The sequence below is a fragment of the Streptomyces scopuliridis RB72 genome, assembly GCF_000718095.1.
GTDB classification, from domain to species: Bacteria; Actinomycetota; Actinomycetes; order Streptomycetales; family Streptomycetaceae; genus Streptomyces; species Streptomyces scopuliridis.
Genome location: NZ_JOEI01000007.1, coordinates 57672 through 173014 on the forward strand (window position 1 = coordinate 57672; position 115343 = coordinate 173014).

Here is a 115343-nt window from a genome sequence, read left to right on the forward strand (position 1 = left end):
CGCTGCCCATGCGTGTCATCAGTGAACTGCTCGGTGTGGACGAGGAGTTCCGGGACCGGCTGCATGTGCTGTCGAACCAGGTGGTGGCGACCGACATCGCGCCCGAGGACGCGGTGGCCGCGAACCGGGAGATGGTGGCGGTGCTGACCGCCGTGGCGGCTTCCCGTAAGGACCGTCCCGGCGAGGACCTCACCAGTGCCCTGATCGCCGCGCGCGAGGAGGGCGGCGACCGGCTCGGCGAGGCCGAACTCATCGGCACGATGATCGTGATGATCATCGCCGGTCATGAGACCACGCTCAATCTGATCACCAACGCGGTGCGCGCGCTCTGCGCCCACCGGGACCAGTTGGAGCTGATCCGGGCCGGTGGCGCCGACTGGGCGGACGCGGTCGAGGAGACGCTGCGCTGGGACAGTCCGGTCAGTTTCTTCCCGTTCCGTTATCCGACCCGGGATCTGACGGTGGACGGCACGCTGATCCCGGCGGGCACTCCGGTGCTGGCGGGCTTCTCCGCCGCAGGCCGTGATCCCGCCGCCCACGGCCCGGACGCGGACCGCTTCGACATCACGCGACGTACGCGCTCCACCACACGCCATCTCTCTCTGGGCCACGGTGCGCACTACTGTCTGGGCGCACCGCTGGCGAGGATGGAGACGACGATCGCGCTGCGGCGGTTGTTCGGGCGCTTCCCGGACCTGAGGGTCGCGGTCCCGGAAGAGGAACTTCCGCGCCACCGGAGCTTCGTGGGCAACAGTGTGCGGGAACTGCCGGTTGTGCTGGGTGGTTGAGGCCCGCCGCAGCTGATCCGCGGGAGGTTCTACAGGCGCAGCCCGACGGCCAGGGCGATGGTGAGCCCCAGCGTGCAGACCGCGACAACGAACCACGCCTGATGCTTCGCTTCCGGAGTCATGTCCGGTGCCGCCCTTCACGTTCGTGCAGGTAGTCCATGAACGTGCGGCACATACGGGCCAGGGCCCGCATGTGGACCCAGTTCGCCATGGCGCCGGCGCCGGGTCCGCTGCCGGTCAGGTCGTACCAGTCCTTCAGCGCGCCCTTCGCCCGGACCGTGTGCTCCGTCTCGGGGATCCGCTCGACGAACCCGACGAGCAACGCCCCATGGTCGATCAGCCGGTTGGTGAGATCGGCGATCTCCACCGGCGGCGGCATCAGGCGATGCGGGGCGAGCGCGCGGTCGATGTTCAGGGCTATGACATCGAAGGCGATATCGTCATATGCCAATGCCTTCCTGTGTGCGTTTTCCTCTGTGCCTCCGGCTCTGCGGTCTGTCACTGTGGTCACCTTGGCCCCCCGCTCTCTTCGTGTGTTCGGCGTCTACTTGAAGAGAAAACCGCGTTATTACCCTCCCCGGGTACCGTGGAGGGCAGGTCCGAGAATGAAAGCCATGAACGCTTGGGGGAGTTAAAGGCATGGCGAGTAACTCACGTCACTCACGCACACCCAATGCCGGGTTGGCCTCTCTGCTTGAGCAGGCGAAATGGTCCCGTGCGCAGTTCGCACAGATCATCAATCGCATCGGCGCGGAAGCCGGGCTCCAGCTCCACTACGACCAGTCCGCAGTCTCCCACTGGGTCGCGGGCACCACCCCGAAGGAGCAGGTCAGACCACTGATCGTGGAGGCGTTCGCGCGCAAGCTGCGCCGCCCGGTCACCCATGCGGAAGCCGGCCTGCCGGCCGCGGCCTCCGCGCACGCCCCGGCGGGCTCCGGCGTACCCGGCTCCACCGTCACTTCCGGCGTCAACACGTTCGAAGAACTGGTCGACATGGGAAGGGCCGATATGGACCCGTCGCGTCGCAGTTTGATCGCCGCAGGACTGTTCTCGGCCGCGATTGTGGTACCGCTGTTCCCGGATCTGGCACAGGCAGCCACCCCGACGACCGCGCCACCGGGCAAGCGGACGGCCCGGATCGGCGCGCCGCAAGTACAGGCCGTACGTACGATGACCGATCGAATAGCGGACATTCTCGATGAACTCGGCGGAGGGCACGCGCGCCCGATGGCCGCCGCGTTTCTGGTGAACACGGTCATGCCCTGGCTCAAGGCCGAGGCTCCGGAGGGTGTACGGAGCGACATGCTGTCGGCGGCGTCCGATCTGGTCTATCTGACCGGGTGGATGGCGATGTACGAGCGGGCGCACGGGCTCGGACAGCGGTACTACCTCAGGGCCCTGGAGCTGGCGGGCGCCGCCGAGGACCACACGACGTACTGCCGCACGTTGCGCGGCATGTCCCTCCAGGCGTCCAATCTCGGCTACGGCAAACGCGCGCTGGAGCTCGCCGACTCGGCCGCCGAGGCGTCCCCGAAGGCCGGGCCGCGGCTGCGGGCCTTCCTCTCCGGGCAGCAGGCCCACTCCGCGGCGATGGTGGGCGACAAGCGGCAGGCGTTCAGCCGGCTCCGGGAGACCGAGACGGCGCTGACCAAGGCGGACAACCGGCGTGAGTCGGTGGGCGGTTACGACGCGACGGCGTATCTGTTCCACACATCCCATGTGCTGTACGAGTTCAAGGATCTGCCGGGCTCGATATCCGCGCTCCAGCAGTCGCTGAAGGCGCAGCAGAAGAACGAACGGCAGGGCAGGGTCCACTTCCTCGCGGTGCTGGCGCAGCGTCAGCTGGAGCTGGGGCATCTGGACGCCGCGTGCGGGAGCTGGTGGCAGTTCCTGGAGGACTACGAGCATGTGTCGTCGGCACGGGGTGACGAGCACTTCGAGACGATGCAGCGCAGGCTGAAGCCGTACGCGAAGACGCAGGCGGTGCGGCGGCTGCGGGCGAAGATCGATGAGGTGGCCGTGTTGAAGGGGTGAGGGCGCGCCCGGGGCGCCGGGACGCCGGGCGGCGAGGTCCTGTCCGGTCGATCTTCGCGGATCGGGCCGCGGCGTCTGGCGAGCGTGCGTGCCAGGCGTCGCGGACCCGCGAAGATCGGCCGGACAGGGCCCAGGGGGTCAGTGGACCCGCTCGCCGGCCCGCCAGACCGCCGTGACCAGGGGCACCCCCGGGCGGTACGCCAAGTGCACATGGCTCGGGGCATCGAGGAGGGCGAGGTCGGCGCGGGCGCCCGGGGTGAGGCGGCCGATGTCCTGGCGGCGCAGGGCGGCGGCGCCGCCGGCCGTGGCCGACCAGACCGCCTCGTCCGGGGTCATGCCCATGTCGCGTACGGCGAGCGCGATACAGAACGGCATGGACGAGGTGAAGGACGAGCCCGGGTTGCAGTCGGTGGAGAGCGCGACGGTCGCACCCGCGTCGAGGAGGCGGCGCGCGTCCGGCCAGGCGGCGCGGGTGGAGAACTCCGCGCCGGGGAGCAGCGTGGCCACGGTCGCGCCGTGGGCGAGGGCGTCCACGTCCGCGTCGGTCAGATGCGTGCAGTGGTCGGCGGACGCGGCGTCGAGTTCGACGGCGAGCTGGACGCCGGGGCCGTACGAGAGCTGGTTGGCGTGGACGCGCGGGTGCAGGCCCTTCGCGGCTCCGGCGGTGAGGATCGCGCGGGCCTGGTCGCCGTCGAAGGCGCCCTTCTCGCAGAAGACATCGACCCAACGGGCGTACGGGGCACAGGCGTCGAGCATCTCGCCGGTGACGAGGGCGACATACGCGGCGGGGTCGTCGGCGTGGTCAGGCGGCACGATGTGCGCGCCGAGGTAGGTGACCTCGTCGGTGTGTTCCCGGGCGATACGCAGGGCGCGGGCCTCGTCGTCGACGGTCAGGCCGTAACCGGACTTGGTCTCCTGGGTGGTGGTGCCCTGGCGGAGCGCCTCGGCCAGATAGCGCGCGACATTGGCGCTCAGCTCGGCGTCGGTGGCGGCGCGGGTGGCGGCGACGGTGGTGCGGATGCCGCCGGCGGAGTAGGCGCGGCCGGACATCCGGGCGTTGAACTCCTGGGTGCGGTCGCCCGCGAAGACCAGATGGGAGTGGGAGTCCACGAAGCCCGGGATCACGGCCCGGCCACCGGCGTCGACGGCATTGTCAGTGGCGGGTGCTTTGCTTGATTCACCGACCCAGACCACGCGGTCGCCGTCGATGACGACGGCCGCGTCCTGGATCAGACCGATGGGGGTTCCGTCACCGAGGGAGGGGTCGTTGGTGACCAGACTGGCGATGTTGGTGAGGGCGGTGGTGCCCGGCGTGGTGGTGGTCGTCATCGTGACGCTGTGCTCCTTCGGCGGTGTCCGCGGCGTCAGCCGCGCAGGGCTGCGATCGACTCGGCGAGGGCCTTGGGCACGTCCGGGACGAGGGTGTGGACACCGTCCCGTACGATCTGGCGGCCTCCGACGACGGTGTGGCGTACATCCGCCGCGGAGGCGGCGAATACGGCCGTCTCCGCTCCGAGCCGGGTGAGCGTGCCCGCTGTTCTGACCGAGTCCAGGGCGATGGTGGCGAGATCGGCGGGCGCGCCGCGCTCGATCCTGCCCGCCTCGGGCCGGCCGAGGGCCGCGTGGCCGTCCGAGGTCGCGGCGTGCAGGAGGGCGGCGGCCGTCCAGTGACCGCGGCGGCGGGTGCGCAGCCGTTCGTCGAGTTCCATCGCGCGGGCCTCTTCGAGGATGTCGATGACGGCGTGGCTGTCGCTGCCGAGCGACAGCGGCGAGCCGGCGCGCTGGAGCCGGGCGGCGGGGCCGATGCCGTCGGCCAGGTCGCGTTCCGTCGTGGGGCACATACAGGTGCCGGTGCGGGCGGCGCCCAGCAGGGCGATGTCCTCGTCGGTGAGATGGGTGTTGTGCACGCCGGTGGTACGGGCGCCGAGTACGCCGTGGTCGGCGAGCAGCCGCGTGGGGGTACGGCCGTGCACGTCGAGGCAGGCGTCGTTCTCCGCGGTCTGCTCGGAGAGATGCACATGCAGCGGGGCCCCGTGGGCCTCGGCCCAGTCGGCGACGGTGGCGAGCTGTTCGGCGGGTACGGCGCGTACGGAGTGGATCGCCGCGCCGATCCGGGCGTGGGCGCTGTCCTGGTGGGCCGAGGCGAGGTCGGAGGCGCGCTCGGCCCAGGCGGTGGCGGTCCCGTCGGAGAAGCGGAGTTGGTGGCGGTCGAGAGGCGCGCCGCCGCGCCGCTTGGTGAGGCCGGAGGAGAGATAGGCGGTGTCCAGGAGCGTGATGCGGATGCCGGCCTCGGCCGCCGCCGCGATCAGCGCCTCCCCCATCGCGTTGGGCTGGTCGTACGGAGTGCCGTCCGGGGTGTGGTGGAGGTAGTGGAACTCCCCGACGGCGGTGATGCCGGCGAGCGCCATCTCGGCGTACACGGCGCGGGCGAGCGCGTAATACGAGTCCGGGGTGAGCTTGGCGGCGATTGTGTACATGATCTCGCGCCAGGTCCAGAAGGTGCCGGAGCCGACCTGGACGGTGCCGCGCAGGGCGCGGTGGAAGGCGTGGGAGTGGGCGTTGGCCAGCCCGGGGAGGGTCAGTCCGCGCAGGGCCGTGGAGCCGGGCGGCGGGGTCATGACGCCGGTTCGGACGTCGGTGATCCAGCCGTCCGTGACGCCGACGGCGACGCCCGGCTCGACGTGGGTGCCGAGCCAGGCGTGCTCCAGCCAGTAGACGAGGCCGGCGGGCGCGTCCGGTGCCGCTGTGGGGTGCGTCATGCGCACGCGAGTCCTTCCAGTACGTCGGCGAGTGCCAGGACCCCGGCCACGCAGTCGTCCTCGGCCGCGTACTCGGCCGGGGAGTGCGAGACCCCGGTGGGGTTCCGTACGAACAGCATGGCGGTGGGGATGGAGCCGGACAAAATACCCGCGTCGTGCCCGGCGCCGGTGCCGAGGACGGGTACGGGAGCGGCGCCGCCGGGGCGCTGTCCCAGGATCTTGCCCAGCTCGTCCCGCAGGGCGTGCTCGAACTCGACCACGGGGGTGAAGGACTCCCGTACGACGGACAGCTCGATACCGGCCCGGTCCGCGCACGCGCGGGCGGCGGCCTCGATACCGGCGACCACGGTGTCCAGGGCGGACTGGTCGGCGGCGCGGGAATCCAGCCAGCCACGGACGAGGGAGGGGATGGCGTTGACGCCGTTGGGTTCGACGGAGATCTTGCCGAACGTGGCGAGGGCACCGGCGAGTTCGGCCTCGCGGCGGGCCGCGAGCACGGTCTCCGCGTAGGTCAGCATCGGATCGCGGCGGTCGGTGAGCCGGGTGGTGCCGGCGTGGTTGGCCTCTCCCCGGAAGTCGAAGCGCCAGCGGCCGTGCGGCCAGATCGCCGACGCGATCCCGACGGGATCGCCGGAGAGGTCCAAGGCGCGGCCCTGCTCGACATGCAGCTCGATGAACGCGCCGATCCGGGCGAGGCGTTCGGGGTCGGGGCCGAGGGTGGACGGGTCGCAGCCAGCGGCCTCCATCGCCCGGGGCAGCGTGATGCCGTCGCCGTCGCGCAGCTCATGGGCCTGCTCGGCGGTGAGCTGTCCGGCGGTGAGCCGGGAGCCGACGCAGGCGAGCCCGAAGCGGGCGCCTTCCTCGTCCCCGAAGTTGGTGAGGGCCAGGGGCCTGCTGAACCGCGCGCCCCTGCGGCGGAGTTCATCGAGTGCGGCGAAGGAGGAGACGACACCGAGCGGCCCGTCGAAGGCGCCGCCGTCGGGCACGGAGTCCAGATGCGACCCCGTCACGACGGCGTCCCCGGCGAGCGGATCGCCGAGCCAGGCCCACTGGTTGCCGTTGCGGTCGAGTTCGTAGGCCAGCCCCCGGGCCTCGGCCTGCGCGCGGAACCAGGCGCGGCAGTCGGCGTCGGCGGCGGTCCAGGCGTACCGCCGGTAGCCGCCGCTGCCGGAGTCACGCCCGAGCGGTGCGAGCTCGCGCCACATCTCCTGGAAGGAGGGCTGTCGGCGGCCGTCCCCCGGGGCACCCTCGGCGTGCCCCGGCTCGGCTGGGAGTGACGCGGTCACTCTCCCTCCCGCATCGGGACGCGGACGTCACGCTCGTCGGCGACCTCTTCCGCGAGGTCGTAGCCCGCGTCGACATGGCGGATGACACCCATGCCCGGGTCGTTGGTCAGGACGCGGCGGATCTTCTCGCCCGCGAGCTTCGTGCCGTCGGCCACCGAGACCTGGCCGGCGTGGATGGAGCGGCCCATGCCGACACCGCCGCCGTGGTGGATGGAGACCCAGGAGGCGCCGGAGGCGACATTGACCATGGCGTTGAGGAGCGGCCAGTCGGCGATGGCGTCGGAGCCGTCGAGCATGGCCTCGGTCTCGCGGTACGGGGAGGCGACCGAGCCGCAGTCCAGATGGTCGCGCCCGATGACCAGCGGGGCGGCGAGCTCGCCGGAGGCGACCATGTCGTTGAAGCGCTCGCCCGCCTTGTCGCGCTCGCCGTAGCCGAGCCAGCAGATCCGGGCCGGGAGTCCCTGGAAGTGGACGCGCTCGCCCGCCATCTTGATCCAGCGGTGCAGGGATTCGTTCTCGGGGAAGAGGTCGAGGATCGCCTTGTCCGTCTTGTGGATGTCGGACGCCTCGCCGGAGAGCGCGGCCCAGCGGAACGGGCCCTTGCCCTCGCAGAACAGCGGCCGGATATAGGCGGGCACGAAGCCGGGGAAGGCGAAGGCCCTGTCGTATCCGGCCAGTTGGGCTTCGCCGCGGATGGAGTTGCCGTAGTCGAAGACCTCGGCGCCCGCGTCCATGAAGCCGACCATCGCCTCGACGTGCCGGGCCATGGACTCCCGGGCGCGCTGGGTGAAGTCGGCGGGCTTCTCGGCGGCGTACGAGGCCATCTCGTCGAAGTCGACGCCGAGCGGCAGATAGGCCAGCGGGTCGTGGGCGGAGGTCTGGTCCGTGACGATATCGATGGGGGCGCCCTCGGCGAGCATCCGGGGCAGCAGCTCCGCCGCGTTGCCGAGCAGGCCGATGGAGAGCGGACGGCGCGCGTCGCGCGCCTCGGTCGCCAGCTGGAGCGCGTGCTCCAGGCTGTCGGCCCGTACATCGAGATAGCGGTGCTCGATCCGGCGCTCGATGGCGCGCGGGTCGCAGTCGATACAGATCGCGACGCCGTCGTTCATGGTGACGGCCAGCGGCTGGGCGCCGCCCATGCCGCCCAGACCGGCGGTGAGGGTGATCGTCCCGGCGAGCGTTCCGCCGACCCCTCCTTTACCCATTGAATGCAGCTTCGCGGCGACGGCGGCGAATGTCTCGTACGTGCCCTGGAGGATGCCCTGCGTGCCGATGTAGATCCAGGATCCGGCCGTCATCTGCCCGTACATGGTGAGCCCGAGGGCCTCCAGGCGCCGGAACTCCTCCCAGTTCGCCCAGTCGCCGACCAGATTGGAGTTGGCGAGCAGCACGCGCGGCGCCCACTCATGGGTCTGCATCACGCCGACCGGACGGCCGGACTGGACGAGCATCGTCTCGTCCTGCTTGAGGGTGCGGAGCGTACGGACCATCGCGTCGAAGGAGCGCCAGTCGCGGGCGGCCTTGCCGGTGCCGCCGTAGACGACCAGCTTGTCCGGGTGTTCGGCGACCTCGGGGTCCAGGTTGTTCTGGAGCATGCGGAGGGCGGCTTCCTGCTGCCATCCCAGGGCGCTCAGTTCCGTACCGCGCGGAGCCCGTACGGGCCGGGGTCCTGACATGGCGATGCCTCCTCCGTGGTGAATCCGCCGGGCGAATCCGCCGGCTGATCTGTTGGCCAATCTATTCACATCCTGTCTGGATGAATACTTGTAGTCAACAGCTGCGTGACCGGTCCGCGGATGATTGGCTGGCACGCATGGCTTCGGATCAGCACAACGGTCGCGCTACCCCGCACGGCACGGACGGCTCCGCGGACGGCGGTACGGGCGCGGACCCCGGGGCGGCGGCCCGCCGGGACCTCGCCGTACGGGCCGCCGTGGCGCAGGGTCTGATCAGCGAGGCCGAGCCCGTCGTCGCGCTGCTCGATGTGGCCGGAATCCGTGCCTCCGCCGCCGCGCTCCGTACCGCCTTCGACGAGGTCACCGCCCCCGGCACCGCCGTCCTGCACGCCTTCGCGGTGAAGGCCGCGCCCCTGGTGGCCGTGGTGCGGCTGCTCGGCGAACAGGGCATCGGCGCCGAGGTCGCCAGCCCGGGCGAGCTGGCCCTCGCCCGCGCGGCGGGCGTACGGCCCGAGCACACCGTCCTCGACTCCCCCGCCAAGACCACCGCCGAGCTGCGCGAAGCCCTCGCGCTCGGCATCGCGGTCAACGCGGACAACCCCCAGGAGCTGGCACGGATCGACGCCCTGATCAGCTCCGGCCCCGGCTCCAGCCCCAGCCCGGGACCGGTCGCCTCCCCCCTCGGGCTGCGGATCAACGCGCAGGTCGGCGGCGGATCCATCGGCGCCCTGTCCACCGCGACCGCCACCTCCAAGTTCGGGGTCGCGCTGCGCGACGAGGGCGCCCGCGCCTGGGTCGTCCAGGCGTATCTGGACCGCCCCTGGCTGACCCGGCTGCACACCCACTCCGGCTCGCAGGGCGTCCCGCTGGAGCGCATGGCCGAGGGCGTACGCACGGTCTACGAACTGGCCGAGGAGATCAACGCGGCGGCCGGCCGCCGGCAGATCGACACCCTCGACATCGGCGGCGGCCTCCCGGTCAACTTCGGCTCGGACGAGGAGACACCGACGTACGCGGACTACGCCCGGCTACTGAGGGAGACCGTCCCCGGACTGCTGGACGGCCGCTACGGACTGGTCACCGAATTCGGCCGTTCTCTGCTCGCCAAGCACGGCACGGTCCTCGCGCGTGTCGAATACGCCAAGTCCGCCGGTGGCCGCCCGATCGCGGTGACCCACGCGGGCGCGCAGGTCGCCACCCGTACCGTCTACGACCCCGCCTCCTGGCCGCTGCGCATCGCCGCGTACGACGCCGGGGGACGGCCCAGGACGGGCCCCGCCGTGGCCCAGGACATCGCGGGCCCGGCCTGCTTCGCGGGCGATCTGCTCGCCGAGAACCGGCCCCTGCCGCTGCTGGCGCAGGGCGATCTGGTGGCCGCGCTCGACACCGGCGCGTACTACTTCTCCAACCACTACGCGTACAACAGCCTGGCCAGGCCCGGTGTCTTCGGCTTCGTGGCGACTCACGGCGCGGCCGGCGACGCGGTGCGCTTCGCGACCGTACGGGCCGCGCAGACGGTCGCGGAGATCGTCACCGAGTCCGGCGGCGGCTACGCCGACGCGCTCCTCCTGGACGACTGAGACGACGGAAGACGAACGGAAGACGACGGAGAACCCGCGCACGACGCGGCCGGCGCCGGGACGGCCGGAAGTGGCCGGTCCCCGGCGGGTCCGGCGCGCATGTTCCGATGGAAAATGACAGAACCTCCTCCCCCCACACGAACGTTGCGTAATCTCACGGTCACTGCCGCACAACAGTGCGCCCGCACGCCCGGCTGGGAGGGGAGTCCGCGTGCCCGGAATCGACGCGTGCCTACACGAGGCCATGAACCTGCCGGGAGCGCGCGGAGCGGCGATCGTGGACTGGACGAGCGGTCTCGCGCTCGGCACGGCGGGCGAATCGCCCAACGGCGACCATGAGGCGACCGCCGCCGAGACTGCCGAACTGGCCAGAGCCGCCGCGGAGTACACGGCGTTCGCTCCGGCCGCCGCGGCCGGCCACAAGGGCCCGCCCGTCGAGGACCTCATCGTCACCACCCGTACCGGCTACCACCTCCTGAGCTTCGTCGAGACGACCTTCGACAGCAGCGTCTTCCTCCATCTCTGGCTCGACCGCGACACCGGAAACCTCGCCCTGGCCCGGTTACGGCTGGGACAGCTCGCGGAACGGCTGGTGCTGGGATGACCACGGCGCCCGCGCACTCCACGGTCTCCCCGATGCTCGTCCGGCTGGCCGGCGAGCGCGCCACCGGAGCACTCCTGCGCGACCACGGCACGCTCTATCTCGCCGACGGCCGCGTCGTGCACGCGGAGAGCCCCGCCGCCCCCGGGATCGATGTCCTGCTCACCGCCGGCGGCCGGCTGCCGCGCGCGGGCTGGGAGGAGGCGGTCGACCGGGCGGGCGCCCGCCGCGAAGTCGGCCGGTTCCTGGTCGACAGCGGCCGGCTCGGCGGCGGCGAGCTGGAGATCTGCCATCTGGGCGCGCTGTTCGACGCCGCCTACTTCGCGCTCGCCCCCGGCAGCGGGCCCACCCGCTTCCGCTACGGCGTCGCGCACTGGATCGGTCCCGTACGGCCCGTCTCCGCGTCCGCCGTCGAGCGCGAGACGCGACGCAGGCGCGAACTCCTCGACCAGGTCTGGCCGTACGCGGCCGTGGACACCGCGCCCGTGCGGGCGCGCGAACCGGCGCCGGGCCAGGCGGTCACCCGCCGCCAGCGCGCGCTGCTGGAGCTGGCGGACGGCGTACGGACGCCGCTGGCCATCGCCTGGGCGCTGGGCAGGCCCGCGTTCCACACCCTGCTGGACATCCGCCGGCTGGCCGCGGCCGGGCTGGTCGAGACGCCCGCGGAACCGGTGGCGGCCACGCCCGCGGCGGTCCCCTCCTGGGTCGCGACGGTCTCGGCCGATCCGGACATCGCCCTGTTACGCCGGCTCCGCGACGCCCTGGAGGCAAGCCTGTGACTCCCCGTTCCAACCACCGGGCCCGGACAGGACCTGCCGTGTCCGACGTCGTGCCGGACCGCGCCACGCCGTCATGAGGCGCGCGCTGCGGGCACGCGCCGAGAGGAGACAGCTGATGACGGCGGAAGCCGAGGTACTGGGCGAGCTGAGGCGCCTGCGGGCCCGCCTCCCGCAGCTCACCGGCGCGCTCGCGGCCAGTACGGACGGTCTGGTGCTGGCCCAGGACACGGCCGACGTGGAGGCGGAAGGGGTGGCCGCGCTCACCGCCGCCGCGCTGGGCGTCGCGCTGCGCCTCACGGACACCACCGGCCAGGGCGGATTCCGGGAGCTGCTGATCCGGGGCGAGCTGGGGTACGTCGCGACGTACGCGGCGGGCGCCTCGGCGGTGCTGACGCTCCTGGCGGAGCCCCGGATCAATGTGGGCCGGCTCCATCTGGAGGCCCGGCGGTCCAGCACCCGGATCGGCGAACTGGTCGACGGGGCCCTGGAACGGCTGGAGAACGCCTGACCCATGACAGCCCCCCACGCACGCGGAACACGCACCACCCGGGCCCCGGGAACCCCTCGGACCGCCCGCACCGGACGGAAAGGAAGTGCGACATTCATGGCCAACACCGAAGCCGCCCTCAAGCAGGCCACCACCGTCATCGACGGCGCCCTGGGAGCCGCCCTCGTCGACTACTCCAGCGGCATGGCCCTCGGCACGGTCGGCGGCGGCAAGGACCTCGATCTGACGGTGGCCGCGGCCGGCAACACCGATGTGGTCCGGGCCAAGGTCCGCACCATGGAACTGCTCGGCCTGAAGGACGAGATCGAGGACATCCTGATCACGCTCGGCGGCCAGTACCACCTGATACGGCTGCTCAAGGGGCGTGGCAACAACGGCCTGTTCCTCTATCTGGCGCTGGACAAGTCACGGGCGAATCTGGCGATGGCCCGTCACCAGCTGATGAGGATCGAAGCCGACCTGGAGGTCTGAGCGACCCGCGCCCTCGGCTGTTCGGTCGGCTGCTCAGCGACGGCGCCGTGCCCCGCCGGGCACGGCGTCCCCGGCCGCGGTCCCCGTGGTCCGGTAGCCCTTGACCTTCCTGCCCACGGGGTGCCCGGTGCCGGCCCAGTCGGTACGTACCCACAGCAGCGCGTCGTCCCGCCGCTCCCGGCGCCCCAGCCAGGCCGCCTTGAGCCACAGCCCGACGCCCACGCCCGCCAGGGCCGGGCCTCCGGCGCCGGGCAGCGCGAACGAACTCCCCACCGCGACAAAAAAAGCGGCCAGCAGCCACCAGCGGTTCGCCCGGCGCCAGTTCCGCAGCGTCACGGCGCGGTCCTGGAGGAAGTCGGACTTCCCCGCCCGCGCGGCACGGTCCGCCCACCCGGTGTACTTGCGCCGGCGTACGAGCGCGACCACCGCGGCGCACACCACGAACAGCGCCGCTCCGGCGTAGCCGCCGATCCTGCGCCCGGTCAGTCCGGGGAGCAGGACACCGATCCCGGTGGCGAGGACCCCCAGCCACCACAACGGGACCGCACCGGCCCGTACGATCACGGCCACCCGTGCCAGAGACTGTCCTCCGCGCCCCACGATCCGCCTCCTCAAGCCTGTGTTGTGGCGCGCAGACTAATAAGGCTCTCTGAACTTTTCCTGAGAATCAGCGATCTCAGGGCAGCCGGTCTCAGGGCAGCCGGTCTCAGGGCAGCAGCCGCCGCTCGCCCGCGACCGCCACCGCCCCGGCCCGGGTGTCCACGCCCAGCTTCGCGTAGATCCGTCCCAGATGGGTCTTGACCGTGGCCTCGCTGATGAACAGGGCCCGGGCGATCTCCCGGTTGCCCAGGCCGAGCGCCAGCTGCCGGAGGATGTCGCGCTCGCGTTCGGAGAGGGCGGGGCGCGGGCTGCGCATCTGGGCCAGCACCCGGTCGGCGACCGGGGCCGACAGCGCGGTACGGCCGGACGCCGCGTCGCGGATCGCCGCGAACAGCTCCTCGGGCCGTTCGGCCTTGAGCAGATAGCCGGTGGCGCCCGCCTCGATGGCACGGGTGATGTCGGCGTCGGTGTCGAACATGGTGAGCACCAGCACGCGCGGGCCCGCTGAGCCGGACCCCTCCGCGCCGCCCGACGACAGCCGCCGGGTGGCCGTCACGCCGTCCATGCCGCCGCCGAGCTGAAGGTCCATCAGTACGACATCGGGGCGTACGCGGGCGGCCAGGGCGAGGGCCTCCTCGCCGCTGCCCGCCTCGCCGACCACCTCCATGCCGTCGGTGCTGGACAGCAGCGCGCGCAGCCCGGCACGGACCACGGCGTGGTCGTCGCAGAGCAGCAGCCGGATCGGCGGGGAGGGCTCCAGTGGGCTCACGGTGCGGTCTCCTTCAGCGGGTCGGGGGCTACGGGGACGAGGGGCACGGCGACCGACACCACCGTGCCCTCGCCCCGCGTGGATTCCACGGTGAGCGCGCCACCCGCCTGCCGCGCCCGGATACGCATCGCCGGCAGCCCGTGCCCGCGCCCCTCACCGGGGGCGGGCGCGCCGTCCGGGTCGAAGCCCCGTCCGTTGTCGGCGATGTCGAGCGAGATCTGATCGTCCAGCCAGGTCAGCGTGAGCGCGGCCCGCGTCGCGGCGGCATGCTCGCGCACATTGGCCAGCGCGCCCTGGGCGATACGCACCAGCGCCGCCTCGATCCGCTCCGGCAGCGGGCCCGGCGCGCCGTCGAGCCGGAAGGCCACCGTCAGCCCGGGACCGCTCTCGCGCTCGGCGAGCGTGCTCAACGCCTGGGGCAGAGTGCGCTCGGCGAGATCGGCCGGGGCCAGGTCATGGACGAATCGGCGGGCCTCGGCGAGGCCGCGCGAAGTGATCTCGGCCGCGTCCCGGACGTGCCCGCGAGCCCCGTCCGGGTCCGTCCGCCAGACGCGCTCGGCGGCCTGGAGCAGCATCCGCTGGCTGGACAGGCTCTGCGCGAGGGTGTCGTGGATCTCCGTGGACAGCCGCTGCCGCTCCGCCAGGATGCCCGCCCGCCGCTCGGTGGCGGCCAGATCGCGGCGGGTACGGACCAGGTCGTCGATCAGGGCGCGCTGCCGGGCCGCCTGGCGTTGCAGATGGACCAGGACGGCGGTGGCGACCGCCGCGATGGCCGGTGGGGCGATGACCATGTTGGGGTTGAGCGCGCCCGGTGAGACCCGTATCTGGGAGGCGACGACCAGCGCGGTGAGCCCGGCCACCACCGGCACCGCGATCCGCGCGGGCAGCGTGTGCAGTCCGGCGAACAGCAGCGGCATGGCGCACCAGGTGGCGCTCGGCGCGAGGGCGAGCAGCACGATCCAGACGGCCGACACCGCGCCCAGCCAGGCCAGGTGCCGTGCGGTGGGCCGGGCGCCGGGGCGCGGCGCGGGCGCCAGCAGCTGTCCGAGGACGTAGAGCAGCCAGAAGACGGCGAACAGCGCGACGACCCACGGGGTGCGCGCGTCGCCCTGATCCCGGGTCAGGAAGCGGACGAGCGAGGAGCCGAGCAGCAGGAAGAACGCGGCGTGCATGACCGCCGTCAGCCACCGCCCGTCCGGATCGGCCCGCTCGCCCTTCCCCGGGGCGGGGCTCCCGTCCACCGCCGTCACGGGCCGCACGGCCGGCATGACTCTGTACGGTGCCGCACCGCCGGCCTCCTCATCGCTCGGGAGCCTTAGCGTGCCCGACGCGACGCCGCAACCTCCAATCGGCTGATACCCGCGTCCCCCGAAGCGTCCCCGTATGGGAGCCAGTCAGCCGCGTCCGGCACGCGCCCGCGCACCGAGGCTGGTATCGAGACCCGCGAGGCGCGGCGGCCCGGTCGCCGCGTCCGCACCGTACGAGGAGGGAATCCCCGTGACCACCAAGACCGGCACCACCAAGACCGGCACCACCAGGAACGTCACCGTCAACCGCGCCGCCCTCGGGCACCGCATCTCCTACGCGCTGCGCCACCCCGACCGCGTGCCGCGCCATCTGGTCCGCGCCGCCCGCGACGCGTGGCTCCGGCACCGCTGGCCGGACCACATCGCGTACTACCGCGCCGTGATGCGGTCCGACACCCGTGCCGACCCGGACGCGGCGGTCGGCAGCCGGAGCCATGAGCGGTGGCTGGCGCTGGGGGCGATGCAGTTCGACTATCTGCTCGGCCACGGTCTGCGCCCCGAGCACCGGATGCTGGAGATCGGGTGCGGCAATCTGCGGGCAGGCTGGCGGTTCATCAGGCATCTGGAGCCGGGGCACTACTACGGCATCGACATCTCCCCCGACATCCTCGCCGCCGCGCAGGACACGATGGTGCGCGAGGGGCTGCAGAACCGGCTGCCCACGCTGACCCCGGTCCGCGATCTGACCCTGCGCTTCCTGCCCGACGCGCACTTCGACGTGGTGCACGCGCACAGCGTCTTCTCGCACTCCCCGCTCACGGTCATCGAGGAGTGCTTCGCCAATGTCGGCCGGGTGATGGCCCCGGGCGGCTGGTTCGACTTCACCTTCGACCGCACCGAGGGCAAGGAGCACCAGGTGCTGCGGGAGGACTTCTACTACCGCACCGAGACGTTGATCGCCCTGGCCGAGAAGCACGGTCTGGCGGCCCGCTTCATGGCCGACTGGGAGGAGCTGCCGCACGGCCAGTCCAAGATCCGCGTCACCCACGGCCCGTCCCCCTGGCCGAAGGGCCGCTGACAGGACATCACTCGACGAACAGCCCCCGCGCCGCCGCCCGCGCGTCGAAGTCCTCCAGGCGCGCCTGCGCGTCCGGCAGCCCGTCGCACATCGCCTCCAGCAGCACCCGCCCCAGCAGCATCGGCGCGCACGCCGTGTCGAAGGCGAGCCCCGTGCCGACCGCCGCCGGGATCAGCAGGTCGCTGTGTTTGGCGACCGGCGCGAACGCCGAGTCGGCGACCGTCACCACCGTCAGCCCGGTCGACCGCGCGTACGCCAGCGCGTCCACGACCTCCTTCGGATGGCGCGGCAGTGCGAAGCAGAGCAGCGCGCTCGCGCCCGCGGCGCCGGCCGCGTCGATCCGGTCGGCGAGCATCGTGCCGCCCTCGTCCAGCAGCCGTACGTCCGGATGGACCTTGGCCGCGAAGTAGGCGAAGCCGCGCGCCTGTGAGGAGGCGGCGCGCAGGCCGAGGACCGGCAGCGGACGGGAGGCGGCGAGCAGCCGGCCCGCCTGTTCTACCGGGCCGGGGTCGGCGAGCAGTTCGGCCAGCTGGCGCAGGTTCTCGATCTCGCCGCGTACGGCCTGCTGGTACTCGTTGTACGTGGACTCGCCCTCCTCCGGGCCGGCCGGCGCGACATCGCGCAGATGTCTGCGCAGCGCCGGATAGCCGTCGAAGCCGAGCGCGACCGCGAAGCGGGTGACGGACGGCTGGCTGACTCCCGCCAGCTCCGCCAGCTCGACGCTCGACAGGAACGGCGCGTCCGCGGGCCGCCGCACCATGCTGTGCGCGATGCGCCGCTGAGTGGGGGTCAGCCGGTGGCCCTCGAAGAGCTGCTGGAGTCGGGCGGCAGGGCTGTCGCTCATGCGATCCCCCTTGTCGGTTCGGTCGGGTCGGCCAGGGTCCGGCCGGTCGTGGCCGGGTCGTTCACCGGATCTGTCACCGGACGCCTCACCAGATCCGTGACCAGGTCCGTGAACCGGTCGAGCAGCGCGGCGGCGGCTGTCACATCATCGGTCAACGGCCGGTCGGCGGCCTCGTCCTGGAGTACGGTCTCGGCCAGTTCGAAGGCCCTGCCGACCGGAAGCCCCGGATCCGGCCGCAGTCCGCGCTGGCGCAGGGCCCGTACGGCGGCGACCAGTTCGCAGCCGACGACCAGCCGGTACGCGCCCCCCAGGCGCAGCGTCTGGCGGGCGGCGAGCGAGGCGAAGCTCGCCTGCTCCTCCACGCCACGGGACAGTACCGCGTGCCCGAGCGAGGCCGGCGCGGAGAACGCCCGCAGATCGCCGAGGGCCGCCCCGGCCGCGTACTCCAGGATCATCACCCCGGAACTCGCGGGCTCGGCGTCGGCGAGGAAGGGCCGCAGCCGGGTGAAGGCGGGCTCGTTGAGCGCGGAGAGCCGGGAGGTGGAGAGCCGCGCCGTCTGCACCAGCGAGAGCCTGAAGTGGTCGAGCGCCAGCGCGATCTGGGCCAGATAGAAGCCGCCGTGGTGGTAAGCGGCGGGGATCGGGTCCGCCTCCGTGCCGGGGCGGACCAGCGGGTTCTCGGCGGCGGCGTTGATCTCGACGGCGAGGACGTTCTCCAGCGCGTCGGCGGCGTCGCGCGCCGGGCCGTGGATCTGCGGGACACAGCGGAAGCCGTACGGGTCCTGGATCCGGCCGAGGGGCGGTCCCGGCCGCTCGGGGGCGCCGAGAATCGCCCGCATGTCGGCGGCGACGGCGTACGAGCCGGGGTGCGGGCGCGCGGCGTGCACGGGCTCCGCGTACGCCTCGTACGAGCCGTCGACGGCCAGCAGGGAGAGCGCGGCGACCAGTTCGGTGGCGGCGGACAGCCGGCGCAGTTCGTGGAGGGCGAGCGCGGACTGCCCGAGGGTGAGGGCGTTGCTGCTGATCAGGGCGAGGGCGTCGTTGTTGTCGAGGGGCTGCGCCACTGGTGCCCGGCCGCCCTGCCAGGGGTGTTCACCGGCGAGGGCCAGCCCCATCTGGGCGAGGGCCGCGATGTCGCCCGTACCGACGGAGCCGAACTCGTTCACCACGGGGTACGCGCCGGACTCCAGCGCCTCGCAGAGGGCTGTGACGACGGTCGGCCGCAGTCCGGCGCCGCCCGCGAGGAGCTGGTTGGCCCGTACGGCGAGCATGGCGCGGACCTCGCGGGCGGGCAGCGGGTCGCCGATGGCGCCGGCGTGGCTGCGCAGCAGGCGCAGTCCGTGGTCGGCCGCGGCCTCGGTGGGCACGGCCTCGGTACGGTTGGCGCCGACGCCGGTGGAGCGCCCGTACACCCGGCCGGAGGCGGCCAGCTCGCGGGCGACGTTCCAGCTCTGCTCGACACGCTTCATCGCGTCGGTTCCGGGTACCGGACGAGCGGCGCCGTCCGCCAGCCGTACGACATCGGTCACCGGGAGGCCCTGTCCGTCCAGTACGACGATGGCCGTGCTCGGGGTGGTGCGCGAAGCCGACGAGTCCATCATGTGGGACGACATCATGCGCGAACGCCTCCTTATCGGACGCTATGTCTTGCCCTGCGGCCATCCGTAACCAGTGATTTACCCGGGGGCATTGACAATCTATTCAGACAACGAGAACTCTGCATGACTATATGCAGCCGGGCAAGGGACGCGGGGCAAGGGACGACTGATGATCAAATTCGACGCGGTGAACAAACGCTTCCCCAACGGCACCACGGCGGTTCACGACCTCACGCTGGAGATGCCGGAGGGCGGGATCACCGTCCTGGTCGGCTCCTCGGGCTGCGGCAAGACCACCACCCTCCGCATGATCAACCGGATGGTCGACCCGACGTCCGGGACCATCCGGCTCGGGGGCAAGGACGTGCTCGAACAGGACGCCGCCGAGCTGCGGCGCGGTATCGGCTATGTGATCCAGCAGTCGGGCCTCTTTCCTCACCGTACGGTCCTCGACAACATCGCGACCGTCCCGCTGCTGCTCGGCTGGGGCCGCAAGAAGGCCCGTGCGCGGGCGGCGGAGCTGCTGGAGACGGTCGGGCTGACCGCCGAGGCGGGCAAGCGCTACCCGCACCAGCTCTCCGGCGGCCAGCAGCAGCGCGTCGGGGTGGCCAGGGCGCTGGCGGCCGATCCGCCGGTGCTGCTGATGGACGAGCCGTTCGGCGCGGTCGACCCGGTCGTACGGACCCAGCTCCAGGACGAGCTGATCCGGCTCCAGCGCGAGCTGAACAAGACCATCGCGTTCGTCACGCACGACATCGACGAGGCGGTACGGCTCGGTGACCGGATCGCCGTCTTCCGTACGGGCGGCCATCTGGTGCAGTGCGCCGCCCCCGCCGAGCTGCTGGCCCGCCCGGCGGACGACTTCGTCGCGGACTTCCTCGGCGCGGAGCGCGAGCTGAAGCTGCTCTCGCTGACGACGCTCGCCGAGGTCCCGCTCCAGCGGGCCACGACCGTACGGGAGGACGCGCCGGCGCCCCCGGCGGGCTCGGGACCGCTGCTGGTCGTCTCCGCGAGGAACGAGCCGCTGGGCTGGCTCGACCCGTCCGGCACGGACGCCGCCCCGCTCACGCCCGTACGGCCGCTGCGCGACACCGACACCCTGCTCGCCGCGCTGAACGAGTCGATCGCCTCGCCGGCCGGTCTGATAGCCCGGGTCGACGCCGACGGCGTGCTCACCGGGGTCACCTCGCGCGAGGCGATCCACGAGCACGCGGGCCGCAGGCACCAGGAGGCGGCACGCGCGGCCGTCAGCCTGACCGAGGCCACGGCCCTGTCGAAGACCCCGGGCGGGACCGTATGACCATCGAGTGGGCGTGGATATCCGACCACGCGGGCGATCTCACCACCCTCACCCTCTCCCATCTCCAGGCCGCCCTGACCGCCGTGCTCCTCGGGCTGCTGATCTCGCTGCCGCTGGCCGTGCTCGCCCATCGCGTCCGGCCGCTGCGCGGCTTCCTCCTCGGGCTCTCCAACGTCCTGTTCACGATCCCGTCCATCGCGGTCTTCGTCCTGCTGCTGCCCGTCTCCGGGCTGACCAGGACCACCACCGTCATCGGCCTGACGATCTACACCCTGGTCGTCCTGCTGCGGAACACCGTCGAGGGACTGGACTCCGTCCCGGCCAAGGCACGCGAGGCCGCCATCGCCATGGGCACGCGCCCGCTGCGTACGCTCCTCACCGTCGAGCTGCCCCTCGCGCTCCCCGTGATCATGGCGGGCGTACGGATCGCCACCGTCATGTCGATCTCGCTGGTCAGCGTCGCGACCTATATCGGCGACGGCGGCCTCGGCCAGCTCTTCACCGACGGCTTCCAGCGCAACTTCCCCACTCCGGTGGTCGTCGGCGTCGTGCTGACCCTGCTGCTCGCGCTGGTCGCCGACGCGCTGCTGGTGGCCGTGCAGTACGTGCTCACCCCCTGGACGAGGCAGCGGCACCCGAAGAGTGGGAAGGCCTGACCTGACATGTACGAACTCTTCAAGGACCTCGGCTCCTGGCTGGTGTCGAGCGAGCAGTGGACGGGCCCGGACGGCATCGGGCACCGCCTCGCCGAGCACCTCCAGTACTCGCTGATCGCGACCGTCATCGCCGCGGTGATCGCGCTGCCCCTCGGGCTGCTCATCGGGCACACCGGCCGGGGCGCGTTCCTCGCCATCAACCTCGCCTCGTTCGGCCGCGCCCTGCCGACGGTCGGGCTCGTCGTGCTGGTCTTCCTGGCCAGCGGGCTGTCCATGACCCCGGTGTACGTGGCGCTGGTGGCCCTCGCCATCCCGTCCATCGTGACCAATACGTACGCGGGGATGACCGCGGTCGACCCGGAGGTGAAGGACGCGGCCAGGGGCCAGGGCATGCGCGGCCGTCAGGTGCTGCTCCAGGTCGAGATCCCGCTCGCGCTGCCGCTGATCATGACCGGGCTGCGGCTCGCCCTGATCCAGGTGGTGGCGACGGCGACCATCGCCGCGTACGTCAGCTTCGGCGGGCTCGGCCGGTACGTCTTCGACGGCCTGGCCCAGCGCGACCTGGTCCAGGTGCTGGGCGGAGCCGTGCTCGTCGCGGTGGTCGCCGTGGTCCTCGATCTGGCGCTGTCAGGGCTTCAGCGCGTCCTCTTCCGCCACCGCACCGCCGCCTAGGGAGACCACTCCAGTGACCTCGAACTCACCCATGAACTCACCGATGAACCGGCGCAGGATCCTCGGCGGGCTGTTCGCCGCGGCCTCCGTCCCCGCGCTCGCCGCGTGCAGCAGCGGGATCACCTCCCTCGACGGCCAGGGCAGCGGCGGCGGAAGCGGAAACGGCTCCAGCGCGGACGGCATCACCATCGGCACCGCCAACTTCACCGAGAACCAGATCCTCGGCTACCTCTACGCGGCCGTGCTCGGCGCCGCCGGGGTGAAGACGAAGGTACGCCCCAACCTCGGCACCCGCGAGATCCTCATCCCGGCGCTCAAGGGCGGCGACATCGATCTGCTCCCCGAGTACCAGGGGGCGCTGCTGCACTACCTCGACCCGAAGGCGACCGCCACCGAGGAGGGCGAGATGCAGAACGCCCTCGCCGTCGTCCTCCCCGCGGGCCTCCAGATCCTCCCGTACGGCAAGGCCGAGGACTCCGACGCGTTCGCCGTCACCCGCGAGACGGCCGACAGGTTCGGCCTCAGTACGCTGGCCGACCTGAAGAAGCAGAACGGGAAGCTGGTCATCGGCGCGGCGCCCGAGGTGAAGAAGCGGGTCGTGGGCGTCGTCGGGCTCAAGGACGTGTACGGCGTGGAGTTCAAGGAGTTCAAGTCGCTGGACTCCTCGGGACCGCTGGTCAAGGGCGCGCTGAAGAAGGGCGATGTGGATGTCGCCAATCTCTTCACCACGGACACGGACATCGCCGCCGAGGGCTGGGTGGTCCTCACCGACCCCAAGAACCTCATCCCCGGCCAGCACATCGTCCCGCTGATCGCCGACCGCAAGGCCGACTCCACCGTGCGCAAGGCGCTGGCCCGGCTGGGCAACGCCCTGACGACCGAGGCCCTGACAGAGCTCAACCGCCAGGTGGACAAGGACAAGAAGGACCCGGAGGATGTCGCGAACGCCTGGGCGGAGGACCACGGCCTGAGGAAGTCCGCAGGGTAAAACGGGGGCTAGCCCCAATGCGCGGAGGACGTCCCGCTTCGTACCGTGGCCGTTATGGAAGCCCGCGACCCTGAGCTCAAGAAGGAGCTCGACGCCACCCTTCAGGCCCGTAACGAGCTGGGGGCGGACTACGAGCCCGCACTGATCGAATCGTTCCTCGAAAAGGTGGAGCAGCGCATGGACGGGATGACCGACCGTCATGTCCGGCGGCGGCTCGCCGAGCAGCAGATGGTGGCCGCCCGTGGCGGCGGCCCGCGTCCGGCCGGCGCCGGGGCGGGGTTCGGCGAGCGCTTCGGGTTCGGCGTCGTCTCGCTGGTCCTCGCCATTCCGCTGACCGCGATAGCCGTGGTGAACGCCGGATTCAAGGGGCTGGTCGTCTGCTGGCTGGGCATCGTCGCGGTGAACGCGGTGCATGCCGCGCGCGGCTGGCCCTGGCCCGGCCGGAAGCGGCGTGAGGCCTCCGACTGGGAGGAATGACGGGGGGCGGCCCCCGCCGGGCGGAGTACCACGCGAAAGCGGAGTACCACGCGAAAGAAGTAGTCGCGGGGACCGCCGCACCCCCGTTACCGGGGGGCGGGACGACGGCGGTCCCCGCGAGGGACACGTCCCGGGTCAGGGCCGGTTCCGTGTCCAGGCGTCCATGGAGGTCCGGGAGCCGCTCCGGAGGTCCTTGACGCCGACAACGACCAATGTGCCGGACGCGTGTTAAGCCGGTGCTGCGCTGACGTGTCGCGCTCGTACCACTTTCGCGAACCCGCGCCGTCGCGGCTCCCGGCGGCCGGTCCCCGGCGCTACTTCACGTCCTTCGAGAGATACGCCAGCAGATCCTGCCTGCTCACGACGCCTGTCGGCTTGCCCTCCACCAGCACGATCGCGGCGTCGGAGCCGTTCGAACCGCTCAGGGCGGCCATCAGATCGGCCACCGGCTCGCCGGAGCCCACCTGCGGCAGCGGGGAGGACATGTGCTTCTCCAGCGGGTCACCGAGCGAGGCGCGCCGGGTGAACAGCGCGTCCAGCAGCTCCCGCTCCACGACCGAACCGATGACCTCCGCGGCCATCACGTCCGGGTGCCCGGCGCCCGGCTTCACGATCGGCATCTGTGAGACGCCGTACTCCCGCAGGACCTCGATGGCCTCGCCGACCGTCTCCTCCGGGTGCATATGGACGAGCTTGGGGATGGCGCCCTCCTTGTGCCGCAGGACGTCAGCGACGCTCGCCGCGTCGCCGCCCTGCTCCAGGAAGCCGTAGTCGTTCATCCACTCGTCGTTGAAGATCTTGCTGAGATAGCCCCGGCCGCTGTCCGGCAGCAGAACGACCACGACATCGTCCGGGCCGAGCCCCTCGGCGACCTTCAGCGCGGCCACGACCGCCATGCCGCAGGAGCCGCCGACGAGCAGGCCCTCCTCCTTGGCGAGGCGCCGGGTCATCTGGAAGGAGTCCTTGTCGGACACGGCGATGATCTCGTCCGTGACCGTACGGTCGTACGCCGTCGGCCAGAAGTCCTCACCGACGCCCTCGACCAGATAGGGCCGCCCGGAACCGCCCGAGTAGACCGATCCCTCCGGGTCCGCGCCCACGATCCGTACGCGCCCGCCGCTGGCCTCCTTGAGGAAGCGGCCGGTTCCGCTGATGGTGCCGCCCGTGCCGACGCCCGCGACGAAGTGGGTGATCTTCCCGTCCGTCTGCTTCCACAGCTCGGGACCGGTCGTCTCGTAGTGCGAGCGCGGGTTGTTCGGGTTGCTGTACTGGTCCGGCTTCCAGGCCCCCGGCGTCTCACGGACCAGCCGGTCGGAGACGTTGTAGTACGAGTCGGGGTGATCGGGATCGACGGCCGTCGGGCAGACGACGACCTCGGCGCCGTAGGCCCGGAGCACATTGATCTTGTCCGTGGAGACCTTGTCGGGGCAGACGAAGACGCACTTGTAGCCCTTGCGCTGGGCCACGATGGCGAGGCCGACGCCGGTGTTGCCGCTCGTCGGTTCGACGATCGTGCCGCCGGGCTTGAGCTCCCCGCTCTCCTCGGCGGCCTCGATCATGCGCAGGGCGATCCGGTCCTTCACCGAACCGCCGGGGTTGAAGTATTCGACCTTGGCCAGGACTGTCGCCTGAATGCCTTCGGTCACGCTGGTCAGCTTCAGCAGCGGGGTATTGCCAACCAGACTGATCATCGAGTCGTGGAATTGCACCGTTGTCTCCGGGGTCTCCGTGATGGTGCGGCCAGCGTATGCGCACACGAGCGAGATTGGGCGACAGTCCTTACGGGGCAGTTAGCTGGTGTACGCACACGTACTCGTGCGTACGGCGGCTTGGAGGAGGTGGCTCGGACTGTGTCGAGGGCGAGGGTGGCGCGGCGGATCGCCGCGGGTGCGGCCTACGGCGGCGGCAGTATCGGTCTGCTGGGAGCGGCGGGCGTCGGAGTGCTGCTGGCGGAGGTCCAGCTGGCGAAGCGGTCGGTGGGCGGCGGGATCGCCCCCGTACCGCCCAGCGGCGACGGATGGTACGGACTGGCCTACGGGCACACGGAGCCGCTGCGCATGGGCATGCTCGGCGACTCCACCGCGGCGGGACAGGGCGTACGGCGGGCGGGACAGACCCCGGGGGCGCTGCTCGCCTCCGGGCTCGCCGCGGTCGCCGAGCGCCCCGTGGATCTGTGGAATGTGGCGCTGCCCGGGGCCAGGTCGGACGATCTGGACCGGCAGGTGACCCTGCTGCTGTCGGACACGGCCCGGGTCCCGGACGTCTGCGTGATCATGATCGGCGCGAATGACGTCACGCACCGGCTGCCCGCGACCGAGTCGGTGCGGTGTCTCGCGGCGGCGGTACGGCGGCTGCGTACGGCCGGGGCGGAGGTGGTCGTCGGCACCTGCCCGGATCTCGGCACGATCGAGCCGGTGTACCAGCCGTTGCGCTGGGTGGCGCGCCGGGTGAGCCGGCAGCTGGCCGCCGCCCAGACGATCGTGGCGGTCGAGCAGGGGGCCCGTACGGTCTCGCTGGGCGATCTGCTGGGCCCGGAGTTCGCGGCGAACCCGCGGGAGCTGTTCGGTCCGGACAACTACCACCCGTCGGCCGAGGGGTACGCGACGGCCGCGATGGCGGTCCTGCCCACGCTGTGCGCGGTGCTCAATCTGTGGCCGGAGACGGACCACCTCGACGCGACCCGCGACGAGGACATGCTGCCGGTGGCGAAGGCCGCCTCGGCGGCGGCGGCCCAGGCGGGCACCGAGGTCACCGGCGCCCGTGCCCCGTGGGCCCTGCTGAAGCACCGTCGCCGCCGCCGTCTGCCGACAGCGGCCGAAGCGACCCCGGCGGGGGCCGTACCGCCGGGAGCGGTCCCTCAGGACGTACCCCCGGACGTACCCCCGGACGTGCCTCCAGGCGCCGAGGAGACCCGGCAGGTGGGCCGGGAGGCATAAGACCGGGGGCCGGTCTCCTGCCGCCCTTGAGCAAGCGCAGTGAGCAAGAATGGTGAGCAAGCGCTTGGAAAGAGAGGTCCGCATCACATGTCCCGCCCGGTGCCCCCGGCGCTACGTGCGGGTAACTTCCCAGACAGACCTGCCCTCCCGCCCGTCAGCCCTCACCCGTCAACGCTCAGTCCTCAACCCTCAGTCCTCATGGAGCCGTGATGCCCGAAGCCGTGATCGTCTCTGCCGCCCGTTCCCCCATCGGCCGGGCCTTCAAGGGCTCGCTCAAGGAACTGCGGCCCGACGACCTGACCGCCGTGATCATCGAGGCCGCGCTCGCCAAGGTCCCCGAGCTCGACCCGCGCGACATCGACGACCTGATGCTCGGCTGCGGCCTGCCCGGCGGCGAGCAGGGCCACAACCTCGGCCGGATCGTCGCCGTACAGCTGGGCATGGACCACCTCCCCGGCTGCACCATCACCCGCTACTGCTCCTCGTCCCTCCAGACCTCCCGGATGGCGCTGCACGCCATCAAGGCGGGCGAGGGCGACGTCTTCATCTCGGCCGGGGTCGAGATGGTCTCGCGCTCGGTGAACGGCTCCTCGGACGGCATGCCGGGCACGCACAACCCGCTCTTCGCGGACGCCGAGGCCCGCACCGCCGAGGTCGCGCAGAGCACGGGCGCCGGCTGGCACGACCCGCGCCAGGACGGCCTGGTCCCGGACGCCTATATCGCGATGGGCCAGACCGCCGAGAATCTGGCCCGCCTCAAGGGCGTCACCCGCCAGGACATGGACGAGTTCGGCGTACGGTCCCAGAACCTCGCCGAGGAAGCCATCAAGAACGGCTTCTGGGAGCGCGAGATCACGCCCGTGACGACCCCGGACGGCACGGTCGTGGCGAAGGACGACGGGCCGCGCGCGGGCGTCACGATGGAGGGCGTCCAGGGCCTCAAGCCCGTCTTCCGCCCCGATGGCCTGGTGACGGCCGGCAACTGCTGCCCGCTCAACGACGGCGCGGCGGCGCTCGTGATCATGTCCGACACGAAGGCGCGCGAGCTGGGTCTGACCCCGCTGGCGCGGATCGTCTCCACCGGCGTCACCGGCCTGTCGCCGGAGATCATGGGATACGGCCCGGTCGAGGCGTCCCGCCAGGCGCTCTCCCGCGCCGGGCTGACCATCGACGACATCGATCTGGTCGAGATCAACGAGGCGTTCGCCGCCCAGGTCATCCCGTCCTACCGGGACCTGGGCGTCCCGCTGGAGAAGCTGAACGTCAACGGCGGCGCCATCGCCGTCGGCCACCCCTTCGGCATGACCGGCGCGCGGATCACCGGCACGCTGATCAACAGCCTCCAGTTCCACGACAAGCAGTTCGGACTGGAGACGATGTGCGTAGGCGGCGGCCAGGGCATGGCCATGGTCATCGAGCGCCTGAGCTGAAGCGGACCGGGCCGATTTATAGCGGAGAGTAGTCGCGCGAGTCGGATAAGCGCACCTCAACCCCGTCGATCCCCAGTTGTGACTGAATCTCCCCCAGGATGTGACCTACCTCCGGGGGAGATTCCTTTGCCCAGGTCAGGGCCGCATTCGGGGTAAACATAAGGCCCAAAGACCTGTCCAATTCGTGACGTAATGCACTGACGGGCGGCTCTCGCCTTCGACAAGCTGAGGTAGGAAGTCGGGGGTATCGATCGGAATCGGGAGTAGTCAGTGAGCGCCATGTCTCTTGCCCTGCTGCTGACCACAGCCACCGCCACGGCCGTGGGCGCCGCCGCCCTGCACGCCGCCCACGGGCTGCGCCGGCAGGTCAGCGCGCTGCGCGGTGAACTGGCCGCGTCGGCCCCGGGCGACTTCACCGCGGCCGTACCGCAGGCCAGAAGCGCCACCCACGCCGACGACATACGGACCGCCGTCGCCGAGGCCCTCGCCGAGGAGCGCGAGCGCGAGCTGGCCGAGGCGCGCGCCTTCTGGGCCGCCCAGGAGGCCCGTGACGCCGCCGACACCCCGTCGCTGCTGGGCGGGCTGCCCGGCTTCGGCACCGAGGAGAGCCCGTACTACGTGCCCCGCCAGGTGGACTTCGCCGGGCTGGAGGCGCTGGACCTCGACGCCGCCGACGCACTCGACGACTTCGCCGACTACCCGGAGCTGACCGAGGTCAGTGAGGTGAGCGGGGTGGGTGAGGCCGGTGAGTTCACCGAGGACTCCGCCGAGCTGGCCGCCGCCCGTCGCCGGCACCCCTCGCACCCGGACTTCGTACCGGTGCACACCCCCGTCGTCACCGACCATGAGCGCACGGTGTCGCGGCTCGACGAACTCGCGGAGACCGGTACGGCGCTCGCGGACGTCCGTCCCGGCCCGCTGGGCACCCTCGACGTCTATGTCTTCGCCGACGGCACGACGCTCTGCATGACCCCGGGCCACCGCGAGACCGCCGAGCGGCTCGCCGGGGCGCTGCGGGAGGGCGAGGCCCCGTTCCTGCTGGGCGGCTCCGGAGTCTCCGGCGCGTACGCCCTGACCTTCTCGTGCGGCGGTGAGCACGTCTACATCCTCGCGGACCGCGTCATCGCGTCCCTCTAGGTCCTGTCCGCGGGCAGGGCGCGCCTCAGAGCGCGGCTCGCGCCGCCGCCCGCTCCACCCACCTCACGGCCTCGTCCAGCTCCGCCACGGACGGGGCCGTTCGCAATGCCTCCGCCAGATCCCCGGCCGCGACCGTGAGTTGGTCCGCGACCACGAAGACGCCCGAGTCCGGCATGATCCGGGGCTCCTCGCCGGGGGCGTCGAGCCGCTGGGCCCGTACGGAGAGTTCCCTGGCCAGCGCCAGTGCCTCGGCGGCGGCGCCGCGCTGGAGGCGGCTCTGCGGGGCTGCGCGCAGCCGGTCGGCGAATCGGTCCACTGCGGCCGTGAGCGGGGTTGTATCGAGCACCCCGCGACCTTACGCCCCCGGACAGCGCCCGTCCCGGACTGTTGCCAACAGACGAACGCTCAGGCACGGTGGCGTGAAGGACCAGTACGCGCAAAGCGTCCGGAGGCGCCGATGTCCCTTGTCTTCTCCGAAGAGACCCATCGCAACATGCTCTCCCGTATCCCTCATTGCACCGGCAGAGAGATCTCCGACTGGCTTCGCGCGGTCGAGGAAGGTCCGGCCCTCCTCCGCTTCGAGGAGAAGGTCAGCTGGCTGAGGAGCGAGCACAACCTCGCGTACGGACACGCGAAGGCGATCATCCACGAATACGACCTGCGGCGGGCGGCCCGCCGCCTGCTCTGACCCGGCCTGACGGTCCGGCACAGCGGAAGGGGTCCGCGGGCACAGTGCCCGCGGACCCCTTCGTGGCTGCTCGGCCGACAGCGCCGGCCGTGCTGCGTCAGTCGTTGCCTTGGAGGATCGACAGCAGCCGCAGCATCTCCAGGTAGATCCACACCAGCGTCAGCGTGAGACCGAAGGCCGCGAGCCACGACTCCTCGCGCGGAGCGCCGTACGCGACGCCGTCCTCGACCTGCTTGAAGTCGAGCGCGAGGAAGCAGGCGCCGAGGATGATCCCGACGATGCCGAAGATGATGCCCAGGCCGCCGCTGCGGAAGCCGAGGCCGTCACCGCCGCCGAAGACGCTGAAGAGCAGGTTGGCAACCATCAGGAGCACGAAGCCCATGGCGGCGGCCATCACGAAACCGTAGAAGCGCCGGGTGACCCGGATCCAGCGCATCTTGTAGGCGAACAGCACACCGGCGAAGACCGCCATCGTGCCCATGACCGCCTGGACGACCACACCGGGCGAGAGGTACGTGCTCACCGCGGAGCTGATCACACCGAGGAAGACACCCTCGAAGGCGGCGTACGCCAGGATCAGCGCGGGCGTCGGCTTGCGCTTGAAGGACTGGATCAGCGAGAGGACCATCGCCACCAGCGCGGCACCGATCGCGATGCCGTACGACTTGCCGAGGTTGGCGGGGTCCACCGGGAGCAGGACCCACGACAGGACGGCGGTGAGCACGACCGTGCCCAGCGTCATGCCGGTACGGCTCACGACGTCGTCGATCGTCATGACGTCGGGGCGCGCGGGCGCCTGCGGGCCGCCGGGCTGGGTACCCTGCTGCGGGGCATAGGGGTTGGTGGCGTACGGGTTCGTCGCGTACGGGCTGGTTCCTACAGCGGGGCCCCCGGCCTGCGGCGCCGCGTTGAAGCCCGCGTGGCCGTTGTCGCGGCTGAAGCCCCGTCGCGAGAAGACCGGGTTACTGCTCCTCATCTCACTCCTCCATGGCCGCCCTGCGCGGCCTTGCGACAAGAGTAATGGGAGCGCAAAGCGTACGCCCTAGTGCTCGGGGAGGATCTTTCCAGGATCGTGACGTCCGGAGGGTGCGTCTCGTCACATCGAAGTGCTCTCATCACACCGGAGCGCTCCCAGACCGGCGCTCCACCGGCGCCGGCCGTCCGGCCTTCGCCGGTGATGTGCCCGGAGCCGGACTTGAACCGGCACGCCCCCGAGGGGCAGCGAGGTTTAAGCTCGCCGTGTCTGCATTCCACCATCCGGGCAAGGCGCGCGACGCCGCGTTGGCACAGGAGCCTATCGGGGCACACCACTCGAACAGCCGAGCGGCTACCCGATGTTGTCTTATTTTATTGACGTCTGAGGGTGCGTCAGGGCACGTAACGAGCCATCCGCACATGCCGGGCGCGGGTGGTCATCTCCGACCGAGGCGTACAGGAATGACGAAAAGTCGCCGCCCGGTCACGCATTCAGCATCGTCGCCGCCTGCGTGCGGCCCGGAGACGACTCACGGCGGACCTGTCTCAGGGGTCGTGTCATACCCGAGGAGGAGGGCGCGGCCCGGCGGTCAGACCCAAGACGGCCCCGGGAACGGTTACCGCGGCGGACGACTCGCGCTCCTCCCGCCATGAGGATGGAGAAGTCCCCACAGCGCACCGACAGGAGAGTCCTCCCGTGACCACCACCTCGCTCGCCCACCGCGCAACCGCCGTGGCCGCCCGCGCCTCCGATCTGTCGAAGGTCTACGGACTGGGCGAGACCCAGGTGGTCGCCCTCGACCGCGTCTCCGTGGACTTCCGGCAGGGAGAGTTCACCGCGATCATGGGCCCGTCCGGCTCCGGCAAGTCCACGCTGATGCACTGCGTGGCCGGCCTCGACAGCTTCAGCAGCGGCTCCGTACAGCTCGGTGAGACCGAGTTGTCGACCCTCAAGGACAAGCAGCTCACGCAGTTGCGCCGGGACAAGATCGGCTTCATCTTCCAGGCGTTCAACCTGCTGCCGACCCTGACCGCCCTGGAGAACATCACGCTCCCGATGGACATCGCGGGCCGCAAGCCCGACAAGCAGTGGCTGGACCAGGTGATCTCGATGATCGGGCTCGCCGACCGGCTCGGCCACCGGCCCACCCAGCTCTCCGGCGGTCAGCAGCAGCGCGTGGCCGTCGCCCGCGCGCTGGCCTCCCAGCCCGAGATCATCTTCGGTGACGAGCCGACCGGAAACCTGGACTCGCGCTCCGGCGCCGAGGTGCTGGGCTTCCTGCGCAACTCCGTACGTGAACTGGGCCAGACCGTCGTGATGGTGACGCACGATCCGGCCGCCGCCTCCTACGCGGACCGCGTCATCTTCCTCGCCGACGGCCGGATCGTCGACGAGATGCTGCACCCGAGCGCCGACGGGGTGCTCGACCGGATGAAGGCCTTCGACGCCAAGGGCCGTACGAGCTGACGCTCCGCCGGCTCCGTTCCGCCCGTACGCGGCCCCCGGCCCGTCACCCGTACGACCCGTAGAACCCGTACGTGACCGTTAACCCGTACGTGGTGCTTCTCCCGTGCGTGCTCCTTGACCCGTACGCGGCCCACGCGCGCTGACGCACCGGAAGTCGGCCCCGCTTTCCGCCCCCTCGGTCCGGTCCGTCGTGTCGGCCCGTCCGTTCGGCCTGCCCTCTCCGCCCACCCTCACCAGGACTTCCACCATGTTCCGTACCGCCTTGCGCACCGTGCTCGCGCACAAGGCCAGGCTGCTGATGACCGTCCTCGCCGTCATGCTCGGCGTCGCCTTCGTCTCCGGCACCCTGGTCTTCACCGACACCCTCGGCAACGCCTTCCAGAACCAGTCGGCCAAGAGCTACAAGGACGTCGCCGTCGGCGTCACCTCGTACGACCACCGCGACTCCGGCGAGGCCGGCGCGGAGAAGTCGACCCCCGGGGTCAGCCAGGAGACCGTCGGCAAGATCGAGGGCCTGGACGGGGTCACCTCCGTCACCGGCCGGGTCAGCGGCTTCGCCGGGGTCGCCGACCCCGACGGCAAGCTGATCGGCAACGGCTGGGCCAACACCGGCTCCAACTTCGCGCCGGGCAAGGACGGCAAGGACGCCTCCTACGCCTTCACCGAGGGCTCGGGGCCCACCAAGGACGGTGAGATCGCGCTCGACAAGGCGACGGCCACCAAGGGGAAGTACACGGTCGGCGAGCCGGTACGGGTCGCCACCAACGGGCCGGTGAAGGAGTACACCCTCACCGGTGTCTTCACCACCGACGACGGTGAGGTCAACGCGGGCGGCAGTCTGGTCCTCTTCGACACCGCCGTCGCGCAGAAGCTCTATCTGGAGCCCGGCTTCTACAACGATCTCACGATCACCGCCGCGGCCGGTGCCTCCGACAGCCGGATCCTGGACCAGGTCAAGCCGCTGCTGCCGGAGAACGCCGAGGCGCAGACCGGCAAGCAGCTCGCCTCCGACCAGGCGGCCCAGATCAAGACGAGCCTCGAAAGCCTCAACCAGATGCTGCTGGCCTTCGCCGCCATCGCGCTCTTCGTCGGTGTCTTCCTGATCTCCAACACGTTCACCATGCTGGTCGCCCAGCGCACCAAGGAACTGGCGCTGCTGCGCGCGGTAGGCGCCACCCGCCGCCAGGTCAAGCGCTCGGTGCTGGCCGAGGCCGCGGTGGTCGGCGCGATCGCCTCCGCGATCGGCTTCGTCCTCGGTATCGGGCTCGCCGTCGCGCTCCGTTCCGTGATGGGCATGACGGGCGCGAGGGTGCCCGCGGGCGCGCTGGTGATCTCGCCGACCGCGGTCGGCGCGGCCTTCGGTGTCGGCGTGCTGATCACGCTGTTCGCCGCCTGGCTGCCCGCCCGCCGGGCCGCGAAGATCCCGCCGGTGGCCGCGATGAACAGCGTGCACGGCGTGGCCACCACCAAGTCGCTCGTCGTACGCAACTCCATCGGCGGCGCGCTGGCCCTGCTCGGCTCCGCCGGGATCGTCGCGGGCGCCGCGGCCGGTTCCGACGGCCGGATGCTCATCGGCGCCGGCGCGTTCCTGGCGATGGTCGGCATCATCGTGCTGATCCCGCTGCTGTCGCGTCCGGTCATCGCGCTGGTACGGCCGCTGCTGCACCGGGTGTTCGGGGTGTCCGGCAAGCTGGCCGGGCTGAACGCGGTCCGCAATCCGCGGCGTACCGGCGCCACCGCCTCCGCGCTGGCCATCGGGCTCACGCTGGTCACCGGACTGACGGTGCTCGGCGTCACCATCGGCCAGGCCGTGGACAAGATGACCACGGACAACATCAAGGCCGACTACATGGTGACGATGGCGGCCGCGGGCGATCTGGACCAGACCGCGCTGACCGCACTGGAGAAGGCGCCCGGCGTGAGCGCGGTCTCTCCGCAGCAGTCCGCCACGCTGGAGATCAAGGGCGAATTCCGCTACGCCTCCGCGGTCACCCCCGGGGACATCGAGAAGGTCATCAACATCGCCTCGGTCTCCGGCTCGATGGACACGCTCGCCCAGGGCGGGATCGCGGTGGCCGAGGACACCGCGAAGTCCAACGGCTGGAAGGTCGGTGACACGCTGCCGGTCACCTTCAGCGACAAGAAGAAGGGCGAGCTGAAGGTCGGCGCCACCTACAAGAAGACCGAGTTCCTCTCGCCGGTGCTGATGTCGACCGAGCTGGCCGCCGCGCATGAGCCCAAGCCGTACATCCCCGAGGTGTGGGTGAAGATGGACGGCGGCGCGAGCGCCGCGAACGAACAGGCGCTGGTGGACTCGCTGGGCAAGAACCCCGCGATCACCGTGATGGACCAGCAGGACATCAGGAACGAGTTCGGCGGCATGATCAACACCCTGCTGAACATCATGTACGGCCTGCTGGCGATGGCCCTGATCATCGCGATCCTGGGGGTCGTCAACACGCTGGCGATGTCCGTCTTCGAGCGTCAGCAGGAGATCGGCATGCTGCGGGCCATCGGTCTGGACCGGCGCAAGGTCAAGCGGATGATCCGGCTGGAGGCCGTCGTCATCTCGCTCTTCGGCGCGGTGATCGGCGTGGGGCTCGGGTCCTTCCTGGCCTGGGCGATCGGCCAGACCATCAAGGGCGAGATCCCTGGTTACGCGCTGGTCATCCCGTGGGACCGGATCGGGCTCTTCCTGGTGCTGGCCGGTCTGGTGGGGGTGCTGGCCGCGCTGTGGCCGGCGCGCAGCGCCGCGAAGCTGAACATGCTGACGGCCATCAAGACCGAGTAGCGCGGCACCGGTCGGCGAGCGGGAGAGGGCGGCACCCCAGGGCGGGGTGCCGCCCTCTCCCGCGTCCTCACGTGCCGGCGCAGTACCGCATCAGCTGGTCGTGGTTGGCCTTGTACTGGTCGTGGACCGCGGCGTTGTCGATCTTCAGCAGGGTCTCGTCATTGGAACGCAGCGCCTGCCACGAGTAGTTGTGGCTGCCGGTCCAGACGATCTTCTTGTTGGCGACACCCTCGTACGTACCCTTCACCAGCACGTACTTGGAGTGCAGCCCGATCTTCGGCGCCCCGCTCGTGGGCGGGTCCTCCCAGCACTCCACGCGCTGCGTGAGCTTGCCGGAGACGATGGAGGTGACGGTCTTGCCCAGCGACGGTACGCCGGCGCCGCCGCCGTTCGGATTGCCGTCGCCCGCGAGATACACCAGGCAGCCCGCGTTCTTCATGGCCACGAGCTTGCTGGCGATCTGGTCGCGATAGAAGAGGTTCGCCGCCATCCGCACCTCGGAGTGCTGTGTGGACGAGCAGGCGACCTTGTCGAGGAGGAGCTTGACCGTGTCGGTGGCCGGGTCCTTCCGGTAGTCCGCGCCGGAGGTCTCCCGGCGCGGGAAGAAGTACGTCTTGTACGCGGGGTCGGTCGCGCTGGACGGCGTCCGGTAGTACGTCGCGAGACCGGAGCCGGAGGCGCCGTACTTCAGCTGGTCGGAGAAGTACGCCGCGTAGTTGTCGTAGAGACCGGGGTCGGCGATCGTCACGGCGTTGTTGAACAGATCGGTGCGCTGGGTGCCGGTCATATTGGCCGAGGTCTGGACGACGACGTTCTCCACGCCTCCCGTGCGGGAGAAGAGGAAGAACTTGTTGTGGTTGATGGCGCGGCTGCCGATCGTGCGGTTGCCGACGCACGAGCGGTTCGACGGGCAGGACATCACCCAGGACGGCCGGGCGCGGTCGGTGCCGAGGGCCGCCGCGAGGTTCTCGTACTCACCGCCGGCGGTCACCGTCTCGTGCGATTTGCGGTCCAGGATCGCCCGGACGGCGACGCCTCGGTCCTTGGCGGCGATCAGGGCCTTGCGGACGTTGTCGTCGGTGAAGGTGTACAGGGACAGGGTGATCGAGCTGCCCGCGGCGGAGCCGTCGACCAGCGAGACGACATGGTCCCTGATCCTGTTCCGCTGGGCGGTGGTGCCGGCGGGGTCGTTGAAGATCGCGCCGGTGGTGACCGGGGCGCCGGGGGCCCCGGCCGGTAACCGGGACGGCGACGGGGATTCGGCCCTGGACGGGGATTCCGCCTCGGACGGGGCCCGGAACTCGGACCCGTCGTCCCCGTCGGCCCACGCGGCGCCGGGGACGGCCACGACGGACATCAGGGCGACGGCCAGGCCCAACAGCCGGATTCTGCGGTGGCGGTGGCGGTGCACACCGGCCTCCTGTTCGGTTTCGGCTCAGGGAGCGCGTATCGGGAGCGTGTATCCGGAGCACGGAAAACGGAGCCGCCGGGCAGGCGTCTGCCCAGCGGCTCCGTCATCCGGGCCCGGACGGCAGAACGTACCAACTCGCCGTCACCGCCCGGTCCCACTCAGCTCTTTGTCACCCGTACGACATCCCGTACCGCATCCCGCGTCAGCCGCCCCACACGCGCGCTCGCGCCGGCATCCCGGAGGCACCGCTCTCCGGGGTCTTCACGGCCAGGATCTGGTTGACGCCGATCTTGTTCCGCTCGAAGGAGAGCGCGGACGCCGCCATGTAGAGGCGCCAGACGCGGGCGCGTCCGGCGGAGGTGCCGCGTACGGCCTCGGCCCAGTGGTCCTCCAGGTTGGCCACCCAGCGGCGCAGGGTCAGGGCGTAGTGCTCCCGGATCGACTCGACGTCGCGGGTCTCGAAGCCCGCCTCCTCCAGCGTGGCGACCGTCCTGCCGAGCGGCGCCAGCTCGCCGTCCGGGAAGACGTACGCGTCGATGAACTCGTCGATCCTGTACTTGGTCTCGTCCTTCTCCGGGCGGCGGGCGATCTGGTGGTTGAGCAGCCGGCCGCCCGGCTTGAGCAGGGCGTACAGATCGTCGGCGTACTCGCGGTACTTGACCGAGCCCACGTGCTCGGCCATCCCGATGGACGAGATCGCGTCATACGGTCCGTCCCTGACGTCCCGGTAGTCCTGGACCCGCAGCTCGATCCGGTCGGTGAGGCCCTCCTCCGCGACCCGCTTGCGCGCGTAGGCGGCCTGCTCCCGGGAGAGGGTGACGCCGGTGACGCGGGCGCCGTACTCACGGGCGGCGTGGATGGCCATCGAGCCCCAGCCGCAGCCGACATCGAGCAGCCGGTCGCCCTCCTTGAGGCCGAGCTTGCGGCAGATCAGATCGAGCTTGTCGCGCTGTGCGTCCTCAAGGGTGAACCCGTCCCCGTCGCCCCAGTAGGCGCACGAGTAGACCATTGAGGGGCCGAGCACCAGTTCGTAGAAGTCATTGCCCACGTCGTAGTGGTGGCTGATCGCCGCCCGGTCGCGGCGCTTGGTGTGCAGCGCGCCGTGCCGCCGCCGGATCTCCTCGGCGGGCGGGGCGGGCGGCGGCCAGGGTCCCGCGATCTGGAGAAGCCCGCGCGCGGCGGCCCGCATACGGGGGTCGAGTACGGGATGCACCTCGTCCTTGGCGTCGGCGCCGCGCTCCCAGATGAGCCCGGCGAGGAGGCCGAGGGCCTCGTAGAGATCGCCCTCCACATCGATCTCACCGGCCACCCAGGCGCGTGCGAGCCCCAGTTCGCCGGGTTTCCACAGGAGGCGTCGCAGGGCGCGACGGTTACGGATGATCAGGGCCGGGGCGTCGGGAGGACCCGATTCGCTGCCGTCCCAGGCACGGATACGGACCGGGAGCGGGGCCCCCAGCAACTCTTCGGCAAGAGTGGTCAGCCGCAGCGCGGCGTCGGCCATGGCGTACACCTCCGTGATGAGAAATACCGGAAATGCTCAACACCACGTAAACACCGGTCGGGTGCGGATGCAGTCCCGACGACGCGCAATGGGACGGCAAAATACCTGCATCTACCACGCACTTTAGGGTGGATGTGCGCGCTTTTCTCCCGGAGCCGGGACGCCGCCCGGCCCCGGAGGGCGAAGCGGCGGGCACGCGAAAGGGCCGCCCGCACCACGGATGGCGGGCGGCCCTTTCGGGTTCAGCGCGGCGGCGTCAGGACGCCTTCGCCTTCTCCGGAGCGGACGACGCGGCGGCAGCCGCCGGGGCCGGCTTGGCGGCCTCGTAGAACTCCTCGCGCGGCGTCTCCATGGCGCCGAGCGAGACGACCTCGCGCTTGAGGAACATCGCGAGCGTCCAGTCGGCGAACACCCGGATCTTGCGGTTCCAGGTCGGCATCGCCACGCCGTGGTAGCCACGGTGCATGTACCAGGCCAGCCGGCCCTTGAGCTTGATCTTCATCTTGCCCATGACGATCATCGCGACGCCCTTGTGCAGGCCGAGACCGGCGACCGCACCCTTGTTGGCGTGGCTGTACTCCTTCTGCGGGAAGCCCCGCATACCGGAGATCACGTTGTCGCCGAGGACCTTCGCCTGCCGGAGCGCGTGCTGCGCGTTCGGCGGGCACCAGGCGTTCGGGTTGCCGGCCTTGCGGCCGACGACGTCCGGGACCTGGGCGTTGTCGCCGGCGGCCCAGATGTAGTCGGTGCCCTGCACCTGGAGCTTCTCGCTGGTGTCCACATGGCCGCGGGGGCCGAGCGGCAGACCGTAGCGGGCGAGCGCCGGGTTCGGCTTGACGCCGGCCGTCCACACGATGGTGTTGGAGTCGACCTCAAGGCCGTTGTTGAGCACGACGTGGCCGTCCACGCAGGAGTCCATGCCGGTCTTCAGATAGACCTCGACACCACGGCCCTCCAAGTGCTCCTTGCCCCAGGCGCCCAGCTTCGGGCCGACCTCGGGAAGGATCTTGTCGGCGACGTCGACGAGGAGGAAGCGCATGTCCTCGCGCTTCACGTTCGTGTAGTACTTCGACGCGTCGCGCGCCAGGTCCTCGACCTCACCGATGGTCTCCGCGCCGGCGAAGCCGCCGCCCACGAAGACGAAGGTCAGCGCCTTGCGGCGGACCTCCTCGTCGGTGGTGGAGTCGGCCTTGTCGAGCTGCTCCAGTACGTGATTGCGCAGCCCGATGGCCTCCTCGATGCCCTTCATACCGATGCCCTGCTCGGCGAGGCCGGGGATCGGGAAGGTACGGGAGACGGCGCCGAGGGCGACGACGAGGTAGTCGAAGGGCAGCTCATAGGCCTCGCCGACGAGCGGCGCGACCGTGGCGACCTTGCGGTCCTGGTCAATGGTCGTGACCCGGCCGGTGAGCACCTCAGCCTTGGGCAGCACGCGTCGCAGCGGGACGACGACATGCCGAGGCGAAATGCTGCCGGCGGCGGCTTCGGGGAGGAAGGGCTGGTACGTCATGTACGAGCGAGGGTCGACGACCGTGACGGTCGCCTCCCCGTAGCGCATCTTCTTCAGAATGCGACGAGCTGCGTACAGGCCTACGTACCCACCGCCTACAACGAGGATCCTGGGACGCTCCGTGGTGCTCATGCCATCGAGTATCCACCCCTCTCAGGGGGGTGGCTCGTGAGCCCCTTCACAAGCTATGGGCCCCCTAGTGCTACACTGCGCGGCCCGCGTGATCGAGGTCATGGTCCACCGGGGGAACCAGACGGCGGGTTTAGTCGTTGCCCACCCCTCGTGAGCTGGCCCTCAGCACCTGACGGGGGGCGAACCAACCCGCCCCATTCATACGCGCGTAACGTGCCCGGAACCGCCCGGTATAAGGGCGCAGGGCCCCCTTGGGCCTAACAGATCGCCCTCCGGATCAACCCCACCACTCCACAGGGCCGATTTCCTTGTGAAGAAGTTCACGAACTTTCTCGCGAGGCCGTCGCGAGAGCCCGTCGGCGGGGCTCCGGGGGCCCTCGCCGCCGGGCAACCCGCGCGGGGCGGGCCGGAGCGTTCCGGGGCGCGCCGATGCCCTGCTGGTCCCTGCCTAGGGGAAATCGGTGCGGGCCTGGTTGACCAGGCGATGCATGGGCGGACCACCGGCCGCCCAGTTGTCGTCGTCGAAGTTCAGCGTGCCTTCGGCGCTGGCCACCGATACCACGCGGGAGAAGTTCTCGTTGGGCCAGAACGCGTAGAACGCACTGCCGGAGGCACCGTGGTCGAGACTCCCCGACTCGGTGTCCATGTAGAGGCCATCGCCTTCCTGACCGACGATTCCCGGGTTGTCGGCGTCCTCGAACGACACTTGGTCCTGGAAGAACGGCACTTCGTCATTCCCGAGGTCGTGCGGGTACGACACGTTCATCCAGTACGGCTTGTCGTCCCAGTCGTTGCTGTATCCCATCGTGCCCATGTAGCCCAGCTGGTCGCCAAGCCGCTGGTCGAGCACGAAGACGATGTAGTCCAACGAAACGCTCAGCTCGTCGTCCGGGTTGTCCACCTGCCTGAACCAGTAGGTGTGGATGGCGTTCCCGATGCCGAAGGGTGCCAGTCCGCGGTTGAACGACGGGGTGAACGAGACCGGGCTGAGGTTGGGGCCCGGCCAGTGCCAGTTCATGACATGGCTGGCCGTCAGCACATGGCGCGGACCGATGAGCGTGCCCGTGCCGACCTTCATCTGACTTGAGCCCGGGGCCACCGGAGCCGCGACCTGGCCGACCGTACAGAAGGGGTAGGCGAGACTGTCGAACTCGACCCGCCGGTCGGGCTGGAACACGTTCAACGGCGCGACCGGCCTGCCCTTGATCGGGCGGAGCCGCGTCGGCCGGTGCCGGCCGGGCTCCCGGACTTCCGGCAGCCGGACCATGTCGAGGTACGGGGGCCGGTGGCCGTCGGCAGCGTGGTCGGCGGCGTCACGGTCCACGACGTGCAGCCGGTTGGCCACCGGTGCGAACGGCTGTCGGCTCCCGTTGGGCACCCGGACCTCCACCTGATGGACCTCGCCCGGTCCCGAGTGCTCGTCCAGCGTGGTGATGGACACCTCGACCTCCGGCTTGTCGGTCTCGGTGCGGACGTAGAACGAGCTCTGGCACGGACTGACCAGATCGGGCGGCTTGTCACGGCTCGCGGGCGCGGTTGGTTGCGCACGGAGTTCTTCGATGCTCATGGGCGATGCCGGCTTGGACATGGCGCGCTCCTTCCCTTGGCCCCCCTTCCCCCGGCCCCCCTTCCTTCCGGATCTCTCTTCCCTTCCGGATCTCTCTTCCCTTCCAGTCTGGGCACGGCTGACGGCGCCCGCGACCCGGGTTCTATGCGTGGGATGTGCAAGCACGAGTGATGCGGTGATGCGGAGACCCCTCGGCCGTGACCGATTCGTTCAAGACCGCGTCGGCAGCGGCTTCATACGATCATCGACGGGCGGTGGATCGCCGAGTCGTCGCCCATGGGGCGGGTCGTGGTCGCCTTCGTGCAGGAGAACGAGCTTGGTGTACTCGATTACGACGTCACCTTGCCCTCGGGTGAGATCGTCTATAACCCGGTGCGAGTGATCGCCGACGGCGCCGGGTGCGAGGTGGTGTTCACCCTTCGCCGGCGGGCGGGGATGAGCGACGAGGACTTCCAACGCGACGCGGACGCGGTACTCGCCGACCTCACCACGCTCAAGCGGGTGCCCCCTCAGTAAGTGGAGCGGCGAGAGGCGGACTGTCCCGTCTCATGACACCTGACCCGAGCGCCCGCTGGCGCGAAAGCCGCGCTGCTAGATTCGTCCGCCATGCGATCACGTGAGTACGACCTCGACTTCCGAGACAGGGCCACGCGAATACGTGCGTGGGGCATCGGTTTGCTGGCCGTGGCGACGCTCCAGTGGACATGGTGTGCCCTGTTGCTGCTCACGCCATACACGGTCGATGAGGAGCCCGACGACCGTTACCCCGCGGAGTGCGAGTCACGCTTGTTGACCGAACGTGGTACGGCCAACGACGGCCTGCAAAGGGGTGATTGGTGTCAGAACGAACGCGACTGGCCTGAAGCCCTGGCTGTGCTCGGGCTGTCTGTGCCGGTATCGGTCGTTGGTGTGGCGCTCTTCACGAGCGGCAGTGTGAGTATCCGGATGAGCGCCCACGCCGAGGCGATGCGCGAACTCGACAAGTCCGCCGACGCACGGAACGCGTAGCCTGCACGCGTTGGCCGACTGCCGGTTCGGGTGCATCGGCCAACCTCACGCTTTCGCGAGGTGAGCTGTCCGAGGTTTGATCACCAACGCGAGAAGTGCTCCTGACCTGCAACGATAGGGCTTGTCGAGAGTCCTGTTGGCTGCGAGGAAAGAAGCACTTCTCGGGTGACCAAGGGGATCGGGTCCTACCCGCGTGTCCGTGTTGAGGGCGGCGGTCGTGGAGTGGTCTCCCAGGCCGGGGCCGCGCTGTTGGTGGAGACGGTCCGTAAGACCGGCCTGGACACGGCGATATCGGCGGCAGCTGAGAACCTGAGCTGTCGCGCGGGGGCCGGACGTGAATGCGTCCGGCCCCCGCTTTGGCGTGCCGGGGGCGCCCCACCACAGGCCGCGAGCCGATGTCGTCGCCGTGATTGGGCCCACGCGTAGGCCCACGGGCCCTGTCTTCAGGGCCGGGCAGGCCCCTAACGTGCCGGAACGTATGTGAGGGAACACGAGGGAACACGTAAGGCACGAGCGGTCGAGAAGCAGTGCGGCGAACGGACTTGAGCGCTGCTGGCCTGACGCGCATGTGCCGTGTGTGCTGATCAATTCAGGTGCAGACGAGCAACGTTGGGTGGGGCACTTGTCCGGACTCGGTCTCCACGCGCATACCGGTGTTGCCGCGTACACCGGCAACCAGGCGCCGTACAAGGGTGATCGGCGCGCGTTGCCGACGTCACTCAAGGCCGCGCGGGTGCTGTTGCACGTGCTGTTCGCGCTCACCTGCCTGGGCGGATTCGGGGTGATCGCCGGGGCCGTCGCCGGCGGGGTGATGTCCCCGGGGCTCGTCGGTATCGCGCTGTACGCGGCCGTGCCGGGGGTGCTGTCCTGGCTGCTCGCGTGGCGCATCCCCCAGCGTGGCCGACGGGTCTGGGGCGGTCTGGCCGCCCTGCAGATATGGCTGGTCGTCAGCAGTCTGTTCAATCTCGCTGCCGGTTCGTATCTGGGCCTCAGCCAGCTGTTGCTGCCGGTGATGATCCTGACGTTCCTCTCCCGGCCCGAGAGCCGTAAGTGGTTCGGGGTGCCGGTGCGGACGGAAAGCCCCCGCGAGATGCTCTCCCGGTTCTCCCTCTCCCGTATGCGCGCCCGACGACGCGCGCGGGGGCAGGCGACCGTGGAGTACGTGGGGCTGATCGTGCTCGTCGCGCTGATCATCGCGGCCTTGGTCACCGGTGGCGTGTCGAACCGTGTCGGGGACGGTCTCAGGACGGTGGTCTGCAACATCGTCGACTCCTCGTGCGGCCCGGCCAGCGGCGGCGGCGGTACGGGCGGGGGCGGCAACGGCGGCGCGAGCGGTGGGGCCAACGGCGGTACGGGTGGTGACAGCGGCGGGGGCGACAACGGCGGTACGGGCGGCGACGACGACGGCGACAACGGCGGGGGCGACAACGGCGGGGGCGACAACGGCGCTTCCGGTTCGGGTGGTGCGAACGGCGGCGCCAATGGCGGCGGTGGTACCAACGGCGGCAGTGGCACCGACGGGGGCAGTGGTACCAACGGCGGCAGTGACGAGGGCGCGGCCTCCGGTGGCAACAACTCGGGCGGCGGCAGCTCCGGTGACAACGACTCTGGCGGGGCTGCTTCGGGCGGCTCGAACTCGGGCGGCTCGAACTCCAGCGGCAGTAGCGGCGGCGGGAGCAACGGAGGTAACGACGGAGGTAACGACAACGGCGGAGGCGCCGTCGTGGGCGGGGCCTCCGGAGGTTCCGGCTCAGGGGGCAGCAGCAGCGGCGGTGCGTCCGGAAGCGTGTCGGGCGGCTCCAGCTCCGGTGGGAACAACGGCGGAAGCAACTCCGGAGGCAGCAACGGTGGAAACGACGATGACGACAACGGAGGCGCTGCCGCTGTAGGTGGCTCCAGTTCCAGCGGTTCCAGCGGCGGCAGCAGCGGCGGCTCCGACGGTGGCTCGTCCGGTGGTTCGAGTTCTGGCGGTTCGAGTTCGGGAGGCTCCAGCGGCGGGTCCAATTCGGGAGGCTCCAGCTCCGGCGGCAGCAGCGGCGGCTCCTCGGGCGGCTCGTCCGGTGGTTCGAGTTCTGGCGGTTCGAGTTCGGGCGGCTCCAGTGGCGGCAGCAGCGGCGGGTCCAGTTCGGGAGACTCTAGCTCCGGCGGCAGCAGCGGCGGCTCCTCGGGCGGCTCGTCCGGTGGTTCGAGTTCTGGCGGTTCAAGTTCGGGCGGCTCCAGTGGCGGCAGCAGCGGCGGCTCCAGCTCGGGAGGCTCCAGCTCCGGCGGCAGCAGCGGCGGTTCGTCCGGTGGTTCGTCCGGTGGTTCGTCCGGTGGTTCGTCCGGTGGTTCCGTCTCGGGTGGCTCGGTGGGCGGTGCCGTTGGAGGTGCCGTAGGCGGCGCGATAGGTGGCGCGACAGGCGGTTCGTCGGGCGGCTCCAGCACCGGCGGCAGCAGTGGCAGTGGCGGGTCCTCCGGTGGGGCTTCCGGCGGGTCCAGCGCCAGCGGCAACACCGACGGGGATCCCGACCCGGACGACCAGGATGACCCCGACGACCCGGACGACCCGGACGACGACTGCAATCAGTCCGGCAAGATCGGGAGCCACTCCATCGGCCTCCCCTCATCGGTGCCGTACTCCAACGGCCGGGTCATCCTGGCCGCCGGCCCCGGTGGAGGCGCCGGTTCCACCACGCAGCAGGTGCAGGTCGCGATGGCCGCGCTTGCGACCGCCACACTCTCCGCCAGTAGCACCGCGGTCCCCGGCTACGACACGTACCAGGAGGCCGAAGAGGCCGCCAGGAACGCCCTGGACGCGAGCATCGGCGGCAGCAACTCCGAACTCACCCCCGGCATGGGCAGCAGTTGCGACAAGGACAAGGAGTCCAAGGAGCAACTCGACAAGGCTACAAAGGACAAGGAAACCAAGGACAAGGAGGCCAAGGACCAGCTCGACAAGGCCGCCAAGGAAAAGGAAGCCGAGAAGGAAGCCGAGAAGGAAGCCAAGGAGAAGCTCGACAAGGCTTCCAAGGACAAGGAGAAGGGGCCGAAGCCGAACCCGCACCCCGAGGTCGCGACCGACCCGGACGCGGATACGTCGGGTATCCCGGATGAGGTGGTGTGGCGCGACTCGGACGAGACGCTCTACCGCTTCGACGACCGCCCCCCGGAGGACATCTTCCTGAACGGGTTCGAGCCCAGGAATCCGAACAACTCGAACCTGTACGACTACGTCATGTCGAACACGGGCTCGACGTTCGTCGGGACGACGACCAATACCGAACCGGATCTGCTCTACGAGGGCGCCCAGTACCGCTACGACATCGTCGCGCCGGGCGGTATCGACGTGAACGCAACCTTCGGGGACGACAGTCGCTGGGCCAGCGAGAACGAGATCGCCTTCCCCGGTGGCATCGACTCGGGGTACATCAGGGGCGTCTGGAAGCTCCAGCCGGACGGTACGTGGGGCGAGTACCAGGCGAACGAAGAGTGGTACATAGAACCGAACGAACGAGACTGACGACGGGAGCAGCGGCGGCAGCGGGCAGCGGGAGCCAGGCGCAGCCCTCGGCTCCCGCTCCCGGACGGCTCTCCGCCACGTCGCCCGCTACCGAACGGGATAGGCAATAGTCCCGGCGGACGCGGTGCGGCGAGCAGGCGATCAGACTGATCGAGAGGAACCTGCCGCCGGTGACCCACCAGCCCCCGTCGACATCGTCCTCTTCGCCCAGCCGACGGGTGATCGCGTCGGGATCGGCGGCGGGCACGTACGTACCCGAGAGAATGCCGGCGTACCGCCGGACCTCCACCGCGTACCGGCCCGCCGCCAACACCGGTCAGAACATCACCCTGTCGCCCGAACGCCTGCGGCTGCGACTGTTCTCCGCCGCCGCCCAGACCGTCACCACCGGCCGTCGCCGCTACTTCCGCCTCCCGGCGAACTGGCCCTGGACCGACGTGATCACCAGCGCGATCCATCGACTCCAAACTCTGCCGAACCCCGGCTGACCAGGCACACCACCATCCCGACGAGCCGCACCACCACCCCCGAGCCGTGGAACCTGGCGCCCACCCCTCACGGGGGTCAGACGCTGAGACGGGGCCGGGCCGCCCCGCTCCACTCCCGCGCCCCCACCCTCACAGCCGGCCCAGCATGGCCGCCACGGTGATTACCCAGAGGCTGGCGCCGACCGTTACCGCGATGGCGGCGATGCGCGTCATTCGCGGTCCCTCGTACCCGGCGGCGGATAGCCGAAGATCCGCTCGTACAGGGCCGCTTCGTCCGGCTCCCGGTAGGCGAACAGCGCTTCCCAGCGCTTGTACTCCCGGTGGGCACGCCGTCGGCGTGGGCTCACGAGCCGTACGGGGACGGAGAGCGCGCCCGTGAACCAGCGCCACGCGCGCTTCACACTCCACCCCTGCTGCTCCACTTGTTGCGTTCCGCCACCCGCGCCCTGAGCTCTTCCGGCGACCCACCGGGAGGCCCATCGCCGCGCGGCGTCTCGCCCGCACCTTCCCCGCCGGCCGGGTCCTTCCACACAAGGAGCGCGCCGTTCGCGCCGAACGTGGCGATCAGCAGGGACAGCAGCCGTCGTGCGTCGCTAGTCGTCATCGGACAACCGCCGCATCAGTCCGGCCTCAACTTCGCGCATGAGCGCGGGGGTTGCTGTCGCGTATCCGTCACGCGGTACCCACTCCGGCGCGAGCCGCCAGAAGTCCTCGGTCGCGTCTTCGGTCGGATCCACCAGACCTCACCCTTCTTACGATTAGTTACGAACCGTGTTCAGAGTGCGACGTACCGCGCTACGTTGGGAAGCGGTTCACCGTCCGACCTGCGCATTGGTCTCACTGGCGCGCCTCCACACGCCTGACCTGCACGGATACGACGAGTGACGTCGAGTCTCAGGTCAGTGGTCAAGGAGGTTTCGCATGACGGAGCGACGCGATGTTGACGAAACGGTGAGGAGCCCCAGGGAGGCATTCGGCGAGGCGTTGCGCAACGCCCGTGAACTTCGAGCGGCTGGCAGGCTGTCGCAGTCGGCCCTCGCGAAGAAGGCACGTACGTCGAAATCCACCATCAGCCGCATCGAGCGCGGAGTCCCGCCGATCGCAACCAACTTGCCCGCCGTGTTCGATCAGATCTTTGAGACTGACGGGCAGTTCAAGCGGCTGTACGAGGAGGTTGTATCCCGCTCCTTCCCAGCCCTGTACCGGCGTCGCATGAGCCTGGAACGGGAGGCCATCGCGATCTGGGAGTGGTCCCCCACGATCATCCCCGGTCTCTTTCAGACCGCCGAGTACGCCCGCGCACTGTTTCGGGCCAACAACCCACGGGCCACCGAGGATGAGATCGCAGGATTGATGCGTGCACGACTCGCTCGGCAGGAGCTTCTACGGGGCGACGCTCCACCGAACGTTCGTGTAGTGCTGTGCGCGTCCGTGATCTCGCGTCGCATTGTGAGCCGCGACGCGATGCGCGAGCAACTGGCGGTGCTCCTGGGCCAAGCAGAACGCCAGACCACACGCCTTCAGGTACTGCCACTCGACGCGGAACCGCATCTGCTCATCGATGGGCCCATCACATTCCTGACAGCGCCAAATCATGTGACAGTAGTCTGTGTTGACGCGTTCCGAACAGCGGACATCAACGAAGATCCTGAACATGTCCGGACGGCCGTACGCGCCTACGATGACTTGACCAGCGAGGCGCTTTCAGCACGGCAGAGCGCGGCCTTCATTAGAAATCAGATGGAGACACTGTGAACCCCAACTCCGTCCCCACCGCGTGGGTCAAGTCCACCTACAGCAACGGTGACGGCGGCAACTGCGTCGAGTGGTCCCCCACCTACGCCCACGCCCACAACCTCGTCCCCATCCGTGACAGCAAGGCCCCCCACCTCCCCCACCTCACCGTCACCCCCCACGCCTGGACCGACTTCGTGGCCTTCGCCACGACTCACGGCGCCACCATCCGGTAAGCGCGACCGATCCCGACCGATCCCGGATGCGGGTGTACACAGTCACGCGTACACTGGAAATATGAGCGAGAACCCTGTGACCGTCCGCGAAGCCCGCGCGCACCTCGCGGACCACATCAACCGTGCCGAGCAAGGCACCCCGACAGTGATCACCCGCAACGGAGCACCGGTGGCTGCCCTCGTACCGATCGCGGACTTCGACGCGCTGGAAGAAGCAGCCGATGAGCTGCTCGCGCGTGAGGCCGAAGAGGTCCTGGCCGATGGCGGCCCGACCGTAACGATGGCCGAGTTGCTGGCGGATCTTTTCACCGACCGCAGCGAGCGCACCGAGGGCGCGGCGTGAAATACGCGTTCCGCTTCACCACCGCCGCACAGCGCCAGCTGCGGGCCATCGACCGGCCTGCGGCTATGCGAATCCTGACCGCATTGACCGCGCTCGGCGACGACCCCTATCGCGAGGACGCCGACATCAAGAGGCTCACCGGCCCGTCGGGTCTCTGTCGGCTCCGGGTCGGTAGCTACCGCATCGCCTACCAGATCGACGATGGCGAACTCCTCATCCTCGTCATCAAGATCGGCGACCGCCGCGACGTCTACCGCAACCTCTGACAGGTGCCGCGACCGTTGTCCGACACCGACGCCTACTCCGCCGACGCCGGCCAGTAGCGGATCTCCAGCATCGTGCAGCCCGTCTCCGTCCGGTACGGACCGTGCGGCATTCCCGGCGGTCGGGACGCGTAGTAACCCGCCGTGAACGTGGCGCCCAGCGTCAGATCGTGCAGTTCGCCGTCGAGGAGGTAGACCTCTTCGTAGTACTCGTGCCGGATGACCCCCGCCTCGGAGGTGTCCAGGCCCGGAGCCCACCGGGCGAGACGAGTCAGCTCCCCCGCATCGCCGGGAGCCGAGCTGAGCACCCGTTCCGTGACACCTGGCTGCCCGTCGACGCCCTCCCACGGCAGGTCCGCCGCGTTGAGGAACTCATGCATGTCCTTCATCCGGCGGCCTCCGCCCACGCGATCCCGTCGAGCATGTCCTCTGTATCGGCACTGGTCTCGTGCTCGCTGGGACTGCCTGATCCCGCCTTGCTTGTTGTGCTCTTGTTGCCGGCGTCCCACATGGTCTTCGTCCTCCCACACCGGTTCGACGCGCCCTCGGGCGCACGAGGGACAGCTCGTCACCCGCTGAACCACCTGGGCCCTGTGCCCCGCTCCGGCGTGTGCCGGGGCGGGGCCATGGTACGTGCGGAGCGCGTCAACGCAGCGCGTCGATTGCCCGCACGATCAGCGCACGGGCGCCTGCCCCGTACACCGCCATACTCCGCAGCGTCTCAAACGCCCTTGTTTACAGAGCGAGGGTGATCGCCGCCATAATCCATGAACCACGCTCCGCGGTCGTCCTGATCACCGGCGTGCCCCCGGTGCGTACCGGTCCTGGTGACGGCCGGTGTGATCATTGCCGCGTTTGGCGGCGGTGTCCCGCCTCATGTCAGCGATCCCTGGGGACAGTTATCAACCGCGACTGATAACTGTCTGGGCCTGTCTGCTGTGTTCTGAGTAGCGTCCTGTGTTCGTACGCGTGTCGCATTTCTCTCAACGGAAGGACACACGCTTCAGTGTCATCACACAGACAACAAGGCTCACGGAGCCGGGCGCGCATCGCGGGCGGGGCGGCGCTGCTCCTGGTCGCCGAGGCCGCACTCATAGCCGGGGCCTCGCTGCCGGCCGGCGCGGCGCCCGCGCCGGAACCCGGTACCGCGAAGGCGGTCCAGCCGTCGAAGGCCGACATCCTCGCGTCGGACATCGCCTGGGCGGCCGAGCACGCGAAGGGCTCGATCGCCTGGGCCCTCACCGAGGCGAAGAAGACCGGCAAGAAGACCGTCGTCACCGACGAGACCACCGAGACGACGTACACCGTCGCCAACCCGGACGGCACCCTCACCAGCGAACTGACCGCCGGCCCCGAACGGGTCTGGAAGAACGGCGCGTGGAGGAAGGCCGACGCCACCCTCACCGAAGCCGCCGACGGCAGCGTCACCGCGAAGGCGCACCCGGGCGGCCTGCGCCTGGGCGGTAAGAGCGGCACCCCGGCGAAGTCGCTGCGCGCCGCGCAGAACGACACCGCACGTGACCTCGTCACCCTGGGCACGGGCGACGAGCAGGTGACGTTGAAGTGGAAGGGTGGTCTGCCCAAGCCCGTTCTGGACGGCACCACCGCGACGTACAAGAACGCCGTGCCCGGTGCCGACGTGATCGTCGAGGCCACCCGTACTGGCTTCGAGCAGTTCGTGGAGATCAACGAGCGGCCCACCGGCGCCTACTCCTACACCCTCCCCGTCGAGGCCAAGGGCCTGAAGGCGAAGGCGAACAGGGACGGCTCGGTCACCTTCACCGACGCCAGGACCGGCGCCGAGCGCGCCACCATGCCCGCCCCGGTGATGTGGGACGCCGCCGTCGACACACGCTCCGGCGAGCACACGAACCGCGCCCGCGTCGGCATGGAGGTCGTCGACAAGGGAGCCGGCAAGGTCGACCTGGTCGTCACCCCGTCGGAGGCGTTCCTCTCCGACCCGGACACAAAGTTCCCGGTCACCGTCGACCCGTCCACCTCCGCACTGGCGAACACCTTCGACACCTACGTGCAGCAGGGCGAGACCGTCGACTGGTCGAGCGACGTCGAACTCGACCTCGGCAACCCCGGCACCAAGAACCCCGACGGCACCCCGCGCAGCGCACGCTCCTTCATCACCTGGAACACCACCCCGATCCAGGACGCGCTGATCGTCGACACCAACCTGTCGCTGTGGAACTTCCACTCCGGCAACACCGACTGCACCGCTCAGAAGTGGACCGTCTGGGACACCAGCGCGGCATCCACCTCGTCCCGGTGGACGAACCAGCCCACCTGGAACCAGGAGTACCACTCCTCCACCGAAACCAAGGGCTCCCCGGACTGCGCCGCCCAGCCCGACGGCTGGATCAACGCCGACGTCGACGCCCTCGTCCAGTCCTGGGCGTCCGCGAAGGCCACCCGCGGCCATATGGGCCTGCGCGCCACCACCGACGACATCAGGGCGTGGAAGCGCGTCAACTCCGCGAACAACACGGCCAATCAGCCCAAGCTGTCCGTCACCTACAACTACCGTCCCTCGGACGGCACGGACCGGCAGGCCGGCGCGCCGTTCAAGTCGTACGCGGGCGTGTGGGCGGTCAACACCACGACCCCGACCCTCCGTGACACCTTCACCGACGCCGATGGCGACACCGTCAACGGCACCTTCCAGGTCTACGACGCCGCCACCGACACCCCCATCACCACCCCGGCGGGCGAGGGCCTGATCGTGTCGGGCTTCGTCGCCGCGGGCAAGCCGGCCTCCGTCACCGTCCCGGCCGGACAGCTCAAGGACGGCAAGACCTACAAGTTCCGCACCAACGCCTACGACGGCACTCACTACAACCTCAACTGGTCCCCCTGGACCCAGTTCGTCGTCGACACCACCGCACCCGGCGAGCCGCAGAGCGTCAGCTCACAGACCTACCCGGAGGACTGGGGCGGTGGCTCGGGCGTCGCGGGCACCTTCGACGTCACCACCGGCGCCCCGGACGCCAACGAGGTCCAGTACCGCCTCGACCCGTACGAGGACGACGCCGCCGACCACGGCTGGCAGTCGACGCGCACCACCACCGGAACGGCGAGGGCCGCGGCTCCGGATGCCACGTACACCCTGACCCCGGCGGCGGACGGCAACCACATCGCGCAGACCCGCACAGTCGACCGGGCGGGCAACGTCGGCCCGATCAAGGACTACGGGTTCACCTCCGGAACCCGGGACTACAACCGCGCGCAGAAGATCGACATCGCGATCCCGAACCTGGATCCCAACGCCGCACCGCCGGTCCTGACCGACACACCGCAGGCGCCGCCGAAGCCCGACGGCTCAGATTCCGGCTGGAAGGGCTGGGAGCCCCGTACCTTCTCCAAGGGCGGCACGGAGATCACCGTCACGCCCAAGATGGAACGGTCCCTGGAGGGCACCCGTAAGGCGGCCCAGGCCCTGCGCACCAGGGCGCCGTCCTACCCCGACCCGATCATCAAGGGCGCATGGTGCCAGCCGTCGCTGTACGGCGAGGCGCAGAAGTCGCTGATCACCCGTAACGAGGCGTGCCTGTTCTACGACGTGGGCTACCGGGTGACCTACATCTACCAGGGGCTCCCGGTCGCTACCTACCGCGCCTCCTTCGAGTTCGCCTTCCAGGTCACCACCGACCCGAAGACGTCGGAGATCAAGACCTGGATCCAGATCAACCCGACCTACAGCAACTTCCCGCCGGACGACCGGGCCGTGCTGCTCGGTGACGGCGGGGAGGACGCCTTCATCGACTCCATGTGCTTCAGCGACGGTTGCGAAGGCGGAGCGGGAGCGAAGAACTTCGACTTCTACAACGACCTGAGCTGGCAGGGCGGCGGTGAGTACGACCCGACGGACAGCCACATGGCCACCGGCACCGCCGACCACAAGTGGAACGGCAGCGTCAACAACGCCGGGGGTACGCGCGACGTCGATCTGTCGAAGGAACTCCCGGTCTGGTTCGTGGGCCACTTCGTCACCGAGTCGGGCCCGCCGGACGGCAAGGGCGACAAGGAACTGGACACCGGACCATGGCGTTCCCCCGGCATCGATGTGCGGTGCGACAAGGTCACGGCGAACGGTGCGGATGCCGGTTGCGTACTGCCGCAGTACCTGCCCGAGTACAAGTTCAACACCGCCAAGTACCCGTCGGCGGCCGCGCATGCCTGGCTGATCCAGAACAAGTCGACGGTCAAGGGAAGCGGCAAGGACCGCTCCGACCCGCTGCAGTACCTCGCGAGGAAGGAGCGCAACGAGTGGTCGTACGAGCGGAAGGACAACCGTGACAAGGTGATGTGCCCCAAGTCGCGCTCCAAGCGGACCGACGGCTGGGTGCCGGACAAGCCGTTCCTCAAACACCCGTGGACGGCTCTGCACCCGGAGATCACCGAAGGGGCCGCCGAGGCGGTGTCCTGCGACGAGTTCCCGTTCTCCTCCACCTACCAGTCACCGGGAGTTCCGGCGGCGAACGACGGACAGAACCCGGCCGGTCCGAACGGCGGCGGCGAGTGCATCCAGACCGTCGCGGCCAAGACGGACGACGGCAGCGAACACCTTCTGGACGACACTCGGTACGACGCGCCGACGTTCAAAGAGAACTGCGGCCGGTCGTCCATGTCCCTGAAGGTCAACTCCGGTTCGATGAATCTGGACAACTTCTACGAAGGGTTCCTGAAGAAGTTCCGGATGATCGACAAGGACGGGTACACCCTCGACCCGGGCAATGCCTGGTTCAAGGGCTGCGACACCACCAAGGCTGACCTCGTCTGCACGATGGCCAAGCCCTGAGTACCAGGCCGGTCGGCACCGGACCCCGGCCCGGTGCCGGCCGGCCGCGTTCAGTGAAGTGGCACCCAGTCGTCGGCGGCCCGCGTGAGCCACGAACTCTCCGGGTCGTCCCAGATCAGGCAGCCGTAGACGATGCCCGGCACCTCCGACGAGCCCATCAGATCAGCGGGCCCCGCGGTCAGGGTGCGGTGAACGGCCGTCAGGTAGGCGGCGATGGACGGGTAGCGCGGAGCGTCGATCCCCTCGGGGAGTTCCCAGGAGCCGACGCCGTCGGGGCCCGCGTAGTGGCCGGACTCGGGCCCGGCTTCGTCCCGGGTGAGCCAGGGAACGACCGCCGCGCCCCACCCGTGGTCGCCGCCGAGAAACACCGCGGACATCGCCTGCCCCGGAGTGAGGACGACTCCGCCCGGGAGGAAGGCCCCCGAGGCGACCTCCTCCTGCTCGTCGCCTTCGATCTCCTGGTGCTCCACCCCACCGCAGAGCCGCCACAGCGCCGTCAACTCGGCAGGCAGTCCGTACCCGAGGCGTTGCCTCAACTGACCGTCCGCCGCGGCGATGTCCTCCTCCGGCACCGGCGGCAGCAGGGAGGCGTACGACGTGGGCGCGTGCTCCGCCAACCAACGGGTGAGAGCGTCCCACGCCTCGGCGAGGGCTTCGTCCTCAGGGCTTCGAATCGGCATTCGCCCACCGTAGCAACGGATGAGAACGTGCTGCCCAACACACCCGCCCCGCACCCTCGTTCGGGCGCGGGGCGGGCGTGCCCGGTGGCATCCGCGTCAGGACCGGCCCGCCACCAGCAGGTCCGCCTTGTCGGCCTCCTCCGCCGCCGCCCGCTCGCGCGGACCCCAGGTCTCCCGCGTCGTCGGCACACCCAGCAGTCCCACCAGACCGATGACCACGTAGAACCCGGCCGGGCCCGCCCAGTCGAACGTCTCCGCCAGCAGCACCGCCAGGAACGGCGCGAACCCGGCCACGGACGCCGCGATCTGGTAGCCCAACGAGGCACCTGACGTACGGGTGTTGGTCTTGAACAGCTCCGCGAACCACGCCACCTGCGTACCGGTCAGCGCCGCGCGGATGACACCGATCGCGACCAGGCAGATCAGCTACGGCAGCTGTAGATAGGTCTGCCGGCGCTCGTCGCTGCTGGTCAGCGGCTTGAAGAGGTGGTTGCGGGCACGAGGAACGCCGTGAGCTGACCGGCGTCCCCGACGAACTGTGCCTCGCCACCAAGCCGCAGCTGGCCGAAGACCTGCTCCCCGATGCCGAGGTCACGGCGTACTCGTGCCAGTTCGCCGACACGCTGACGGCCGAGCCCCTGCGTTCTCGCGTGCTGAACGCCACAAGGTAGTGCCGACTGCCGGACACAGCTCGGCTCCGGTACCTGCGGAGGTACCAGGACTCACTGTGTGTCAGGGCATCACCGCAGGTCAGTCGTGCTTTCCGCCTGCGTGAATCTCCTCTGCCACTTCGAAGGCGATGCCGTCCAGGATGTCGTGTTCGCTGACCACGACCTCCTGGGCGCCGGTCCGTTCCATGATCGCGAGGAGTACCAGGGCGCCCGCGCCGATGACGTCCACCCGGCCCGGGTGCATGACGGGGATCGCGGCGCGCTCCGCGTGGGTGGCGTGGAGCAGGCGGGTGGCGATCTCCTGGACCTGGTCGTACGGGATCAGGGAGTGGTGGATCGCGGCGGAGTCGTACTCGGACAGGCCGAGCGCGATCGCGGCCACCGTGGTCACGGAACCGGCCAGTCCGACCAGGGTGCGGGCCTCGCGCAGCGGGACCGTCTCTTCCGCCAGGTCGAGGGCCGCCTCGATGTCGGCGCGGATCGCGGCGATCTCCGTATCGGTGGGCGGGTCGCTGATGACGCCGTCCCGTACGAGGTGACGCTCGGTCAGCCGTACGCAGCCGATGTCCACGGAGCGCGCCGCGCGCACGTGGTCGTCGCCGACGACGAACTCGGTCGAGCCGCCGCCGATGTCCACGACCAGGTAGCTGTCCCCGTCGACCGGGCCCAGTTCCTTCGTCGCGCCGGTGAAGGAGTACGCCGCCTCCTGGTCGCCGGTGATCACCTCGGGCTCCACGCCCAGGATGTCCAGCACCCCGCTGACGAACTCGTCGCGGTTCTCCGCGTCGCGCGAGGCGGAGGTGGCGACGAAGCGGACGCGCTCGGCGCCGTGTTCCTTGATGGCGGCGGCGTACTCCCGGCAGGCGGCGAAGGTACGTTCCAGCGCCTCGGGGGCGAGCCGGCCCGTCCTGTCCACGCCCTGGCCGAGGCGGACGATCTTCATCCGGCGGTCGAGGTCGACCAGTTCACCCGTGTCAGGGTGCGCGTCGGCGACAAGTAGGCGGATCGAGTTCGTACCGCAGTCGATGGCCGCGACCCTGGTCATTCCTTGTCCCCCTCATCACCGGACGGATCGGATACGCACGGCGTCACACACGGGCCCTTGGCCCACCACTCCGGCAGCATCGCGATCGCCTCGTCGCCCAGCGGGTTCACCCCGGGCCCGGCCGCCAGCGAGTGGCCGACCAGGACGTGCAGGCATTTCACCCGGTCCGGCATGCCGCCGGCGCTCGGGAAGCCCTCCAGGACCTCGATGGCGTCGCGGCGCGCGAGGTAGTCCTCGTGGGCCGCGCGGTACGCGGCGGCCAGCTCGGGGTCGGCCGCGAGGCGCTCGGTCATCTCCTTCATGACGCCGTTCGCCTCCAGCGTGCCGATGGCCGAGGCCGCGCGCGGGCAGGTGAGGTAGTACGTCGTCGGGAAGGGGGTGCCGTCGGGGAGCCGCGGGGCGGTCTCGACCACGTCCGGCTGGCCGCAGGGGCAGCGGTGCGCGATGGCGCGCAGGCCGCGCGGCGGGCGGCCGAGCTGTTCTTTGAATGCCGCGACGTCCGCGTCGGTGGGTTCCGTGCGTTCGGTCTGCGGAGGGGGCGTGTCCATGCCTGCCTATGTATGTGCGGTTCTCGGGTGTTCTGTACTTCTCGGGTGTTCTGTGCTTCTCGGGTGTTCTGTGGTTCTCGGGCTGAGTCTCTTGTGTCCGACCGTATATCCGGGCTATCTGTCCGGGCGGTCCGCGTTGTCCACGCCGTCCAGCACGTTCGAGTACCAGGGGCGGCCCGCCGCCCCCCGCTCCTCGCGGCGCTGCTCGCTCACATCCGGGTCGATCACGGTGTAGCCGATCTCCCCCGGCATCACGTAGTGCAGATGCTCCCGGGCCAGCCGCTGGATATACGCGTCGTCCTGGAGCCGCGCCTTCTCGTCGCGCAGCTCCTCGACCCGCTGCTTCGCCTCCCTGGCCAGCCGCTCCTGGTCGGCGATCTCGTTCCGCTGCGACACGTACTGCCGCATCGGATACGCGAGCGCCACCACCAGTGTGCACACGACCAGGGCGAGGAAGGCGGCCCGGCCGGTGAGCCGGGAGCGGCGGTCCTGCCTGCGGTTCTGCGAGCGGTAGACCCGGGCGGCCGTCTGCTCGCCGATCAGCCGCAGCCTGGTCGCGGTGGAGAACCGGTCCCGGTTCCCGGCCATGGCTCGCCTCCCCTGTTACGTCCCCTGTTGTACGTACGTCCCCGGACACGGTACGGGACCGCGACCGGGGACGTACGGACGACGGGCGGAGCCGCCCCTCGCCCTCGTATCCACAGAGTCAGGAGGAACGCATCCTCTTAATTGTTCGCGGAGCGAAAGCGCGGGAACGCGCTGCGGCCCGCGTACACCGCCGCGTCGTCGAGGATCTCCTCGATACGCAGCAGCTGGTTGTACTTGGCGACGCGCTCGGAGCGGGCCGGGGCGCCGGTCTTGATCTGGCCGCAGTTGGTGGCGACGGCGAGGTCGGCGATGGTGACGTCCTCGGTCTCACCGGAGCGGTGGGACATCATGCACTTGAAGCCGTTGCGCTGGGCCAGCTCGACGGCGTCCAGGGTCTCGGTCAGCGAACCGATCTGGTTGACCTTGACGAGCAGGGCGTTGGCCGAGCCCTCCTCGATACCGCGGGCCAGGCGCTCCGGGTTGGTGACGAACAGGTCGTCGCCGACGATCTGGACCTTGGAGCCGAGCTTGTCCGTGAGGACCTTCCAGCCGGCCCAGTCGTCCTCGAAGAGCGGGTCCTCGATGGAGACGAGCGGGTACGCGGCGACGAGCTCCTCGTAGTACTCGGTCATCTCAGCGGCCGAGCGGGACTTGCCCTCGAACTCGTACGAGCCGTCCTTGTAGAACTCGGACGCGGCGACGTCGAGCGCGAGCGCGATGTCGCGGCCGGGGACGTAACCGGCCTCCTTGATCGCTTCGAGGATGAGGTCGAGCGCGGCGCGGTTGGACTCCAGGTTCGGCGCGAAGCCGCCCTCGTCGCCGAGGCCGGTGGAGAGGCCCTTCTGCTTCAGGACCTTCTTGAGGGTGTGGTAGACCTCGGCGCCCCAGCGCAGCGCCTCGGAGAAGGACTCCGCGCCGATCGGGGCGATCATGAATTCCTGGATGTCCACGTTGGAGTCGGCGTGCGAGCCGCCGTTCAGGATGTTCATCATCGGAACGGGCAGCAGGTGCGCGTTCGGGCCGCCGAGGTAGCGGAAGAGCGGGAGGTCCGAGGCCTCGGAGGCGGCGTGCGCGACGGCGAGGGAGACGCCGAGGATGGCGTTGGCGCCGAGCGACGACTTGTCCGGGGTGGCGTCCAGGTCGAACATCGCCTGGTCGATCAGGCGCTGCTCGGTGGCGTCGTACCCGACCAGCTCCGGGCCGATCTGCTCGATGACGGCGAGGACGGCCTTCTCGACACCCTTGCCCTGGTAGCGGTTCTGGTCACCGTCGCGGAGCTCAAGGGCCTCGAACGCACCGGTGGAGGCACCGGAGGGGACAGCAGCACGACCCGTGCTGCCGTCGTCGAGGCCGACCTCGACCTCGACCGTGGGGTTGCCTCGGGAGTCGAGGATTTCCCGGGCTACGACGACGTCGATGGACGGCACGAGCATCTCCTTCTGGGATGTGACGCTTGGAGTGCAGGGTCTCATTGGCCTTGCGCCAAGAGACTAACCGGCTCGGGGTCGTCGGTCGGCCGGTGCCCGCCACCTAAGACGAAATGAGGCCCGATTCCCCCACCGGCGGAGCCACCTGCCTGTGGGCGGGCCACAGCCGAAACCCCGGCCCGGCGCGTACGGGGGATTACGCGCCCGGCCGGGGTGGTCTCGGGTGGGTCAGCTCAGGTGGAGCTGCTGGCCCGGGTAGATCACGTCGGCGTCGCTGACGATGTCCTTGTTCAGGTCGAACAGCTTCTTCCAGCCGCCCTTGACGTCCTCGGCCTCGGCGATCTTGGAGAGGGTGTCGCCGGACTTGACCTTGTACTCGCCGTCACCCTTCTTGATCGTGGTGGGACGGCTCTCGCCGCGCGAGACCGGCTGGGCCGCGCCGCGCGTGGTCTCCCGCTGCTTCGGCTGCGCCTGCTGCGTGGGGGCCTGCTTCCGGGTCTGCTGCTTGGGCTGCGCCTGCTTCTGGGTGTTCTGGGTGGCGGAGCCGCCGTCGTACGCGGCGCTGGACAGGCCCACGCCACAGTTCGGCCACGCGCCCTTGCCCTGGCCGGCGAGGACCTTCTCGGCGACGGCGATCTGCTGGGACTTGCTGGCCTGGTCGGCGCGGGCGGCGTACGCGGTACCGCCGTAGGCGGCCCAGGTGGACGGCGTGAACTGGAGGCCGCCGTAGAAGCCGTTGCCGGTGTTGATGGACCAGTTGCCCCCGGACTCGCACTGCGCGACCTTGTCCCACTCGGAGGCGGTCGCGGCGGAGGCCGAGGTCGCGCCGATCAGCGGGGCGGCGACGGCGGCACCGGTGACCCCGGCGAGCGTGGCGTAGCGGACGGCCTTCGACGGACGGCGGTGCTTGGCCTTGCTGGAACGCAGCAGCATGGAACATCTCCTCACCGACGCCTACGAGGTCAGCTGTCGGGTTCGGGCCAAGTGAGTTGCCCGGCCATGTGCTCTGTCGCACCTGGCTTCACCCCGAGCCGGTCCTCAGCCGTCTCTCGACGACCGGGGCCCGGCGGCGGAACCTTTGGGTCCCCCGCTCCTGCCTACGGCGCATGACGCGTCGGTTACTCCCCCCGACCGACGGCAGGATTCGGCGTGACGGTCGACGGGGCCCGCGGTGCGAGCGGTTCAGACCGTAATCACAGGTCTGCCCGTTGTTCAAAGGAGCACATCAAGGAAAAATCGCCCTTACCTCCCCCTGGGGCGACCCCATTTACGCAGGTGGGAGAGGAAACGGCCCAACCGGCGGAGCAAAAGACCCCAGTTGCGGCAAAGAGACCCTTGTCTCACTTTCGCAGAAGCGGACATAGGACCGCTAACTGCCCCTACTTCACGCCGAGATCAAGGGTCTGGCCAGGAAGGATCAGGTCGGGATCGGCGCCGACGGTGTCCTTGTTCGCCTCGTAGAGCGCGGTCCACCCGCCGGGCACCTCGCGTTCGTCGGCGATGAGCCAGAGGCAGTCGCCCACGCGGACGGTGTACTCACCATCCACCGCGCCCGAGCCTTCCGCCCTGTCCGTCACGCCGTCCGCGTTACGTGTCGATCCGTCACCTCGCGAGGCATGACGGCCAGATTCACGCTCTTCGCCCGAATTGCCCGGTACGGAGTCATTCGGGGCGGCGTCGCCGCGGTGCTTGCCCTTGGCGGCGTCGGCGGCGGAGCCCGCGGACTCGGCGGGAGCGGGCTCCTTCGTACCGTCGGGGGCCGTGGCGTCCGGCGCGGACGTGTCCGAGGAAGCGTCCGACGGGGCGGCGCTCCCGGTCTTCCCGGTCTTCCCGGACGCCTCGGAGGGCTTGGCGGCCCCGGACGACCCGGGTGCCGTCTCCGGCGTCGCCCCGGGCGTCGTGCCGGGGTCCACGCTCGGCGCGGCGCTGCCCACCGTCAGCCCGGAGACCGCGGCGCAGCTTGCCCACGCCTGCGGACCCTGCGCGTCGAGGATCTTCTCGGCTATCGCGATCTGCTGCGAGCGGCTCGCGAGGTCGGCGCTGGCCGCGTACTCCGCGCCGCCGAAGTCGTCCCAGGTCTCCTGGGAGATCTGGAGTCCGCCGTAGTAGCCGTTGCCGAGGTTCGCGCTCCACATGCCGCCGCTCTCGCACTCGGCGACGCGGTCCCACGTGGAGGCGTCCGCCGCACTGGCACCGGCGGCACCGAGCAGCGGAATGGCGATCGCGGAGCCGGTCACCCCTGCCGCGACGATCAGAGCGGGGGCCTGGCGAGGTCGACGGTGTCGGCCGTTCCCGGAGCGCATGCGATTGCCTTCCGTGTGACTGATGTTTCGACTGCTGCGTGTGGCGGCTGAGTTTTCGAGAACGTAGCGGTACTCGAACTGCTGTCACAAGTCGATGCAGCAGAGATCACGTGAAAGTCACAGTCTTGACGGATCGTCAGCAAACCTTCAGCCGGACAATGGCGTGAACTGCACCGGAAGCGTACGCAATCCACGCATGATGAGCCCTCCGCGCCAGCGCAAATCGGCAGGATCTCCCGCAAGCCGCACATCGGGCAGCCGGGTCAGCAGGGTGGCGAGCGCGGTCTGTCCCTCCACCCGGGCGAGCGGCGCGCCGAGGCAGTAGTGGATGCCGTGGCCGTAGCCGAGGTGCTGATTGTCACGCCGGGAGAGATCGAGCGTGTCCGGATCCGTGAAGCGCTCGGGGTCACGGTCGGCGGCGGCGAGGACGACCAGGACCGCGTCGCCCGTGGCGATCCGCTGTCCGCCGAGCGTCAGCGGCTCGGTCGCGTACCGCCAGGTGGCCAGCTCCACGGGACCGTCGTACCGCAGCAGTTCCTCGACCCCCGTCGCGAGCAGGCCGGTCTCGCCCGCTTCGAGCGAGCGCTGGAGCAGCGCGCGCTGCCCGGGGTGGCGCAGCAGGGCGAACATGCCGTTGCCGATGAGGTTCACGGTTGTCTCAAAACCGGCGAACAGGATGATGAAGGCCATCGCCGCGGCCTCGTTCTCGGTGAGATGCTCGCCGTGGTCGCCGGCCCGGATGAGTCCGGAGATCAGATCGTCGCCGGGGTCGGCCCGCTTGCGGTGGATGAGATCGGCGAGATAGCTCCGTATCTTCTTGACGGCGCGCCCGACCCCGCCCCGTGGCCCGCCCGAATGTCCCGGCTTTGAATGTCGCAGCATCATCCCCGCCCAGTCGCGGAAGTCGTCCTGGTCCTCGCGCGGCACCCCGAGCAGATCGCAGATCGCGTAGATGGGGAGCGGGAACGCGAAGTCATGGATCAGGTCCGCCTCGCCCTTCGCGGCGAAGTCGTCGATGAGCCGGTCGGTCAATTCCTGTACGCGCGGCGCGAATTCGGCCACGCGGCGGGGCGTGAACGCCTTGGAGACCAGCCGGCGCAGCCGGGTGTGATCGGGCGGATCGATATTGAGCAGATGTGTCATCAGCTCCGCCTTGCGCTCGCCGGGGATGCCCGTCTTCCCCTTGGCGTGCGCGGGCCCGGCGTGATGCGTGGGGTTCTTGGAGAGCCGCGCGTCGGCGAGGGCCTGCCTGGCGTCCACGTACCGCGTCACGAGCCATGCCTCGACGCCACTGGGCAGCGCGGTCCTGTGCACGGGCGCGTGCTCGCGCAGCCAGGCGTAGGCGGGGTACGGATCGGTGGCGAACTCCCAGGTGAACAGCTCGGGAGCGGGCGTGACCGGGGGTACGGAGGCGGGCTGGTGGCGCATGCCCCGACATTAACGGGCGTCACCGGCGGCGTACGGGCCGCCGACGGCGTACCGCGTACAGCCGGCTGCCGTACCCCGCCCCCGCCTCCCTGTACGGCGTGGCCCTCTATACGGCGTGGCCCTCGGCCGTGCGGATCGCGTCCCTATATACGCGCGCCGCCGCGCGCAGTGCCGCCTCCGGGTCGACGCCCGCCTCCTCCGCCCGTACCGCCAGGGCCAGCAGCTCGTAGCCGACGCCCTCGCCCTTCGGGAGGGGGACGTCGAGACGGGCCGTGCGGGTGCGGCCCGCGAGTTTCGCGGCGAGGGCGAGGCCGGGCTGTCCGAGGGGGACTCCGTCGGTGACCGAGTCGCGCTGCTTCTCGACCGCTTTCATCCGGAGCCAGTGCGTCTTGACGTCGTCGGGGGTCTCGGCGGTCTCGTCGCCGAAGACATGGGGGTGGCGGTGGATGAGCTTCTCCACGATCGTGCCGGCGACGTCGTCGATGGAGAACGGCCCGCCGTCCTCCTCGCCCTCCGCCGCGGCACGCTCCTCCGCGATACGGGCGTGGAAGACGACCTGGAGCAGTACGTCCCCCAGCTCCTCGCGCAGTTCGTCGGCGTCGCCGTCCTCGATCGCCTCGACGAGTTCGTACGCCTCCTCGATGGCGTACTTGGCGAGCCCCTGATGCGTCTGGGTCGAGGACCACGGGCACTCGACGCGGATGCGGTCCATGACCTGGACGAGGTCGAGCAGCCGGGCGCCGGGCAGGTCGTACGAGCCGGGGAGCAGCTCCAGGTCGGGCATCTTCACCCGGCCGGAGCCGGCCAGCCGCGCCAGGCCGTCGGTCAGCCGCGCGTCGGTCCCGTCGCCCTCGCTGGAGGGGACGACCACGACCGTACGGCCGCCGGCGCAGGCGTCGACCAGCTCCTGCGCGGTGGGCGCCGCGTGCTCGACGGTGATGCCCGCCTCGCGCAGATAGGGCAGCTGCGGATGGCCGGCGTCGGCGCACAGCACCGCGTCGGCGGCGTGCAGCAGCTGCCAGGCGGGCCAGGACAGCAGCCCGGGGGCGACCCGGTGGCTGGCGGTCAGCAGGACGATACGGCCGGGGGCGGCGGAAGCTTCGTCTGTCACCTCTCGAACCTACCTCCGGCGCCCGGCCGCCCCGCCCGCGGGCCGTGACCGTCCCACGCCCCTCCCGAACCTTCGGGTCAGCTGCCCGCCGGATCAGGTGCCGGCCGGATCAGGTGCCGGCCGGCTGCTGCTCCGGCGTCTCGCTGGTGAGCTGGGTGATCCACGGCGTCTTGGCCTCGCCCAGCCTGACCTGCTTGTTGTCCCAGCTGCCGTAGCGCGGATTGACGTCGATACCGAGCTGCTCGGATGTCTTCGTCAGCTCGGCGAGGACCGTCTGCTGGCCCTGCGGCGTCGTGGTGTTCGCGCCGAGCGCCACGGCCAGCTTGGTCAGCAGCACCTCGCGGCGGATCGCCGCCTCGATCTGGTCCGCGGAGAGCGCGCCCTGCTGGAGCAGCATCGCTGCGAACTGCTTCTCCCCGCCGGACTGGGCGGCGGCCTGCTGCCGGGTGGTCTGGATCTCCTTGCGGCTGATCGTGACCCCGGCGTTGTCGGCGGCCTTCTCCAGCACCCGGTCGAAGATCATGCTGTTCAGCTTGGCCTGGCTGAGCTGCCCGGTGTTCTTGATCAGCTGCTCGGACTCCGGCGCGCTCCGCTGCGCGTCCCTTACGTCCCGTACCTGGGCCTGGAGCACGGACACCTCGATCCGCTGGCCGCCGACGACGGCCGCCGCTCCGGGGTGGGCTTCGTTGCCGCAGGCGGTGAGGAGTGGGGCCGCGGCGAGAAGCGCGACGGAGACGGAGAGCGCGGTGCGACGACGGCGGTGCAAAGGGGGCCTCCCGGCGTGATTGTGCGGCGATGCACAAGGCCTTGCAGTGATCGATGGTAGGCAGTGGACGTGGTCTGGGCCACTGGTTCGACCAACGATTCACCAGGAGATCGGGGCACGGATGCCGATCGGGACACGGATGCCGGGCGTGCGGGTGGCCCGCCGCCCGGCATGCGGCTCATTCACGCGGCAGACGCTTCCCCGCCCTCGCTGCCGTCGCCGACCGGAACGCCTCGAACCGGTCCGTATCGGGGTCCACGAACTCCAGAATGTCCAGCGCGGTCTCCGTGTCCCCCGAGACGGCCTCGCGGTAGAGCAGCCAGATGCCCTCGCGCGCCGCCGCGCAGCACTCCTCCTCCAGCTCCGGCTCGCCCGCCTCGCTCTCGCTGAGATGGGACTCGCCGGTCACGAGCTGCCAGAGCATGGTCAGAAGGTGACCTCTGACGAAGGGCGGCAGGTCCTCGGCGAGCGCCGCCAGGATCACGGGCACGGCGTGCGGGGCCACCTGGAACAGCATGGACTGCTCTTCCAGGTGCCCCGCGAGCCCGTACCCGACCGTCTCCTCGACGCTCCTGGCCTCAAGGAGCCGGGTGAACGTCTCCGGGAGATGCGCTCCCGACTCCCGGCATCCGCAGCGAAGACCGGCCCAGTCGTGGCGGGCCAGCTCGATGAACGACGCTCTCATCGCGCCCCGCCGATCATCCAGGGTCCCTTGGGGTCGTAGAGCACCCCGGAGACGAAGTTGTCAGGTGAGTAGTTCCCTTGGCAGACGGTACAGATCTCCTTCTCCTGGAGCACCTTCCCCAGCCCGTCACCGACGTCCTCGCGCCGGATCGCCCGGGTGAAGATCACGTCGTCGGCCCCCCAGCCGGTCGCGTCGAGAATGTTGGGTTCCGCGCAGCTTCCGTTGCCCGAGCAGCCTACTGCGATGTCGCCGGTGTCCCGGTGCACGGCGGCTGTGTACGTCCGTGACTTCGCCTTGCCCGTGGCGACGCGCGCGGCCTCGTAGCGCAGCGCCGTCGCGTCGGCGATCCGCCCGTCCATGTCCCAGTTCCCCTGGGCCCGGTGGACGCTCACCGTGGGCTGGAACTTGCCCTGGAGACCTCTGGTGCCCTTACCGGCGGCGCAGTTGTGGACCAGGGCGGCCGAGGGGCCCGCGGCCACATAGAAGGTGTGCGCCCTGTCGACGCTCAGGTTGTGGACCGTCGCCTGCTGCGTCCACGCCTGGACCGACTCGACCTGGACCCAGCTGCCGTTGCCCGTCCTGAGCCACTGGCCCGGCTTCAGTTCGCCGGCCTTCTGCCACTTCTTGAGGTCCGGGACCCAGAAGGAGTGGCCTTCCGTGGCCGTGATCGTGTCGGTGGCGTCGCCCTTGGCGCCGTCCGTGTCGACCGTGAGCTTGACGAGCCTCTTCAGGCCCTTGCCCTCGATCGTCTCGGTGACCTCCCGCGGGGAGGTCTTTCCGGTCGTCGGGTCCGTGGCCGTTACCTTGTCGCCCGCCTCGACATCCTCGATCGGTTTCCGGGTGCCGTCGGCCATCACCACTTCGGTACCGGACACAAAGCTGTTCCCGGTCAGATCGGCGGCGAGCTGTACGCACGACACGGCCGTTTCCACGGTCTCGGCCGCATCGCCGATCCTGTCGGCCGCCTTGGCGATGTCGTCCGCGTACTTCATCGCCTTCATGCCCATCCGGCCGGCCTTCGCCGCCCGGACCGCGCCCGCGCCCACTCCTCCCAGGGCCAGGCCGCCCACCGTGGCGACGGCCCAGGCGCAGGCCTCCATGTCGCCCTTGGTGACGCAGTTCTTGATGTCGTTGAAGCCGGTGACCTCCCCGACGACATTGCCGACCGCCTTCACCCCGTCCCAGACCGCCGGGGCGACATCGATCGCGTAGTCGACCGCCGCCGAGACGGACTCGACCACGATGCCGATCTGTTCCACCGCCGCGTCGCGGATGGCGTTCGTGACCTTGGCGACGTCCGCGATGACATCGCGGGTCGCCGAGACGATGATCGCCGGGAGGTTGGGGTTGGCCGTGACGATCGCGTGGGCCACCGCCATCAGAGGTTTGGCCGCCGCGACGATGTCCGGGATCGGGTTGTGCTTGGCCACGTACGCGGCGACCGACTTGGCCTTGCGGGTGACGGCCTCGCGGGCCGCGCGGTACTGGCGTTGGGCCTCCGCCGCTTTCTGTCTGGCCCATTCACCTGTCGAGGAGGCCGCCGCGCTGACCTTGCTGCCGACCCATCTCGCCGCGCTGGCGGCGTAGCTGACGGCTGTCTTCAGGCCGGACTTCTCGTACACCCAGCTCGCGGCGCGGCCCAGCGCCTTCGTGGCGATCTTCAGTGCGGAGAGCGGATGGCGCACGGTGTAGACCACCCCGCTCCACACCTTCTTCGCCGTCTTGACCGCGAACTTCACCGGCTTGCTGTTCTTGACCTTGTTCCAGGCCTTCTTGCACCAGCCGCAGCTGGGCCAGTTGCCGTCCGGGTCCGTGTAGTTCACCGGCGAACCGGCGCCGTACGTATAGCGGTTGGCGAGGATCGAGGCGCCCGAGGCGTAGGTGTACGCGTCGCGCGAGTCGAAGGTGCCCGTGCCCGGGTCGTACCAGCGCGCGCCCATGTTGACCTGGTCGGTCTCCGGGTCGGTCCAGTCGCCCTGGAAGCCCGCGCTGCCCGCCTCGTCGGACGCGCCCGCCGTGCCGATCGTCGCGCCGAAGGGGTCGTACGCCGTCGAGGAATCCAGGGACGTCTTCGCACCGTCCGTCGCCGACATGCCGCCGACCACATCGCCGTGCCTGTCGCTGACGGACAGTTGCGCCGGGCCGCCCTCGGCGACCGAGAGCAGTTCGTCCGCGGCCCCGCGCCCGTAGGTCGCCGAGTTGTCCTTGACCGGGTCGGGGGCGAATCCGGCGTACGTGAAGTCCGTGCCGTTGCGGGCGGCCACCCGGTTCAGCGCGTCGTAGGTGTACGCCGTCCCGGACTCGCCCGCCTTCGTCATCCGGTCGAAGGCGTCGAAGGTGAACTCCTCCGTCAGCCCCGAGCTGGTACGGGAGGCGAGGGTGCCGCGCGGGCTGTAGTCGTACGTGTAGTCCCCGTCGGTCAGCAGCCGGTTGCGCTCGTCGAACGTGGCGCTCTTGGCACCGTTCTTGACGCGGTTGCCGCTGTCGTCCCAGCCGTACTCGGTCGTCGCGCCGTCCGCCGTCCAGGACGTGAGCCGGCCCGCCTGGTCGTAGCCGTAGGTGTTCTCGCCGGCCTTGGCCGTGCCGGTGGTCGTCTTGCCGGTCAGCTGGTCGTTCGTGTCGTAGTCGTAGTCGGTGGACGCGAGGGCCGCGCCGCCGCTGCTCTTGACCGTGTCGGTGTCCAGCCGGCCCAGATCGTCGTACGTGTACGCGCGCGACTGCCCGGCGCCGTAGTCGACCCGCTCGACCGCGCCCGCGCCGTCGTAGCCGTAGCTCTGCTGGACGCCCGTCAACGGGTCCTTGGAACTGGCCAGTTGCTGGCGCGCGTAGGTGAAGGTCGCGGTCCCGGCCGCGTCGGTGCGGCCGGTCAGCAGGCCGTCGCTGTTGTAGGTGTACGAGGCGTCGCCCGACGGGCCCTCGGCCTTCAGCAGCAGGCCCCGGTCGTTGTACTCGTATCCGTTGTCGCCCTTGGGGGACGACGCCTTGGTGAGCCGGCCGGCCGCGTCGTAGCCGTAGCGCTTCTCCGCCGTGGCGGCCTCGGCGCCCGCGCCGCTCTCCCGGATCAGGTTGCCGGCCTTGTCGTACTCCCGCTCGCGCGTGACCCCGCCCGGCGCGGTCACCTTCACGGCCCGGCCGCTCGCGTCGTACGCCGTCGTCCATGTGCGGTCGGCGGGCGAGGGGTCGCGCGCGGTCGACGGCTCGATGACGGACTCGGGCAGACCGAGCGTATTGACGGTGTAGACGGTGTTGTTGCCGCGTCCGTCGGTGTAGCGGGTGCGGTTGCCGAGCGCGTCGTAACCGAAGGACGTGGTGATCGACTTGGTGTCCGAGACCGGTTCGGTCTGGCTGGTCAGCCGGTCCAGCGCGTCGTACGCGTAGGTCGTGCTGCGGCCCTGCGCGTCGGTCGCGCTGATGAGGTTGCCCGCCAGGTCGTAGCCGTAACCGACCTTGCGCAGCTCGCTGTTGGTGGCGTCCAGGTCGGCGTCCCTGACCAGCTGGCCGAGCCCGTCGTACAGCTTCGACGAGGTCCGTCCCTTGCCGTCCGTACGGCGCACCTCGCGCCCGGCGATGTCGTACCCGAACTGGGTGACCACGCCCGCCGCGTCCGTCAGCCGGGTCAGCTGGCCGAGCGCGTCATAGACGAACTGGGTGGCGCCGCCGCCCGGTGCGGTCTGCTTCACCACATTGCCCGCGTCGTCGTAGTCGTTGCGGGTGGTGAACGAGCCGGGCTGCGGGCTGCGTTCGATCCGGGTGGTGGTGACCGGCCGGTCCATGTCGTCGTACGTCGTCTCGGCGCGCGCCCCGTTCGGGTCGGTGACCGAGAGCACCTCTCCGGTGCGGGTGTACGTGTACGACCAGCGGGCGCGGTCGTCGCCGGAGCCCGAACCGGTCGGCTCGTCCCGGACCATCAGCCGGTTCTGCCGGTCGTACTCGTAGCGCGTCACCCGGCCCAGCGGGTCGGTCGACTCCTTCACATTGCCCAGCGCGTCATAGGCGTTCGTGACGGTCGGGGTGACGGGGGTGGTGGAGCCGGGCGCCGTGTAGCCGGGCGCGGTGGTGGTGACGAGCCGGCCGAGCCGGTCGTAGGTGGAGCGGTTGATCCGGCCGAGCGCGTCCACCGACTCGGTCGCCGCGCCGAAGGTGTCATAGCCGGTGTAGGTGAGGGGGCGGGTGGTGACGGGCGCGCCGCCGCCGGACTCCGTCCGTACCTCCGGCGCCTTCGTGGACAGCGGCCGGCCCAGCTCGTCGTAGGTGTACTCGGTGGTCCGGCCGCCCGGGTCGGTCCGGGAGATCGTCAGTCCGCGCTGGTCGTAGCCGTACTTCGTGGTGCGCGACTCGGTGCCGTTCTCGACGGTCTCCTGGATCGCGTTGCCCGCGTCGTCGTACTGGTAGCTGACGGTCTCCGGGTTGACGCTCACCGGCCACGGCACATTGGACGCGAGCCCCCCGGAGGCGGAGGTCTTCACATTGCCCGCGAGGTCGTAGGTCAGGGTGGTGCGGCGGGCCGCCCCGCTCGGGTCGCTGACCGTCGACTTCGTACGGCCCACCGCGTCATAGGTGTACTGCGTGACGAGCTTGCCGTTGGCCGCCGTCTCGGTGAGCACATTGCCGGCGCCGTCGTAGGTGTTGGCCTCGACGACGAGGTCGCGCTTGGTGCCGTCGGGGTTGTGGAAGTCCTTGAGGGTGACGGACTTGACGAGGTCGTCGCCGAAGTACTCGTAGGCGACGGTGCGGCCCATCGAGTCGGTGTTCCTGGCGACCCGGCCGCCCATGTCGTACGCGAACGACTCCAGGACGGTGTAGTCGTCGTCCCCGCCGTCGTCCTCCCAGTCGCGCAGCCGCGTCTCGGCCATCATGTTGCGCGCGGTGTAGAGGTAGTCGAAGTGGTTGCCGTTGGCGTCGACCATCGAGGTCTTGTTGCCGAAGACGTCGTAGGTGTAGGTGGTCTCGCTGCCCTCGGCGTCGGTGACCGTCTCGGGGCGGCCCCGGTCGTCGAGAGCGAAGGTCATCACGCGCGTCGCGTCGCCGCCGAGCAGATCGCTGACCTCGGTGCGCACCACATTGCCGTCGGCGTCATAGCTGGTGGCGGTCTTCTGCTGGTGCTTGCCGAGGGTGACGGCGTTGGACGCGGCCGGGTCGGTGACGGTGGCGACCCGGGAGAGCTTGTCGTAGGTGAAGGTCGTGGTGACCCCGGCCGGCTGGGCGTCCGAGACGGTCGTCTCGGTGAGCTTGCGGCCCAGCGCGTCGTACGTGTACTTGGTGATCTGGCCGGACGGTTCGGTCAGCTGGGCCAGGTCACCGCTCTTGAAGTACCGGTAGCGGGTGACCTTCCCGAGCGGGTCGGTGGTGGTCAGCGGCAGTCCGGTGGCCGTGTTGCCGCCGTCGACCGCCGGTTCCGCGCCGGTGGTGTACGTATGGCGCACGACCCCGCCGTCGGGCGCCGTCTGGCTGAGCAGCGCTCCCTTGTCGTTGTACTGGTACTGCGTGCGGTAGCGGTTGTCGGTGACACCGGTGGAGCGGCCGTCGCGGGTCTCGGAGGGCTGGTCGGCCCGCAGGTCGAAGTCGCCGGTCGCCACCGGATAGGTGGTGTACGCGGTCTGGCAGTCGTCCTTGGCCCGGCAGGTCGTACGGCGGACCACATTGCCGCGGTCGTCGTAGCCCAGCGCGACGGTGTCACCGTTCTCGCTGGTGATCGCGGTCTGGAAGCCCTTGTCGTCGTAGCCGAACGTACGGATGGCCACGCCGTCCGCGGGGTGCCGGATGAAGTCGGGCTCGCTGCCGCCGTCCCCCGGCGGATTGGTGCAGAAGGCCGGGTCGCCCGGGTCGGGCTTGGTGCAGATCTCGCCCGGTGGCTCCGGCGGCCCCGAGGACGACGGGGTGGCGGGCTCGCGGGCGCCCAGCGCCATCGGCTCGCCGTAGCGCAGCATCCGCGAGGTCAGCCCGTCGTACTCGTAGAAGTAGGGGGCGTCCATCGGGTCATGGACCTCGACGGTGCGCCGCAGGTCCTTGTCGTTGCCGAAGACCGCGGGCGTGCCGATCTTCCACGTACCGCCGTTGCGGTCGGTGTACTCCTCGACGCGGTCGCGGGAGGTGTCGTACTGCACCTCGGTGGCGGTACGGCCCGACGGCAGCGTCGTGGACGTGAGCAGATCGGCGGCCCGGCCGCCCTCGCGGTAGTGGTTGGCGACGGCCGCCGCGCCCAGCGGACGGTGGTAGACCGCGACATCGTCGATGGTGCCCGCGAAGGACTTGGCGGCAGTGGTGCCCCAGCCGGGCCAGGACGCCGGGGTGACCGGACGGGCGGCGCCGATCTGGTTGTACGTCAGATCGTTCTGGGTGAGCTGGGCGCCGGTGAGGGTGCCGGAGAGCTTGCCGTCCAGATACAGGTTCTGGGTGGAGCCGGAGACGGAGAGCACGGCGTGGTGCCACTTGCCGTCGTTGACGTTCTTGGTGATGTCGGTGATCGGCGCGGCGGTGCCGGTCCAGAACTGGCCGCGCAGCTTGCCGTCCGTACCGACGTAGAGCAGCGGCGCCCCGCTGGTCGGGGCCGTGCCCCAGGCCTTGTTCTGGTAGCCGACGAGCGGACCGCCGAGCCCCGACGCGATGGTCTTGAACCACACCTCGACCGCCGCGTCACGGCTCTTCTTCAGCGTGCCCGAGGGCAGGTCGACGCGGGAGGTGGTGCCGTTGAAGGTGCCGGCCGTACCGGGGTCGCCGGTGATCCCGCCGTCCGCGCCCAGCGTCACATCCGTGTAGGTGCCGCGGTCCTTGCCGAGGTTGACCTCGACGGCGCTGTTCGCGGCGGCGCCCTCCGCCTCGCCGAGCCGCCAGTAGGACTCGGGGCGGGAGTCGAGGACGGTGGAGCGGTAGTGGCTGCCCGCGCCGTAGCCATACCGCGTACAGCCGGCCGCCGGGTCGCACACCGTGTCCAGCCGGTCGCCGGTGTAGGTGTAACTCCAGCTCAGCGCCGCCCCGTCGACGGCGTTGGTGGCCACCTTGGTGACATGCGCGCCGGTCCAGGTGAAGGTGAGGGAGCGGCCGGTGCGGGCGTTGACCGCCGTCGAGATCTTCCCGCCGGAGTAGGTGTAGGTGACGGCCGCGGAGAACGGGTCGGTGACCTTCACCAGCAGACCGGATGAGCTGAAGTCGTAGACCGTGCCCGACTTGTCCTGGAGCTTGTACGTACCGGCCGCGGCGTCCGCCGTCAGCTTGGCGAACCGGCCCGGCGGCGGGGCGAACGTACCGTCCGCGTTCTTGCCGAAGCGGACGTCCTGGCCGTCCGGGTAGCGGATGACGACATTGCCCGTGCCGTCGTCGTCCGGGGTCAGCCGCATGTCGTACCGCGTCGACCAGCCCGCGCCGAAGGCGGCGTCACGCCGCGGGTCCAGGCTGTTGTACGTCCGTACGAGCGTGAGGTCCGGGCCGACCCCGGCCACGGACGCGTCGATGGCGGCCGTGGTGAAGTTGCCGACGTTCGGGTCGAACTCCTTGCCCTGGGCCTCAGCGAGCCGCGAGGTGATCTCGGGCTGCGGGACGGCCGCGACCAGCGCGACCTGCGCGGTCGGCACCTCGTTCGACGCGTCCTTGACGAAGCCGCGCCACAGATAGGTCGTGCCCCACTTCAGCCGCCCCGCGGGCACCGGATAGGCGGAGCCCGGCTGATAGGCGGAGGTGGTGCAGGCGGTCGGCTTGCCGTCCTTGTCCGACTCGCAGATCTCGAACTTGTACTGGAGCGCGGAGCCGGGCGGCGCGTCGACGTCGACACCGGCCGCCCACAGCTGCGGGGTGAGGGTCTGCGCCTGGTAACCGTTGGGCGGGAACTGCTCCTTGACCACCGGCGCGATGTCGAAGACCTGGAGGACGAGCCGGCCCGGCGGCACCTGCTCGTCGGTGAAGACCTTGCCGCCCGTGCGGACCATCGTGAAGTCGAGCATGTAGGTGCCCGGCGGCAGCGCCTTGATGGTCGCGTCGAAGGTGATGCGCCCGCCGTGGGCCACCTGTCCCGTGACATCGGCCGCGCGCTGCTGCGTGACGAGCTTGCCCTTGGAGTCGTACGCCCGGTAGGCGAGGTAGTAGCCGCCCGCGGTCCAGGTCTCCGCGCCCTTGTTGGTGACGGTGACCTTGACCTTGCCCGCCTGGTTCTGGAGGACCGGCGGGTCGGGCACCGGCTTGGGGAAGGAGTACGTCGCGTTGTACGGGGAGTGCGTGACGAACAGCTTCGGCGGGTTGGCGGTGGTGTCGCCGGTGAACTTCTTGAACCCGAGCGGGTCGGTGGCCGAAGCGCGCAGCGAGAGCCCGTAGTTGGGCTGGCTGCCGTCCACCCAGCGCTGCACCAGATCACGGCCGCCCTTGCCGAGGTCGAACAGCTCACCGGCGGCCGGGCAGCCGGACTTCGACGAGCCGACGGCGATATGCCCGTACGCGAAGGACTTGGAGGCCAGCGAGCCGCCGACCGACGGACCGGGGTACGAGCCGCCGGTCGCGGTCGTCCAGGACTGGGTGACCGGATGGACGGAGACGGAGCGGGGCTTGCAGGAGGCCGCGTCGTAGTTCACGACCTGGAGCTGCGCGCCGAAGATCTTGTGGTTCTTGAGCTCCGTGTCGAGGCCGGGGAAGCCGAGATAGGAGGCGGTGGAGCCGGCCGTGCCCTTGCCGACATGCAGTTCGTTCGTCCCCGCGACCGCTCCGTTCTCCGTGACATACATGGAGCGGGAGGCGGCGGTGGTGTCGACGGACGGGTCGACCCGGACGGGGAAGGCGCGGGCCGGATCGGTGAGCCAGTCGCGGTCGGCGCTGACCCGGAGGGCCTGGCCGCCGTCGCGCGCGATCAGTTCGTAGCGGACGGCGTGGGAGACGGCGCCGTTGGCGTCCTCCATGAACCCGGCCGGGATGACGGCTTTCGTGCGGCCCCGGTCGTCGGTGAGGACGACGGAGCCCTCGCCGCCGGTCCCCGCCGTGCCGTTCTGTGCGGTGCCCGGCTTCGCGGTGAGGCCGGTGAGGGTGAGCGGGAAGTCGAAGCTGGTGGGGGCGTCGGTGGAGCGCAGGACGAGCGTCTCCTTGACCCCGCCGGCCCGCGAGTCCAGCCACAGATCGGTCTCGGGCAGGACCTCGCGGTAGCTGACACGGCTGTCCGCCGCGCCGTCCTCCGTGGTGGCCTCCGCGCTTCCCCTGGCGTTGGCCGCACCGTCCAGCCCGTACGCGAAGGACTCACCGGAGGGGAAGGTGACGGCCGCGAGCCGGTCCGCGTCCGCCCGGCCGGCGAGCCGTACGCCCACGGAGCCCGCCGCGCCCGCCCAGCCGCCGTCCGTCGCGACCAGCGCGGGGTCGACCGGCCGCCAGCCGCCCGCGCTGTCGCGGTAGTGGAGCGGGGTGGTGGAGAGTTCGGTCGTCTCGGTGCCGTCGGCGTTCGCGTACGTACGGCTGTGCGCGGCGCGTTCGGAGACGATCTCCTTGCTGGTCGCGCGGTCGAAGCCGGTGACGGCGGGCGCGGGCGGCGTGGCGACGGAGGCGGTGTTGCGCCCCTCGTCCGGCTTCCGCACCGACGGCGCGCGCAGCGGGTACTTGGCCCGCAGCGACTGCCCGGTGGTCCGGTTGGTGCCGTCGGCGACCAGATGGTCCCGGCCCTCGGCGCTGCCCCAGCGCTGCCCCGGCCCCTTGGCGCCGGGCAGCGGCTCGGGGAACAGCGGGAACCCCACCCCGGCCACCGCCAGGGTGCCGACGGCGACGAAGCCGATCGCGGCGAGCGCGATCAACTTGACCCAGCCGGTACGGCACAGACGGGCCATCAGGAACTTCCGCACATGCCTGCGGTACACCGGCACGGTCCCCCCACCGATCCGAGACGAAACGATCAACCAGATGATGAGGACGATGTGATGGACATGTCGAGACCCGCACGCAGGGTTCACCTACTGGCCTTATTCGAGGGGGCGTTATTCACCCGGCCGCTACCGCACCGTTCACCCAGAGACGCTTAGCGTCCAGCGCATGACTCTCAATTCGCCCCGAAGAACCGGGCGTTGGACGGCACTCGCCACGGCGGTGGCGGCCGCCCTGCCCCTGCTCGTAGCCCTTCCCGGCGCCGCGCACGCGGCCGTGCCGCTCACCTGCAACACCAGCGGCCCGACGTACGCGATCGACTCGGCCGGCAAGCTGCTGCGCCAGGACATGCCGTCGCCGGGCGTCGGCAACGCCCTGCCCGCGCCCACCACCATCGACACGGGGTGGTCCGGCTACGGCAGGATGCTGGCCGGTCCCGCGGGCGCCTTCTACGGGATCAAGTCGGACGGCATCTACTACAGCCACCGCATCAGCGCGACGTCCACCTGGGACGTGCACCACAAGAAGATCAGCACCGGTTTCAGCGAGTTCCGCACGGGCACCCGGACCGACGACATCACCATGGACCGCGGCGGGAACCTCTGGACGTTCTCCCCCGACAGCGGCGGGCTGCGCTGGTGGCGCTACGACGCCGCCGCCGATGATTTCGTGAACGACGGCGGCAAGATCGTCGACATGGGGTGGGACCGCTACGACGCGATCTACGCCGGTGACAAGGGCGTGGTGTACGGCCGCGCCGTCGCCGACGGCAAGCTCTACCGGTCCCGCTACGACTACACCAGCCAGCGCTGGCTGGAGCGCCATGTCCTGGTGTCCGCCGCGGACTGGAGCGACACCAAGTACATGAGCTCGTACGGCGGGGACACGCTGTTCCGGGTCAAGGGCAACGGCGAGGTCCGCTACTACCGCTACGACGAGACGCTGGGTAACTTCCCCGTCTACAACAAGCTGGTGGAGAGCAGCGGCTGGGCGGCGTACACCTCGGTGTCCACGACCCCCGACTCCTGCCGGCTCGACTCCAACCACACGCCGCCGTCACCGGCCGTGGGGCTGGAGTCGTACAGCCGCGGCTCCGCGATGCGCTCCTCCTCGGGCGCGCTGGAGTACGCGTACACCGACAACATCGGCCGCCTGGTGTACGGCAGGCAGACCGACCCGTCGGACTTCAACGGCGTCAAGTGGACGACCATCTCCGGCAACGAGGCATTCAGCGGGCAGCCGGCCCTCGCCGAGCACGCCGACGGCCGGGTCGTGGTGAGCGCGCACAACACCTCGGGAAGCGTCTGGCAGCGCAACCAGGCCGCCGTGTCGTCCGAGGACTGGGGCAACTGGATCAACCTCGGCGGGGCGATGGCGCAGCACGCCGTCACCGGAAAGACCCCGACCGGGCTGCTCGTCCAGTTCGCGTCGGACGCGAGCGGCAAGCCGTGGTACCGCATCCAGCAGCGCGCCAATGTGGACTTCATGGGCTGGATGCCGCTCGGGGGCAGCGGCTTCGACGGGCCGTTCACCGCGGTCACCGTCCGCGACGGGATCCAGCTCTTCGGGCGGAACGCCTCCGGCGTGCTGAGCACGGCGCTGTTCAAGGAGGCCGGCACGCTGTCCGCGTGGACCGCGCTCGGCGCGCAGGGCGTGACCGGCACCCCGGCGGTCGTCGTCTACCCGGGCTACCGTCTGCGCGTCTTCGCCACGGACGGCAACGGTACGGTCGTGACGACCGTCCAGTCCGCCGAAGGCGGCGCCTACGGGGAGTGGTCCGCGATCGACGGGGTCACCGCGAAGGGCTCGCCCACCGCCGTGATCAGCCCGGTCAACGGGATCACCGAAGTGCTGGTGCTCGGTACGGACGGCACGATCCACAACACCGGTGAGGCGCAGCAGGGCACGGGCGTCTGGCGGCCCTGGCAGCAGCCGACCGCCGAGCAGGCGGCCACCGAGCCGACCGCGTTCGAGTACACCGACGCGTCGGGGCCGACCTGGGCCTATATGTTCCGTTCGGCGGACAACCAGACCCGGGTGTACCACTTGGACCTGGGCTTCGCCCGCATGGCGCGGAGCGCTCAGGGCGCGGCCGGCTCCCCGGCCGACGCGCCGGTCTTCACCGGCCGGACGCTGCCGGCCCCGCCGGCGAAGTGACGGCGGGGGCGCCGGCCGCGGTCACGTGGCCGGCGCCCTCCCGGGGGCTCTCCGCCGAGGGGGCGCCCTTCCGCGGGCCGGGGTCCGGGCGGAGCATGATCGCTCGGGAGACCACGAAGGTGATGGGGATGGCCCCGGCCGCCGCGATCAGCGGCGCGTACCGGCTGCCGAAGTGCAGGACGTCCACCAGCACATAGACGCCGACGGTGGTGATGACGAAGTTCGCCGCGTTGGTGAGCGGGAACAGCAGGAACTTCCGCCAGGTGGGGCGCGTCCGGTAGGTGAACCAGCTGTTCAGGAAGAACGAGCCGATCATGCTCAGCACGGACGCGGCGACATGCGCGGCGACATACGGCAGCCGGGTCAGCAGCAGTAGGTAGAAGGCGTAGTACGTACCTGTGTTCGCCGCTCCCACCAGCGCGAATCTGACCATCTGGATCCGGACCGTCATGTGCGTGCGCGCTCCCCCTGGTTACGGCTCCGGCGGAGGCCGCTTCACCCCAGGAGAACAGAAACCGGCGAGAATGTCGCGGAAGGACATTCCGTACGACCAAGAAGCAACCGTTCGATGAACGGGGCGAATTGACGCCTGTTTTCCCGCTTTGTGCTGGCATATTCGAGCTTCATGCCGACCTTGAAGCCCTTACGCGGCCTGACCACCGCGTCCGCCCAGCCGGCCGTGCCCGCCCCGCCGGCCACCTCCGCCCTGCCCGCCGCGTCCGGCCTGCCCGCCGTCGCCGCCGCGCTGATCACGCTGGTCTCCGTCTGCGCCGGTGACGCCGTGGCCCGCGTCTTCCCCTTCGGGCCGCGGAACCGCAGCGTCAGCGACCTCGGGAATCAGTTCGTACCGTTCCACGCCCAGCTGTGGGACCTGCTGCACGGGCGGGCCGAGGGCGGCATCCTGCTCAACTGGCGGTCGGGGTACGGCACCGCGTTCCTGCCCGATCTCGGTACGTATCTGACCAGCCCGTTCGCCGTGCTGGTCGGGCTCTTCCCCCGGGACCGGATCGATCTCGCGGTCTATGTGATCACCCTGCTCAAGATGGCCGCCGCCGGGGCCGCCATGACCGTGCTGCTGCTCCAACTGGCCCGGGGCGCGCGCCATTCGCCCCGGTGGGCGGCGGCCGTGCTCGGCGCCGGGTACGCGCTCTGCGGCTGGTCCGTCGCCGAGGCGGCGTACAACCCCATGTGGCTGGACGGCCTCATCGCCTTCCCGCTCCTCTGTCTGGTCGGCGAGTGGGCCCGGACGGCGCGGCGGCCGGTGCTCGGTCCGCTGGTCGTCGCCCTCGCCTGGACCGCCAACTTCTACACCGCCTACATGGCCACCCTCGGGGCCGCGCTGGTGCTCTGCCTTCGCCTGCTGCTGGACGAGGAGCGGACCGTACGCGAGCGCCTCCGGGGCCTGGCGCGGGCCACCGGCACGGTGCTGCTCGGCACCGGGCTGGCCGCTCCCGTCCTCGTCCCCGTCTTCCTCGGCACCCGGCACGCGTCCCCCGGCTGGACGAAGGAGTTCGTGCCCGTCCCCTGGACGCAGCTGTTCGCGCGCATGCTCCCGGCCACGTATACCTTCTTCACCCCCGCGCTGTTCCTGGGCGCGTGCGTGCTGCTGCCCGCCGCCGCCCTGCTCGCGCACCGCTCGGTGCCATGGCGCGTGCGGGCCGGCTGGGCGGCGCTGGTGGTGGCGGTGGCGCTGTCGTTGCAGTGGGGGCCGACGAGTCTGGCGTGGCACGCCTTCGCGATCCCCAACGGCAGCACGTACCGCCAGACGTTCATACTCTCCGGGATCCTCGTCCTCGCCGCCTGGACCGGTCTCAGCCACGGCTGGCCGGGCCGTCGCGCCCTGCTCGCCGGTACGGGCGTGCTCGTGGCGCTCGCGCTCGCCGCGTCGGCCGACAGGATGCCCGACGGGATGCCCGACGCGCGGGCGCTGGCGCTCTTCGGCGGCGGGGTGGCCACGGCGGCGGCCGGTCTGGCGCTGGCGCGCAAACGCGGATACGCCGTACTCGCCGCGCTGCTGCTGGTGGGCAGCCTGACCGGGCAGGCCGCGGCCACCACCGCCTACGCGGACCGCAAGCGGCTGCACGTGCTGGACGACTACCCGGCCTGGGGCGCGGACCAGAGCGCCAGGGCGGCGGCGATCGCGCGGGCGGACGGATGGCCGCGCTACCGCACGGATCCCGGGCGTGAGCGGATCACCGGCAACGACCCGCTGCTGCTCGGCGGCGAGGGCGGTGAGTACTACAGCAGCCATACGCCCGCCGTGCTGACCAGCACGATGGCCGCGCTCGGCGGCGGCTGGACATCCGGCGGCCGGGTGGTGGAGAGCCTCGACAACCCGGTCACCGACGCGATCTTCGCGGTGGGCGCGCGCCTGCGTACCGAGCCGGGGCACGCGCCGGTGCTCGTGCGGGCGCCGGCGCCGCCGCTGGTGACCGTACGGCCGGAGGCGCGGGCCGCTGCGGAGCTCCGGTACGGGCGTTCGCCCTTCCGCAACCAGGAACTCCTGCTCGGCGCCCGGGTCTACAGCCGCGTCCTCACCTCCCCCCGGGCCGCCGCCGTGTGCCCGGCCGGCACCGAGGTCTTCCTCTTCGCGCCCGGCTACTACGGCACGGCCCGGCTGGGCGACAGCCCGCCCGTCGCGCTGACCGGCCGACTTCCCAAGCGCCGGGCGGCGATGGTCTCGCTCGGCACGGCGGAGCGCGCGGGTATCCCGGTGACCTTCGACGGCGCGCGCCCGCGCGAGTGGAGCGTGGGCTGTCTGGACCGCAAGCGGCTGTCGGCGGCGGTGGACCGGCTGACGGACACGGGCGCCGTCTCGGTGACGGTGACAGACAGCGGCGTACGGGCCGAGGTCCCGGCCGGCAGCAGGGGGCTCGCGGTGCTCGCGGCGCCCCGTATCGCGGGCTGGAGCTGTGACGGCAAGCCCGCCGCCTCCTACCTCGGGCTGGTCGCGGCGCCGCTGAACGGATCGGATGGATCGGGCGGGTCGGACGGATCGGACGGATCGCAAACCACCGTGGACTGCTCGTTCCGGCCGCCGGGGCTGCGCTCGGGACTGACGGTGGGGGCAGCGGCCGTGTTCGTGCTGGTCACCGTCGCTTTCCTGACCATCGCGCGTCGTCGCGCCATGCGCGCGTCGCCCCCGCGACATCAACCCTTCACCCATTGAGCACTGAGGTGTGGCCCGCCGGGGCCGCGCCGGAGCGTAGTTTCCGCGCATGTCTTCTCTTTTGAGCAACCGGCTGGCGAAGAGGATCCTGCGACCTGCCGCCGGACTGGTAGACCGGCGCATCAAGCACTCGCCCCTGCGTAAAGATCTCGACACCCTGAAGCGCGAGGTCGCGGACCTGCGCGCTCAGCAGTACGCGTTCGGCCTGCTGTTCGACCGGACGGGGCGGAGCGGCCACCGGGTGCCCACGCCCGCTCAGATCGACACCCTCGTACGACAGATAGCCGAGGTGACCGGGGAGGACGGCGGGTACGCCCGGCGTAACGTCACCGTCGCGTACCGCAATGTGATCGCCCTGGAGGCGCTGGCCGTGGGCCGGCTGGCCGGCTCCACCTCGAACGTGTGCGGCAAGCTCGCCACCGTCCCGCTGCTCTCCCCGCCCAACGGCGACGTCCTGGAGATCGGCACGCTGTACGGCCTGTTCTCGGCCACGATGATGCGCATGCTGCACCGGGCCGGCACGGAAGCGCGGCTCACGATCGTCGACCCGCTGGTGGGCAGCCAGCTCCAGCCCGGCGCGAAGCAGTCCGCCGAGCCGACGGGCACGCCGGTGCGCATGGACGTCGTACGCGCCAACCTCGCGCTGGGCGGCCGGTCCGGCGAGGAGGCCCGCATACAGCAGGGCTTCTCCGGGGACCCGGAGGTGCGGGCCGCGGTCTCCGACCGTGAGTACGGCGTGATCGTGGTGGACGGTGACCACTCCGCGGAAGGCGTGCTGGCCGACCTGGAGTGGGTCGAGGAGATCGTGGCACCCGGCGGGATCGTCGTCCTCGACGACTACGGCGACGGCCACTGGCCGGGCGTCCAGGAGGCCACGGACAAGCACCTGGCGAACGGCACGTCGCGGCTGGAGATGCTGGGCCGCGTCTCGACGTCGGCGTTCCTGCGGGCGCGGCCGGCGTAGACGAGTAAGTCCGAAGTCCCGTCTGCCCGGCCCCGGGTGGGTCGCTGACCGCCACCCCGCAGTCGCCGCCGTCGCCGCCGCGCGCGCTACGGCGGCGCCGGGGCGCGTGACGGATCCACCCGGGCCGGCGGCCGGCGGTCCTCGAAGGACCGTCAACCCGCTACCCGGAGGTCCGTTTCATCGGCTGACGGCAGGCGGCACCCCGGCCCCGGCGCCGTCAGCCGCCGCCGTCAGCCGCCGCACTGCTCAAGCATCGCCCGCTTGTCCGCCGTGGTCACCGGCATCTCGTACTTGAGCGCGACCTGACCGAAGCGGACCGCGTACGAGCACCGGATCGCCTTGTCCGGCGGGAGCCAGGACGCCGGACCCGAGTCGCGCTTGGCCGAGTTGGCGCGGCCCTCCACCGGCAGCAGGTTCAGCACGTCGTTCGCCAGTTGTCGGCGCTTCTTCTCGGACCAGCGGGCGGAGCCGAGCTGCCAGCTGTAGGACAGCGGCACGACATGGTCTATCTGCACCTCGCTCGCGCGCTGCTTGCTCCACTCGATGGTCTTGCCGGTGTAGGGGTCGTGCAGCGTCATCGAGGCGACCACGCAGTCGGAACCTGAGCGGAAGCGCAGCTCCTGGCCGTCGCGCTGGAGAAGATCGTTCCGGGTGTCGCACCCGTTCCGCGCCAGCGGTACCCCGTCCGCCGTGTCCATCCAGGCGTAGCCGAATTCATCCCGGTCATAACCGGTCTTGGGCCCCCGCCCGGCGGTGCGTACCTGCGCGATGAGCTGCCGCGCGCTCTTCCGGTCAGCCTCGGAACTGATCGCCGCGAGCCCCGGCTTGGTCCCGTCAGGATTCCCGAGCGGCCCGGCCCCGTACCCGCCACCACCGCTCCCACTGCCCCCACTCGACGCCGAAGCCGACGCCTCGGGATCCGCGCCCAACTCCCCCGTACACCCCGTCAGCACCACCACGGACACCACAGGAAGGACAAGGGCCCTTCCCCCACGACACGTTCGCGCTATTCGTTCACCAAGACTGCTCACCGCCGCACTCTACCGAGCACGCGGCACGCCGAAACGCGCCCCACCGCACGCCCCGCTACGACCCCAGGATCGTCGCCAGGAACTCGCCCGTCCACGCCAGCAGTTCGCGTCCCACCACCGGCTTGCCGCCGATCTTCCCGCTCGTCGGGCGCGGTACCAGGATCTGGTGCGCCGGGGCCTTGATGACCGTACGGGGATAGAGCCGCTTCAGGCGCAGCTCCTGCGACTCCCGCAGCTCCACCGGCGCGAACCGGATGTTCGCGCCCTGGAGCACGATCTCGCCGACCCCGCACGCCCGCGCCAGCATCCGCAGCCCCGCCACCAGCAGCAGGTTCTCCACCGGCTCCGGAAGCTTGCCGTAGCGGTCGGTGAGCTCCTCGCGGACCGCCGCGATGTCCTCCTCCGTATTGGCGGAGGCGATCGAACGGTACGCCTGCAGCCGCAGCCGCTCGCCCGGCGCGTACTCGTGCGGGACATGCGCGTCGACCGGCAGCTCGATCTTGACCTCCAGCGGCGGCGCCTCCTCCACCCCGCCCTCGATGGACGCGCGGTAGTCGGCGACCGCCTCGCCCACCATCCGTACGTACAGATCGAAGCCGACGCCCGCGATATGCCCCGACTGCTCGCCGCCGAGCAGATTGCCCGCGCCGCGGATCTCCAGGTCCTTCATCGCGACATACATGCCCGCGCCCATCTCCGTGTGCTGGGCGATGGTCGCCAGGCGCTCGTGGGCGGTCTCGGTCAGCGGCTTCTCCGGCGGGTAGAGGAAGTACGCGTAGCCGCGGTCCCGGCCACGCCCCACCCGGCCCCGCAGCTGGTGCAGTTGCGAGAGGCCGAAGTTGTCGCCGCGCTCCACGATCAGGGTGTTGGCGTTGGAGATGTCGATCCCGGACTCGACGATCGTCGTGGAGACCAGCACGTCGAATCTCTTCTCCCAGAAGTCGACGACGACCTGCTCCAGCGCGCTCTCGCCCATCTGGCCGTGCGCCGTCGCGATCCGCGCCTCGGGGACGATCTCGCGCAGCCGCGCCGCCGCCCGGTCGATCGACTCCACGCGGTTGTGGATATAGAAGACCTGGCCCTCGCGCAGCAGTTCACGCCGGACGGCCGCGCCGATCTGCTTCTGCTCGTACGGGCCGACGAACGTCAGCACCGGATGGCGCTCCTCCGGCGGCGTGGTGATCGTCGACATCTCGCGGATGCCGGTGACGGCCATTTCGAGCGTACGGGGAATGGGCGTCGCGGACATCGTGAGGACATCGACATTGGCGCGCAGCTTCTTCAGCTGCTCCTTGTGCTCCACACCGAACCGCTGCTCCTCGTCGACGATGACCAGCCCCAGGTCCTTGAACCTGGTCTCGGACGAGAACAGCCGGTGCGTACCGATGACGATGTCGACCGCGCCCTCCCGCAGGCCCTGGAGCGTCGCCTTCGCCTCCGCGTCCGACTGGAAACGGGACAGCGCCTTCACGGCGACCGGGAACTGCGCGTACCGCTCGGAGAACGTGCCGAAGTGCTGCTGCACCAGCAGCGTCGTCGGCACGAGGACCGCGACCTGCTTGCCGTCCTGGACCGCCTTGAAGGCCGCCCGTACGGCGATCTCCGTCTTGCCGTAGCCGACGTCGCCGCAGATCAGCCGGTCCATCGGGACCGTCTTCTCCATGTCCTCCTTGACCTCGGCGATGGTGGAGAGCTGGTCGGGCGTCTCCACGTACGGGAAGGCGTCCTCCAGCTCCCGCTGCCAGGGCGTGTCGGGGCCGAAGGCATGGCCGGGGGCCGCCATCCGCGCCGAGTAGAGCTTGATCAGGTCGGCGGCGATCTCCTTGACCGCCTTCTTGGCGCGCGCCTTGGTCTTCGTCCAGTCCGCGCCGCCGAGGCGGTGCAGCGTCGGGGCCTCGCCGCCCACGTACTTGGTGACCTGTTCCAGCTGGTCGGTGGGGATGTAGAGGCGGTCGCCCGGCTGGCCGCGCTTGGCCGGGGCGTACTCGACGAGCAGATACTCCCGCGTCGCGCCCTGCACCGTACGCTGCACCATCTCGACATAGCGGCCGACGCCGTGCTGTTCGTGGACGATGTAGTCGCCCGTCTCCAGCGTGAGCGGGTCGATCGTCTTGCGGCGCTTGGCCGGCATCCGGGCGCCGTCCTTGCCCGCCGCCTTCTGGCCGGAGAGATCGGTCTCGGTGAGCACGGCGAGCTTGAGGTCCGGATCGACGAAGCCGTAGTCGATCGAGCCGCAGGCGACATGGACGAGGGACGGGGTGATCTCCGCCAGACCGCGGGCGGTACGGGCCCCGGGGGTGTCGAGCCGGGCCGCGATGCCCTCGCCGCCGAGGACCTCGACCGTACGGGCCGCCGTGCCGTGCCCCTCCGTGACGAAGACCGTACGCCAGCCGTCCGCCAGCCAGCCCTTGGTGTCGGCGAGCGCGCGTGCGGTGTCGCCGCGGTACGACTCCGGGGCGCGCATCCCCAGCGTGATGGCCTCGCCCGACGCGTCCTCCAGCTCCTCGTCCACGGCGAACGGGGAGACCGACCACCACATCATGCCCAGCTCACGGGCGTGCTCCCGGACGTCCGCGATGCCCCGCAGCGAGGCCGCGCCGACATCGATCGGGGCCTCTCCGCCGTCGGCGCTGGCCGCCCAGGACGCCTGGAGGAACTCCTGGCTCGTCGCCACCAGGTCCGCCGCCCGGGTCCGTACCCGCTCCGGGTCGCAGACCAGCGCCATCGAACCGGCCGGCAGGACGTCCAGCAGCAGCTCCATGTCGTCGACGAGGACCGGCGCCAGGGACTCCATGCCCTCGACCGCGATCCCCTCCGCGATCTTGCCCAGCAGCTCGCCCAGCTCCGGATGCTGCTCGGCGAGCGCGGCGGCCCGCTCCCGGACCTGCGGGGTGAGCAGCAGCTCCCGGCAGGGCGGCGCCCACAGCCCGTGTTCGGCCACCTCCAGGGAGCGCTGGTCGGCCACCTTGAAGTAACGGATCTCCTCGACGTCGTCGCCCCAGAACTCCACCCGCAGGGGGTGCTCCTCGGTGGGCGGGAAGACATCCAGGATGCCGCCGCGCACGGCGAACTCGCCGCGCTTCTCGACCAGCTCGACCCGGGCGTACGCGGCGGCGGCCAGCGCCTCCGTGATCTCGTTCAGATCGGCGCTCTGGCCGCCGCGCAGCGCGACCGGCTCCAGCTCGCCGAGCCCCTTGACCTGCGGCTGGAGCACGGAGCGTACGGGCGAGACCACCACGCTGACCGGGCCGGCCGTGGGGTCGTCCTTCGCCGGGTGCGCGAGCCGGCGCAGCACGGCGAGCCTGCGGCCCACGGTGTCGGAGCGGGGCGAGAGCCGCTCGTGCGGCAGGGTCTCCCACGACGGGTACTCGACGACGGTGTCCGGGTCCAGCAGCGAGCGCAGGGCCGCCGCCAGATCCTCGGCCTCCCGCCCGGTGGCGGTCACGGCCAGCACCGGCCGCCCGGCCTCCCGCGCCAGCGCGGCCACCGCGAAGGGCCGCGCCGCGGGCGGTCCGACGAGGTCGATGTGCGGGCGGTGACCATCGGTGGCGGCCTTCACCGCTTCGGCGAGCGCCGGGTCACGTACGACGGCGTCCAGCAGACCGTGCAGGCTCATGAAGGGGGGTTCCATCCAGGTCCGAGATCGATCGGGCGGGCTGAGAGTGCGGGCAACGCAAGGGACCCGACACGTCTCACGGGCCGGGGGTTCTCCAGCGTACGACGCCGGTGTGACACCCGGGACCGGAAGCCGGCCGGAGCGGGGGCCGGTGACGGGAACCAGGAATGATCGAACCCGATCGTTCATTGAAGGAAGCACGGGACGCGGGCCGTGACCGGCGCGACGTCCGACGCCGGATTTCCGACGATGGGATGGATCAGCATGCCTCTTGAGGGTGAGTACGAGCCCAGCTCGCTGCCGATGGCACGCGAGCAGGTCGAGGTGTACGAGAACTCGGGCGGTACGGAGGGGACGACGCTGCACGGCATGCCCGTCATCGTCCTCACCACCCGGGGCGCGAAGAGCGGCAAGATCCGCAAGAGCCCGCTGATGCGAGTGGAACACGACGGCGTCTACGCGGCGGTCGCCTCACTGGGCGGCGCCCCCAAGAACCCGGTCTGGTACCACAACGTCACGGCCGACCCCCGGGTGGAACTCCAGGACGGCCCGGTACGCCAGGACATGATCGCCCGCGAGGTCACCGGCGAGGAGAAGACCGTGTGGTGGAACCGCGCGGTCGAGGCGTTCCCGCCGTACGCCGAGTACCAGACGAAGACGGACCGCGAGATCCCCGTCTTCATCCTGGAGCCGTCACCCAACCCCCACTGATCAGCTGCCCCCTGTGCCCCGGGCCGTCCTGGGGCACAGGGGGTGTCCCACGGATGAGTGTTTCGAGGGGAAACGGTATCGCCGCACGCGCGTCGGCGACATCATTTCAGTCTCATGCGTGGAGTCTCATGCGCGCGAGGGGGAGGGAGACCCGGAGGAGCTGCTTCCGCTGATCACCCAGCGGCTCAACCCTGGTGGGGTCCTGGTCTTCTCCCACCCTCCGGCCATCCCCGGCACATCTGGCGCTCAGGGCATGTACAAGGGCGGCTTCGCGGGCAAGGCGATGTACACCTACCGCTACAGCCACACGCCCGCCGCATGGAAAGCGCGATTGCTCGGTGCCGGATTTGCCGAAGTGGACGCACAGGTGCTCGACGCACCGGCACCCGGCCACATCGGAACGCTGATCGTCCGCGCCACCGTCACGTAGGCCGTGGCGGCCTACGGCCGGGTGCCCCTCTCCCTTGGGGCCTCGGTCGCGTTCCGGACCGCCGACGGCCCGACGGATGGTGAGGCCGGTACCGCCGGCCGCACGTCGGTGGGGACGGCCCGGCCGGCCGGGGTGGACGGGGTGGCGGGGGTGGACGGGGTGGCGGGGGTGGCGGTCCGAGTTCTCTCGGTGGGGCGAGTGCTGGCGGGAGCCTTTGACGCCGACGGAGTCGGCACAGGCGAGGGGCTGGTCGCGGGTGGTGGCGGGGCCAGAGGGATCGTCGGTGGCAGCGGCGTCATGTCCGTCGACAAGCGCAGCGGCAGCGCGACGAGGGCGGCGACGGCGCATGCCGCGCCGACCCCGACCGCGGTACGGCGCAGTCGGCGGCGCGTCGCGGCGCGGCGGATCGCTTCGTAACGGCCGGGGGGCGGGCCGAGGTTGTCGGACGGCGGGCGCAGGATGACGGCCAGGGGGTCGTCGGGCTCGAAGTCCGGGCCCTCGTCAGAGTGTGTGATCAAGGCTTCTCCTCAGGTGGGCGCGGAGCAGTTGTCTGGCCGCGTGGAGGTCGGCCTTGATGGTTCCTTCCTTGCGCCCGGTCAGCACGGACACCTCCCGGATCGGCATGTCAGCGTAGTAGTGCAGCAGGATCGGGACGCGCAGTCGTTCCGGCAGCGACTGCACGAGCAGGCGCACCGACGGGTCGGGCTGTTCGGTGTGGGGGCGAACGGCGGCTTCGGAGGTGGCGCGGCGCACGGCCTTGCGCTCGCGCTCAAGCTTGCGCCAGTGGTCCCGGACGAGGTTGGCCGCGGTGACATAGAGGAAGCCCTGGGGCTCCGCGACGGATGTCCAGCGGGCCCAGAGCCGGGTGAACGCCTCCGAGGCGATCTCGTGGGCCGTCTCGTTGTCGTCGACCAGCCGGCGGCACCAGCCGGCGAGGCGCGGGTAGAGGGCGGCGAACAGCTCGGACGCTGCCTTCTCACGGGACCGTTTCAACGCTCTCCATGGTCGTGATGGCACTCGTGGGGACTCGTGCGGACTCGTGGGGAAGGACCCCGGGCCGCCGGCGTACGTTCCGTTGGCCCGGGATCCGAGGCGGCTGGCCCGGGATCCGAGGCGGCCGCGGGTCAGCGGCTCGCAGACTCCAGCGCGGCGAAGACGATCACGTTGTCGCGGTAGTCGTCACCGGTACGGGGGCCGCCACATGTGATGAGCCGCAGCTCCGGACGGTCCACGTCCCCGTAGACCTCGTCCGCCGGGAAGTCGGCCTTGGCGACCGTCCGTATCGCGTTGACGGCGAACGTGGCCGTCTTGCCGTTCTCCAGGCGCGCCGTGATCGTGTCGCCCCGCCGCAACTCCGCGAGACGACGGAAGACCCCGTCCCCGTAGTCACCGACCGTGACATGGCCGAGGATCACCGACGGGCCGGTCTGACCCGGCGTCGGTGAGTGCCGGTACCAGCCCGCCCTGTCGTCCGCCGTGATCGGGGGCACCTGCACGCTGCCGTCCGAGGCCAACCCCAGCCGCATGACAGGGGTGTTGACTCCGATGGCTGGGATCCGCAACCCGACCGGGACCGAACGTCCCAGGGCATGCGCCTCCTTTGCGGAGGACCGCGAAGGCGGTGGTGCCGCGCCCTCGTGTTTGCTCGCGGGCGGTGCGATCGTGGGCGGGTCGGTCTGGTGGCCGCCGCAGCCGACGAGCAGCGAGGCCAGCGCCGCGGCCGCCGCGGTGGCGAAGGCACGCCTGGAGAGCGAGGTCATGCCCCGGTCGCCTGCCGACGGCGTACGAGGAAGTACCCCGCGCCGCCCACCGCGAACGCCGCGGCGGCGCCCCCGCCGATCAGCCCGGCGTTGGTTCCGGAACCTGTCGGCGCCACACCGGTGTCGGGCGCTCCCTCCGGTACGACGCGGACCTGGCCCGACTCCCTGGTCGGTGCTTCGGTCGGGACCGCGCTCGCCTCGGCGGCCGGAGCCGCGCCCTCGGACGGTGTTTCGGCCGGGACCGGCCTCGTCCTGGACGGTGCTTCGGTCGGGACCGGGGACGGGGCCCGGGTCGCCTCGGCCGGTGCTTTGGTCGGGGCCGGGGTCGTGTCGTCGGCGAACGCGGACGCCCCGCTCGCCAACACGGCGGTGCACGCGAGTGCCAGGGCACTGAGGACAGTTCGGCGCATGTGTCGCTCTCTCTCATCGGTCCGCCGGCCCGGTGATGCGACGGGCGGACTGCGTTACGGGTCGAGCGGAGAGACGAGGCAGCGACAGGACGGGTTGTAAAGAGATGGCAAAGTCGTCAGGAGCGGCGCGGACACGCGAACCGGCCCCGATGGGTGTTGGAGGACACCCACCGAGGCCGGGGAAAACCAACCCTATCGTCCTACTCCGTGGCGATCGCGTTCAGGACGTTCATCCTGCCCGCACGGAACGCCGGGACCAGCGCGGCGAAGAGTCCGACGAAAGCCGAGGCCACGAAGACCGTCAGGATCGTCGGCCACGGGATCTCCAGGACGCCGAGACCCTCCAGGGCCAGCAGCTTCTGGGCCGAGGTGCCCCAGCCCATGCCGAGCCCGAGTCCGAGCAGGGCGCCGAAGAGGGCGATGACCACCGACTCCAGCCGGATCATGCGGCGCAGCTGGCGGCGGGAGAGGCCGATCGCCCGGAGCAGACCGATCTCGCGGGTCCGCTCCACCACCGACAGCGCCAGGGTGTTCACCACTCCCAGCACCGCGACGATGATCGCGAGCGCCAGCAGGCCGTAGACGATATTGAGGAGTTGGCCTATCTGGTCCTTCAAGTCCTGCTTGAAGTCGGTCTGGTTCTGCACCGTGTACTGCGGGTAGGCCGCCAGCGAGCCCTTGAGGGCGGCGTACGCCTCCTTCTCCTTGCCGTCCTCGGCCGCCACGAACATGATCATGTTCTTGGGCATCTTGTCGGCCGGCACATACCGCTGGGCGGTCGTGATGTTGGTGTACATCGCGCCCTTGTCGACATTCGTGTCGTCCGAGGTGATCGCCGCGACCGTCAGCTCGGCGCTCCTCCCGCCCGGGAAGACGACCGACATCCGGTCACCGACCTTCACGCCGTGCTTCTTGGCGTAGGCGTCGCCCACCGACATCGCGTCCTTGCCGTACGCGGCGGACAGTTCACCCGCGACGGTCTCGCGGCGCAGGTCCTGGGCGTAGGTCGGGTCGGCGGCGACGATGCCGTCGGACTCCGTCGTTCCGTCCGGGGCGGTCAGCTTGACGTCGACCCACTTGTACTCGGTGACATGCGCGATGTCCGGTGCCTTCTCCAGCGCCGCCTGGGCCTGCGGCATGATCGGCTGGCCGTTGTCGGACTGGACGATGAAGTCCGCGCCGACCGACTTGTCGAGCTCGTCGGTCGCCGAGGCGACCATCGAGGACCCGACCACCGACAGACAGGCCACCAGCGCGAGCCCGATCATCAGCGCGGCGCCCGTCGCTCCCGTACGCCGCGGATTGCGCAGCGCGTTGCGCTCGGCCATCCGGCCGACCGGGCCGAACATCCGCAGCACGACCGCGCTGAGCGCCCGGACCAGACCGCCGGCGAGCAGCGGACCGATCACGACGAAGCCGATCAGCGTGCAGACCACGCCCGCCCCGAGGAAGACCGAACCCTCACTGGCCTCGTCGGCCCGCGCCGCCATGAGGAGCGCGGCAGCGCCGGCGCCGGTGAGCACCAGACCGATGGCCGCCCTGATCCATCCGGACCGGCCGTCGGCGGGGGTGCCCGCGTCGCGCAGGGCCGCCATCGGGGAGATCTTCCCGGCCCGACGGGCGGGAACGTACGCGGAGACGACGGTGACGACGACACCGAGCACCAGCCCGATCACCGGAGTCGTCCACTTCACCGTCAGATCCTGGGTGGACAGCTCCATGCCCATGGAGGACATGAGCTCCATCAGACCGACGGCCAGCCCCACCCCGGCGGCGACACCGGCGACCGAACCGAAGACCCCGAGCAGCACCGCCTCCAGCAGCACCGAGCGGTTGACCTGCTGACGGCTGGAGCCGAGGGCCCGCATCAGCCCGATCTCGCGGGTCCGCTGCGCGACCAGCATCGAGAACGTGTTGACGATCAGGAAGACGCCGACGAGGAAGGCGATCCCGGCGAAGCCGAGCATCGCGTACTTCATCACGTCGAGAAAGGAGCCGACATCCGCGCGGTTCGCGTCCGCGGCCTCCTTCTGCGTCTGGAGCTTGTACGGACCGCCGCCGAGGGCGGCCGCCACATCCTGCTTCAGCGTGCTGTTACTGACGCCCTCGGCCGCGGTGACATTGACATGGGTGAACCGGCCGGTGTCCCCGAGCAGTTCGCGCTGGGAGGTCGCCGTGTCGAAGAAGATGACCGCCGCACCGGGGTTGGTGACGGTGAACGTGGCGATACCGGAGATCTTCGCCCGGAAGTCACCCGTGACCGCGATGGTGCGCAGCTCGTCGCCTATCGCGAGATCGTGCTTCTCGGCGGTGTCGGCGTCGACCATCACCTCCGTGGGCCCGCGCGGCGCGTGACCCGAGGTGATCTCCATCGAACGGAGGTCGTTACGCGTCCAGTTGCCGGCGATCGTCGGCGCACCGCTGCTCGCGCCGACGTTCTTGTTGTCGGCGTTCACGACGGTCACGCTCATGCTGCTGACCGCGCCCTCGGCGGACTTCACCCCGTCCGCCGTCCGCACCGTCTCGACGACCGAGGCGGGCAGCGACTCGGGCTTGCCGGTCTGGGACGTCTCGTCCGCGCCCTTGGCCGCCTTGGGGCTGACCGTGACATCCGAGGACGTCGCGGCGAAGAGCTTGTCGAACGTCGTGTTCATCGTGTCCGTGAACACCAGGGTGCCGCTGACGAACGCCACCGACAACAGGACGGCGACGGCGGAGAGCGCCATCCGCCCCTTGTGCGCGAAGAAGTTGCGCATCGAGGTCCTGAACACGGTCATGACGTACGCCCCCGGGCGTCGAAGTCCTTCATACGGTCGAGCACGGCGTCGGCCGTCGGACGGAACATCTCGTCCACGATCCGGCCGTCCGCGAGATACAGCACCCGGTCCGCGTACGACGCGGCGACCGGGTCGTGCGTCACCATCACGATCGTCTGGCCCAGCTCGTCGACCGACCGGCGCAGGAAGCCCAGTACCTCTGCGCCCGCGCGCGAGTCCAGGTTTCCGGTCGGCTCGTCACCGAAGATGATCTCCGGGCGGGCGGCGAGCGCCCTGGCCACCGCGACCCGCTGCTGCTGACCACCCGACAGCTGGGTCGGCCGGTGCGAGAGCCTGTCGGCCAGACCCACCGTCTCCACGACCCGCCGCAGCCAAGGGCCGTCCGGCTTACGGCCCGCGATGTCCATGGGCAGCGTGATGTTCTCCAGCGCGTTGAGCGTCGGCAGCAGGTTGAACGCCTGGAAGATGAAGCCGATCCGGTCCCGCCGCAGCTGGGTGAGCCGCTTGTCCTTCAGCTTCGTGATCTCGGTCTCGTCCAGATAGATCTCGCCCGAGGTCACCGTGTCCAGCCCCGCGAGACAGTGCATCAGCGTCGACTTGCCCGAGCCGGACGGGCCCATGATCGCGGTGAACTGCCCGCGGTCGATGTCCACATCGACATGATCGAGCGCCACGACCCGGGTCTCCCCCGCGCCGTACGCCTTGACGACCTGCCGCGCTCGCGCCGCGACGGCCGTACGCCCTCCAGTACCCCCGTGCCTGGGAATGGTCACAGCCGTTGTCACGGTAAGTCTCCTATATCGCTTGATCCATCGAGTGTCCGTCGGGTGGTGTTCTGAGTCTGCTGGTTCCGGGGCCCCGGCGCGCTGGTGCACAGCGCAGTCTTCACCTGGGGTTTTCCCCACCCCCCTGCTGCGGTGGGCCCCCTTCGCGGGCCCTCGCGGCGGTAGGACCAACGTAAAGAACCGGCCACCGTTTCCTCGTCCTCCGGCGGGACGAACGACCCCTGGACAGAAGTAAGGAGGACCCCCTAGGGGACTCCACCTCCAGGCTGAGGGGAGGGTGGGTGAATGGGTGGAGTGCGGGCCCTCCCCGGAGAGAGGCCCGGGTGAGAGGGTGTCCCCCTGGAGATACATGCATAGGGAAGGGATCCCGTGAGCGGCGCCGGCGGAAGTACCGAGGACTCCGGACGTACGGAAGCGATACCCGAAGCCCGGGCCACGGCCCCGCCGCCGTCCGGGCCGGGATCCGCACCCACGCCGTCACCGCCGGCGTCGAAGCTGCCCCCGACGGCCGCACCACCCGCACCGCCCGTGACGCCCGTGACCCCCGGCGAGAGCGGCCGGGCGCGCGGTCGCGGACCCGTCGTCGCCGCTCTGATGCTCGGCATGGCGCTCGCCGCGCTCGACGGCACCATCGTCTCCACGGCCGTCCCGCAGATCGTCGGCGACCTCGGCGGATTCGCCGTCTTCTCCTGGCTGTTCTCCGGCTATCTGCTCGCCGTGACGGTCACCCTGCCGGTGTACGGAAAGCTCTCCGACACCTTCGGCCGCAAGCCCGTCCTGATCGCGGGCATCATCCTCTTCCTCATCGGCTCACTGCTCTGCGCCACCGCCTGGAACATGGCCTCCCTGATCGCCTTCCGCGTCGTCCAGGGACTCGGCGGCGGCGCGCTCCAGGGCACGGTGCAGGTCATCGCCGCCGACCTCTACCCCCTCAAGGAACGACCGAAGATACAGGCCAAACTGTCGACGGTCTGGGCCACTTCGTCCGTGGCCGGGCCCGCGCTCGGCGGACTGCTCGCGGGGTACGCGGACTGGCGCTGGATCTTCCTGATCAATCTGCCGGTGGGCGCGGTCGCGCTCTGGCTGGTGATCAAGTACCTGCACGAACCGAACCGGGCCACCTCCACCGAGGGCGCGGCCCTGGACCGGACGCCGCGCCGCCGCGTCGACTGGGCGGGCGCGCTGGCCGTCTTCGCCACCGGAGCGCTGCTGCTCACCGCCCTCGTCCAGGGCGGCGTCGCCTGGCCCTGGATCTCCGTACCCTCGTTCGCCTTCCTCGGCGGCAGCGCGGCCCTCGCCGCCGTCACCGTCGTCATCGAACGCCGCGCCACGGACCCGATCATCCCGGGCTGGGTCTGGCGCCGCCGCACCATCGCGGCCGTCAACCTCGCCCTCGGCGCACTCGGCCTGCTGATGGTCGCCCCGACCGTCTTCCTCCCCACGTACGCGCAGTCCGTGCTCGGCCTCGGCCCGATAGCCGCCGGCTTCGTCCTCTCCGCCATGACCCTGAGCTGGCCCATCAGCGCGGCGTTCTCCAGCCGCGTCTACAACCGCATCGGCTTCCGGCTGACGGCCATCATCGGGATCTCCCTCGCGATGCTGGTCCTGCTCGCCTTCCCGCTCCTCCCCTATCCCGGCCAGGCCTGGCAACCAGCCCTGATCATGCTGCTGCTCGGCGCCGCACTCGGGATCTTCCAACTGCCCCTGATCATCGGGGTCCAGTCGACCGTGGGCTGGTCGGAACGGGGTACGGCCACCGCGTCCATACTCTTCTGCCGCCAGGTCGGCCAGAGCGTGGGCGCCGCCCTGTTCGGGGCGGTGGCCAACGGCGTCCTGGCCGCCCGCCTCACCAACGCCCCCACCCCCGGACTCCCCGACGACCTCGACTCCGTCTCCAAAGCCCTGGAGAACCCGGCCACGCTCACCGCCGAGGCCGCGGACTATCTGCGCCGGGCGATGGACAGCGCGGTGGACTACGTCTACCTGGGCGCGGCGGGAGCGGCCGCCGTCTCCCTGCTGGTGCTCATCTTCGTGGCCCCACGGCGGTTCCCCGTACTCAAGGATCCCGAGTAGGTACTCGCGGATCTTGGCCAGCCCCCGTCAGCCCTCCGCCGGCGCACGCCCCGTGAGCGCCGCCAGGGTGTTCCGTACGTGCGCCATGTGCGCCTGCATTTCCTCGCTCGCCTCCGTGTGCTCCCTCAGCAGCCGCTCCGTCTCGCGTGCGACGCCCTCCGCGTCCGCGCGCGCCCGCGCCAGCAGTTCCTCGGCCCGCGCCGCCGCGTCCTCCTGGCCGTGGCGGGCCTGTTCGCCCGCCTCGGAGAAGGCGCGCTGCGCCGCCACCAGCTGGAGCTGGGCGTACGCCGCGAGTTCGTCCTGCTCGACCCGCGACGCGGCGTCCCGGGCGGCGAATTCGCGCTCCGTCGCCGCCAGTTCTTCGCCCTGCTTCTGCTCCTGCTCGTCGATCACACGCTGAGTGCGCCGGCGCACCTCCTTGAGTGCGGCGAGCGATTCCGCCCGCTGCGCCGTGACCTCGCGCCGCGCCTCGGCCCTCGTCGCCTCGGCGGCGCCCGTGGCGGCGCGCAGGACCTGCTCGGCGTACGCCTCCGCCTCCGCCCGTACGGCGTCGGCCCGTTGACGCGCCGACTCGCGCAGCTGATCGGCCGCCGAACGCGCCATATCGATGACCGCCTGGGCCTCCTCGCGCGCCTCGGTCCGTACCGTCTCGTCCTCCTGGTTCGCCAGGGCCAGGATCTGCTGGGCGCGGCCGCCGAGCTCCTCGTACGTCTGCGGCGGCAGCGCCGCCACCCGCTCCCGCAGTCCCGCGGCCTCGCCCTCCATCTCCTTGGCGAGGACGGTGAGCCGCGCCACGCGTTCCCAGGCGTCGTCACGGTCCCGGAACAGCGCCGTGACCTCCCGCTCGACCTGCTCGGGGCGGTAGCCACGGCCACGTACAAGCACAAAGCCATGAGCCGACAACGGTGCGGCAACCATCCTTGAAGCCCCTCTCCGACACACGACACAGAACGCCATCCGGCACAATCCTGCTGGAGCGAGCCGAAGTGCCCATACCACGACACTCCGCCCAGCCACTTCGGTCAAGGATGCGGCATCAACCACGAAAAGGCAGAAACGCAGAAACCGGAAAAAAGGAACGGCCGGGGCGCCCCCGCATGTCGCGGTGGGCGCCCCGGCCGTCCGTAAGGCCTCTATGCCAAGGCGTCAGGCATCAGGGCGTCAGAGCAGTCCGTCCCACATCTGCTCCAGCAGCACCGACCACCAGTTCTCCGGCGACGACAGCGCCGCCGGGTCCAGCGCCGAGAGCTGCGCCTGGAAGTCGACGGTCCAACGGCCCGCCTGCTCCGGGTTGAGCCCGAACCGCAGCCGCCACATCCGGCCGAGCAGCGCCAGCGAGCGCGTGAACTCCGGCAGTCCGGTGTTCACGAACTGCGGAGGCACCGGCTGTCCGCCCGGACCCGCCTCGACCGGTACGGCCATGATGTGCGCCGTACCGTACTGAACACACAGCGCGCGGCCGAAGTCCGAACCCATCACCAGATACGACCCGGCGTCCGCGGCCGCCGGCACCTGCCGCTGCGCGGCCAGTTCGGCCAGCGTCGGCACCACCGGCTGGGCGGGCTGCGCCCAGAAGAACGGCCCGAAATCGGCCGGCAGACCCGCCCACACCAGCGTGCGCGCCACGAGCTCCGGCACACCCTGACGGGACACCGCCCGCTGGTCGAACCGGCAGATGCCCTGCGGACCGAACGCGCCCAGCAGCTCCTGCGCGACCCCCTCGGGCGGGACCGGCGGCGCGGGCGGCAGCTGCGGCAGCGGAGCGCGCACCGGCGCGGGCCGGGCGGGGCCGTCCGCGACCTGGTGCAACTCACCCTGGTGGGTGAGCAGATGCTGCATGCCCTGCTGCCTGCTGGCGTGGTCCTGGCCGTACGGGGCGACGCTCGTGATCCGTACCTGCGGCCAGGTCTCCCGGATCATCCGCGCGCAGTAACCGCCGGGCAGCTCGCACGACTCCAGCTCCGTGTGCAGTTCGAGCACCTGCTGCGGCGGCACGTTCATCGCGCGCAGCTCGTGCAGGATCTGCCACTCCGGGTGCGGGGTACCGGGCGCGGAACGGCGGATGAGCTGCGCTTCCGAACCGTCGGGCGCGCGGTAGCGCAGCACGGCCTGGTAGCCGGGGCCGACGGTCGGCGGACCGGACGGCTGCTGCGGATAGCCGTACGCCGGGGGCTGAGGGTGCTGGGCCGACGGCGGTACGGGACCACCGGGGCCGGGGCCCGCGGGTACGGGACCGCCGGGTACGGGGCCACCCGGTACGGGGCCCCCTGGCGGCATGCCGGGAGGCGCTCCCGGCGGACCGGGAGGGCTTGGCGGACCCGGCTGGTTGGGAGGCTGCGGCGGCTGGCCGCCCAGGCTCGGGTCCGCGAACATCGTCGCCGCGTGATGCACCCCACCCGGAGGCGTACCGGGAACCCCAGGCGGACCAGGCGGACCAGGAGGCTGCGGAGCACCCGGCGGCGTTCCCGGGGCGCCCGGCGGCCGTGGCGGCTGGCCGCCCTGGCTCGCGTCCGCGAACATCGTCGCCGCGTGATGCACCCCACCCGGAGGCGTACCGGGAACCCCAGGCGGACCAGGCGGACCAGGTGGACCAGGAGGCTGCGGAGCACCGGGCGCACCCGGAGGGCCAGGAGGCCGCGGTGCGTTGGAGCCGGGGCCGCCGAGGCTCGGGGCCAGCTGCGTCGGCAGATAACCACCCGCCGGAACGCCGGGCGTACCAGGACCCGACGGCGGCGGAGTCGCACCCGGCGGACGCGCGCCGGGAACACCGGGCGCGCTCGGCGGCGGCGGAGTCGTCACGCCACCACCGCGCGCACCACGCGGCGGTACGGTCGCCTTGCTGGTCGCGGCATCGGCGATATCGCCGGCCCCCGCCCCTGCCCCGCCCTCGGACCCGGGCACCGGCGCCTGCCCCGGCAGTCCGGGAGCGACCGACGTACGCGGCAACTGGCTGCCGCCCGACATCAGCGCGGTCGGCGCCTCGGCAGCCACGACCGGCGGCGGCGTGTCCTCGTCATCCGCCCCCGAGAGCGGCGGCGCGAAGACCGTCGCGGGCAGCGGTACGGAACCGTCCTCCGCCGAGGCGGACGAGCCGTTGGTGTCGGTCCCGGCCCAGGGCGTGGCCCCGGTCGGCGCACCCGGCGCCGAGGCGGGCACCCCGTCGTTGGCGGTGGGCTCGTACGCACCGGACCAGGCGGAACTGCCCTGTGAGGCGTTCCCGCCGCCGAGCGAACCACCCGTACCCGAACCAGCCGAAGCAGCAGGAACCGAAGAAGCGGCAGAAGCAGGCGAAGACAAGGACGAGGACGAATCCTCCGGCGTCCGCCGGTCCGGAATCCCCAGCTTGTCCGCCGCGTCCTGAAGCCACTCCGGCGGAGTCAACAGGAACGACGTCTGGTTCAGATCGATACGCTGCGGCGCCTCCGAAGCCGCCGGCGCCACCTCCGGCGCCCCGTACTCCTCCTCGTACCGGCGGATCACCTCACCCACCGGCAGCCCCGGCCACAGCGTCGCCTCACCGCTGTCCCTGGCGATCACCAGCCGCTGCCGGCCCCCGTCCGACGTCGGACCGCCCTCGCGGTCCTCCGCCCACACCACGAAGCCCAGCTCGAACTCCCGCACCCGCACCTCACGGTGCTGGTAGCCGGGCAGATCGGCGTTGACCCACTCTTCCGCGCGCTCCTGCGCCTGCGCGAAGGTCACCATCGCGCTCACCCCTCCACCGGGACGGCGCGCGCGAAGCCGCCGTCCACCATCAGGTTCGCCACGGTCTCCAGCTCCGGCGGATTGCCCGCCAGCCGCAGCAGGAAGGCGTCGAAGTCGTCACCACAGGGCAGCAACAGCCGCTCCACCCGCTCCCCCACGCTCCAGCCGTCCTGGTCCCTGGCGTCGTCATACGCGCAGAACCAGACGGAACCGACCCGGTCGCCCCTGACCTTGACCGCCAGAATGCCGCCCTGGACGAAACCGACGGCCAGATAGTCCTTGGTCAGATGGTCCCGCAGACACTTGTTCACGTACACCAGATCGTTGACCGCGGCCACGTCCCGCACCGTGAAGAACGGCTGGTCCACCAGCAGCCCCAGCTCCGCGTCGAGCGCCGCGCCCACCGGCGCACAGCCGCCCGCCGCCTTCAGGAACGAGCGGTACGCACCCGGCAGCCGGTAACCGAGATCCTCCTCCACCCCCAGCAACTGCTGCTCGCTGACCGACAACGAGCCCTTCGGCAGGCCGAAATGGGCCGGCCGGGTCTCCTGGAGAGGACGCGTCCCCCGCTTGCCGTGATCCACCCGCGTCGTCGCCAGACCACCGTGATGGCGCAGCAGCGCCTTCACCTCGACCGGCACCAGCACCATCCGGCGCGAGGCCGGCAGATGGTGCCACGTCCAGCCGTGCGGTGTGGCCACCGACGGGATCGTGTCCCACAGTTCATGCCCCGCGGCGGCCAGCGCGGCATTGGCCGACACATAGTCCGTGAGCCGCAGCTCGTCCACGCCGAACCCCTCGGGGGGCTCGGCTATCTCCGCGGCGGCACGCGCGTACGGCGAGAAGTCCGGATAGCCGTCGTCATCCACCCGTACACCCCTGGGGTGACGGGAGGCCCGGACCGGATCCGGGAAATGCACGACCTGCCCGGCGTAGGCCGCGTTCGGTGGCGCGGCTTGCTGCCCGAGCCGACCTGTCGTCATGGCGGTTGCCCCCTGCTGCGCTTCCGGCTGGTTCCACAGCCCTGGTTGCAGGACAGCCTATGTGGTGGGGCAAGAGGGGATCCGACGCTCCTCCCCCGGCCGTATCACCCGCTGCGCCGCCCCGTCCCGGAGCCCCTTCCCGCCCCTGTCCCGCGCCCACGCCCGCCCCTGTCCTGTACGCCGATCGGGCGTACATCGGGCGTACTCCGACGGGACCGGCCGGCCCCGTAACGGGCGGTCACGCGGGCGTGACCCAGTGCCGACGCCACGCCACGATCCACGCCCCAGCTTCCCGGCAGCCCGCCGCATTTGGCAGGCTGTGCAGGCAAACAGGGGCGTGACAGCAGGAATACGGGGGCGTGAACGAGCGGCTGCCCGGCCGCCGGCACCGGGAGGGGACAGCAATGCACACCGCACCAACCGACGCGTCCGGGGACCCACGCCTCAGCTGGAGCAGCACCGAACCACACCGCCCACCGCTGCTCCACCGGCGCAGGGACGGCATCCTGCCCGCCGTCGCCGCCGCGCTCTCCGTACGCGGCCAGACCCTCACCTGCACCGCCGGCAAGGCCGACCAGCCACCCGTACTCCACCCCCTCGTACAGGACTTCCTCGACACCCTCACCAGCGGCCAGCGCGAACGGTTCACCGGCCGCTGCCCCGAGGCGATCCTGCTCTCCCGCCATCTGACCGCCACCGAGGCAGGACGTTCCAAACGCGCCAGACGAAAACCCCTGTCCCACAGCGAGGCACGCCGCTCCCTCAAACACGCCAAGCTGACCGCCCGCCGCATCCGCGAGGACGGCGACCCGCTCCACGGCAGCTACGCCCCGCCCTGCCGCTCCTGCGCGCCGCTCCTCGCCCACTTCGGCGTACGGCCCGTCGACCCCACCGAGAACGGCTGAGCATGCGCGACCCGCACACCACCCGCTTCCCCGTCCCCGTCGACGCCGCGCTGCGCGAGGCCGGCTGGCAGCCAGGACGCTGGGACATACGGCAGGCCGAGGAGTGGGCCGACGGCCTGCGCGCGCACACCACACCCGCCGGCCACCGGCACGCCGTCTTCCCCGCCGCCGTCGAAGCCTGGGCGGAATTCGGCGGACTGCGCGTCATCGCGCCCGGCCCCGGCCGGCAGATCGCCCCGGCCATCGTGCGGATCGACCCCATGGCGGGCATCCACCTCGCCCGTACGCTCGCCGACCTCGGCCGCTCCCTGGACACGGAGATCAGCCCGCTCGGCGAAGAGGGCGACGGACAGGCTCTCCTCGCGATCGACACCACCGGCCGCGTCTTCAGCATCGACCACACCGGCGACTGGTACCTGGGACCGGACCTCGACCAGGCACTCGGCACCCTGCTCACGGGCCTGGAACCGGCGCGCCTCACCTCGGGCTGAGACACGCCTGAGACCCGCCGCAGGCCGAGACCCGCCGCGGGCCGAGACGCGTCGCGCGTCAGGAAGGGACGACGTCAGGCCGCCCGGCGATGCGGCAGCACCGCCGACACACGGAAACCCCCCGCGTCCGTCTCCCCCGACACGAACACCCCGCCCAGCGCCGTCACCCGCTCCCGCATCCCCAGCAGCCCATTACCGCCACTCGGCAGCCCCACATCCCGCGCGCCACCGTCCGAAGGCCCGTTCTCCACCTGCATCGCGACCTCCCCCTCACGGTGCGCCAGCCGGACCATCACCTTCGCGCCCGCCGCGTGCTTCAGCACATTCGTCAGCGCCTCCTGCACCACGCGGTACGCCGTCTGCTCCACCTCGGGCGCATACGTACGGGACTCGCCCTGCACTGTCAGCTCCACGACCATCCCCGTGTCCCGGGACTCCCCCACCAGCACCTCGATATCCCCCATCCCCGGACCGTCCTCGGCCGCGGCAGCAGCGGCAGCCGCAGCCGCGGCACCCACAGCCGCCAGCGGCACCGCCGCCGGAGCGTCCGCCGACACCGCGTCCGACGCCTGGCGCGCCGCCACCTGCTCCCCGGCCCGCAGCACCCCGAGCATCTCCCGCAGCTCCGTGAGCGCCTGCCGCCCCATGTCACCCACCAGCGCGGCGTTCTTCACCGCCTTCGGCGGATCCTTCAACGCCACCGCCTGGAGCGCCGCCGCGTGCACCACCATCAGACTCACCCGGTGCGCCACGACGTCATGCATCTCACGCGCGATCCGCGTCCGCTCCTCCGTACGCGCCCACTCCGCACGCTGCTCGGCCCGGTCGGCCAGCAACGACAGCTCCTGCTCCAGACTGTCCGCCCGCTCGCGCAGGCTCTCCATCAGCCGCCGCCGCGCCCCGACATAGAGCCCGAACAGCACCGGCGGCGCCGTCAGCCCCAGCGACATCAGCACCGCGACCACGGGCACGTACCACCGCGCCGCGTCGAGCCCCGAGTCGGCCACGACGTTCTGCCGCATCCGTACGTACGTGACGATCAGCGTCCCGACCAGCGACATCCCGGTCAGCGCGCCGATGATCCGGCGCGGCGTCTCCGAGGCGGCGAGCGTGTACAGCCCGACCAGCCCCATCAGATAGCCCATCTCCGCCGGCGTGATCGCGATCGCGACCAGCACCACGGCGAACGGCCACCGCCGCCGCACCAGCAGCACCACACCGGCCAGCAGCCCGAAGACCACCCCCACCGGCACGGGCAGCACGGCCGTGTCCGCGAACCTGATCCCCTCAAGCCCGCACTCCAGAGCCGACACCAGCGCCAGCCCCACATCCAGCACGGCGCTGCGCCGTCGTCCCCACCACCACCAGCCGCGAGCGTTCGCGCCCGCAGCGTCCTGGTGTGCCCCCGTTGTGGTCATGTCTCCCAGACTAAGGGCGCCCGCACCCCAATTTCCGGCGACCGCCGCAGCACGGACCGTGAGGTGACACGCGGGGAACGCGCATCGATAGCTCGAACTGGTGAATCGCCCGCACATTCGAGCCGGACGTCCGCATTCCGGACGACGATCTCCGCATGGCAAGCCTTCACAGCAAATACGCGGACTTTGAAAGACTCCGAGAGCAGGCGATCGCGCTGCGCCGGGAGGGCTTGAGTCTGCGCCAGATCCGGGACCGTCTGAAGATCCACAACAACGACATCCTCGGCCGCCTCGTCCAGGGGGAACCGCCCCCTGACTGGACGAAACGCCCGAACGCCAAGGACGACCTGCGAGCGAAGGCACGCGAGCTGCGCCTGAAGGGGCTCACGTACGACCAGATCCAGGTAGAGCTGGGCTGCTCGAAGAGTTCGATCTCACTGTGGGTGCGAGACCTGCCGAAGCCGGAGCGGCGCGACACGGCGGAGCAGGCGAAGCTGGCGGCCCGGAAGCGGTGGGACCACGAGCTGGCGGTACGGGACGAGAAGCGCCAGCAGACGAAGGCGGATGCAGCGGCCGAGGTCGGCGCGATGTCCGATCGCGAGCTGTTCCTGCTCGGCGTCGGCCTCTACTGGGCCGAAGGAACCAAGGACAAGCCATATGACCGCCGAGAGACCGTCATCTTCGTCAACAGCGACGTCGGCATGATCCAGGTGTATCTCGCCTGGCTCGACCTACTCGGAGTGGAGCGCGACCGCGTGCGCTACCGCGTGATGATCCATGAGTCCGCCGACACGGAAGCCGCGGAGCAGTACTGGGCCGATCAGGTCCGCGCCGATGTGTCCACTTTCCAGAGGACGACCCTGAAGAAGCACAACCCCAAGACGGTACGGAAGAATGTCGGCGAGACGTACCGGGGCTGCCTGGTCATCCGGGTCGCCCAAGGCGCCGAGCTTTACCGTCGCATCGAGGGCTGGTGGTACGGCATAGTAGGAGCGGCCGCTCGCACCGAATAGCCGAATGTCCGGTTTGCAGTGGCCTGCTATCCCCCATGGTGTAATCGGCAGCACTGCGCACTTTGACTGCGCCTGTTCAGGTTCGAGTCCTGATGGGGGAGCTGCGCAGTTCGGGTCCTGACCTCGCCGGTCAGGACCCGTCCTCGTTTCCGTCCCGAAACCCACCGGTATCCTGCGGTTGTCCATCACCCGAAGCCGAAGGGCATTCCCGTGAGCGCCAACCATCCCCGAGTTCTCGGCTCCGCTCGAACAGGGGAGACCCCACTGGCAGCCGTCGTCGTTCTCGCAGCGGGTGAGGGAACCCGCATGAAGTCGAAGACTCCCAAGGTTCTGCACGAGGTCTGCGGGCGCTCGCTCGTCGGGCATGTCGTGTCCGCGGCCCGTGAGCTCGGCCCCGAGCAGCTCGTCGTGGTCGTCGGTCACGCCCGCGAGCAGGTCGAGGGGCATCTCTCCGCCGCGTACGCCGGCGTCCGTACCGCCTATCAGGCCGAGCAGCACGGGACCGGGCATGCCGTGCGGATCGCCCTTCAGGAGCTGGGGGACACGCCGCACGGGACCGTGATCGTCGCCTGTGGCGACACCCCGCTGCTCTCCGGCGAGGCCCTCGACGCGCTGGCCGCGACGCATGCCGCCGACGGCAACGCGGTGACGGTGCTGACCGCCGAGGTCCCGGATTCGACCGGGTACGGGCGGATCGTCCGGGACGGGGCGAGTGGCGCGGTCACGGCGATCGTGGAGCACAAGGACGCCACCGACGCGCAGCGCGCGATCCGTGAGATCAACTCGGGTGTCTTCGCGTTCGACGGGCCGTTGCTGGCGGACGCGCTGGGGAAGGTACGTACGGACAACAGCCAGGGCGAGGAGTACCTCACGGATGTCCTCGGCATCCTGCGGGAGGCGGGGCATCGCGTCGGCGCCTCGGTCGCCGTCGATCACCGCGAGATCCTGGGCATCAACAACCGCGTGCAGCTGGCGGAGGCGCGCCGGCTGCTGAACGGGCGGCTGCTGGAGCGGGCGATGCTGGCGGGGGTGACGGTGGTGGATCCGGCGTCGGTGTTCGTCGATGTGTCGGTCACGTTCGAGCAGGACGCGGTCGTGCATCCCGGTACGCAGCTGCTGGGCGTGACGCATCTGGGCGAGGGTGCCGAGGTGGGGCCGAATTCGCGGCTGAAGGACACGGTGGTGGGCGCGGGCGCGCGGGTGGACAACACGGTGGCGGACGGCGCGGAGATCGGTGAGGCCGCCTCGGTGGGGCCGTACGCGTATCTGCGGCCGGGTACGCGGCTGGGTGTGCGGGCGAAGGCCGGTACGTATGTGGAGATGAAGAACGCGACGATCGGTGAGGGTACGAAGGTGCCGCATCTGTCGTATGTCGGGGATGCGACGATCGGCGAGTACACGAACATCGGCGCCGCGAGCGTGTTCGTGAACTATGACGGTGAGACGAAGCACCACACGACGGTCGGCTCACACTGCAAGACGGGCTCGGACAACATGTTTGTGGCGCCTGTCACGGTGGGGGACGGCGCGTACACGGCGGCCGGGTCGGTCATCACGAAGGACGTTCCGCCGGGTTCGCTGGCCGTGGCCCGTGGCCAGCAAAGGAATATCGAGGGTTGGGTGGCCAGGAAGCGGCCGGGGAGTGCCTCCGCGCAGGCGGCTCAGGCGGCCGGGACCACGCTGCCGGGCGGCGAGAACGAAAGCTGACCGGAAAGAGATGCGCCGTTCTCGGCGTAACGTGATATCTGCACGATTCGGCTGGCTCGCAGGGACGCGCGGGTGCAGCGGCCATCAACACGTCTGAGGAGACAGTGCTGTGACCGGGATCAAGACGACCGGCGAGAAGAAGTTGATGCTCTTCTCCGGCCGCGCCCACCCCGAGCTGGCCGAGGAGGTCGCGCAACAACTGGGTGTCGGGATTGTGCCGACCAAGGCATTCGATTTCGCCAACGGTGAGATCTATGTGCGCTACCAGGAGTCGGCCCGCGGCGCGGACTGCTTCCTGATCCAGAGCCATACCGCTCCGATCAATAAGTGGATCATGGAACAGCTGATCATGATCGATGCGCTGAAGCGGGCCTCGGCCCGGAGCATCACCGTGATCGTGCCGTTCTACGGCTATGCCCGTCAGGACAAGAAGCACCGTGGCCGGGAGCCGATTTCGGCCCGGCTGGTCGCGGATCTGATGAAGACCGCGGGGGCTGACCGGATCCTGACGGTCGATCTGCACACGGATCAGATCCAGGGCTTCTTCGACGGTCCGGTGGACCATCTCTTCGCGCTGCCGGTGCTGGCGGACTACGTGGCCGGGAAGGTGGACCGGTCGAAGCTGACGGTGGTCTCGCCGGACGCGGGCCGGGTACGGGTCGCGGACCGCTGGTGCGACCGGCTGGGGGCGCCGCTGGCGATCGTGCACAAGCGCCGTGACAAGGACGTCGCGAATCAGGTGACGGTCCACGAGGTCGTCGGAAATGTGGCCGGCCGGGTGTGTGTCCTGGTGGACGACATGATCGACACCGGTGGCACGATCTGCGCGGCGGCGGACGCGCTGTTCGCGCACGGCGCGGAGGACGTCATAGTGACGGCCACGCATGGGGTGCTGTCGGGTCCGGCGGCCGACCGGCTGAAGAACTCGAAGGTCAGTGAGTTCGTCTTCACGAATTCGCTGCCCGACCCGGGCAATCTCGACATCGACAAGATCACGGTCCTGTCGATCGCGCCGACGATCGCGCGTGCGGTGCGTGAGGTGTTCGAGGATGGATCGGTGACCAGCCTCTTCGAGGAGCAGGCGTAACCACGCGGGCGTAAGGGCACGTGCGCGCCGCGCGCCCCGTACTCCCGCGCGCCGCGCTCTCCCCGTACCCGCAAGATCGATTTCTGAGGCGGCCTCCCCGCCGGGTAGACTCACTGAGTTGCTCGGCGAGGGAGGCCGCACTCATGTGCGGCGGTCCGTTATCGACGCGCTCTTCGTAGCAGGCCTGTCGTGGCCGGGTGACGGCCGATTTCCTGTCATCTACGAGGAGTGCCGTCATGGCTGAAGTGAAGATCAGCGCCGAGGTCCGTTCCGAGTTCGGCAAGGGCGCCGCCCGCCGTACCCGTCGTGCCAACAAGGTCCCCGCCGTCATCTACGGCCACGGTGCCGACACCGTCCACGTGACCCTGCCGGGCCACGAGCTGATGATGGCGCTGAAGACGGCGAACGCGCTGATCTCCCTGGACATCGAGGGCCGCAAGGAACTGGTCATCCCGAAGGCCGTCCAGCGCAACGCGATCAAGGGCCACATCGAGCACGTCGACCTGCTCGCGGTGAAGCGCGGCGAGAAGGTCACCGTCGAGGTCGCGGTGCACACCGAGGGCGAGCTGGCCCCGGGCGCCAACCTGCTGGAGAACGTGCTCAACACCCTGACCGTCGAGGCCGAGGCCACCCACATCCCGGAGTCCGTCACGGTCTCCGTCGCGGGTCTGGACGCCGGTGACTCGATCGTCGCCAAGGATGTCCCGCTGCCGTCCGGCACCACGCTGGTCACGGACGAGGACGCGGTCGTCATCCAGGTCCTGGCCGCGCAGGCCGAGGAGCCGTCCGCGGAGGAGGCCGAGGCGGCCGAGGGCGCCGAGGCCTGATCCGTACGCTGTGCCCCACGGGGTGGCGGGCCTCGGCCCGCCACCCCGTTCGCCTGTCCGTACGCCCCCCGATCCACCTGATCCACCTGATCCACCCGATCCACTTGATCCAGCTGATCCAGAGGAGACGCAGCGCGGATGACCACGGATGCCAACGCCCCCTGGCTGATCGTGGGCCTGGGGAATCCCGGGCCCGGTTTCGCGGCCAACCGGCACAATGTCGGGTTCATGGTGGCCGATCTGCTGGCGGAGCGTATCGGCGGCTCCTTCAAGCGTGCGCAGAAGGCGCAGGCCCAGGTGATCGAGGGCCGCATCGGGCCGCCGGGGCCCGCCAATCGCCGGGTCGTGCTGGCCAAGCCCGCTTCGTACATGAATCTGTCCGGCGGTCCGGTCACCGGGCTGCGCGATTTCTACAAGGTCCCGACGGCGAACATCGTCGCGATCCATGACGAGCTGGATATCGACTACGGCGTGCTGCGGCTGAAGCTGGGCGGCGGGGACAACGGGCACAACGGTCTGAAGTCGATGACGAAGGCGATGGGCCCCGACTACCACCGGGTACGGTTCGGGATCGGCCGGCCGCCGGGCCGGATGCAGGTCGCGAACTTCGTCCTGAAGGACTTCTCGTCGGCGGAGCGCAAGGAGCTGGGGTACTTCGTGGACCGTGCGGCGGACGCGGTGGAGGCTCTGGTGATCGAGGGGCTTGAGCGCGCGCAGAGCACGTACAACTCCTGACAAGCCCGCGTATCCTCCCCCGTCTCCGACAGCTCTCCGGCAGCCCTGAGTTGACCGGGCGCATGCCCATGGCCAAAGATCCCGCCCTATGGGACGGACGACAGGCCGGACGCGGCGGAAGCGGAACTCCTCCGGGCGCGTGCTCTCCTTCGGCCGGCGGGCCGTGATGGGCGGCGTCGCCGCGCTGCTGCTCGTCGCGGCCGTCTGGACCTCCTGGGACTCCGCCCACCATGTGGTGCTCGCCAAGGGCCGGGAGCACGGCACGCTCACGGTGGCCCGCTGCGAGGACGGGACCTGTACCGGGCCGTACGATCCCGACGGCCCGGACGGTCCGCGCGCGGGGATGACCATCGAGCAGTCGGTCGCCGTCAAGAAGGGCGAGCGGTTCCCGGTCGTGGTGAAGCCGGACACCGATGAGCTGGTCCGTACCGGCGCGGCGGGGCTGCTGTACGCGTGGGTGCCGCTGGGCGGGGCGCTGCTGCTGGCCTCGCTCGTCATCGGCGGCGGTCTGCGGATGACCCGGACGGCCTGGGGGACGGCGCTGGCGGGTGCGGCGCTGCTGCTGGCCACGTTCTTCGCGCTCTGAGGCGCGGGCACCTCGTGGGTACGACACCGCCCCCGGTCCGGAAACCCGGGCCGGGGGCGGTCGTCGTATCCGTACGTACGGATCGCGGTCAGCCGGTGTTGCGCAGCCCCGCCGCGACGCCGTTGACCGTCAGCAGCAGTGCCCGCGCCAGCAGCGGGTCGGGCGCCTCCTGCCGCTCCGCCGCCGCGCGCTGGCGGGCGAGCAGCGAGACCTGGAGGTAGGAGATCGGGTCGAGGTAGGCGTCCCGGATCGCGAAGGTCTGCTGGAGCACTGGGTTGGAGTCGAGGAGCTTCTCGCCGCCGGTGATCCGCAGCACCTCCTGGACGGTGAGCGCGTGCTCGGCCTCGATGGCGCCGAAGACGTGCTTCAGCTCGTCGGGGACGAGGGTGTCCACGTAGTGGCGGGCGATGCGCAGGTCGGTCTTGGCGAGCGTCATCTCGACGTTCGAGAGGAAGTTCTGGAAGAAGTGCCAGTGCTCGTACATCTCGTCGAGCACCGTGTCGGGTCCGGCCTCGCGCAGGGCCTTCAGGCCCGAGCCGACCCCGAACCAGCCGGGCACGATCTGGCGTGACTGCGTCCAGCCGAAGACCCAGGGGATGGCGCGCAGTCCGTCCAGTCCGGCGCCGGAGTCGGGCCGACGGGAGGGCCGGGAGCCCAGGTGGAGGTCGGCGAGCTGGTCGACGGGGGTGGAGGCGAAGAAGTACGCGGGCAGGTCGGGGTCCTCGACCAGCGCGCGGTAGGCGGCGTGCGCGGCGTCCGAGACGGTGTCCATCGCCGAGTCCCAGCGGGCCAGCGCCTCGTCGGACTGGCGCGGCGCGGTGTGCAGGGCCGAGGCCTGGAGTGTGGCGGCGACGGTCAGTTCCAGGTTCTCCCTGGCCAGGGAGGGGATCAGATACTTGTCGGAGATGACCTCGCCCTGCTCGGTCACCTTGATCTCGCCCTCCAGCGTGCCCCAGGGCTGGGCGAGGATCGCGTCGTGCGAGGGGCCGCCGCCGCGGCCGACGGTGCCGCCGCGGCCGTGGAAGAGGCGCAGCCGTACGCCGTGCCGGTGGGCGACGTCGCGCAGCCGGCGCTGGGCGCGGTGGATCTCCCACTGGGAGGTGGTGATGCCGCCGAACTTGGACGAGTCGGAGTAGCCGAGCATGACCTCCTGGACGTCGCCGCGCAGGGAGACGAGCCTGCGGTAGGAGGGGTCGGCGAGCATCTCGTCGAGGATGACGTCGGCGGCGCGCAGCTCGTCCGTGGTCTCCAGGAGCGGCACGATGCCGATCTTGGCCCAGCCGCCGTGCAGGTCGAGGAGTCCGGCCTCGCGGGCCAGTACGGCCGCGGCGAAGACGTCGTCGGCGCCCTGGCACATGGAGATGATGTAGGACTCGATGACCTCGGGCCCGAACCGTTCGAAGGCCTGGCGGACGGTGTGGAAGACACCGAGGGTCTTCTCGCCGGCGGCGTCGAGCGGGGCGGGGGTGGGGGCGAGCGGCCGGCGGGAGCGCAGTTCCTTGGCGAGGAGCTTCTGCCGGTATTCGCGCGGCATGTCGGCGTAGCGCCAGGATTCCTCGCCGAGGCGGTCGAAGAGCTGTCCGAGCGCGTGGTGGTGGGCGTCGGCGTGTTCGCGGACGTCCATGGTGGCGAGCTGGAGGCCGAAGGCGGCGAGCGTACGGATCGTACGGTCCATGCGGCCGTCGGCGAAGAGGCCGCCGCGGTGCTGGCGCAGGGAGGTCTGGATGAGGGTGAGGTCGTCGAGGAGTTCGGCGGTGCCGAGGAAGTCGCGGCCGGGCTCGTGCGGGGTGCCCTTGGCGAGGCGTTCGCGGGTGTTGACGAGCTTCTGGCGGATGCAGGTGGCCTTGAGGCGGTAGGGCTCTTCGGCGTTGAGCCGCTTGTAGCGGGGGCTGATCTCCGGGAGGCGGGCCAGGTCGTTCTGGAGGGAGTCGAGGAGTTCGTCCGTGGCGCCGGTGTAGCGGATGGAGTTGGAGAGCAGGCCGCGCAGGTAGTCGATGAGTTCGAGCGCGTCGGTGATGCCGTGTTCGTGCTGGAGGATCAGTACTTCGCGGGTGACTTCGGGGGTGACGTTGGGGTTGCCGTCGCGGTCGCCGCCGATCCAGGTGCCGAAGGTGAGCGGCCGGGTGCCGGGGGGCAGCTCGACGCCGACGCGCTCCAGTTCGGCGACGAGGTCTTCGAGTACGTCGCCGACGGCGCCGACGTGCAGTTCGTCGAGGTAGTAGATGGCGTTGCGGGCCTCGTCGGCCGGTTCGGGCCGTACGACGCGCAGTTCGTCGGTCTGCCAGATGAGGTCGATGGACTCGGCGAGCCGCAGGTCGTGGCGGCGCCGGTCGGAGGCGATGACGGGTGCTTCGAGCAGTTCGGCGATGCGGCGGAGCTTGTTGAGTACGGAGCGGCGCGCGGCTTCGGTGGGGTGCGCGGTGAACACGGGCCGTACGTTCAGGTTTTTGACGGTCTCGCGCAGATGCTCGGGGTCGGCGTCCTTGAGCCGGTCCGCGGTGCGGGCGAGGAGGCCTCCCTCGGCGGCGCGCCGTTCGCGCATTTCCCTGCCGCGGTGGACCTGTTCGGTGACGTTGGCCAGATGGAAGTAGGTGGAGAAGGCGCGCACCAGCTTGGCGGCGGTCTCCAGGTCGGTGTCACCGAGAAGCTCGGCGGCGGCTTCTCCGTTCTCGCGCGTCAACGCGCGTACCCGCTCGACGAGGTCGAGGAGCTCCGGGCCTTCCTGCCGTACGAGGGTCTCGCCCAGGAGGTCACCGAGACGGCGGATGTCTGAGCGCAGCTCCGCGCTGGCGGATGGGGTCTGGTCGGCACTGCTCACAGGTGCGGCTCCTTGCAGTGTTTAAGCACGTCTGGAGGGTTCTGGAGGCGTCAGACCTTCCGGGAGAAGGTCTCGCGGACCGCGCTGTCCGACGACAACAAGGATAGGTGTCCTTCGCTTGGTGTTATCCACAGGCCTCTTGCCGCGCCGTATGGCGCTGCCATACTTACGATGCCGTAGGTTACGCACCCGTATCCGACCTTCTGCCCCATTCGCACTTCTGACCTATACCTCACCCCAGGGGACCCCCTCATGCCCACACCCCCCGACGTGATCGACGATCCCTCCACTCCCCCCACCTCCTCCACTCCTCCGGGCGCCGACGGCGCGCCGCTGCCCTCCGCCACGCTCGGCGGGGACAGCAAGGGGTCCATCGAGCAGATCGCCCTGCTGCTCTTCATCGTCGTGCCCTTCGCGGCCCTGCTCGCGGCGGTGCCGCTGGCGTGGGTCTGGGGCGGCGTGAGCTGGCTCGATCTGGGTCTGATGGTGGCGATGTACTACATCGGCTGCCATGGCATCACCATCGGCTTCCACCGCTACTTCACCCATGGCTCCTTCAAGGCGAAGCGTCCGCTGCGGATCCTGCTCGCCGTGGCCGGTTCGCTCGCCGTGGAGGGCCCGCTGGTCCGCTGGGTGGCGGACCACCGCAAGCACCACAAGTACTCGGACGCGGACGGCGACCCGCACTCGCCGTGGCGGTTCGGCGAGACGCTGCCCGCGCTGATGAAGGGCTTGTGGTGGGCGCATATCGGCTGGCTCTTCGACGAGGAGCAGACACCGCAGCACACATACGCGCCGGATCTGATCAAGGACCCGGCGATCCGGGCGGTCTCGCGCCAGTTCGCGCTGTGGACGGTCGTCTCGCTGGCGATCCCGCCGCTGGTGGGCGGGCTGGTGACGATGTCCTGGTGGGGGGCGTTCACGGCGTTCTTCTGGGGCTCGCTGGTACGGGTGGCGCTGCTGCACCACGTCACATGGTCGATCAACTCCATCTGCCACGCGGTCGGCAAGCGCCCGTTCAAGTCCCGGGACCGCTCGGGGAATGTGTGGTGGCTCGCGGTGCTGTCCTGCGGCGAGTCCTGGCACAACCTGCACCACGCGGACCCGACCAGCGCGCGGCACGGCGTGCTCAGGGGCCAGCTCGACTCCAGCGCCCGGATCATCCGCTGGTTCGAGCTGCTGGGCTGGGCGTCCGACGTCCGCTGGCCGAGCGCTTCCCGGCTGGACACCCGCCGCAAGAGCGCACCCGCCAAGGCATGATGGGCACCGTGGCGATCGACGGCAGCACGAGCGGCAAGGGCAGCACCGACAAGGGCCGGACCACGGGAGGGCGGCGGACCCGCAGGGTCCGGATGACCGGTGCGGAACGGCGCGAACAACTGCTGGACATCGGCCGCACCGTCTTCGCCGAGAAGGGCTTCGAGGCGACGTCGGTCGAGGAGATCGCGGCGAAGGCCGGGGTCTCCAAGCCCGTCGTCTACGAGCACTTCGGCGGCAAGGAGGGCCTGTACGCGGTGGTCGTGGACCGCGAGATGCGCCAGCTGCTGGACATGGTCACCAGCGCCCTGACCGCCGGCCACCCCCGTGAGCTGCTGGAACAGGCCGCGTTCGCGCTCCTCGACTACATCGAGATGTACACGGACGGCTTCCGCATCCTGGTCCGCGACTCCCCGGTGGCGCAGTCCACGGGCACGTTCGCCTCGCTGATCAGCGATATCGCCACCCAGGTCGAGGACATCCTCGGCATGGAGTTCAAGGCCCGCGGCTTCGACCCGAAGCTGGCCCCTCTGTACGCCCAGGCGCTGGTGGGCATGGTCGCGCTGACGGGCCAGTGGTGGGTGGACGCGCGCCGCCCGAAGAAGTCCGAGGTGGCGGCGCACCTGGTGAACCTGGCCTGGCACGGCCTGGAGAACCTGGAACCGAAGCCTCGGCTGATAGGCCACCGCAAGATCTGAGGGGGCGGGGTCGGTCGCGCCGTCGATCACGGTGGTCAGCCTCGGGGGGGGCACGGTCACTCATTGTGATGACGATTGTCGTATTCCACCGCTACGGTGGAGAAACAGGGCCGAGCATTCCGTCCATGGGAGGAATCACGACCGCAGAGCCAGTCAAGGCCGCACACCAGTGGCCTGTGCCCCCGCAGGACGGCTACACCGTGGACGATCTGTTCACCCTGCCAGGACTCCCGCCGCACACGGAATTGATCGACGGGAGCCTTGTCTTCGCGAGGCCGCAGCGCCGTTTTCATGCCCGAATGATCGACCTGCTGGTGACTGGCCTGAGCCGTTCAGCACCATCGGACGTCGAGGTCGAGCGCGAGATGACCGTGATCCTCGATCGCCGCAATGGCCCTGAGCCTGATGTTCTCGTTGTCCGGGCCGAGGCGGCCACCGACCTGGAACAGACCCGCTTCCAGGCGAGCGACCTTCTGCTTGCCGTCGAGGTGGTGTCCCCGGACTCCGAGGCCCGCGACCGCGAGAGCAAACCGCAGAAGTACGCAGCGGCCGGCATCCCGAATTTCTGGCTGGTCGAGGTGGCCGGCTCCGACCGGCATCCGGTCGTACGCGTCTACGAGTTGGACCCGCTCTCCAAGTCGTACAAGCTGACGGGCATCCACCACGACCGTCTCAAGATCAGTGTCCCGTTCACCATCGACCTGGACATCACTCTCGACGCCCTGAAGCGGCGGGCCTGAGCCCGGCGGTTCAACCGCCTCACGCCTCCTTGCGGGCGACCGCGAAGATGCGGCGGAACGGGAAGACCGTGCCGTGCGGGCCTGCGGGATAGGCCGTGCGGAGCAGGTCGCGGTACTGGGAGGTGAATTCCTCCGTGGCCGCCTCGTCGCCCTTCAGCGCCGTGAGGACGGGTCGCAGGGCCGTGCCCTTGACCCAGTCGAGTACCGGGTCCTCGCCGGTGAGGAGCTGGAGGTAGGTCGTTTCCCAGACGTCCGCCGTGCAGCCGAGGTCCGAGAGGCGCGTGAGGTAGTCCGCGGGCTCCAGGACGCGGACGGACGGCCGGGCCGGGAGGTCGAGACGCTCGCGCCAGCGCGGGGTCGCGCACAGTTCGGCGAGCAGGGTGTGGCTGGGCGCCGTGAAGTTGCCGGGGACCTGGAAGGCGAAGGTGCCGCCGGGGACGAGCGCGTCGATCCAGCCGGCGAAGGAGTCGGGGTGGTTCGGCACCCACTGGAGGGCGGCGTTGGAGACGATCAGGCCGTACGGTTCGCCGGGCGTCCAGTGCGCGGCGTCACCGGCCCGGAAGTCCAGCGCGCCGCCGCCCGCGGTCGGGCCCTCGTACTCCTCGCGGGCCCGGTCGAGCATCTCGGGCGAGTTGTCGAAGCCGGTGATCCGGGCGGCCGGCCAGCGGTCGGCGAGGAGCGCGGTGACATTGCCGGGGCCGCAGCCGAGGTCGGCGATCCTGACGGTTCCGCCGTCGGCGGCGGGCAGCTCGGGGATACGGGCCAGCAGATCGAGGAACGGACGGCTGCGATGGCCGGCGTGCCTGAGGTACTGCTTCGGGTCCCACGTCGGAGCGGGCGGCTCGGCGGAAGCGGAGGAACGGGACGGTGCGGAGTGCATGGTGGAGCCCCCATCGCGGTCGCGGAGTACACCGCCGGAGCGGCCCACGGCGGTCATGTCCCACCCTGCACCGTCACATATCTTGACGTCAAGAGACTTCATGTCGAGGCACCCTCTACACTGATCGTCATGGAGGACGAGGTCGACCGACTGGTCGCAGCATGGCGCCGAGAGCGCCCCGACCTCGACGTGGAACCGCTCGAGGTGCTCAGCCGCGTGAGCAGACTGGCCCGCCATCTCGACCGCGCGCGCCGTATCGCGTTCTCGGAGCACGGCCTGGAGCCGTGGGAGTTCGACGTACTGACCTCGCTGCGCCGCGCGGGTGACCCGTACCAGCTCTCGCCCGGCCAGCTGCTGACCCAGACCCTGGTCACCTCGGGCACGATGACGAACCGTATCGACCGGCTCGCCAAGAAGCGCCTGGTCGAGCGGTTGCCCGACCCCAGCGACCGGCGCGGGGTGCTGGTCAGGCTCACCGCCGAGGGGCGGGACCGCGCGGATCAGGCGCTCGCCGGGCTGCTCGCCCAGGAGCGCGCGATCCTCGCCGAGCTCTCCCGCGCCCAGCGCGGTGAACTGGCCGGGCTGCTACGCCAGTTGACCGCCCCGTTCGACAACGTTCCCTAGCGGCGGCACCAGATCGACCGGCCCGACGCCCGCCCGGCGGGCCAGGGCGACGGCGGCCAGCGTGGAGTGCACGCCCAGCTTCCCGAGCACGTTCTGCATATGCGTACGGACGGTGTGCGGGGAGAGGAAGAGGCGCTCGGCGACGGCCTTGCGCCCCAGCCCCGCGACCATGCAGCGCAGCACCTCGCGCTCGCGCGGCGTCAGCGACTCGACCAGCCGCTCGCTCTCCGTACGGTGCTTCCGCGCGGCCGTCAGCTCGCGCAGGACACCTGTGAGCAGCGCGGGCGGCAGATGCGTCTCGTCCCGCAGGACGCCCCGCATCACGGCGAGCAGCCGTTGCAGCGAGCAGTCCTTCGCGACCCATCCGGAGGCGCCCGCCTGGAGCGCCTGGGCGGCGCGGTGCGGGTCGTCCTTCTCGGCGAGCACGACCGTACGGACGGACGGCTGGCTCGAACGGACCCCGGCGACCAGCGAGATGCCGTCGACCAGGGCCACTTCGCCCTGGTCGGGCACGGCACGGGCGACCGGCACCTGAACCGGCCCGCCTGCCGAAGCCGAAGCCGCTCCCGAGGCCGATCCCGGCCCCGCCGCCGTCCCGTTGACCGAACCGCCCACCGTCCCATTCACCGAGCCGTTGAGCGATCCGTGGACCGAACCACCCGCAGCCCCGTTGAGCGCGCCGTTGACCGAACCGCCGGCCGCCCCCGGGACCGTGCCCAGATCGGCGTCGACGAGCATCACATCGAACCTGCGCCCCTCCGCCGCCGCGCGTTCGAGACAGCGCAGCGCCGCGGGGCCGCTGCCCGCGGCCGACACATCCACGTCGGACTCGGCCGCGAGCGCGGCGGCGAGTGACTCGGCGAAGATGCGATGGTCGTCCACCACGAGAACCCGGATACGTACCAATGGACACCCCCTGAAGGCGGGTGGCGGACATCGCGGGCACGGCGCCCGGCGTGCCGGGCGACAGGTCAACGGCACGGCCGCCGCCGCCTGATGACCGCTGCCCCACCCCGGGCGTCGTACCCGACTTGTCTCCACCCCTGAACAGCACCGGCCCCCACCGGTGCTTTTCCCCAGCGTACGGGCGCGGGCCCGAAGCGGAAGGAAATTCGCAGAACTCGTTGGCCGCCCTGTTTATGGTGGGCCCCATGTTTCGTATGGAGACAGAAGTCGACAAGGAACGGCACGCCGCGCTCGGCGAACGGCTGAGCGCGGCCAACTCGCACCGCTCACCGGTACTGCGCGCGCTGCGTACCAGTCCGCTGGGCGAGGAAGTC

The 115343-nt window shown here is 70.5% G+C and carries 95 protein-coding genes, 2 tRNA genes, 3 pseudogenes and 1 riboswitch (2 of these 101 cut by a window edge); of the genes and pseudogenes, 49 read left to right on the forward strand and 51 right to left on the reverse strand.

What is annotated here, in order from left to right; all coding sequences use genetic code 11:
* Positions 1–788, forward strand: the 3' portion of a protein-coding gene (locus tag IF11_RS0109300) for a cytochrome P450 family protein (protein ID WP_030351009.1). Its footprint begins 451 nt before the window's first position; 788 of the gene's 1239 nt are visible here — the last part of the coding sequence; its start codon lies off the left edge, out of view; its stop codon occupies positions 786–788.
* 118 nt (positions 789–906) lie between these two features.
* Here the strand turns inward: IF11_RS0109300 and IF11_RS0109310 are convergent, their stop codons facing one another.
* A complete protein-coding gene (locus IF11_RS0109310) occupies positions 907–1239 on the reverse strand; it encodes a DUF6415 family natural product biosynthesis protein (protein WP_030351010.1) in 333 nt (110 codons plus the stop codon).
* Positions 1240–1427: 188 nt separating this feature from the next.
* Here IF11_RS0109310 and IF11_RS0109315 point away from each other — a divergent pair, with 188 nt between their 5' ends.
* A complete protein-coding gene (locus IF11_RS0109315; RefSeq protein WP_030351011.1) occupies positions 1428–2822 on the forward strand; it encodes an NsdA family TPR-like regulatory protein in 1395 nt (464 codons plus the stop codon).
* A gap of 138 nt (positions 2823–2960) precedes the next feature.
* On the opposite strand, the gene hutI is transcribed toward IF11_RS0109315, so the two are convergent.
* The 4 genes from hutI to hutU all read right to left on the reverse strand — a co-directional run bounded on the left by hutI (position 2961) and on the right by hutU (position 8543).
* Positions 2961–4151, reverse strand: coding sequence for an imidazolonepropionase (gene hutI / locus IF11_RS0109320; RefSeq protein ID WP_030351012.1), 1191 nt, complete (start codon positions 4149–4151; stop codon positions 2961–2963).
* Positions 4152–4186: 35 nt separating this feature from the next.
* A complete protein-coding gene (locus IF11_RS0109325; RefSeq protein WP_030351013.1) occupies positions 4187–5581 on the reverse strand; it encodes a formimidoylglutamate deiminase in 1395 nt (464 codons plus the stop codon).
* The gene (locus tag IF11_RS0109330) at positions 5578–6786 is read right to left on the reverse strand and encodes an allantoate amidohydrolase (protein WP_030351014.1); all 1209 of its coding nucleotides are present in this window, start codon (positions 6784–6786) and stop codon (positions 5578–5580) included. Before IF11_RS0109330 ends, IF11_RS0109325 begins: the two co-directional genes overlap by 4 nt.
* Before the next feature lie 77 nt (positions 6787–6863).
* Positions 6864–8543, reverse strand: coding sequence for a urocanate hydratase (gene hutU, locus IF11_RS0109335; RefSeq protein WP_030351015.1), 1680 nt, complete (start codon positions 8541–8543; stop codon positions 6864–6866).
* Positions 8544–8680: 137 nt separating this feature from the next.
* On the opposite strand from hutU, the gene IF11_RS0109340 reads away from it, so the two are divergent.
* From IF11_RS0109340 to IF11_RS0109360, 5 genes are all read left to right on the forward strand, one after another.
* On the forward strand, positions 8681–10123 hold the full coding sequence (locus IF11_RS0109340; RefSeq protein WP_051745734.1) for a type III PLP-dependent enzyme domain-containing protein: 1443 nt from the start codon (positions 8681–8683) through the stop codon (positions 10121–10123).
* 211 nt (positions 10124–10334) lie between these two features.
* Complete coding sequence (locus tag IF11_RS0109345; protein WP_030351017.1) at positions 10335–10727, forward strand: hypothetical protein; 393 nt, start codon at positions 10335–10337, stop codon at positions 10725–10727.
* On the forward strand, positions 10724–11503 hold the full coding sequence (locus IF11_RS0109350) for a hypothetical protein (protein ID WP_030351018.1): 780 nt from the start codon (positions 10724–10726) through the stop codon (positions 11501–11503). The genes IF11_RS0109345 and IF11_RS0109350 overlap by 4 nt, the downstream gene beginning before the upstream one ends.
* Before the next feature lie 73 nt (positions 11504–11576).
* Positions 11577–12011, forward strand: coding sequence for a roadblock/LC7 domain-containing protein (locus tag IF11_RS0109355; protein WP_078490576.1), 435 nt, complete (start codon positions 11577–11579; stop codon positions 12009–12011).
* Between the two features lie 96 nt (positions 12012–12107).
* The gene (locus IF11_RS0109360; protein WP_030351020.1) at positions 12108–12482 is read left to right on the forward strand and encodes a hypothetical protein; all 375 of its coding nucleotides are present in this window, start codon (positions 12108–12110) and stop codon (positions 12480–12482) included.
* A 33-nt stretch (positions 12483–12515) separates the two neighbouring features.
* Here the strand turns inward: IF11_RS0109360 and IF11_RS0109365 are convergent, their stop codons facing one another.
* The 3 genes from IF11_RS0109365 to IF11_RS0109375 all read right to left on the reverse strand — a co-directional run bounded on the left by IF11_RS0109365 (position 12516) and on the right by IF11_RS0109375 (position 15023).
* The gene (locus tag IF11_RS0109365; protein WP_030351021.1) at positions 12516–13082 is read right to left on the reverse strand and encodes a hypothetical protein; all 567 of its coding nucleotides are present in this window, start codon (positions 13080–13082) and stop codon (positions 12516–12518) included.
* A gap of 106 nt (positions 13083–13188) precedes the next feature.
* Positions 13189–13851 carry a response regulator gene (locus tag IF11_RS0109370; RefSeq protein WP_030351022.1) on the reverse strand — a complete coding sequence of 221 codons (663 nt, stop codon included), beginning with the start codon at positions 13849–13851 and terminating at the stop codon, positions 13189–13191.
* Positions 13848–15023 (reverse strand): sensor histidine kinase, encoded by a 1176-nt coding sequence (locus IF11_RS0109375; RefSeq protein ID WP_240627818.1) that lies wholly within the window; start codon positions 15021–15023, stop codon positions 13848–13850. Before IF11_RS0109375 ends, IF11_RS0109370 begins: the two co-directional genes overlap by 4 nt.
* Positions 15024–15348: 325 nt before the next feature.
* Here IF11_RS0109375 and IF11_RS0109380 point away from each other — a divergent pair, with 325 nt between their 5' ends.
* Positions 15349–16176 (forward strand): class I SAM-dependent methyltransferase, encoded by an 828-nt coding sequence (locus IF11_RS0109380; RefSeq protein ID WP_030351024.1) that lies wholly within the window; start codon positions 15349–15351, stop codon positions 16174–16176.
* Between the two features lie 7 nt (positions 16177–16183).
* Here the strand turns inward: IF11_RS0109380 and IF11_RS0109385 are convergent, their stop codons facing one another.
* On the reverse strand, positions 16184–17020 hold the full coding sequence (locus IF11_RS0109385) for a MurR/RpiR family transcriptional regulator (RefSeq protein ID WP_030351025.1): 837 nt from the start codon (positions 17018–17020) through the stop codon (positions 16184–16186).
* Positions 17017–18633 (reverse strand): aromatic amino acid ammonia-lyase, encoded by a 1617-nt coding sequence (locus IF11_RS0109390; protein ID WP_206300717.1) that lies wholly within the window; start codon positions 18631–18633, stop codon positions 17017–17019. Before IF11_RS0109390 ends, IF11_RS0109385 begins: the two co-directional genes overlap by 4 nt.
* 154 nt (positions 18634–18787) lie before the next feature.
* Between IF11_RS0109390 and IF11_RS0109395 the strand changes: the two genes are divergently transcribed.
* Genes IF11_RS0109395 through IF11_RS0109415 form a run of 5 tightly spaced genes read left to right on the forward strand, consistent with a single transcriptional unit; the run spans position 18788 to position 22711 of the window.
* On the forward strand, positions 18788–19918 hold the full coding sequence (locus IF11_RS0109395; protein WP_051745737.1) for an ABC transporter ATP-binding protein: 1131 nt from the start codon (positions 18788–18790) through the stop codon (positions 19916–19918).
* Positions 19915–20574 (forward strand): ABC transporter permease, encoded by a 660-nt coding sequence (locus IF11_RS0109400; RefSeq protein ID WP_030351028.1) that lies wholly within the window; start codon positions 19915–19917, stop codon positions 20572–20574. Before IF11_RS0109395 ends, IF11_RS0109400 begins: the two co-directional genes overlap by 4 nt.
* Before the next feature lie 6 nt (positions 20575–20580).
* Entirely contained in the window at positions 20581–21246 is a 666-nt protein-coding gene (locus tag IF11_RS0109405) for an ABC transporter permease (protein WP_030351029.1), read from the forward strand.
* A 43-nt stretch (positions 21247–21289) separates the two neighbouring features.
* Complete coding sequence (locus tag IF11_RS0109410) at positions 21290–22234, forward strand: ABC transporter substrate-binding protein (protein ID WP_030351030.1); 945 nt, start codon at positions 21290–21292, stop codon at positions 22232–22234.
* A 54-nt stretch (positions 22235–22288) separates the two neighbouring features.
* Positions 22289–22711: a hypothetical protein gene (locus IF11_RS0109415; RefSeq protein WP_030351031.1), complete on the forward strand. Its 423-nt coding sequence runs from the start codon at positions 22289–22291 to the stop codon at positions 22709–22711.
* A gap of 314 nt (positions 22712–23025) precedes the next feature.
* On the opposite strand, the gene IF11_RS0109420 is transcribed toward IF11_RS0109415, so the two are convergent.
* A complete protein-coding gene (locus tag IF11_RS0109420; protein ID WP_030351032.1) occupies positions 23026–24420 on the reverse strand; it encodes a cystathionine beta-synthase in 1395 nt (464 codons plus the stop codon).
* 156 nt (positions 24421–24576) lie between these two features.
* Here IF11_RS0109420 and IF11_RS0109425 point away from each other — a divergent pair, with 156 nt between their 5' ends.
* From IF11_RS0109425 to IF11_RS0109435, 3 genes are all read left to right on the forward strand, one after another.
* The gene (locus tag IF11_RS0109425) at positions 24577–25647 is read left to right on the forward strand and encodes an SGNH/GDSL hydrolase family protein (protein WP_078490579.1); all 1071 of its coding nucleotides are present in this window, start codon (positions 24577–24579) and stop codon (positions 25645–25647) included.
* A gap of 209 nt (positions 25648–25856) precedes the next feature.
* On the forward strand, positions 25857–27077 hold the full coding sequence (locus IF11_RS0109430; RefSeq protein ID WP_030351034.1) for an acetyl-CoA C-acetyltransferase: 1221 nt from the start codon (positions 25857–25859) through the stop codon (positions 27075–27077).
* Positions 27078–27356: 279 nt separating this feature from the next.
* Positions 27357–28214 carry a hypothetical protein gene (locus tag IF11_RS0109435; RefSeq protein ID WP_030351035.1) on the forward strand — a complete coding sequence of 286 codons (858 nt, stop codon included), beginning with the start codon at positions 27357–27359 and terminating at the stop codon, positions 28212–28214.
* A gap of 25 nt (positions 28215–28239) precedes the next feature.
* Here IF11_RS0109435 and IF11_RS0109440 read toward each other — a convergent pair whose 3' ends face one another.
* Entirely contained in the window at positions 28240–28560 is a 321-nt protein-coding gene (locus IF11_RS0109440) for a hypothetical protein (protein WP_030351036.1), read from the reverse strand.
* A gap of 111 nt (positions 28561–28671) precedes the next feature.
* Between IF11_RS0109440 and IF11_RS0109445 the strand changes: the two genes are divergently transcribed.
* Positions 28672–28902 (forward strand): DUF4287 domain-containing protein, encoded by a 231-nt coding sequence (locus IF11_RS0109445; protein WP_030351037.1) that lies wholly within the window; start codon positions 28672–28674, stop codon positions 28900–28902.
* Positions 28903–28999: 97 nt separating this feature from the next.
* On the opposite strand, the gene IF11_RS0109450 is transcribed toward IF11_RS0109445, so the two are convergent.
* Complete coding sequence (locus IF11_RS0109450) at positions 29000–29878, reverse strand: Bax inhibitor-1/YccA family protein (protein ID WP_030351038.1); 879 nt, start codon at positions 29876–29878, stop codon at positions 29000–29002.
* 204 nt (positions 29879–30082) lie between these two features.
* Positions 30083–30165: transfer RNA gene (locus tag IF11_RS0109455), tRNA-Leu, on the reverse strand.
* Positions 30166–30574: 409 nt separating this feature from the next.
* Here IF11_RS0109455 and IF11_RS0109460 point away from each other — a divergent pair.
* Both IF11_RS0109460 and IF11_RS0109465 read left to right on the forward strand, forming a co-directional pair.
* Entirely contained in the window at positions 30575–31345 is a 771-nt protein-coding gene (locus IF11_RS0109460; RefSeq protein WP_030351039.1) for an ABC transporter ATP-binding protein, read from the forward strand.
* A gap of 247 nt (positions 31346–31592) precedes the next feature.
* A complete protein-coding gene (locus tag IF11_RS0109465; RefSeq protein WP_030351040.1) occupies positions 31593–34136 on the forward strand; it encodes an ABC transporter permease in 2544 nt (847 codons plus the stop codon).
* Positions 34137–34203: 67 nt separating this feature from the next.
* Here the strand turns inward: IF11_RS0109465 and IF11_RS0109470 are convergent, their stop codons facing one another.
* The 4 genes from IF11_RS0109470 to IF11_RS0109485 form a co-directional block, all read right to left on the reverse strand.
* The gene (locus IF11_RS0109470; RefSeq protein ID WP_051745738.1) at positions 34204–35547 is read right to left on the reverse strand and encodes a phospholipase D-like domain-containing protein; all 1344 of its coding nucleotides are present in this window, start codon (positions 35545–35547) and stop codon (positions 34204–34206) included.
* A 202-nt stretch (positions 35548–35749) separates the two neighbouring features.
* Entirely contained in the window at positions 35750–37048 is a 1299-nt protein-coding gene (locus IF11_RS0109475) for an SAM-dependent methyltransferase (RefSeq protein WP_030351042.1), read from the reverse strand.
* A gap of 256 nt (positions 37049–37304) precedes the next feature.
* Positions 37305–38690 (reverse strand): NAD(P)/FAD-dependent oxidoreductase, encoded by a 1386-nt coding sequence (locus tag IF11_RS0109480; RefSeq protein WP_078490580.1) that lies wholly within the window; start codon positions 38688–38690, stop codon positions 37305–37307.
* 448 nt (positions 38691–39138) lie between these two features.
* Positions 39139–40278, reverse strand: coding sequence for a trypsin-like serine peptidase (locus IF11_RS0109485; protein WP_030351044.1), 1140 nt, complete (start codon positions 40276–40278; stop codon positions 39139–39141).
* Positions 40279–40503: 225 nt separating this feature from the next.
* Here IF11_RS0109485 and IF11_RS0109490 point away from each other — a divergent pair.
* From IF11_RS0109490 to IF11_RS43145, 4 genes and pseudogenes are all read left to right on the forward strand, one after another.
* Positions 40504–40773, forward strand: a pseudogene (locus IF11_RS0109490) (SRPBCC family protein); the annotation flags it as partial.
* A gap of 90 nt (positions 40774–40863) precedes the next feature.
* Positions 40864–41265 carry a hypothetical protein gene (locus tag IF11_RS0109495; RefSeq protein WP_030351046.1) on the forward strand — a complete coding sequence of 134 codons (402 nt, stop codon included), beginning with the start codon at positions 40864–40866 and terminating at the stop codon, positions 41263–41265.
* A 706-nt stretch (positions 41266–41971) separates the two neighbouring features.
* Positions 41972–44764 carry a scabin-related ADP-ribosyltransferase gene (locus IF11_RS37705; protein WP_157848424.1) on the forward strand — a complete coding sequence of 931 codons (2793 nt, stop codon included), beginning with the start codon at positions 41972–41974 and terminating at the stop codon, positions 44762–44764.
* Between the two features lie 170 nt (positions 44765–44934).
* Entirely contained in the window at positions 44935–45252 is a 318-nt protein-coding gene (locus IF11_RS43145; RefSeq protein WP_420894562.1) for a transposase, read from the forward strand.
* 209 nt (positions 45253–45461) lie between these two features.
* On the opposite strand, the gene IF11_RS0109515 is transcribed toward IF11_RS43145, so the two are convergent.
* From IF11_RS0109515 to IF11_RS40790, 3 genes are read right to left on the reverse strand one after another with little or no spacing between them, the layout of a single operon-like run.
* Positions 45462–45653 (reverse strand): hypothetical protein, encoded by a 192-nt coding sequence (locus IF11_RS0109515; RefSeq protein ID WP_133243194.1) that lies wholly within the window; start codon positions 45651–45653, stop codon positions 45462–45464.
* Positions 45650–45856 carry a hypothetical protein gene (locus IF11_RS40785; protein WP_133243193.1) on the reverse strand — a complete coding sequence of 69 codons (207 nt, stop codon included), beginning with the start codon at positions 45854–45856 and terminating at the stop codon, positions 45650–45652. The genes IF11_RS0109515 and IF11_RS40785 overlap by 4 nt, the downstream gene beginning before the upstream one ends.
* On the reverse strand, positions 45846–45989 hold the full coding sequence (locus IF11_RS40790; protein ID WP_157848425.1) for a hypothetical protein: 144 nt from the start codon (positions 45987–45989) through the stop codon (positions 45846–45848). Before IF11_RS40790 ends, IF11_RS40785 begins: the two co-directional genes overlap by 11 nt.
* A 184-nt stretch (positions 45990–46173) precedes the next feature.
* On the opposite strand from IF11_RS40790, the gene IF11_RS0109525 reads away from it, so the two are divergent.
* From IF11_RS0109525 to IF11_RS0109540, 4 genes are all read left to right on the forward strand, one after another.
* Positions 46174–47007, forward strand: coding sequence for a helix-turn-helix domain-containing protein (locus IF11_RS0109525; protein WP_030351050.1), 834 nt, complete (start codon positions 46174–46176; stop codon positions 47005–47007).
* Positions 47004–47222: a DUF397 domain-containing protein gene (locus IF11_RS36510; RefSeq protein ID WP_037727408.1), complete on the forward strand. Its 219-nt coding sequence runs from the start codon at positions 47004–47006 to the stop codon at positions 47220–47222. The genes IF11_RS0109525 and IF11_RS36510 overlap by 4 nt, the downstream gene beginning before the upstream one ends.
* A gap of 61 nt (positions 47223–47283) precedes the next feature.
* Positions 47284–47565 (forward strand): type II toxin-antitoxin system Phd/YefM family antitoxin, encoded by a 282-nt coding sequence (locus IF11_RS0109535; protein ID WP_030351051.1) that lies wholly within the window; start codon positions 47284–47286, stop codon positions 47563–47565.
* A complete protein-coding gene (locus IF11_RS0109540; RefSeq protein WP_030351052.1) occupies positions 47562–47831 on the forward strand; it encodes a type II toxin-antitoxin system RelE family toxin in 270 nt (89 codons plus the stop codon). The genes IF11_RS0109535 and IF11_RS0109540 overlap by 4 nt, the downstream gene beginning before the upstream one ends.
* A 32-nt stretch (positions 47832–47863) precedes the next feature.
* Here IF11_RS0109540 and IF11_RS0109545 read toward each other — a convergent pair whose 3' ends face one another.
* Both IF11_RS0109545 and IF11_RS41970 read right to left on the reverse strand, forming a co-directional pair.
* Positions 47864–48217, reverse strand: a complete 354-nt coding sequence (locus IF11_RS0109545; protein WP_037727410.1) for a cupin domain-containing protein — start codon at positions 48215–48217, stop codon at positions 47864–47866.
* A gap of 256 nt (positions 48218–48473) precedes the next feature.
* Positions 48474–48560, reverse strand: a pseudogene (locus IF11_RS41970) (transcriptional regulator); the annotation flags it as partial.
* Between the two features lie 274 nt (positions 48561–48834).
* Between IF11_RS41970 and IF11_RS42920 the strand changes: the two are divergent.
* Complete coding sequence (locus tag IF11_RS42920; RefSeq protein ID WP_106979136.1) at positions 48835–52635, forward strand: DNRLRE domain-containing protein; 3801 nt, start codon at positions 48835–48837, stop codon at positions 52633–52635.
* 50 nt (positions 52636–52685) lie between these two features.
* Here the strand turns inward: IF11_RS42920 and IF11_RS0109555 are convergent, their stop codons facing one another.
* From IF11_RS0109555 to IF11_RS0109615, 13 genes are all read right to left on the reverse strand, one after another.
* On the reverse strand, positions 52686–53315 hold the full coding sequence (locus IF11_RS0109555) for an SMI1/KNR4 family protein (protein WP_030351055.1): 630 nt from the start codon (positions 53313–53315) through the stop codon (positions 52686–52688).
* A gap of 96 nt (positions 53316–53411) precedes the next feature.
* Positions 53412–53687 carry a hypothetical protein gene (locus IF11_RS0109560; RefSeq protein ID WP_030351056.1) on the reverse strand — a complete coding sequence of 92 codons (276 nt, stop codon included), beginning with the start codon at positions 53685–53687 and terminating at the stop codon, positions 53412–53414.
* A 378-nt stretch (positions 53688–54065) separates the two neighbouring features.
* Positions 54066–55031, reverse strand: coding sequence for a Ppx/GppA phosphatase family protein (locus IF11_RS0109565; RefSeq protein ID WP_030351057.1), 966 nt, complete (start codon positions 55029–55031; stop codon positions 54066–54068).
* A complete protein-coding gene (locus tag IF11_RS0109570; protein ID WP_030351058.1) occupies positions 55028–55579 on the reverse strand; it encodes a DUF501 domain-containing protein in 552 nt (183 codons plus the stop codon). The genes IF11_RS0109565 and IF11_RS0109570 overlap by 4 nt, the downstream gene beginning before the upstream one ends.
* 114 nt (positions 55580–55693) lie before the next feature.
* Positions 55694–56167: an FtsB family cell division protein gene (locus IF11_RS0109575; RefSeq protein ID WP_030351059.1), complete on the reverse strand. Its 474-nt coding sequence runs from the start codon at positions 56165–56167 to the stop codon at positions 55694–55696.
* A 137-nt stretch (positions 56168–56304) separates the two neighbouring features.
* Positions 56305–57600 carry a phosphopyruvate hydratase gene (gene eno / locus IF11_RS0109580; RefSeq protein WP_206300587.1) on the reverse strand — a complete coding sequence of 432 codons (1296 nt, stop codon included), beginning with the start codon at positions 57598–57600 and terminating at the stop codon, positions 56305–56307.
* Between the two features lie 222 nt (positions 57601–57822).
* Complete coding sequence (locus IF11_RS0109585; RefSeq protein WP_030351061.1) at positions 57823–58527, reverse strand: transglycosylase family protein; 705 nt, start codon at positions 58525–58527, stop codon at positions 57823–57825.
* Positions 58528–58530: 3 nt separating this feature from the next.
* Positions 58531–58709: riboswitch (cyclic di-AMP (ydaO/yuaA leader) on the reverse strand.
* 264 nt (positions 58710–58973) lie between these two features.
* On the reverse strand, positions 58974–59897 hold the full coding sequence (locus IF11_RS0109590; RefSeq protein WP_063759148.1) for a transglycosylase family protein: 924 nt from the start codon (positions 59895–59897) through the stop codon (positions 58974–58976).
* Between the two features lie 147 nt (positions 59898–60044).
* Complete coding sequence (locus IF11_RS0109595; RefSeq protein ID WP_030351063.1) at positions 60045–61325, reverse strand: cytochrome P450 family protein; 1281 nt, start codon at positions 61323–61325, stop codon at positions 60045–60047.
* A 106-nt stretch (positions 61326–61431) separates the two neighbouring features.
* Positions 61432–62436, reverse strand: a complete 1005-nt coding sequence (locus IF11_RS0109600) for a nucleoside triphosphate pyrophosphohydrolase (protein ID WP_030351064.1) — start codon at positions 62434–62436, stop codon at positions 61432–61434.
* Between the two features lie 109 nt (positions 62437–62545).
* Positions 62546–63202 carry a SurA N-terminal domain-containing protein gene (locus IF11_RS0109605; RefSeq protein WP_030351065.1) on the reverse strand — a complete coding sequence of 219 codons (657 nt, stop codon included), beginning with the start codon at positions 63200–63202 and terminating at the stop codon, positions 62546–62548.
* Positions 63203–63380: 178 nt separating this feature from the next.
* Positions 63381–63887, reverse strand: coding sequence for a hypothetical protein (locus IF11_RS0109610; RefSeq protein ID WP_030351066.1), 507 nt, complete (start codon positions 63885–63887; stop codon positions 63381–63383).
* A complete protein-coding gene (locus IF11_RS0109615; RefSeq protein ID WP_133243192.1) occupies positions 63884–73687 on the reverse strand; it encodes a LamG-like jellyroll fold domain-containing protein in 9804 nt (3267 codons plus the stop codon). The genes IF11_RS0109610 and IF11_RS0109615 overlap by 4 nt, the downstream gene beginning before the upstream one ends.
* A 187-nt stretch (positions 73688–73874) precedes the next feature.
* On the opposite strand from IF11_RS0109615, the gene IF11_RS0109620 reads away from it, so the two are divergent.
* Positions 73875–75863, forward strand: a complete 1989-nt coding sequence (locus IF11_RS0109620) for a tachylectin-related carbohydrate-binding protein (protein ID WP_030351068.1) — start codon at positions 73875–73877, stop codon at positions 75861–75863.
* Here the strand turns inward: IF11_RS0109620 and IF11_RS0109625 are convergent.
* Positions 75826–76314, reverse strand: coding sequence for a GtrA family protein (locus IF11_RS0109625; RefSeq protein WP_078490584.1), 489 nt, complete (start codon positions 76312–76314; stop codon positions 75826–75828). The two genes, IF11_RS0109620 and IF11_RS0109625, sit on opposite strands and share 38 nt — an antisense overlap.
* 174 nt (positions 76315–76488) lie before the next feature.
* Between IF11_RS0109625 and IF11_RS0109630 the strand changes: the two genes are divergently transcribed.
* Both IF11_RS0109630 and IF11_RS0109635 read left to right on the forward strand, forming a co-directional pair.
* Positions 76489–79032, forward strand: a complete 2544-nt coding sequence (locus tag IF11_RS0109630; RefSeq protein WP_078490609.1) for a YfhO family protein — start codon at positions 76489–76491, stop codon at positions 79030–79032.
* 49 nt (positions 79033–79081) lie between these two features.
* Positions 79082–79996, forward strand: a complete 915-nt coding sequence (locus IF11_RS0109635; protein WP_030351071.1) for a class I SAM-dependent methyltransferase — start codon at positions 79082–79084, stop codon at positions 79994–79996.
* A gap of 230 nt (positions 79997–80226) precedes the next feature.
* On the opposite strand, the gene IF11_RS0109640 is transcribed toward IF11_RS0109635, so the two are convergent.
* Together IF11_RS0109640 and mfd are read right to left on the reverse strand one after the other, a co-directional pair.
* Entirely contained in the window at positions 80227–80955 is a 729-nt protein-coding gene (locus IF11_RS0109640) for an HNH endonuclease family protein (RefSeq protein WP_425315187.1), read from the reverse strand.
* A 127-nt stretch (positions 80956–81082) separates the two neighbouring features.
* Complete coding sequence (gene mfd / locus IF11_RS0109645; RefSeq protein WP_030351073.1) at positions 81083–84643, reverse strand: transcription-repair coupling factor; 3561 nt, start codon at positions 84641–84643, stop codon at positions 81083–81085.
* Between the two features lie 264 nt (positions 84644–84907).
* On the opposite strand from mfd, the gene IF11_RS0109650 reads away from it, so the two are divergent.
* From IF11_RS0109650 to IF11_RS42925, 3 genes and pseudogenes are all read left to right on the forward strand, one after another.
* Complete coding sequence (locus IF11_RS0109650) at positions 84908–85354, forward strand: nitroreductase family deazaflavin-dependent oxidoreductase (protein WP_030351074.1); 447 nt, start codon at positions 84908–84910, stop codon at positions 85352–85354.
* 148 nt (positions 85355–85502) lie between these two features.
* Positions 85503–85784: pseudogene (locus IF11_RS0109655) on the forward strand (SAM-dependent methyltransferase); the annotation flags it as partial.
* Positions 85785–85787: 3 nt separating this feature from the next.
* Positions 85788–86201 (forward strand): hypothetical protein, encoded by a 414-nt coding sequence (locus IF11_RS42925; protein WP_030351076.1) that lies wholly within the window; start codon positions 85788–85790, stop codon positions 86199–86201.
* A gap of 84 nt (positions 86202–86285) precedes the next feature.
* On the opposite strand, the gene IF11_RS0109665 is transcribed toward IF11_RS42925, so the two are convergent.
* From IF11_RS0109665 to IF11_RS0109685, 5 genes are all read right to left on the reverse strand, one after another.
* Positions 86286–86777 carry an RNA polymerase sigma factor gene (locus IF11_RS0109665; RefSeq protein WP_030351077.1) on the reverse strand — a complete coding sequence of 164 codons (492 nt, stop codon included), beginning with the start codon at positions 86775–86777 and terminating at the stop codon, positions 86286–86288.
* Positions 86778–86908: 131 nt separating this feature from the next.
* Complete coding sequence (locus tag IF11_RS0109670) at positions 86909–87544, reverse strand: class F sortase (protein WP_030351078.1); 636 nt, start codon at positions 87542–87544, stop codon at positions 86909–86911.
* Complete coding sequence (locus IF11_RS0109675) at positions 87541–87954, reverse strand: hypothetical protein (RefSeq protein WP_030351079.1); 414 nt, start codon at positions 87952–87954, stop codon at positions 87541–87543. Before IF11_RS0109675 ends, IF11_RS0109670 begins: the two co-directional genes overlap by 4 nt.
* 200 nt (positions 87955–88154) lie before the next feature.
* Positions 88155–90731, reverse strand: coding sequence for an ABC transporter permease (locus IF11_RS0109680; protein WP_030351080.1), 2577 nt, complete (start codon positions 90729–90731; stop codon positions 88155–88157).
* Positions 90728–91516, reverse strand: coding sequence for an ABC transporter ATP-binding protein (locus IF11_RS0109685; protein ID WP_030351081.1), 789 nt, complete (start codon positions 91514–91516; stop codon positions 90728–90730). The genes IF11_RS0109680 and IF11_RS0109685 overlap by 4 nt, the downstream gene beginning before the upstream one ends.
* A gap of 528 nt (positions 91517–92044) precedes the next feature.
* Here IF11_RS0109685 and IF11_RS0109690 point away from each other — a divergent pair.
* Positions 92045–93589 (forward strand): MFS transporter, encoded by a 1545-nt coding sequence (locus IF11_RS0109690; RefSeq protein ID WP_051745771.1) that lies wholly within the window; start codon positions 92045–92047, stop codon positions 93587–93589.
* 27 nt (positions 93590–93616) lie between these two features.
* Here IF11_RS0109690 and IF11_RS0109695 read toward each other — a convergent pair whose 3' ends face one another.
* From IF11_RS0109695 to IF11_RS0109705, 3 genes are all read right to left on the reverse strand, one after another.
* Complete coding sequence (locus IF11_RS0109695; RefSeq protein ID WP_240627781.1) at positions 93617–94474, reverse strand: coiled-coil domain-containing protein; 858 nt, start codon at positions 94472–94474, stop codon at positions 93617–93619.
* 276 nt (positions 94475–94750) lie between these two features.
* Entirely contained in the window at positions 94751–97294 is a 2544-nt protein-coding gene (locus tag IF11_RS0109700) for an SUKH-4 family immunity protein (protein ID WP_037727413.1), read from the reverse strand.
* Between the two features lie 5 nt (positions 97295–97299).
* Complete coding sequence (locus IF11_RS0109705) at positions 97300–98277, reverse strand: SMI1/KNR4 family protein (protein ID WP_030351085.1); 978 nt, start codon at positions 98275–98277, stop codon at positions 97300–97302.
* 404 nt (positions 98278–98681) lie between these two features.
* Between IF11_RS0109705 and IF11_RS0109710 the strand changes: the two genes are divergently transcribed.
* Both IF11_RS0109710 and IF11_RS0109715 read left to right on the forward strand, forming a co-directional pair.
* A complete protein-coding gene (locus IF11_RS0109710) occupies positions 98682–99182 on the forward strand; it encodes a YwqJ-related putative deaminase (protein WP_030351086.1) in 501 nt (166 codons plus the stop codon).
* Between the two features lie 2 nt (positions 99183–99184).
* Positions 99185–99673 (forward strand): SUKH-3 domain-containing protein, encoded by a 489-nt coding sequence (locus tag IF11_RS0109715; RefSeq protein ID WP_030351087.1) that lies wholly within the window; start codon positions 99185–99187, stop codon positions 99671–99673.
* A 74-nt stretch (positions 99674–99747) separates the two neighbouring features.
* On the opposite strand, the gene IF11_RS0109720 is transcribed toward IF11_RS0109715, so the two are convergent.
* Positions 99748–101091 (reverse strand): sensor histidine kinase, encoded by a 1344-nt coding sequence (locus tag IF11_RS0109720; protein ID WP_030351088.1) that lies wholly within the window; start codon positions 101089–101091, stop codon positions 99748–99750.
* Positions 101092–101246: 155 nt separating this feature from the next.
* On the opposite strand from IF11_RS0109720, the gene IF11_RS0109725 reads away from it, so the two are divergent.
* From IF11_RS0109725 to IF11_RS0109755, 7 genes are all read left to right on the forward strand, one after another.
* On the forward strand, positions 101247–102104 hold the full coding sequence (locus IF11_RS0109725; RefSeq protein WP_030351089.1) for a hypothetical protein: 858 nt from the start codon (positions 101247–101249) through the stop codon (positions 102102–102104).
* A gap of 29 nt (positions 102105–102133) precedes the next feature.
* A tRNA-Gln gene (locus IF11_RS0109730) sits at positions 102134–102205 on the forward strand.
* A 163-nt stretch (positions 102206–102368) separates the two neighbouring features.
* Positions 102369–103811 (forward strand): bifunctional UDP-N-acetylglucosamine diphosphorylase/glucosamine-1-phosphate N-acetyltransferase GlmU, encoded by a 1443-nt coding sequence (glmU, locus tag IF11_RS0109735; RefSeq protein ID WP_030351090.1) that lies wholly within the window; start codon positions 102369–102371, stop codon positions 103809–103811.
* A 109-nt stretch (positions 103812–103920) separates the two neighbouring features.
* Positions 103921–104898, forward strand: coding sequence for a ribose-phosphate diphosphokinase (locus IF11_RS0109740; protein ID WP_030351091.1), 978 nt, complete (start codon positions 103921–103923; stop codon positions 104896–104898).
* 236 nt (positions 104899–105134) lie between these two features.
* A complete protein-coding gene (locus tag IF11_RS0109745) occupies positions 105135–105725 on the forward strand; it encodes a 50S ribosomal protein L25/general stress protein Ctc (protein WP_030351092.1) in 591 nt (196 codons plus the stop codon).
* A 138-nt stretch (positions 105726–105863) separates the two neighbouring features.
* Positions 105864–106460 (forward strand): aminoacyl-tRNA hydrolase, encoded by a 597-nt coding sequence (gene pth / locus IF11_RS0109750; RefSeq protein ID WP_030351093.1) that lies wholly within the window; start codon positions 105864–105866, stop codon positions 106458–106460.
* Positions 106461–106548: 88 nt separating this feature from the next.
* The gene (locus IF11_RS0109755; RefSeq protein WP_030351094.1) at positions 106549–107046 is read left to right on the forward strand and encodes a hypothetical protein; all 498 of its coding nucleotides are present in this window, start codon (positions 106549–106551) and stop codon (positions 107044–107046) included.
* Positions 107047–107134: 88 nt separating this feature from the next.
* On the opposite strand, the gene ppc is transcribed toward IF11_RS0109755, so the two are convergent.
* Positions 107135–109864 (reverse strand): phosphoenolpyruvate carboxylase, encoded by a 2730-nt coding sequence (gene ppc / locus IF11_RS0109760; RefSeq protein WP_030351095.1) that lies wholly within the window; start codon positions 109862–109864, stop codon positions 107135–107137.
* Between the two features lie 252 nt (positions 109865–110116).
* Between ppc and IF11_RS0109765 the strand changes: the two genes are divergently transcribed.
* From IF11_RS0109765 to IF11_RS0109775, 3 genes are all read left to right on the forward strand, one after another.
* On the forward strand, positions 110117–111124 hold the full coding sequence (locus IF11_RS0109765) for an acyl-CoA desaturase (protein ID WP_030351096.1): 1008 nt from the start codon (positions 110117–110119) through the stop codon (positions 111122–111124).
* Entirely contained in the window at positions 111124–111819 is a 696-nt protein-coding gene (locus IF11_RS0109770) for a TetR/AcrR family transcriptional regulator (protein WP_030351097.1), read from the forward strand. Before IF11_RS0109765 ends, IF11_RS0109770 begins: the two co-directional genes overlap by 1 nt.
* Before the next feature lie 125 nt (positions 111820–111944).
* On the forward strand, positions 111945–112559 hold the full coding sequence (locus IF11_RS0109775; RefSeq protein WP_030351098.1) for a Uma2 family endonuclease: 615 nt from the start codon (positions 111945–111947) through the stop codon (positions 112557–112559).
* Positions 112560–112578: 19 nt separating this feature from the next.
* Here IF11_RS0109775 and IF11_RS0109780 read toward each other — a convergent pair whose 3' ends face one another.
* Entirely contained in the window at positions 112579–113439 is an 861-nt protein-coding gene (locus IF11_RS0109780) for a trans-aconitate 2-methyltransferase (protein ID WP_030351099.1), read from the reverse strand.
* Between the two features lie 129 nt (positions 113440–113568).
* Here IF11_RS0109780 and IF11_RS0109785 point away from each other — a divergent pair, with 129 nt between their 5' ends.
* Positions 113569–114063, forward strand: coding sequence for a MarR family winged helix-turn-helix transcriptional regulator (locus IF11_RS0109785; protein WP_030351100.1), 495 nt, complete (start codon positions 113569–113571; stop codon positions 114061–114063).
* Here IF11_RS0109785 and IF11_RS0109790 read toward each other — a convergent pair.
* On the reverse strand, positions 114025–114969 hold the full coding sequence (locus IF11_RS0109790; protein WP_030351101.1) for a LuxR C-terminal-related transcriptional regulator: 945 nt from the start codon (positions 114967–114969) through the stop codon (positions 114025–114027). The two genes, IF11_RS0109785 and IF11_RS0109790, sit on opposite strands and share 39 nt — an antisense overlap.
* 245 nt (positions 114970–115214) lie before the next feature.
* Here IF11_RS0109790 and IF11_RS0109795 point away from each other — a divergent pair, with 245 nt between their 5' ends.
* Positions 115215–115343, forward strand: partial view of a GNAT family N-acetyltransferase gene (locus tag IF11_RS0109795; protein ID WP_030351102.1) — the start only. It continues 318 nt past the right edge of the window; 129 of the gene's 447 nt are visible here — the first part of the coding sequence; it begins with the start codon at positions 115215–115217; its stop codon lies beyond the right edge, outside the window.

Bases quoted from the DNA above. Each gene is read 5' to 3' on its own strand.
- IF11_RS0109315 (WP_030351011.1), top strand. From the start codon at position 1,428: ATGGCGAGTAACTCACGTCACTCACGCACACCCAATGCCGGGTTGGCC.
- hutI (WP_030351012.1), bottom strand. From the start codon at position 4,151: ATGACGACCACCACCACGCCGGGCACCACCGCCCTCACCAACATCGCC.
- IF11_RS0109325 (WP_030351013.1), bottom strand. From the start codon at position 5,581: ATGACGCACCCCACAGCGGCACCGGACGCGCCCGCCGGCCTCGTCTAC.
- IF11_RS0109330 (WP_030351014.1), bottom strand. From the start codon at position 6,786: ATGTGGCGCGAGCTCGCACCGCTCGGGCGTGACTCCGGCAGCGGCGGC.
- hutU (WP_030351015.1), bottom strand. From the start codon at position 8,543: ATGTCAGGACCCCGGCCCGTACGGGCTCCGCGCGGTACGGAACTGAGC.
- IF11_RS0109340 (WP_051745734.1), top strand. From the start codon at position 8,681: ATGGCTTCGGATCAGCACAACGGTCGCGCTACCCCGCACGGCACGGAC.
- IF11_RS0109350 (WP_030351018.1), top strand. From the start codon at position 10,724: ATGACCACGGCGCCCGCGCACTCCACGGTCTCCCCGATGCTCGTCCGG.
- IF11_RS0109355 (WP_078490576.1), top strand. From the start codon at position 11,577: ATGAGGCGCGCGCTGCGGGCACGCGCCGAGAGGAGACAGCTGATGACG.
- IF11_RS0109360 (WP_030351020.1), top strand. From the start codon at position 12,108: ATGGCCAACACCGAAGCCGCCCTCAAGCAGGCCACCACCGTCATCGAC.
- IF11_RS0109375 (WP_240627818.1), bottom strand. From the start codon at position 15,023: ATGCACGCCGCGTTCTTCCTGCTGCTCGGCTCCTCGCTCGTCCGCTTC.
- IF11_RS0109385 (WP_030351025.1), bottom strand. From the start codon at position 17,020: ATGAGCGACAGCCCTGCCGCCCGACTCCAGCAGCTCTTCGAGGGCCAC.
- IF11_RS0109390 (WP_206300717.1), bottom strand. From the start codon at position 18,633: ATGTCGTCCCACATGATGGACTCGTCGGCTTCGCGCACCACCCCGAGC.
- IF11_RS0109395 (WP_051745737.1), top strand. From the start codon at position 18,788: ATGATCAAATTCGACGCGGTGAACAAACGCTTCCCCAACGGCACCACG.
- IF11_RS0109400 (WP_030351028.1), top strand. From the start codon at position 19,915: ATGACCATCGAGTGGGCGTGGATATCCGACCACGCGGGCGATCTCACC.
- IF11_RS0109405 (WP_030351029.1), top strand. From the start codon at position 20,581: ATGTACGAACTCTTCAAGGACCTCGGCTCCTGGCTGGTGTCGAGCGAG.
- IF11_RS0109410 (WP_030351030.1), top strand. From the start codon at position 21,290: ATGAACCGGCGCAGGATCCTCGGCGGGCTGTTCGCCGCGGCCTCCGTC.
- IF11_RS0109415 (WP_030351031.1), top strand. From the start codon at position 22,289: ATGGAAGCCCGCGACCCTGAGCTCAAGAAGGAGCTCGACGCCACCCTT.
- IF11_RS0109430 (WP_030351034.1), top strand. From the start codon at position 25,857: ATGCCCGAAGCCGTGATCGTCTCTGCCGCCCGTTCCCCCATCGGCCGG.
- IF11_RS0109435 (WP_030351035.1), top strand. From the start codon at position 27,357: ATGTCTCTTGCCCTGCTGCTGACCACAGCCACCGCCACGGCCGTGGGC.
- IF11_RS0109445 (WP_030351037.1), top strand. From the start codon at position 28,672: ATGTCCCTTGTCTTCTCCGAAGAGACCCATCGCAACATGCTCTCCCGT.
- IF11_RS0109450 (WP_030351038.1), bottom strand. From the start codon at position 29,878: ATGAGGAGCAGTAACCCGGTCTTCTCGCGACGGGGCTTCAGCCGCGAC.
- IF11_RS0109465 (WP_030351040.1), top strand. From the start codon at position 31,593: ATGTTCCGTACCGCCTTGCGCACCGTGCTCGCGCACAAGGCCAGGCTG.
- IF11_RS0109475 (WP_030351042.1), bottom strand. From the start codon at position 37,048: ATGGCCGACGCCGCGCTGCGGCTGACCACTCTTGCCGAAGAGTTGCTG.
- IF11_RS0109480 (WP_078490580.1), bottom strand. From the start codon at position 38,690: ATGAGCACCACGGAGCGTCCCAGGATCCTCGTTGTAGGCGGTGGGTAC.
- IF11_RS0109485 (WP_030351044.1), bottom strand. From the start codon at position 40,278: ATGTCCAAGCCGGCATCGCCCATGAGCATCGAAGAACTCCGTGCGCAA.
- IF11_RS0109495 (WP_030351046.1), top strand. From the start codon at position 40,864: ATGCGATCACGTGAGTACGACCTCGACTTCCGAGACAGGGCCACGCGA.
- IF11_RS40785 (WP_133243193.1), bottom strand. From the start codon at position 45,856: ATGACGACTAGCGACGCACGACGGCTGCTGTCCCTGCTGATCGCCACG.
- IF11_RS0109525 (WP_030351050.1), top strand. From the start codon at position 46,174: ATGACGGAGCGACGCGATGTTGACGAAACGGTGAGGAGCCCCAGGGAG.
- IF11_RS0109535 (WP_030351051.1), top strand. From the start codon at position 47,284: ATGAGCGAGAACCCTGTGACCGTCCGCGAAGCCCGCGCGCACCTCGCG.
- IF11_RS0109545 (WP_037727410.1), bottom strand. From the start codon at position 48,217: ATGAAGGACATGCATGAGTTCCTCAACGCGGCGGACCTGCCGTGGGAG.
- IF11_RS0109555 (WP_030351055.1), bottom strand. From the start codon at position 53,315: ATGCCGATTCGAAGCCCTGAGGACGAAGCCCTCGCCGAGGCGTGGGAC.
- IF11_RS0109565 (WP_030351057.1), bottom strand. From the start codon at position 55,031: ATGACCAGGGTCGCGGCCATCGACTGCGGTACGAACTCGATCCGCCTA.
- IF11_RS0109570 (WP_030351058.1), bottom strand. From the start codon at position 55,579: ATGGACACGCCCCCTCCGCAGACCGAACGCACGGAACCCACCGACGCG.
- IF11_RS0109575 (WP_030351059.1), bottom strand. From the start codon at position 56,167: ATGGCCGGGAACCGGGACCGGTTCTCCACCGCGACCAGGCTGCGGCTG.
- eno (WP_206300587.1), bottom strand. From the start codon at position 57,600: ATGCTCGTGCCGTCCATCGACGTCGTCGTAGCCCGGGAAATCCTCGAC.
- IF11_RS0109585 (WP_030351061.1), bottom strand. From the start codon at position 58,527: ATGCTGCTGCGTTCCAGCAAGGCCAAGCACCGCCGTCCGTCGAAGGCC.
- IF11_RS0109590 (WP_063759148.1), bottom strand. From the start codon at position 59,897: ATGCGCTCCGGGAACGGCCGACACCGTCGACCTCGCCAGGCCCCCGCT.
- IF11_RS0109595 (WP_030351063.1), bottom strand. From the start codon at position 61,325: ATGCGCCACCAGCCCGCCTCCGTACCCCCGGTCACGCCCGCTCCCGAG.
- IF11_RS0109610 (WP_030351066.1), bottom strand. From the start codon at position 63,887: ATGAGAGCGTCGTTCATCGAGCTGGCCCGCCACGACTGGGCCGGTCTT.
- IF11_RS0109620 (WP_030351068.1), top strand. From the start codon at position 73,875: ATGACTCTCAATTCGCCCCGAAGAACCGGGCGTTGGACGGCACTCGCC.
- IF11_RS0109625 (WP_078490584.1), bottom strand. From the start codon at position 76,314: ATGACGGTCCGGATCCAGATGGTCAGATTCGCGCTGGTGGGAGCGGCG.
- IF11_RS0109630 (WP_078490609.1), top strand. From the start codon at position 76,489: ATGCCGACCTTGAAGCCCTTACGCGGCCTGACCACCGCGTCCGCCCAG.
- IF11_RS0109635 (WP_030351071.1), top strand. From the start codon at position 79,082: ATGTCTTCTCTTTTGAGCAACCGGCTGGCGAAGAGGATCCTGCGACCT.
- mfd (WP_030351073.1), bottom strand. From the start codon at position 84,643: ATGAGCCTGCACGGTCTGCTGGACGCCGTCGTACGTGACCCGGCGCTC.
- IF11_RS0109650 (WP_030351074.1), top strand. From the start codon at position 84,908: ATGCCTCTTGAGGGTGAGTACGAGCCCAGCTCGCTGCCGATGGCACGC.
- IF11_RS0109670 (WP_030351078.1), bottom strand. From the start codon at position 87,544: ATGACCTCGCTCTCCAGGCGTGCCTTCGCCACCGCGGCGGCCGCGGCG.
- IF11_RS0109675 (WP_030351079.1), bottom strand. From the start codon at position 87,954: ATGCGCCGAACTGTCCTCAGTGCCCTGGCACTCGCGTGCACCGCCGTG.
- IF11_RS0109680 (WP_030351080.1), bottom strand. From the start codon at position 90,731: ATGACCGTGTTCAGGACCTCGATGCGCAACTTCTTCGCGCACAAGGGG.
- IF11_RS0109700 (WP_037727413.1), bottom strand. From the start codon at position 97,294: ATGGTGACCTTCGCGCAGGCGCAGGAGCGCGCGGAAGAGTGGGTCAAC.
- IF11_RS0109705 (WP_030351085.1), bottom strand. From the start codon at position 98,277: ATGACGACAGGTCGGCTCGGGCAGCAAGCCGCGCCACCGAACGCGGCC.
- IF11_RS0109710 (WP_030351086.1), top strand. From the start codon at position 98,682: ATGCACACCGCACCAACCGACGCGTCCGGGGACCCACGCCTCAGCTGG.
- IF11_RS0109715 (WP_030351087.1), top strand. From the start codon at position 99,185: ATGCGCGACCCGCACACCACCCGCTTCCCCGTCCCCGTCGACGCCGCG.
- IF11_RS0109720 (WP_030351088.1), bottom strand. From the start codon at position 101,091: ATGACCACAACGGGGGCACACCAGGACGCTGCGGGCGCGAACGCTCGC.
- IF11_RS0109725 (WP_030351089.1), top strand. From the start codon at position 101,247: ATGGCAAGCCTTCACAGCAAATACGCGGACTTTGAAAGACTCCGAGAG.
- IF11_RS0109745 (WP_030351092.1), top strand. From the start codon at position 105,135: ATGGCTGAAGTGAAGATCAGCGCCGAGGTCCGTTCCGAGTTCGGCAAG.
- pth (WP_030351093.1), top strand. From the start codon at position 105,864: ATGACCACGGATGCCAACGCCCCCTGGCTGATCGTGGGCCTGGGGAAT.
- IF11_RS0109755 (WP_030351094.1), top strand. From the start codon at position 106,549: ATGGGACGGACGACAGGCCGGACGCGGCGGAAGCGGAACTCCTCCGGG.
- IF11_RS0109765 (WP_030351096.1), top strand. From the start codon at position 110,117: ATGCCCACACCCCCCGACGTGATCGACGATCCCTCCACTCCCCCCACC.
- IF11_RS0109770 (WP_030351097.1), top strand. From the start codon at position 111,124: ATGGGCACCGTGGCGATCGACGGCAGCACGAGCGGCAAGGGCAGCACC.
- IF11_RS0109775 (WP_030351098.1), top strand. From the start codon at position 111,945: ATGGGAGGAATCACGACCGCAGAGCCAGTCAAGGCCGCACACCAGTGG.
- IF11_RS0109780 (WP_030351099.1), bottom strand. From the start codon at position 113,439: ATGCACTCCGCACCGTCCCGTTCCTCCGCTTCCGCCGAGCCGCCCGCT.
- IF11_RS0109785 (WP_030351100.1), top strand. From the start codon at position 113,569: ATGGAGGACGAGGTCGACCGACTGGTCGCAGCATGGCGCCGAGAGCGC.